The 115,343-nt window shown below is 59.3% G+C and carries 77 protein-coding genes and 3 tRNA genes (1 of these 80 only partly in view); 51 read left to right on the top strand and 29 right to left on the bottom strand.

Annotated elements, in window-relative coordinates; genetic code table 11:
- On the top strand, positions 1-1,780 hold the final stretch of the coding sequence (locus C1722_RS11805) for an isopeptide-forming domain-containing fimbrial protein (protein ID WP_180995181.1). The gene continues 7,154 nt to the left of window position 1, outside the view; only the last 1,780 of its 8,934 coding nucleotides appear in the window; the start codon falls outside the window, past its left edge; it ends in the stop codon at positions 1,778-1,780.
- A 57-nt stretch (positions 1,781-1,837) separates the two neighbouring features.
- On the opposite strand, the gene C1722_RS11800 is transcribed toward C1722_RS11805, so the two are convergent.
- Positions 1,838-2,188, bottom strand: coding sequence for a TFIIB-type zinc ribbon-containing protein (locus C1722_RS11800; RefSeq protein ID WP_244902540.1), 351 nt, complete (start codon positions 2,186-2,188; stop codon positions 1,838-1,840).
- 183 nt (positions 2,189-2,371) lie between these two features.
- Between C1722_RS11800 and C1722_RS11795 the strand changes: the two genes are divergently transcribed.
- From C1722_RS11795 to C1722_RS11765, 7 genes are all read left to right on the top strand, one after another.
- Positions 2,372-4,348 (top strand): thiamine pyrophosphate-dependent enzyme, encoded by a 1,977-nt coding sequence (locus C1722_RS11795; protein ID WP_102379408.1) that lies wholly within the window; start codon positions 2,372-2,374, stop codon positions 4,346-4,348.
- A complete protein-coding gene (locus C1722_RS11790) occupies positions 4,341-4,937 on the top strand; it encodes a 2-oxoacid:acceptor oxidoreductase family protein (protein ID WP_102379407.1) in 597 nt (198 codons plus the stop codon). Before C1722_RS11795 ends, C1722_RS11790 begins: the two co-directional genes overlap by 8 nt.
- Before the next feature lie 95 nt (positions 4,938-5,032).
- Positions 5,033-6,025: a GGDEF domain-containing protein gene (locus C1722_RS11785; RefSeq protein WP_102379406.1), complete on the top strand. Its 993-nt coding sequence runs from the start codon at positions 5,033-5,035 to the stop codon at positions 6,023-6,025.
- Between the two features lie 67 nt (positions 6,026-6,092).
- Positions 6,093-7,328, top strand: a complete 1,236-nt coding sequence (locus C1722_RS11780; RefSeq protein WP_102379405.1) for a phenylacetate--CoA ligase family protein — start codon at positions 6,093-6,095, stop codon at positions 7,326-7,328.
- Between the two features lie 238 nt (positions 7,329-7,566).
- Positions 7,567-9,090, top strand: coding sequence for a sodium:solute symporter family protein (locus C1722_RS11775; protein WP_102379404.1), 1,524 nt, complete (start codon positions 7,567-7,569; stop codon positions 9,088-9,090).
- A gap of 359 nt (positions 9,091-9,449) precedes the next feature.
- Positions 9,450-11,126 carry a Na+/H+ antiporter NhaC family protein gene (locus C1722_RS11770; RefSeq protein WP_102379650.1) on the top strand — a complete coding sequence of 559 codons (1,677 nt, stop codon included), beginning with the start codon at positions 9,450-9,452 and terminating at the stop codon, positions 11,124-11,126.
- A 267-nt stretch (positions 11,127-11,393) separates the two neighbouring features.
- Positions 11,394-12,944: an FAD-dependent oxidoreductase gene (locus C1722_RS11765; RefSeq protein ID WP_102379403.1), complete on the top strand. Its 1,551-nt coding sequence runs from the start codon at positions 11,394-11,396 to the stop codon at positions 12,942-12,944.
- 390 nt (positions 12,945-13,334) lie between these two features.
- On the opposite strand, the gene C1722_RS11760 is transcribed toward C1722_RS11765, so the two are convergent.
- Positions 13,335-14,771 (bottom strand): helix-turn-helix transcriptional regulator, encoded by a 1,437-nt coding sequence (locus tag C1722_RS11760; RefSeq protein ID WP_244902539.1) that lies wholly within the window; start codon positions 14,769-14,771, stop codon positions 13,335-13,337.
- Between the two features lie 104 nt (positions 14,772-14,875).
- Complete coding sequence (locus C1722_RS11755) at positions 14,876-15,520, bottom strand: 5-formyltetrahydrofolate cyclo-ligase (RefSeq protein ID WP_102379648.1); 645 nt, start codon at positions 15,518-15,520, stop codon at positions 14,876-14,878.
- A 511-nt stretch (positions 15,521-16,031) separates the two neighbouring features.
- Between C1722_RS11755 and C1722_RS11750 the strand changes: the two genes are divergently transcribed.
- Both C1722_RS11750 and C1722_RS11745 read left to right on the top strand, forming a co-directional pair.
- Positions 16,032-16,571, top strand: coding sequence for an RrF2 family transcriptional regulator (locus tag C1722_RS11750; RefSeq protein WP_102379402.1), 540 nt, complete (start codon positions 16,032-16,034; stop codon positions 16,569-16,571).
- Between the two features lie 459 nt (positions 16,572-17,030).
- A complete protein-coding gene (locus C1722_RS11745; protein ID WP_102379401.1) occupies positions 17,031-29,825 on the top strand; it encodes an InlB B-repeat-containing protein in 12,795 nt (4,264 codons plus the stop codon).
- Between the two features lie 115 nt (positions 29,826-29,940).
- Here C1722_RS11745 and C1722_RS17460 read toward each other — a convergent pair whose 3' ends face one another.
- The 4 genes from C1722_RS17460 to C1722_RS11725 all read right to left on the bottom strand — a co-directional run bounded on the left by C1722_RS17460 (position 29,941) and on the right by C1722_RS11725 (position 35,415).
- On the bottom strand, positions 29,941-30,546 hold the full coding sequence (locus C1722_RS17460) for a hypothetical protein (RefSeq protein ID WP_244902538.1): 606 nt from the start codon (positions 30,544-30,546) through the stop codon (positions 29,941-29,943).
- A gap of 661 nt (positions 30,547-31,207) precedes the next feature.
- Positions 31,208-32,587, bottom strand: coding sequence for an NRAMP family divalent metal transporter (locus tag C1722_RS11735; RefSeq protein ID WP_180995180.1), 1,380 nt, complete (start codon positions 32,585-32,587; stop codon positions 31,208-31,210).
- A 3-nt stretch (positions 32,588-32,590) separates the two neighbouring features.
- Positions 32,591-33,943 carry a magnesium transporter MgtE N-terminal domain-containing protein gene (locus C1722_RS11730; protein WP_102379400.1) on the bottom strand — a complete coding sequence of 451 codons (1,353 nt, stop codon included), beginning with the start codon at positions 33,941-33,943 and terminating at the stop codon, positions 32,591-32,593.
- A 512-nt stretch (positions 33,944-34,455) separates the two neighbouring features.
- Positions 34,456-35,415: a helix-turn-helix transcriptional regulator gene (locus tag C1722_RS11725; protein WP_180995179.1), complete on the bottom strand. Its 960-nt coding sequence runs from the start codon at positions 35,413-35,415 to the stop codon at positions 34,456-34,458.
- Positions 35,416-35,674: 259 nt separating this feature from the next.
- On the opposite strand from C1722_RS11725, the gene C1722_RS11720 reads away from it, so the two are divergent.
- The 6 genes from C1722_RS11720 (at position 35,675) to C1722_RS11695 (ending at position 44,881) form a co-directional block, all read left to right on the top strand.
- On the top strand, positions 35,675-36,922 hold the full coding sequence (locus C1722_RS11720) for an agmatine deiminase family protein (RefSeq protein ID WP_102379398.1): 1,248 nt from the start codon (positions 35,675-35,677) through the stop codon (positions 36,920-36,922).
- A gap of 111 nt (positions 36,923-37,033) precedes the next feature.
- The gene (locus tag C1722_RS11715; protein ID WP_102379397.1) at positions 37,034-38,086 is read left to right on the top strand and encodes an ornithine carbamoyltransferase; all 1,053 of its coding nucleotides are present in this window, start codon (positions 37,034-37,036) and stop codon (positions 38,084-38,086) included.
- A 74-nt stretch (positions 38,087-38,160) separates the two neighbouring features.
- Positions 38,161-39,441 (top strand): MFS transporter, encoded by a 1,281-nt coding sequence (locus C1722_RS11710; protein WP_102379396.1) that lies wholly within the window; start codon positions 38,161-38,163, stop codon positions 39,439-39,441.
- A gap of 93 nt (positions 39,442-39,534) precedes the next feature.
- Positions 39,535-40,488 carry a carbamate kinase gene (gene arcC, locus C1722_RS11705; protein ID WP_102379645.1) on the top strand — a complete coding sequence of 318 codons (954 nt, stop codon included), beginning with the start codon at positions 39,535-39,537 and terminating at the stop codon, positions 40,486-40,488.
- Positions 40,489-40,735: 247 nt separating this feature from the next.
- Positions 40,736-43,264, top strand: coding sequence for an oxidoreductase (locus C1722_RS11700; RefSeq protein ID WP_102379395.1), 2,529 nt, complete (start codon positions 40,736-40,738; stop codon positions 43,262-43,264).
- Between the two features lie 171 nt (positions 43,265-43,435).
- A complete protein-coding gene (locus tag C1722_RS11695; protein WP_102379394.1) occupies positions 43,436-44,881 on the top strand; it encodes a helix-turn-helix domain-containing protein in 1,446 nt (481 codons plus the stop codon).
- 91 nt (positions 44,882-44,972) lie between these two features.
- Here the strand turns inward: C1722_RS11695 and C1722_RS11690 are convergent, their stop codons facing one another.
- The 5 genes from C1722_RS11690 to C1722_RS11670 all read right to left on the bottom strand — a co-directional run bounded on the left by C1722_RS11690 (position 44,973) and on the right by C1722_RS11670 (position 51,751).
- Positions 44,973-45,716, bottom strand: a complete 744-nt coding sequence (locus C1722_RS11690) for a 4Fe-4S dicluster domain-containing protein (protein ID WP_102379393.1) — start codon at positions 45,714-45,716, stop codon at positions 44,973-44,975.
- The gene (locus C1722_RS11685) at positions 45,716-48,217 is read right to left on the bottom strand and encodes a molybdopterin-containing oxidoreductase family protein (protein WP_102379392.1); all 2,502 of its coding nucleotides are present in this window, start codon (positions 48,215-48,217) and stop codon (positions 45,716-45,718) included. Before C1722_RS11685 ends, C1722_RS11690 begins: the two co-directional genes overlap by 1 nt.
- A gap of 133 nt (positions 48,218-48,350) precedes the next feature.
- Complete coding sequence (locus C1722_RS11680) at positions 48,351-48,584, bottom strand: hypothetical protein (RefSeq protein ID WP_102379391.1); 234 nt, start codon at positions 48,582-48,584, stop codon at positions 48,351-48,353.
- A 103-nt stretch (positions 48,585-48,687) separates the two neighbouring features.
- Positions 48,688-49,893 carry an MFS transporter gene (locus tag C1722_RS11675; protein ID WP_102379390.1) on the bottom strand — a complete coding sequence of 402 codons (1,206 nt, stop codon included), beginning with the start codon at positions 49,891-49,893 and terminating at the stop codon, positions 48,688-48,690.
- Positions 49,894-50,074: 181 nt separating this feature from the next.
- Positions 50,075-51,751, bottom strand: a complete 1,677-nt coding sequence (locus C1722_RS11670) for a helix-turn-helix transcriptional regulator (RefSeq protein ID WP_102379389.1) — start codon at positions 51,749-51,751, stop codon at positions 50,075-50,077.
- Positions 51,752-52,126: 375 nt separating this feature from the next.
- Between C1722_RS11670 and C1722_RS11665 the strand changes: the two genes are divergently transcribed.
- The 3 genes from C1722_RS11665 to C1722_RS11655 are packed head-to-tail and all read left to right on the top strand — an operon-like array spanning position 52,127 to position 56,008.
- Positions 52,127-54,706, top strand: a complete 2,580-nt coding sequence (locus tag C1722_RS11665; RefSeq protein ID WP_102379644.1) for a molybdopterin-dependent oxidoreductase — start codon at positions 52,127-52,129, stop codon at positions 54,704-54,706.
- A gap of 4 nt (positions 54,707-54,710) precedes the next feature.
- Entirely contained in the window at positions 54,711-55,532 is an 822-nt protein-coding gene (locus C1722_RS11660) for a 4Fe-4S dicluster domain-containing protein (protein ID WP_102379388.1), read from the top strand.
- A gap of 14 nt (positions 55,533-55,546) precedes the next feature.
- Complete coding sequence (locus C1722_RS11655; protein WP_102379387.1) at positions 55,547-56,008, top strand: VOC family protein; 462 nt, start codon at positions 55,547-55,549, stop codon at positions 56,006-56,008.
- Positions 56,009-56,101: 93 nt separating this feature from the next.
- Here C1722_RS11655 and C1722_RS11650 read toward each other — a convergent pair whose 3' ends face one another.
- Complete coding sequence (locus C1722_RS11650) at positions 56,102-57,475, bottom strand: sensor histidine kinase (RefSeq protein ID WP_102379386.1); 1,374 nt, start codon at positions 57,473-57,475, stop codon at positions 56,102-56,104.
- Positions 57,429-58,151, bottom strand: coding sequence for a response regulator transcription factor (locus C1722_RS11645; protein ID WP_102379385.1), 723 nt, complete (start codon positions 58,149-58,151; stop codon positions 57,429-57,431). The genes C1722_RS11650 and C1722_RS11645 overlap by 47 nt, the downstream gene beginning before the upstream one ends.
- A 160-nt stretch (positions 58,152-58,311) precedes the next feature.
- Here C1722_RS11645 and C1722_RS11640 point away from each other — a divergent pair, with 160 nt between their 5' ends.
- The 4 genes from C1722_RS11640 to C1722_RS11625 are packed head-to-tail and all read left to right on the top strand — an operon-like array spanning position 58,312 to position 61,360.
- Positions 58,312-58,566 carry a hypothetical protein gene (locus C1722_RS11640; protein WP_102379384.1) on the top strand — a complete coding sequence of 85 codons (255 nt, stop codon included), beginning with the start codon at positions 58,312-58,314 and terminating at the stop codon, positions 58,564-58,566.
- Positions 58,567-58,617: 51 nt separating this feature from the next.
- On the top strand, positions 58,618-59,517 hold the full coding sequence (locus C1722_RS11635) for an efflux RND transporter periplasmic adaptor subunit (protein WP_102379383.1): 900 nt from the start codon (positions 58,618-58,620) through the stop codon (positions 59,515-59,517).
- An 8-nt stretch (positions 59,518-59,525) separates the two neighbouring features.
- Positions 59,526-60,203, top strand: a complete 678-nt coding sequence (locus C1722_RS11630; protein ID WP_102379382.1) for an ABC transporter ATP-binding protein — start codon at positions 59,526-59,528, stop codon at positions 60,201-60,203.
- The gene (locus C1722_RS11625) at positions 60,200-61,360 is read left to right on the top strand and encodes an ABC transporter permease (protein ID WP_102379381.1); all 1,161 of its coding nucleotides are present in this window, start codon (positions 60,200-60,202) and stop codon (positions 61,358-61,360) included. The genes C1722_RS11630 and C1722_RS11625 overlap by 4 nt, the downstream gene beginning before the upstream one ends.
- A 304-nt stretch (positions 61,361-61,664) precedes the next feature.
- Here the strand turns inward: C1722_RS11625 and C1722_RS11620 are convergent, their stop codons facing one another.
- Positions 61,665-63,203 (bottom strand): helix-turn-helix transcriptional regulator, encoded by a 1,539-nt coding sequence (locus C1722_RS11620; protein WP_180995178.1) that lies wholly within the window; start codon positions 63,201-63,203, stop codon positions 61,665-61,667.
- 249 nt (positions 63,204-63,452) lie between these two features.
- Between C1722_RS11620 and C1722_RS11615 the strand changes: the two genes are divergently transcribed.
- Together C1722_RS11615 and C1722_RS11610 are read left to right on the top strand one after the other, a co-directional pair.
- Complete coding sequence (locus C1722_RS11615) at positions 63,453-65,039, top strand: FAD-dependent oxidoreductase (protein ID WP_102379379.1); 1,587 nt, start codon at positions 63,453-63,455, stop codon at positions 65,037-65,039.
- Between the two features lie 272 nt (positions 65,040-65,311).
- Entirely contained in the window at positions 65,312-66,109 is a 798-nt protein-coding gene (locus tag C1722_RS11610) for a MerR family transcriptional regulator (protein WP_102379378.1), read from the top strand.
- A gap of 61 nt (positions 66,110-66,170) precedes the next feature.
- On the opposite strand, the gene C1722_RS11605 is transcribed toward C1722_RS11610, so the two are convergent.
- The gene (locus tag C1722_RS11605) at positions 66,171-67,883 is read right to left on the bottom strand and encodes an FAD-dependent oxidoreductase (protein WP_180995177.1); all 1,713 of its coding nucleotides are present in this window, start codon (positions 67,881-67,883) and stop codon (positions 66,171-66,173) included.
- Positions 67,884-67,938: 55 nt separating this feature from the next.
- Between C1722_RS11605 and C1722_RS17000 the strand changes: the two genes are divergently transcribed.
- Positions 67,939-68,106, top strand: a complete 168-nt coding sequence (locus tag C1722_RS17000) for a hypothetical protein (RefSeq protein WP_180995176.1) — start codon at positions 67,939-67,941, stop codon at positions 68,104-68,106.
- A gap of 148 nt (positions 68,107-68,254) precedes the next feature.
- Here C1722_RS17000 and C1722_RS11600 read toward each other — a convergent pair.
- Positions 68,255-68,331, bottom strand: a tRNA-Arg gene (locus C1722_RS11600).
- Positions 68,332-68,769: 438 nt separating this feature from the next.
- Here C1722_RS11600 and C1722_RS11595 point away from each other — a divergent pair.
- The 5 genes from C1722_RS11595 to C1722_RS11575 all read left to right on the top strand — a co-directional run bounded on the left by C1722_RS11595 (position 68,770) and on the right by C1722_RS11575 (position 73,905).
- Entirely contained in the window at positions 68,770-70,119 is a 1,350-nt protein-coding gene (locus tag C1722_RS11595; protein ID WP_102379376.1) for a citrate/2-methylcitrate synthase, read from the top strand.
- A 135-nt stretch (positions 70,120-70,254) separates the two neighbouring features.
- Positions 70,255-71,163: a PGN_0703 family putative restriction endonuclease gene (locus tag C1722_RS11590; RefSeq protein WP_102379375.1), complete on the top strand. Its 909-nt coding sequence runs from the start codon at positions 70,255-70,257 to the stop codon at positions 71,161-71,163.
- A gap of 107 nt (positions 71,164-71,270) precedes the next feature.
- Positions 71,271-72,251 (top strand): CPBP family intramembrane glutamic endopeptidase, encoded by a 981-nt coding sequence (locus tag C1722_RS11585; protein ID WP_180995175.1) that lies wholly within the window; start codon positions 71,271-71,273, stop codon positions 72,249-72,251.
- Positions 72,252-72,536: 285 nt separating this feature from the next.
- The gene (locus tag C1722_RS11580) at positions 72,537-73,007 is read left to right on the top strand and encodes a MarR family winged helix-turn-helix transcriptional regulator (RefSeq protein ID WP_102379373.1); all 471 of its coding nucleotides are present in this window, start codon (positions 72,537-72,539) and stop codon (positions 73,005-73,007) included.
- 112 nt (positions 73,008-73,119) lie between these two features.
- On the top strand, positions 73,120-73,905 hold the full coding sequence (locus tag C1722_RS11575; RefSeq protein WP_102379372.1) for a glucose-1-dehydrogenase: 786 nt from the start codon (positions 73,120-73,122) through the stop codon (positions 73,903-73,905).
- Positions 73,906-73,940: 35 nt separating this feature from the next.
- Here C1722_RS11575 and C1722_RS11570 read toward each other — a convergent pair whose 3' ends face one another.
- The 3 genes from C1722_RS11570 to C1722_RS11560 all read right to left on the bottom strand — a co-directional run bounded on the left by C1722_RS11570 (position 73,941) and on the right by C1722_RS11560 (position 78,616).
- A complete protein-coding gene (locus C1722_RS11570) occupies positions 73,941-75,461 on the bottom strand; it encodes a helix-turn-helix transcriptional regulator (RefSeq protein WP_102379371.1) in 1,521 nt (506 codons plus the stop codon).
- Between the two features lie 276 nt (positions 75,462-75,737).
- Positions 75,738-76,811, bottom strand: a complete 1,074-nt coding sequence (locus tag C1722_RS11565; RefSeq protein ID WP_102379370.1) for a molybdopterin-dependent oxidoreductase — start codon at positions 76,809-76,811, stop codon at positions 75,738-75,740.
- A 5-nt stretch (positions 76,812-76,816) separates the two neighbouring features.
- A complete protein-coding gene (locus C1722_RS11560; RefSeq protein ID WP_102379369.1) occupies positions 76,817-78,616 on the bottom strand; it encodes a molybdopterin-dependent oxidoreductase in 1,800 nt (599 codons plus the stop codon).
- A gap of 651 nt (positions 78,617-79,267) precedes the next feature.
- Here C1722_RS11560 and C1722_RS11550 point away from each other — a divergent pair.
- A complete protein-coding gene (locus C1722_RS11550) occupies positions 79,268-80,335 on the top strand; it encodes a CapA family protein (RefSeq protein WP_180995174.1) in 1,068 nt (355 codons plus the stop codon).
- A gap of 33 nt (positions 80,336-80,368) precedes the next feature.
- Here C1722_RS11550 and C1722_RS11545 read toward each other — a convergent pair whose 3' ends face one another.
- Positions 80,369-81,964 (bottom strand): response regulator transcription factor, encoded by a 1,596-nt coding sequence (locus tag C1722_RS11545; RefSeq protein WP_244902537.1) that lies wholly within the window; start codon positions 81,962-81,964, stop codon positions 80,369-80,371.
- A 287-nt stretch (positions 81,965-82,251) separates the two neighbouring features.
- Here C1722_RS11545 and C1722_RS11540 point away from each other — a divergent pair, with 287 nt between their 5' ends.
- Positions 82,252-83,913, top strand: coding sequence for a molybdopterin-dependent oxidoreductase (locus C1722_RS11540; RefSeq protein WP_102379366.1), 1,662 nt, complete (start codon positions 82,252-82,254; stop codon positions 83,911-83,913).
- Between the two features lie 15 nt (positions 83,914-83,928).
- Entirely contained in the window at positions 83,929-85,014 is a 1,086-nt protein-coding gene (locus C1722_RS11535) for a molybdopterin-dependent oxidoreductase (RefSeq protein WP_102379642.1), read from the top strand.
- Positions 85,015-85,122: 108 nt separating this feature from the next.
- Here the strand turns inward: C1722_RS11535 and C1722_RS11530 are convergent, their stop codons facing one another.
- The 3 genes from C1722_RS11530 to C1722_RS11520 form a co-directional block, all read right to left on the bottom strand.
- A complete protein-coding gene (locus C1722_RS11530; protein ID WP_102379641.1) occupies positions 85,123-86,196 on the bottom strand; it encodes a Fic family protein in 1,074 nt (357 codons plus the stop codon).
- 249 nt (positions 86,197-86,445) lie between these two features.
- Complete coding sequence (locus tag C1722_RS11525) at positions 86,446-87,996, bottom strand: FAD-dependent oxidoreductase (RefSeq protein ID WP_180995173.1); 1,551 nt, start codon at positions 87,994-87,996, stop codon at positions 86,446-86,448.
- 199 nt (positions 87,997-88,195) lie between these two features.
- On the bottom strand, positions 88,196-89,656 hold the full coding sequence (locus tag C1722_RS11520; protein ID WP_102379364.1) for a helix-turn-helix domain-containing protein: 1,461 nt from the start codon (positions 89,654-89,656) through the stop codon (positions 88,196-88,198).
- Positions 89,657-90,014: 358 nt separating this feature from the next.
- Between C1722_RS11520 and C1722_RS11515 the strand changes: the two genes are divergently transcribed.
- The 8 genes from C1722_RS11515 to C1722_RS11480 all read left to right on the top strand — a co-directional run bounded on the left by C1722_RS11515 (position 90,015) and on the right by C1722_RS11480 (position 101,080).
- Positions 90,015-91,397, top strand: coding sequence for a helix-turn-helix transcriptional regulator (locus C1722_RS11515; RefSeq protein WP_102379363.1), 1,383 nt, complete (start codon positions 90,015-90,017; stop codon positions 91,395-91,397).
- Positions 91,398-91,651: 254 nt separating this feature from the next.
- On the top strand, positions 91,652-93,220 hold the full coding sequence (locus tag C1722_RS11510) for an FAD-dependent oxidoreductase (RefSeq protein WP_180995172.1): 1,569 nt from the start codon (positions 91,652-91,654) through the stop codon (positions 93,218-93,220).
- Between the two features lie 126 nt (positions 93,221-93,346).
- Positions 93,347-93,964, top strand: a complete 618-nt coding sequence (locus C1722_RS11505; RefSeq protein ID WP_102379361.1) for a cytochrome c3 family protein — start codon at positions 93,347-93,349, stop codon at positions 93,962-93,964.
- Positions 93,965-94,369: 405 nt separating this feature from the next.
- Positions 94,370-94,969 (top strand): signal peptidase I, encoded by a 600-nt coding sequence (gene lepB / locus C1722_RS11500; protein WP_180995171.1) that lies wholly within the window; start codon positions 94,370-94,372, stop codon positions 94,967-94,969.
- Between the two features lie 41 nt (positions 94,970-95,010).
- Positions 95,011-96,348 (top strand): DUF7601 domain-containing protein, encoded by a 1,338-nt coding sequence (locus tag C1722_RS11495; RefSeq protein ID WP_146040661.1) that lies wholly within the window; start codon positions 95,011-95,013, stop codon positions 96,346-96,348.
- A gap of 73 nt (positions 96,349-96,421) precedes the next feature.
- Positions 96,422-97,375 (top strand): class B sortase, encoded by a 954-nt coding sequence (gene srtB, locus C1722_RS11490; RefSeq protein WP_102379358.1) that lies wholly within the window; start codon positions 96,422-96,424, stop codon positions 97,373-97,375.
- Positions 97,368-98,120 (top strand): hypothetical protein, encoded by a 753-nt coding sequence (locus C1722_RS11485; protein ID WP_102379357.1) that lies wholly within the window; start codon positions 97,368-97,370, stop codon positions 98,118-98,120. Before srtB ends, C1722_RS11485 begins: the two co-directional genes overlap by 8 nt.
- Positions 98,117-101,080, top strand: coding sequence for an autotransporter outer membrane beta-barrel domain-containing protein (locus C1722_RS11480; protein ID WP_102379356.1), 2,964 nt, complete (start codon positions 98,117-98,119; stop codon positions 101,078-101,080). The genes C1722_RS11485 and C1722_RS11480 overlap by 4 nt, the downstream gene beginning before the upstream one ends.
- Before the next feature lie 140 nt (positions 101,081-101,220).
- Here the strand turns inward: C1722_RS11480 and C1722_RS11475 are convergent.
- Positions 101,221-101,308, bottom strand: a tRNA-Ser gene (locus C1722_RS11475).
- Positions 101,309-101,710: 402 nt separating this feature from the next.
- Positions 101,711-103,291 carry an FAD-dependent oxidoreductase gene (locus C1722_RS11470; protein WP_102379355.1) on the bottom strand — a complete coding sequence of 527 codons (1,581 nt, stop codon included), beginning with the start codon at positions 103,289-103,291 and terminating at the stop codon, positions 101,711-101,713.
- Between the two features lie 313 nt (positions 103,292-103,604).
- Between C1722_RS11470 and C1722_RS11465 the strand changes: the two genes are divergently transcribed.
- From C1722_RS11465 to ispE, 3 genes are all read left to right on the top strand, one after another.
- Positions 103,605-104,528, top strand: coding sequence for a LysR family transcriptional regulator (locus tag C1722_RS11465; protein ID WP_102379354.1), 924 nt, complete (start codon positions 103,605-103,607; stop codon positions 104,526-104,528).
- Positions 104,529-104,623: 95 nt separating this feature from the next.
- Complete coding sequence (locus C1722_RS11460) at positions 104,624-105,121, top strand: nucleoside deaminase (protein WP_102379640.1); 498 nt, start codon at positions 104,624-104,626, stop codon at positions 105,119-105,121.
- The gene (gene ispE, locus C1722_RS11455; protein ID WP_244902536.1) at positions 105,118-106,131 is read left to right on the top strand and encodes a 4-(cytidine 5'-diphospho)-2-C-methyl-D-erythritol kinase; all 1,014 of its coding nucleotides are present in this window, start codon (positions 105,118-105,120) and stop codon (positions 106,129-106,131) included. The genes C1722_RS11460 and ispE overlap by 4 nt, the downstream gene beginning before the upstream one ends.
- Positions 106,132-106,271: 140 nt before the next feature.
- Here the strand turns inward: ispE and C1722_RS11450 are convergent, their stop codons facing one another.
- Positions 106,272-106,955, bottom strand: coding sequence for a DUF308 domain-containing protein (locus tag C1722_RS11450; RefSeq protein ID WP_102379353.1), 684 nt, complete (start codon positions 106,953-106,955; stop codon positions 106,272-106,274).
- Positions 106,956-107,282: 327 nt separating this feature from the next.
- Here C1722_RS11450 and rd point away from each other — a divergent pair, with 327 nt between their 5' ends.
- From rd to C1722_RS11425, 5 genes are all read left to right on the top strand, one after another.
- Positions 107,283-107,441: a rubredoxin gene (rd, locus tag C1722_RS11445; RefSeq protein ID WP_102379352.1), complete on the top strand. Its 159-nt coding sequence runs from the start codon at positions 107,283-107,285 to the stop codon at positions 107,439-107,441.
- A 27-nt stretch (positions 107,442-107,468) separates the two neighbouring features.
- Complete coding sequence (locus C1722_RS11440) at positions 107,469-107,927, top strand: rubredoxin-like domain-containing protein (RefSeq protein ID WP_102379351.1); 459 nt, start codon at positions 107,469-107,471, stop codon at positions 107,925-107,927.
- A gap of 2 nt (positions 107,928-107,929) precedes the next feature.
- Complete coding sequence (locus tag C1722_RS11435; RefSeq protein WP_102379350.1) at positions 107,930-108,430, top strand: 4Fe-4S dicluster domain-containing protein; 501 nt, start codon at positions 107,930-107,932, stop codon at positions 108,428-108,430.
- Positions 108,431-108,711: 281 nt separating this feature from the next.
- Positions 108,712-109,266 (top strand): LemA family protein, encoded by a 555-nt coding sequence (locus C1722_RS11430; protein WP_102379349.1) that lies wholly within the window; start codon positions 108,712-108,714, stop codon positions 109,264-109,266.
- Between the two features lie 140 nt (positions 109,267-109,406).
- Positions 109,407-111,689 (top strand): response regulator, encoded by a 2,283-nt coding sequence (locus C1722_RS11425; protein ID WP_102379348.1) that lies wholly within the window; start codon positions 109,407-109,409, stop codon positions 111,687-111,689.
- 52 nt (positions 111,690-111,741) lie between these two features.
- On the opposite strand, the gene C1722_RS11420 is transcribed toward C1722_RS11425, so the two are convergent.
- Positions 111,742-112,914 (bottom strand): GGDEF domain-containing protein, encoded by a 1,173-nt coding sequence (locus tag C1722_RS11420; protein ID WP_102379347.1) that lies wholly within the window; start codon positions 112,912-112,914, stop codon positions 111,742-111,744.
- A gap of 243 nt (positions 112,915-113,157) precedes the next feature.
- Positions 113,158-113,248, bottom strand: a tRNA-Ser gene (locus C1722_RS11415).
- A gap of 63 nt (positions 113,249-113,311) precedes the next feature.
- Between C1722_RS11415 and C1722_RS11410 the strand changes: the two genes are divergently transcribed.
- Positions 113,312-115,343 (top strand): DUF2207 domain-containing protein (locus C1722_RS11410; RefSeq protein ID WP_244902535.1); only part of this gene is annotated, 2,032 nt, incomplete at its 3' end.

The following is a 115,343-nucleotide window of genomic DNA, read 5'->3' as shown; positions in this document are numbered from 1 at the left end:
CAACAAGGTGCTGTGGTCGGTCGATGTTGCCGCTGGCCAAACCAAGCAGATAACCCTTGCAGTTAAGGTTGAAGCGCTATCGGGCACGCTTGTGAACGTCGCCACTGAAACGTACGACGGGAAAAGCGAGTCGAGCATTCCCGCCATCGCTACCTCGGTTACCGATGAGATTACCGAGGCCGATCCTGAAGCATCCGTGTCGAAGACCGTGCGGAACGTGACGGCCGAAACGGAAGGTCGGGACGGTGCCGACGATATGGCAACGTGGCGCGACGGCGACGTGCTCGAATACGCGATCGTGGCGGCGAACGCGAAAGCGAACTCAACGTGGCGCGAGGTCGTGCTTTCCGACGTACTGCCCGACGGTCTCGAGCTTGTTGCAGAAAAGCCCATCCGATACACCGCTCCCGGCGCTGCTGATGCGAGCGAGCTCGAGGGGGCCTACGATGAAGGATCGCACGCGATACGCGTGGAAACGGGAGATATTTCCGGCGGCCAGCAGGCATCGCTGTCATATCGTGCCCGGATCAGCGCGGGAGATGATTATTCGGTCGATGCACAGCTGCGCAATCGCGTGCAAGCGGCGGGTTACGTACCCGATGGGGGCACCGAAGTGATCGAGGAATCGACGGTGTCCGTGCCCACGCCCGAGCCGCTGGCCGTCAAGGAGCTGACGAAGCGGGCGGTGAATCTGACCGATCCCTCCGGTGATGTCTTGCAGGTGGGCGATCGCATCCGCTATACCGTCACCGCGACGAATTGCGAGCCGAACCCCCGATCGATTTGGAAGAACGCTTACGTGTACGATCGCGTGCCCGAAGGCCTTGACGTCGATACGGCAACCCTGAAGCTCGTCGCCTCCGATGGAAGAACGTATAGCGTCTCCGATTGCTTCGATCCCGAAACACGTGAGATCGTCGTTTCGGCGGGACCGATTTTCGGTGGCAGCGCTGCAACGGTCGAGTTCGAGGCGACGATTCCCCTAAGCGCCGTCGGGCAAGACATCGCAAACGTTGCTTTGGTGGGAACCCTCGAGTCCGTCGATCCGACGGTGCCCGAGCAACCGGGAAAACCCGGTATCGACAGCGTCCCCAACCCTGCCGAACCCGCACCCGACGACGATCCGATAAACCCGAACCCCGGGCCGACCGATCCCGTTGTGCCCAACGGCGATGGGTCGGTGCTCTTGGCCGACCCCGATCCTTCGATTGACAAGGTCGTTGCGGATCTCGATGGAGACGGTTCGTACGATAACGGCGACGAGGTGCTCTATACGGTTACGGTTGCAAACAACCGAACAGGTTCGGTGTGGTACGGCGTGGAAGTGACCGACACCATTCCGCTTGGCCTTAAGCTCGACGTTCGATCGATCAGGTTCGCCGGCCCCGATAAGGTGTTCTCCGACGTGGCATCCACCTGTTACGACGAAGCCACGCGAAAGCTCGTCGTGCCGATAGGGGACGTGTACGGCGGGGAAACCTACGTGCTGTCGTATGCCTGTACGCTCGACTTCTCGCTCGGTACGGGCGATGTGGTCAATCACGTGGTTGCCGTGGGCGGGGAGCCGGGGGGCTCCGACAACGATCCGTCCGTCGAAGGCGGCGCATCGATCGCGAAGCCGCTTGTTCCGTGGAATCCCACCGCTCTTGCGCGTTCGGGCGACATGAACGGCAATCTCGTTTCGCTGATAGCCCTCGTTGCGCTGTTGGCGGGTGGTTTGGCGACGGGCGCCACCCGTGCATCGCGCAACAGGATGCGAACGCGCGACGCGAAGCGATAGGAAAAGGCATGCTGGGCTGCGGGCGAATGCCCAGCGGCCCAGCGCCGTTCGATGCTCTTAATCCCCGAAATCGAAGAGGTCGCCGAGGAAGCTTTCCCGCTTCTTTTTCTTGCCTTTCTTGTAGTAGTCATCGTCGCAGCGGCGATCGTCATGGCGACGATCCTCGTATTTTCGCTTGTCGTACGAGCGGTCGTCATAAGGGCGCTCGTCGTAGCGAGCTTCTGCGCGTTGGGGCCGCGGCGCTGCTTGCGCTGCGGGCATGCTTTCGGCTGAACGTTCGATGATCTTATCGAGCTCGCCGCGATCGAGCCAAACGCCTCGGCATTGCGGGCAATAGTCGATCTCGATGCCCTGTCGCTCGCTCATGACCAAATCGACGTTGCATAAGGGGCACTTCAGGAAAACCACCTGCTCTCGTGTCGGGTGCGGTTTTTCGGATTATACCAGCGGGCGCCTTACCGACCCGATGCGCCGTGCGGCTCGTTCAAAAACACATCTGCGGTACAATGGGCGAATCGAATCTTGGGCGGCTCGGCTCGGGTGCACTGCCGCGAGCCTGCCGTAAACAATCAAGGCGAAGCAGGCGAGATTATGCAGAAGCAACTACTGATGGGCAACGAGGCGTTCGCCCACGCCGCACTCAATGCCGGCATCCGCGTGGCGGCCGGTTATCCGGGCACCCCCTCGTCGGAAGTCATCGAGGCGATCGCTGAGGAGCATGCGGCGGGCCGCGCTCGGGGCGTCCATGTGGAATGGTCGACCAACGAAAAGGCGGCGCTCGAGCTTTTGGCGGGTGCGGCGTATGCGGGCGCCCGCACGCTGTTCACGTGCAAGCAGGTCGGTCTCAACGTGGCGAGCGATGCGCTCATGAGCTTGAACTACGTCGGCGTCAAGGGCGGAACGGTGTTGTTCGTTGCCGACGATCCGGGCCCCATCTCGTCGCAGACCGAGCAGGACACCCGACGGTTCGGCAGCTTCGCGAAGGTGCCGGTGTTTGACCCCGCCACGCCCGACCAGGGTTGCGATATGATCGAAGCCGCCTACGAGCTTTCCGAGGCCTACCGCACGCCGGTGATCGTTCGCCCGACCACCCGCGTCTGCCATGCTTCGACGTTTCTCGCGTTTCCCGAAACCACTACGGCGCGCGATATTCCAGCCGAGGGTTTCGTGCGCAGTTCCAAATGGGTCATTTTCCCCAAACGGGCCTTTGAAGCCCACGGTGAGATCAACGAGCGGCTTGTGCAGATTGCCGACGACTACTCCACCGGTGCGCTTGCTGCGTTCAACCCCGTCGAAGAAGGCGGTAGCGTCCAGGGGCAAAGGCCGCGGCTCGGCATCGTTGCTGGAGGCGTGAGCACCATGTATGCCCGCGAGGCGCTGCGAATGCTCGCCGAGCGTTGCGACGCTGCGGGGATCGAGGTGCCCGCGTACCGTTTCATGCAGATCGGAACGCCGTATCCGTTCCCTGAAAAGGCGGTCGAGACGTTCGCCGAGGGACTCGACCAGATCATCGTGTTCGAGGAGCTCGACCACGTGATCGAAGACGGCCTGCTCGCGCTGTGCGGCAAGCTGCATGCGGGCTACGATGTGTTCGGCAAGCTGAACGGCTACGCGCGTGACCGCGGCGAGAACACGGTCGATGACATCTTCGATCGCATTGCCCGCTATCTGGGCCTCGAGCGAGTGCTCGAGGCGGTGGGCTCATCCGAATCCGAAACGGCTCCGCTTGCCTACGACGGGCCGCTGCCCATGAGGCCCCCGGTGCTGTGCGCGGGGTGCCCTCACCGGGGAAGCTTCTACGCGATCAAGCGCGCGCTCGGCAAGACGCCCGCCGTGCTCTGCGGCGATATCGGATGCTATACGCTTGGCAACGCCATGCCGCTCGATGCGGTCGATACGTGCTTGTGCATGGGCGCGGGCATTACGATGGCGCAGGGTTTTTCGATCGTTGAACCAGAAAAGAAAACCGTCGCCTTCGTGGGCGATTCGACGTTCTTTGCCTCGGGCTTGACCGGCATCGTGAACGCCGTGTACAACCAGCACGACATCACGGTTGCGGTGCTCGATAACGCAACGACCGCAATGACCGGTTCGCAGCCCCATCCGGGAACGGGCGTGACGATGATGGGCCCGAAGAGCGCGCCGGTTTCGATCGAGGCGGTACTCAAGGCCGTGGGATTCGAGTGCATCGTGCACGCCAATCCGTTTGTTCTCGAGGAGAGCGTCGCGGCTGCTAAGGTGGCTATCGGGTTCGACGGCCCGTCGGCGATCATCTACGAGGGCCCGTGCATATCGCTTTCAAAACCGGGCGAGCCGGTATCCATCGATGCTGCGGTCTGCACGGGCTGCAAGAAGTGCATCACCGAGATAGGGTGCCCGGGCATCGGCTTCGATGCGGGTGCGTGCGGTCCGGCGAGCGGCGGCAGGGGTCAGGCGTTCATCGACCGAAGCCTGTGCAACGGGTGCGGCCTGTGCGTGCAGGTGTGCCCGTTCCATGCGATACGGCTTCCGGAATCGCCGAATGATTCTGCCAGTGGTTCTCGGGCGGGGGGAGGCACCGATGCTTAACATACTGCTTGCCGGAGTCGGCGGCCAAGGAACCGTGCTTGCAGCCAAGTTGCTCGCGCAGGCGGCCGAGGCAAAAGGATGGCAAGTGCGCACTGCCGAAACGATCGGTATGGCGCAACGCGGCGGCAACGTCGTTTCCCATGTTCGCATGGGCGACGAGGGCGAGCCGGTATACGCTCCGCTCATCGCGCGTGGTACCGCCGACCTGATCGTTGCCTTCGAGCCTGCTGAAGCGGCTCGCGTGCTTGGGTACCTCAAGCCCGGTGGAACGATGGTTTGCGCCTCGACGGCCATCCAGCCGGTATCGGCGGCGCTTTCGAGTACGCCCTATGTTGCGAGCGAAGTACTTCAAAACCTTGCGGGCGAGATAGAGCAAGCGGGCGGTTCGTTCTTTGCCGTCGACGATGCTTCGCTGGTCGAAAAGGCAGGTGGACGTAAGTCTCTCAACGTGATGCTTCTGGCCTGTGCTTTGGCCGAGGGGGGCTTGGCCGTTACGGTCGATGATTTACGCCGTGCCATTCCCGCCTGCGTGAAGGAGCGGTTCGTCGACATGAATTTACGGGCCATCGATCTTTCAATTGCGCGTTAAAGCAGGAGCGCTTTCACGATCGATCCTGTTATTATGAGCGGAGAAGTCATAGATGGCTTCGCTCGGGTCGGGCGAAATGCGAGACAGGTGGCACCATGGCGATAGCCGAAGAGCAGGCTTTTAAGGACAAGGCAATCGAGCTCGCGCGCAACCTATGGCGCTCCTACCTTATCGACCAGTCCGAGGCGGGCGATGCCTACATCGCGAACTCCCTCGATATGGAAGCGCTTTCCGTTATCGGAACGGGCCGTCATGAGTTCTGCTCGACGGCCGAGCAGTTCTTCGAGAATCTCGGAAACGATCGATCGGAGGCCGAAGACGTTGCGTTCGAGATTCTCGACGAATACTACGAGGCGCGCATTATCGATGCCGAAGTGTGCTTGGTGTTCGGTACGCTATGGGTTCGCGAGCGTCCGAAAGAACCGAAGCTCTTGCTCGTTGAGATGGATACGCGCTTCAGCATTCTGATCCATCGGATGGACGGCGAACTGAAAGTCGTCCATCTGCACCATTCCACGCCGAACGCCGATCAAAGGCTCAACGAGTTCTATCCGAAAACCGCCACCGAGCGTGCGAACGCTGCGCTCGAATACTCGAAAGAGCTTGAACGTCGCGCCGACCTCGATTCGATGACCGGGCTTCTCAACCGTATGGCGTTCGAGCGAACGGTCGAGGAGCGGCTTGTGCGCGGCGTACCCGATGCGGTGCTGTTCATGATCGACCTGGATAACTTCAAATCGGTCAACGATACGCTCGGTCACCTCGCGGGCGATCGCGTCATCATGGATTTCGCCGACGAGCTCAGAAGCGTTTTTCTCCGTGATGCGGTGATCGGACGTATGGGCGGCGATGAGTTTGCGGTGCTGGTAGGCGATCGGGCGAGCGTCGAGGAGGCCGAAGCGAAAGCGGGAAAGCTCATCGAGCAATGGGCCGAGCGCGGCTCGGATAAGCCCATTGCCTTTAGCTGTTCGGTCGGTATGGCGCGGGTTGCCGGCACACGGGATTTCCCGGTGCTCTACCGTGCGGCCGATGAGGCGCTGTATACCAGCAAACGAAACGGCAAAGGGCGATGCGCCTGGTTCGAATGATATATCCTGCCAAGTTGAAAAATCTCACGATGCTCCATACTCTATTATGATAAAGTAACGAATCGCTATGAACATCGCGCCTGAACAATTCGAGCTCATCAAAGAGCAGTTCAAAACGCTTAAGGAGCGCTCTGAATTCTATGCCCGAAAATTCGAGGGCATCGACTTGAGCGACGTGCAGACGCAGGAGGATTTCGAGAAGCTACCGTTCTCCGAGAAAGACGATCTGCGCAAGGTGTACCCGCTCGGGCTCCAGGCCGTTCCCGACGAGGAGATCGTACGCATCCATTCCTCGAGCGGCACGACCGGCACGCCGGTCATCATCCCCTACACGCAGCAGGACGTGACCGACTGGGCCATCCAGTTCGCACGCTGCTACGAGATGGCGGGGATCACGAACCTCGACCGCATCCAGATCACTCCCGGTTACGGTCTGTGGACTGCGGGCATCGGCTTTCAGCTGGGTGCCGAGCGGCTGGGCGCTATGGCTATCCCCATGGGGCCGGGCAACACCGAAAAACAGCTGCGCATGATGGAGGATTTGCAGTCCACTGTTCTGTGCGCGACGAGCTCGTACGCGCTGCTTCTCGCCGAGGCCATTGCCGAGAAGGGCCTCCGCGACAAGCTCCATTTGCGCAAAGGCGTCATCGGCTCCGAGCGCTGGGGCGATAAGATGCGCAACCGCATCGCCGACGAGCTGGGCGTCGAGCTCTACGACATCTACGGCCTGACCGAAATCTACGGGCCTGGCATCGGCATTTCTTGCGACGAGCATTCCGGCATGCATATTTGGGACGACTATGTATACTGCGAGATCATCGATCCGAAAACGGGAAAGAACGTTCCCGACGGCGAATCGGGCGAGCTCGTGCTAACCACGCTGCGCAAGCAGGGCGCGCCGCTCATCCGCTACCGCACGCACGACCTTACGCGCATCATCCCAGGCGAGTGCGCCTGCGGCTCGCATCATCCGCGCATCGACATCCTCATCGGCCGTACCGACGACATGGTTAAGGTTAAGGGCGTCAACATGTTCCCCGCGCAGATCGAGGAAGTCATCAAGTTCACCGACGGCGCCTCGTCCGAATACCAGGTCATGATCGACCACCTGTTCGGCAAGGATATCATCACCGTGTTCTTCGAGACCACCGCCACGGGCGACGATAAGAAACGCGTCGAAGAAGAGCTCGCTTTCATCTTCAAGGGAAAGATCGGCTGCACGCCGGTCGCTAAAGGCGTTGCCATCGGGGAGCTTCCGCGCTCCGAGAAAAAGACGCAGCGCATCTTCGATAATCGATATTAATAGCACATGGGTTCATCAGAGCTTTTCGCAAAGCCAAAAGGCCCCTGCGCAAAGTTCCGACGAGGCCATGTGCGCTTTCATCTTCCGAATAGCTGCATCGAGGCGGCTGATTCGCCTCAGCGGATCGCAATCGGAATCCCCTGTGAGAAAACAAGAACGCGAACAGGTATTTCACGTGAAACAAGCAATTGACCGGGCATGCGGCAAGCATGGACGGTGACATGAAAAGGAACGCAACATGATCGAGAAAATCTGCATGGTCCTCATATTCGTCGGCGTCGCAGTCGGCGTCGGCATCTACTGCCGAAAACATACGTCGAGCGTCGACGGCTTCGTGCTCGGCGGGCGCAACGTCGGCCCGTGGCTTTCGGCGTTCGCCTTCGGTACGAGTTACTTCTCGGCGGTAATATTCGTCGGCTACGCCGGGCAGTTCGGATGGAAGTACGGATTGGCGGCAACGTGGATCGGCGTGGGTAACGCGATTCTCGGCAGTCTGCTTGCCTGGTGGGTGCTCGGACCGCGTACGCGCGAGGTGACTCATCGGCTGAAAGCGGCGACCATGCCCGAATTCTTCGGTGCACGCTATAAGAGCAAACCGCTGCGCATCGCTGCGGCAGCCATCATCTTCGTGTTTCTGATCCCCTACACGGCGAGCGTCTACAACGGCTTATCGCGGTTGTTCGGCATGGCGTTCGGCCTGCCCTACGAGGTGTGCGTGATCGGCATGGCGGCGGTTACCTGCATCTACGTGGTTCTCGGCGGGTATATGGCCACAGTTATGAACGACTTCATCCAGGGCATCGTCATGCTGTTCGGCATCGTGGCGGTGATCGTTGCGGTGCTCGTCAACAACGGTGGTTTCACCGAAGCCATCAACCAGTTGTCGTTCATCCCCTCGGAGACGTCCGAAATGGCCGGACCTTTCGTAAGCTTCTTCGGGCCCGATCTGTTTAACCTGATGGGCGTCATCATCCTCACGAGCCTCGGTACCTGGGGCCTGCCCCAGATGGTGCAGAAGTTCTACGCGATCAAAAGCGGACCTGCGGTCAAGCAGGGTGCCATCATCTCGACGGTGTTCGCGCTCGTGGTGGCGGGCGGCAGCTACTTCCTCGGCGGGTTCGGCCGTTTGTACGGCGGGGAAATCGAGATGACTGCCGCCGGTACGCCGGTGTACGACAGCATCATTCCCACCATGCTCTCGACGCTTCCCGATCTGCTTATCGGCATCGTGATCGTACTCGTGCTCTCGGCTTCGATGTCGACGCTTTCCTCGCTTGTGCTCACCTCGTCGTCGACGCTCACGCTCGACCTCATCAAAGACAACATCGTGAAGAACATGAGCGAGAAGAAGCAGCTTTCTTACATGCGCGTGCTGCTCGTGGTATTCGTTATCATCTCGGCGGTGATGGCGCTCGTGCAGTACAACTCGTCGATCACGTTCATCGCGCAGCTCATGTCCATTTCCTGGGGAGCGCTTGCGGGCTCGTTTCTCGGTCCGTTTTTCTGGGGCCTGTTCAGCGGGCGCATCTCGAAATCGTCGGTGTGGGCGAGCTTCGTCGTGGGCGTGGGGCTTACGGTGGGCAACATGGCGCTCGGCTCCCCGATATCGCCCATCAACTGCGGTGCCCTTGCGATGGTGCTTTCGCTCGTCATCGTTCCGCTCGTGAGCTTGGTTACGCCCAAAGTTCCCTTCGACGTCGATCCTCCGCATCCCGAGGGCGCGATCGATCGCGAATATGTGCACGAACTCGAAGAGCAGTAAGCAGAAGAGCGCGCGGTCGGATGCAAGCCGTTGTCGCCGATGCATCTGACCGCGCGTATCGAACCGATTGCGGGAGCCTCCGTTCGGCACCCGCGTCGAGTGGCGGTTCGGCGTGCTTGACGAGGCTCGGCTCGCTCGCCTTTGCGGTCGTTCGCCAAATTAAAGCGCGTTTCCCCTTCTTCGGAAGCGCCGTCCCCGCTATACTAATGCCCATTGAACTGTGCGAATCCCGCCGTGCGACCGTTCTTCGTTTCGGATGGCATGGCCTGGCACGTGCGGCACGCGTGCCAGGGGCATCCGAAAAGGGGACCGATATCGGGGGTTCGCGTTTTGGTACCGCATCGATTAAGGGGATTCGTATGGAAGGTTTTGACCTCATCTCAACTGGTGTATGGTCGATCGTTCCTCCCATCTTGGCCTTGGGCCTCGCGCTGATTACGAAGGAAGTGTATTCTTCGCTTGCGATCGGCGTATTCGTGGGAATGATCATCTACCAATTTACGTTGAACGGTGCCGGCTTCGAACAGCTCATCTCGTCGTTTACGATGGTGCCGCAGATGATGGCTGAACAGATAGCCGGGAACGGGGCGCTGATCCTATTCCTTGCGTTGCTGGGGGCGCTCGTCGTAGTCATTGCGACGGCAGGCGGCTCCAAGGCGTACGGCGAATGGGTATCGACCCACATCAAGAACGCGAAGATGGCCCAGATCCTTACAGCGGGGCTCGGCATTATCATCTTCGTCGACGATTACTTCAACTGCCTGACCGTCGGTGCGGTCATGCGTCCGGTGACGGACCGATTCAACATCAGCCGTGAAAAGCTCGCATGGATCATCGACTCTACGGCCGCACCGGTGTGCATCATCGCACCGGTCTCCTCGTGGGCGGTTGCCGTCGGCGGCTACCTCGGCGAGGGCGGTTTCTCCACGTTTGTCGCATCAATTCCGTACAATTTTTATGCGCTTCTGACCATCGCGTTCGTTTTCTTCATGTGCGCGACCAACCTCGATTTCGGCCCGATGAAAACCGCCGAGCTCGAAGCGCATCGTTCTATGGCCGAAAAGCAGCGTATCCCCGGCGCCAAGGTGCTCAAGTCGGTGGCGACGGCCGGCATTCCGAAAGGAACCGATCCCGACAACACCCCGCCCTACGAAAACGACCTTCCGACGGTGGTTGCCGAGGAAAGCGAAGTGCTCGATGCTGCTGCGCAGACGATTGACGACTTCAAGGGTATCAAGGTGTCAGATAAGGGCAGGGTTTTCGACCTTATCATCCCGATCGTTGTGCTCATAATCTTCTCGATTGCAGGGATGTTGTACGTAGGCGGTTTCTTCGAAGGCGTTGACTTCGCTGAAGCGGTCGGCGCGGACCCGGTATCGGGCCTGTGCATCGGCGTATGCGTTGCGCTCGTGGTGGCAGCGGCTATGTTCCTGCCGCGCGGACTCACTACGCTTGCGGGCTACATGGAGGGCATCGCCGAGGGCGTGCGCTCGATGGTGGGGGCTATCATGATCCTCGTGCTCGCGTGGAGCTTGGGCGGCACGTGCCGCTATATGCTCGGTACGGGCGAGTTCGTGAGCAACTTCCTCAACACCATCGGCGTAGATCTGGCGCTTCTGCCAGCGGTCATCTTCCTTGTTGCGGCGTTCATCGGCTTCTCGATGGGCACCTCGTGGGGTACGATCGCGCTCATCCTGCCCATCGTGATCGGCGTGTTCCCGGCTGACGGCCCGCTGTTCCTCGTGGCGGTAGGCGCAACGCTCGGCGGCGCGGTATACGGCGACCACATCTCGCCCATCTCGGATACGACTATTCTCTCGTCTGCAGGTGCGCAGTGCAACCACCTGCGCCACGTTGCCACGCAGATCCCGTATGCGACGCTTGTGATGGTCGTCTGCTTCTTCTGCTACATCATCGCTGCGTTCGTGGGCAACCCGTGGATACCGCTTGTCATCGGTGCGATTGTTACGGTGATCGCCGTCGTTGTTCTGGCGAAAACTGGCGTGAAACTGCCCGGGAAGAAGAAGGCCGCGTAGAAAAAGTAGCGCCTCTCGTTGCGAACCTCAGCGGCCGCCGAATCGATTCGGCGGCCGCTTCGCTTTCGCGCTGTCGCATCTGGAGGCAAGATAAGCTCTTGGACAGGCACGATAATACAGATTTAGCGATTACCACGTTTCGTGCGACACCCTTGAACCTTTTCGTGCGACAGAAGCGTTCCCCTGGATGTATATAGTTTGCTTCGCTGCCGCGGCAAAACGGTCGCATAGGCAGCTTCTACATACAGCAAATTGAGAGGAGCTTCCATGGGGGAGAGGAAACTATTCAGCAGAAGGCAGTTCGTTGCGGGCGTCGCGGTGCTCGGAGGCACGCTGGCGCTTACTGCGTGCGGTGCGAACCCGAAGCCCGAGAGCACGACGGGCGGCGAGGGCGGTTCGGGCGCCGAGGCTAAGGAAACCGACATCATCGTTATCGGATCGGGTCTTGCCGGCTCGGCATGCGCCCGTGCGGCGGCGCTCGGCGGAGCTAAGGTGACGCTCGTCGACAAGGCGCCGTTCTACATGTCGACGTTTCTCACGTCGCTCGGCAACGTATCGATCGCCCAGGTTCCCGAGAACAAAGAGTTTTGGCTGTTCGAGGACGGCGAGGCTGACACGATGGAGGCGTTTACCGAGCGCTACAAGGCGGCTACCGAGATCGGTAAAGTCAATGCACCGTATCCGGATTACGAGCGCATGCAGCGCATGATGGAAGAGAGCTGCGAGACCATCACCTGGGCGAACGAAATGGGCATCGGGTTCAAAGAGTCGTTCACCAAAGAGCAGGTGGGAACCGATACGGTGAAACCGGATGCCCCGGCCGACACCTCCATCAAAGCGGGGCAGAACGTTGCCGACGCCTTCCAGGCCGAGCTTGAGAAGCTCGGTGTCGAGATCATGCTTTCAACTGAAGCGACCAAGCTTTTGCAGGACGGCGATACGGTCGTCGGCGTAACGGTCAAAGAAGGCAAGCAGGAGCAGGACATCAAGGCGAAGGCCGTCGTGTTGGCTACCGGCGGATTCGGCGGCAGCGATGCCTACCGCGACGAGCTGGTGCCCGCCATCAACAAGATGGGCTTCCAGTACCTCGGCAATGCGATGAACACCGGCGACGGTATGACCATGGCGACGGCCATCGGCGCCGCCACCTATGACGACTGCTGGGTCATACCAAACGTCATCATGCCCACCCGCACGCTCACCGAAGCGGAGCCTGGATTCGCGAAGCTCTGCGATACGGGCATCGAGGGTGCGGCAACGTCCTCGAAGATGCTCGTGGATGCTTCGGGCAAGCGCTTCGTCAACGAAGCCGGCCCGACGACCGCGCTCGCGACGTCCATGACCGACAACGCGGCCGGCCCGTACTACGTGCTGTTCGACAGCTCGAATGCTGATGTGGTAGCGCTTATCGAAAAGGGCCTCGATACGGGTGACGTGTTCAAGGCCGACAGCATCGAAGAGCTTGCGACTGCTGCGAACGCGGCATCGCTTGCCGAGACGTTCGCTGCCTACCAGGCGGCCGTCGAAGCCGGTGTCGATAACGAGTTCAACAAGAAGGCCGAGATGCTCGTGCCGTATCAGGACGGTCCGTACTACCTCGTTTCGTTCGTGCCCTCGTTCGTGGCCACGATGGGCGGCGTGCGCACCAACGGCGACTGTCAGGCCATCCGCGAGGACGAATCGGCTATCGACGGCCTGTACGCGATCGGCGAATGCACGCATCGCTTCATGTACAACCGCAGCTTCGTGCGCCATTGCTCCAATTCGAGTGCGCTCACGATGGGCCGTTTGACCGGCGCCGCGCTCGCCGAAGCGTAAATCCGCAACAGCACCGACCCTTGCCTCCTCCCGTACGAGAGCCGCTGCGACATCCCCGTCGCGGCGGCTCTCGTTGTGCGCGGGCGTCTCGCGTGGGTGCTTGTGCGTCAAATCCGCTTCTTCGCGGCAGAAAAACCGAGTAATTCGTCATTTTGCGGAGTGGTTTCTGCAGCGTTTTCCATGAAAAGGCTTCTGATCTGGCGTCCCGTAAAGCTTGGGGGCAAGATCACTATCCAGCGCTGCGTTTTGAGATGCCCGATGACGAATTGCTCGGTTTTTCTGCCAGCTGCGTCTGGCTTAGCGTGCCGCTTAGCCGAAAGAATTCCGTAATCCCCCGAAGTCCGTCTCAACGGCCCGCCGAGGCTTATCGCGAAAGCCTACCGCGAAAGCCTACCGCAAAAGCCGCGCTTCCATCTCTTCGATGAGGTCGAGGAGCTCTTGGCGCGAGTGGATGCCCAGCTTGGCGTAGGTTCTGCGCAGGTGGGTTTTCACGGTGTGCTCGGACAGCACGAAGTAGTCGGCGATGTAGCGGGCGCTGCGTCCGGCGGAGAACTCGCGGATGATCTCGACTTCCCGATCTGACAGGTTGTAGGTTTCGCGAAGCAGCCCGAGAGCCGCCTCGGTGGCATCGGCTTGCGCGGCGGCAGGATCGGCCAGCTCGTCGGGCGCATCGTCGAGGCGATGCTCTTTCTGCTTCGAAGAGTAACGCAGGTAGCTTGCGAAAATGAGAGATACCGTAACGACGAGAATCCAAATGGAAACGATGAGTACGGTATGCAGCTCGAGAGCGAGCGGTTCGTAGAGTACCTGAGCCAGCAGCCGTCCGCCGGCGATCGAGAGGCGCGCAACTCCCAGAGCAAGTCCGAGCAGGAAAAACGCCGGCAGCTTGCGCTCGTAGGCCTCGCTGATGAACGTGAGCCACAGAAGCACGTAAAACGACATGAGGAACGTCGTCATCATCGCGCCGGCGAGGAAGTTGTCGCCGGCGTCGAAGCTTCGGTACAAGAGGATCGACGCAAGACAGAGCGCGGCGATCGGGCAGATGTAGTCGATGTTCGCCTTCTTGAGCTTCAGCACGGCCAGAATGGCGCACATGGCAAGCGCAACGCCGATGGCGATCCATGCGGTCAGGTCGGTTTGCGCGTATTGCAGATCGGCGAAGATGTCCATCTGGATGATGAACCCGCAGACGGCGGAGAACACGAGCGTTCCCGCCACCGCGCGGCGCGTGCGCGAGAAGGCTTCGGCCATCGAGGTTTTCGGCGCGACGGCTTCTTTCATACGTTGCGCGACCGATTCGTTGTTGGCAAGGCAATAGAACAGCATAGCGGCGGAGGCTGCAAACACGATCAGCAAGACGATTTGCCGAGACCCGGGGAACAGCGCGCTCGAAATCGGCTGGATGAGCGTGTCGATGAAATACCCGAGCGCTATCATGAGCAGCGAATGGAATGGTCGGTAGCTCGTGAACACCTGCATCCAGCACAGGATCATGAGCGACCATCCCATACCCGATGCGGCCTGCATGAGGAACAGCGCGATGTCGGACTGATTCCCCGATGCGATGAGCAGGGCGTAGGCCACCGCGACGCCGATTCCCGCCCAGAAGAGCTTCCTTGTGTTCTCGATGCGGACGAAATACGAGAGGAGCGCGACGGCGAGAAACGTGCAGCCGTCGAAAGCGAGTCCTGCGAGGGCGAAAGGTCCGGGATTGTACGGCCCCGAATTGAGATCGAGCAGACGTGCTCCCTGCAGGAAGCCGAAGCCGACGGTCGCCACGATGGCGAGCGTCATCATCTTTTTGTCGAAGAGCTTTTGCTGTTCCACGCTAATGCCTGTCGCTGAGTTTTTCCGGACGGCGTCTGAACGCACGGCGCTGAGTGTAGCATAGGTTTTGATGCCGGGGGAGTTTCCTTGCCATGCCGAAACCTTCAAGCCGATACGATTGCGGGGAGTTGTTTGTCGTGCGGTTCGCACGGTACCGAATCGATGCGCTGCTCCTCGAATGCAACCCCGATGGCCACTGCGTCGTCGCGGAGGTCGTCGATGAGCCGATCGTAATTGCCGCCCCCGTAGCCGAGGCGGTTGTTCTCGCCGTCGAATGCAACGAGGGGAACAATGACCACGTCGAGCATCGGCGTATCGACGAGGGGGTAGGATGCAAGGGCGGGATCGTCGTCCGCAAACGATCTGAGGGGATGATCGAGAAACGCAACGCCGCCGTGCTCGTACTGCTCGCGCGAGACCGCCCGAAACGTCATCGAGGTGTTCCGGCCCGTTTCGGTGGGGTGTTTCACCATGCAGGGAAAGCATGCCGTGAGCCCGCGCTCGTACACCTCTTCGATGAAGCAATCGAGCGATACCTCGCTCTTCATCGCTTGGTAGAGCGCGACGGCAAGCGGCTCCTGCCGATAGCATACACCCGCAGCGCTCGAAACGTTTTCGCGGGCTAAGCGTATGTCGTCGAGCATTTCGGTGAGGACGCCGCATATGGTTGTGCACTTTTCCGCATGCACGCGTGTCTCGATGCCGTCCCGGCGTTCCAGGACGAATGCCCTTGCTTCGCTTTTTTCCACATCCACCTCCGTTGTGCTTGCATTAGGATAACGCTTTGTCGGAGCGGGGTACCCCTCGATTCGTCGTCATCGGTTGCAAGGCGGACCTTTCGCGTCGTACGGTCTTGTTGCGAGGCGAAAAATCATACTAAACAGGTCAGAATTATGGAGAAATTGGCAATAATGTAACCCTTTCCCATCTATTTGCGCCAAAATGAGGGAAATTGCTTGCGGAAGAACTTACATTCCGTGTAGACTGCGATACGGTAAGGAAAAAGGTTGTTGATCGTTGGCAAGACCGCAGGCCGGAGGGCAGTGCCGAAAGCACCCGCATCGAGGGTCTCGGATGGAAGGAAGAAGACGCTGCGGCGTCTTCCTTCATTTCAGGATAACGATTAGTGAAACGCTTATAGTTGGCGTTGTCGTGCAACCGAAACGAAAGCTCTTCCGCGCTCAGCGCGGAAACTGTGCCCGCCCGGGAAGAGGCGGTGCGCAACGGCCTAAGTCGGAAACGACAGAAAGTGGGGAAAGGATGCAGTTGAAGGCTTCTACGGATTACGGAATCCGCACCATCCTCTATTTAGCGGCGGAAAAAGACGTACGTTCCTCGAAGGAGATCGCCCGTGAAATGTCGATACCTCGAGATTACCTCATCCAGCTTGCGCAGCTGTTGCGTAACGCCGGCCTCATCGAGGCGAAGCCGGGCAAGCACGGTGGGTACGCTCTTGCGCGCGACGCATCCGATATCACGCTTCTCGAGGTCATCGCCGCTATGGAAGATGCCATCAAAGTAGAGGAGTGCTCGGGTGATCAAAACACCTGCGATCGCGATCCCGCTGATTGCAACCAGTTCTACCCGGAGGAAGATTCGTCGGGCAAGAGCGAGAACAGCGAAAAGGCATGCAAGGTGCGCCGCTCCTATGCGCTCATCCAGGAAAGCTTCAACGCGTACCTCAACAGCCTGACGGTCGACCTTCTGCTCGACTGTGCGCGCGAAGCGCATTGCAGCGTCGAGTATCTGTCGAAGAAGCTTTCTGAAGAAAGCAAACGGCTTTCTGCGATGGTGGCATAGCGAACAGCACCTGCGAACTGCGCAGGCAGATCGGCGGCTGCGAGCGGCTGTGAATAACGCCGCGAACCGAACGATTGCCGACCCCGGAAATATCCGGGGTCGGTTTCTTTTTCTGCAGAGTGTTTCACGTGAAACATCTGTTCGTTTTTTACGAAAAGTCTCTGTTTTAAAACGAGGAACCCAAACCTCGTATTTTCGCCTCTATTTGGTAGGATAATTCATAATAAGTTCCTTATACCAGTTCAACTAATGAATTTTTCCATACAAATACTGCCGCTGCGCTGAGAAAGTATTGTAATATCCTACCGACGAAGCTACAATTTCCCCACTTACGCAAGTTATTACATTGATACTGCGCTATCAAGTGAACGATAGATCAGACCGATCCGCGTCGACCACGAAGGCTCTGGGGGCTTGATCGCGATTCGGCGTGCGACGATCTTTCGAAGGGAGATTCCGATGGGCAAAGCTTCCGGGGGCATCGAGCATATCCAGGCTGCGAAACGGCGGGAAAAGGGAGGCGGGGTGCCCGCAATGCGCAAAGCGGTATCGCTGGCCCTGTCGATCCTGCTCGTAGTAACGTCGTTAGGGGTGCCGTCGTTTGCGTCAGCCGAACCGAGCGGGAGCGCTGCTCCAACGTCGACGGGCGAGGCATCCGCGATTGTTCCTCTGGCGAACGCCGCTGGCCCGCTTGTTGCGGACGCTTCGGGTGCGCAATCGGGCAATGGGCTCGCTGCGCTCCCGCAAACCGCGGGAGACTCGAATGGATCGAGCGGATCGGGCGAAGCGACGGCCGGCTCGACCGACGAAGCGGCTGGCAGTTCTGCCGAAGGCTCGTCTGACGGCGAAAGCGGAAACAGTTCGGACGACGGTGACACGGGCGGCGCAAGCGGAAGCGAAGGCGCCGAGGGTCCCGAGGGCGCAGGCGACGGTCTCGGCGAGGGAGCAGGCGCAGGCGATGTCGAAGCCGACGGGCTCGATGACGAAGCGGCCCTCGCCGCTGCGGCAGCCGCTGATGGCATCATCCCGCTTTCGGACAACAAGCTCATCTACTGGAACCCTTCCGACGTGCCGATCCGCGACCCCGACGATCAGCGCATCATCGCGGCTGCGGGCGACGATACGAACACAGGCGCAAGCGCCGATTACCCGGTGCTCACCTACGATCGCGTCCAAGAGCTCTTCCGCCTTACGACGGGGGCGACCGTCGTGGTCATGACCACCGTGCAGCTCGGATCGACAGCCACAAACGGCACGGTCATTGCGCCGCAGAACATGACCATCGACGGCATCGATCCCCAATCGACGCTCAACAACGATGTCACCTTCACGTTCTGGGACAAGACGGTCGAGGAGCTGTTCCTCGTGCCCGACGAGGGCGACGGATCGAGCGCGGCAACGCTCACCCTGAAGGACGTGAAGATCGTCGGCGATCCGGTGGTGGGTACGATGCGCATCATCGGAGGCATCGAAAACACGGGCGGTCAGCTCAACATCGGCCAGAACGTCAGCGTTGAAGGAGCGATCCAGACCGACCTCGACGATTGGGGCCGAAGCGATGCGGGCACAGGCGCCATCTACAACCCCTTGCAGCTCACGGCCACGCCGAACCCCGGCACCGTGTACACGCTGTACTACTCGGGCATCGCCGACAACCTGAACTACCAGTACCTCAACGTGGTCGAAACGACGGTCCCGGGACTCGATATCAAGCCGTACTTCCAGCTCAACAGCGGCAACACCGCATACAACTGGCAGCTCGTATACGACAACGAGGGCCCGACTTTGGCGGGCGACCCTGCTGGCGTGTTCGACATAACGAAGCTCGAGCTGTACTGCAGTTTCCAGTACGAAGCCATCTACCTGTCGGGCAAGGGCGACGACGAGAATTTCGGCGGCAACTGCCGCTTCCCGGTGAAGACGTTCGACCGTGCCAAGGAGCTGCTCGAGCACACGAACCTGCAAGGTCGCGGTGTCATCTACATCTGCGACACCGTGACGATCGACGGATCAGAAACCTGGTCGCTTCCTGTGGCCACCTTCCCCGATGCCAGGGTGTTGATCTGCAGAGACCCCGACCACAAGCACAACGAATCCGCGCAGGCGGCAACGCTGACTTCGAACATGATCCGCGTTCCCGCGGGCGCGACGCTCACCACATCCGACATCACGATCCAGATGGACACATCGCCTTCGGCGGACAGCCGCACGGTGCTCGTGCAGCCAGGCGCGACGTTCAACATGAACGACGGCACCCGCATACTCGGTTCCGAGACGACTTCGACAGCCGTTGTGGGTATCGGCGTTGATGTTCAGGGCGCAGCTGGCAAGAAGACGACGTTCACCATGACCGGCGGCGAGATCGGCTACCGTTCGCAGGGCGTGCGCATCAAGGGCGTGTCGTACCAGCCTGCAAACACCGTGTTTGCCATGTCGGGCGGCGCGGTTCTGAACAACTACCAGTACAGCCGCGGCGCCCCGATTTCCGGCGATTACGGAGCGGGCATATCCGTGGGCGATGCGACGGTGGCGATCAGCGGCACGGCTTTGATCACGGGCAACCAGTCGTACAACACCTCGGGTTCGTCCTCGTCGACGTCCAGCCATGGTGGCGGACTGTATGCGAAAGGGGCATCCACCGTCACCATGTCGGGCGGCACGTTCGAGGCCAACAAGGCTACTTCGCGCTCGGGTGGCGGTGGAGCCGTGAGCCTGCATGAGAATGCAAAATTCATCATGACCGGCGGCACCATGAAGAGCAACCAGGTCGGCGAGTACGGTCTCGGCGGCGCCATTGCCGCGTACAGGTACAGCTCCGTCGACATTTCGGGAGGCGCGTTATTCGAATCGAATTACGGACGCAACGGCGGAGCTGTCTATGCTACCGACGATGCGAGCTTGCGCATTACAGGCGCGACTTTCAAATCGAACACCGGAACCTACGCAGGTGCCGTCGGAACCGGCTCGACGGTTACCATGGATCTGACGGCGGCAACGTTCGATAGCAACAAAGCTGAATACGGCGGCGCGATCCACGGATCGAACATCAAGGCCATTGCTTCTTCTCCGGGCTCCATCGTGTTCACCTCAAACATCGCAACGCGCTACGGTGGAAACCTTTCGACGTACGAATCCCGGGGAGACGTTATCCTCGGGGGTGTCGTAATCGAGAAGGGTAGTGCCCCCCTCGGTGCGGGCATCCACACCGCCAGCGGCGTTCTCAAGCTGACCGACTGCACCATAACCGACAACGTAGCCACCGGTTCGGGCGGCGGTCTCTACGTGGCGGCGGGAACGGTAACCATGGACGGCGCAACGACGACGGCGCGCAACGAGGCCGTTTCGGAAGGTGGCGGCATCTCGCTCCAGGGCGGCTCCTTCACCATGAAATCGGGCGACGTAACCGACAACCTGTGCACCGATGGTGCTTCTTCCAACGCGTATTTTGCCGACGAGGCCTATCTGCTCGGCGGGCGGTTCGGGGCGTCTGCGCCGACGACGGGCGGGGTGTTCGTAGACATCCCAGCGAACCATGCGCGCAAGGTGTACGTCGATGCGAACCAGCTCACGCTCGACAACAACAACTTCTTCTTGAACACGGCGCTCAGCCGCCTGCTCTTGCTCGATGCACCCGGCTCTTCGGTGAGTCTGCCCATCTCGGTCAACACCGAGGTGTTCGAAGTGGGATCGACGGTGGTCGAGCCGGTGGGATCGGTGACGGTTGCGGGGCAGACCTACGAACTCGAGGACGCCTCGCCCTATGTTGCGACGTTCGAGGGCGGCACCATTCCTCCTAAGACGACATTGGGCGGCTTCAACAAGAACATCATTCTCGTCGGCGAGGGCGTCTACGTCGACGGCATGGGCGGCAACGACGTTACCAACGGGGGCACGAGTCCCGACGATGCGGTTGCAACCTATGCGCGGGCCGAGCAGATTCTGCGTGAGCGCATCGCCGACGCCAACGCGGCGAGCGTTCCCGCCGCCCAGACGTTCGAGCCGTTCATCTACATATGCGGCGAGGTTCGCGTGATCGACGCGCAGGTGTGGTCGCTCGACTACCAGAACGACTCCGCGTACACCCAGCAGCACAAGGCGTACGATTCCGAATGGTTCCCGCAGGTCAAACGCTTTGCGAGCTACTACGGAACCATGGTGACCGCGCTTGGCGGCTCAGGAAGCCTGACGCTCGAGAACATCGTGGTCAACGGCATGGCCGAGGCGGTGAGCCCTGAGAACCCCAACGTCACCTCATCGACCGCCGGTGGCGTCGATGCGATCATCGATATCGATTTGGGCGCATCGGTCGTGCTCGACAGCGGCAGCGTCGTGTCCAACAACTTCCAATACGGCATCAGGATGAAAGGCCAGTCGTCGATCGTCATGCAGGGCGACAGCGTTTTGAGCAGCCACCGCAACGATGCCATCACCCTTACCGCAGGATCGACGGCGCGTCTGGCTGATCAGGCGCGTATCACCTGCGAGACGACATCGAACCTCGGTTATGCCGGACGGGCGGGCGTTTCGGTATCAGGTTCGAACGGGCCGCTCATGAAGACCTCGGTGGTCATGGAAGACGAAAGCGTGATCGAGGCGAAAGGGTCGCTCGGCATCGAGGTGCTGGACGGCGCGAAAGCCGTTGTGGGAACGTCGTCCGATACCGATGCTTCCCATCCGACCATCATTGTCGATGGCGGCACGGGCATCTATGCGGCAAACGATGCCGAGGTGATCTTGCAGGGGTTTGCGCGCATCGAATCGATCACGGCGAAACGGGGCGTGGGCTACCATGCCGCAGGCGGATCCGATGCGATTGCGGGACCGAAGCTCACGGCGAAAGACGACGTGACGATCAGCGGGTTCTCCAGCGCCCTGCGATTCGGATCGAGCAAGGGCGTTTCGGCAGATCTCTCCGGACGGACGAAGATCGATCTCTCTCAGTTTGGCATCTATGCGGGCGGGTCGGGCTCGCTCGCGTACACCGACCTCGCCGTCACGTTTACCGACGACGCCGGCATCGACTCGTGCGATCGAGGCGTGTTCATGGATCTGCGCGAAGCGGCGAGCGGTCCTGCCGCAAACGTGACGTTTTCTGGGGACAGTTACATCGACAACGCGATGAGCGGCCCTGCGTACGAGGATTATGCTTCGGGCACGAATTTGACGCTTTCCGACAACGCCCGCTTCTCGAACGGGCAGTCGCAGGGCGTGTACGTGAGGAGGGCAAGCGACATCCCCTACTACACCGCCGGCACGATCACGCTGACCGATCAGGCGACGATCAGCGGGTACAAGAACAGCGGCATATACATCACCGATTACACGACCGAGAGGCTCTCAGACTATGATATCGTCATGACCGGTTCGGCATCGATATCCGATAACGGGCAAAACGGCGTCCGACTCGATCAGGGACCCACGCTTTCCATGGGGCCGGGCACCTCGATCCTGCGCAACAACCAAGGCGGCACGATAACGAAGGGCATGTCCATCTGGACGAAGGGCGCTCTGTTCATCGATGCCAACGCCGAGATCGACGATGAGACGTATCTGGCGTACGAGGGCAACATCATCACGCTGACCAACGAGCTCGGCACCCCGATCGACGAGCTGTCGGCGGGCAAGTTCAAACTCGCCTACATCCAGGCGTTCGTCGGCCATCGCGTTGTCGGGCCCGATGCGGCGCGCGGCGTGGCTGATGCGACCGACTATTACGACCTGTACCAGACGACCGACAACATCCCAAGGGATTACGGCATCGTGCACGGAACCGATGCCGACGAGACGTACATCGTGGTCATTCCGGGACGCGACGTGTATATCGCGGGCAACAACAGTTACGGTGCGGCAGCCGAGGGCGACGATGCGAACAACGGGGCAAGCCCGAGCACCCCGGTACGCACGTTCGCGCGAGCGCTCGAGATATTGAAGACCCGTGAGAAGGGCGGCGATATCTACATCTGCAACTACATGGTCGAGCCGTACCTTGCCTCCAAGGGCATCAACGATCTTGATTGGAGCCTTCCGGAAGGCGGATTGTTCACCAACGACAAGGGCGATACGTGGCAGCCCTTGATCAAGCGCGAAGAGAACTACAAAGGCATACTGATCTCGGTTACCGCTACGCCGACGCCATTCGTTGCGGCCAATCTGACGTTCGATGATGCCAGGCCGGCGGTTCAGGATACCCGGCAGCAGATCATGACCGTGGACGGGCTTGGGGTCGCGAACCTCACGAATGTGGAGTTCACCAACGCTCTGACCCATTCGTCCTACGGCGGTGCACTCAGCGTGGGTGCCACGGGAACGGTCACCATGAACGGGGGTGGCTTCAGGGATATCAGAACATCTAATTCTGCAGGCGGCAGCGCGTTTGTGATCAACAACGCCGGAACGCTGAGGATGAGTAACGTCGAGGTGACCGATGTGCATGTGACGGGTGTGGCACCGTTGTTCTCCAACCAGGGAACCATGAGCGTGACTGACTCGTCGATCCACGGCATCATCTCTGAGGGGACGAGATCATACTCGCTGATGGGCGGCCTGTTCCGGTCGGCTGGGGGAAGCCTGACGATCCACGACACGCACATTCGCGACAACCACCTGAGCACCGATTCCCAGGTGCAGGGCGGGCTGTTCTACATTTCGCAGTCTGCTTTCACGCTTTCAGGCACGACCGTTGTCGAGGACAACGTGGTCTCGCAGGTTGGCACGGGTTCAATCTACGGCGGACTGGTGTATCTTACCGCGTCGAACACGGTGGCGACCGATGCAACCATAGCTGGCGCGACCATTCGCAACAACGAGGTAAAGAACGAGGGTCAGCCGAACAATTCCTGGGTGTACGGAGCGGGCTTCCACCTTGCGGCGGCGAATGTCACGCTCACCATGAACGGCGGCTCCATCGAAGATACGGCGACCAACCTGCGCTACTTCCGCGGCGGCGCGGTGATGGTCGGCAACGGCACCTTCGTCATGGCCGACGGCACCATCGAGGGCAATGCAGCCACCTGGGGGTCGGCGGTGTACGTTGACAAGAACGGCGCTTTCACGCTTGCGGGCGGCACGATCAAGAACAATCGCACTGTTACCGGCGCCGAAGCGTCAAAGCAGAACGCGGCAATCTATGTCGATTCGCCGAACTTCACCCTCAAGGGCGGTCGCACGACCGTTGAAGACCGCATCTTCCTCACGACGCGCGACAACGCCATCACGCTTGCGGGCAGCATCTATCAGAAGGACCGCCTGTACAAGGTTGACGTTCCCACAACGACCAGCCTGTCGTCAAGTCCGTTCAGGAAGGGCGATGCCGTGGTCGTGCCCGATGGCGACGTCATCCGAACGGCAACGGCGTACTACCGCTACTTCGAGGTGAGCGCTCCCGGTTTCGTGCTTGAGAAGCAGGCGCCGAACCTTGTGCTCAAGGCGTACATCTTCATGGACTCCACGACCTCGGTGCCTTCCGGGCAGCGCGACGGCGCAACGCCGGCAACGCCGTACCAGTCGTTTGCCGAGGCGAAGTCCAAGGAGCTTGCGGCTGGTAACGATCTGACGCATACCGTGTTCTTCGTCAGCGGCCCCATGATCGTGACGGGCAGCGAGACGTGGACGCTTTCCGAGGGTCTCATCGACACCGATGGCGACGGTATTGTCGAGATGACCTCGCGTATCATTCGCTATACGGGCTTCTCGCTGACTGGTACGGCGTATCCGGCCTACCTCGGCGAACTGGTTACGGTCGAGTCGGGCGGCTCGTTCGAGCTCACCGATATCGCCATCGACGGACGCCGCGACATCGACGAGATCACGGGCGGCTCGCTCGTGAAGGTCGAGTTGGGCGCCTCTTTCAAGCTCGGTGTGAACGCGGCGCTTTCGCTCAACGACAACACCGACGGTTCCGCATCCGGGACGTACTACACCACGGGCGGCAAGGGCGGCGCCATCTTCAACGAGGGCGCAACCACGATCGCTGACACCGCTGCGATCGCGCAGACCAAGGCGGGCAAGGGAGCGGCGATATACCAGAACGGCACGCTCACCATGCTGGCGGGTACTTCGTCGATCAGCGGATCGGTGTATCTGACCGGCACCAAGACGTCGGATGTCAGCGCGGGCTTCAGCTCGATCGTGAACGTCGAAGACGCCTACGTGCCCTCCGGCCAGCTTTCGATCGCGCTCGAGAACCCCTACAACCACCGCGAGGTGGTGGAGTATCCGGGCGGTTCTGTGCCGACAACCGCGCAGGCGGCCTACTTCGGGCTCGAACCCGACGTGGCCGCGCTGTTCAAGCTCGGCAACCGCAACCTTGCGGGCAACATCCTCGAACTCCAGCAGAAGGGCGTCGTCTACCTCGACGGCGTGAACGGGCTTCCCGGCAACAACGGCGAAACGCCCGACACGGCGGTCGACACGCTCGAGCACGCTTACGAGCTGCTCAAGGCCGCCGAGGCGTTCAGCCCCGACGGGTCGGGCGGCGGCGTCATCATCGTGGTCAACACGGTGACGGTGCAGCCGGGCGATTCTTTCTCGCTGACCAACAACGCGACCGACGAGCTGTCGGTGTACAACAAAGGCAAATCCGATGAGGTGGAAACCGCAGGCACAGTGTACATCCGCCGCTACGCCCAACCGACGGCGCACAACACGCTTGTCGGCTACACCGCGCCAACGCACTACGGCACGCTGTTCAACGTGGCCGGAACCTTCGAGTGCCAGGGCATGCCCTTCGACGGCCACAGCGAACCCTTCTCGGGTACCGCTCCCTTCGCTGCCGACGGCGTCGACGCGCTGGATCCGGTGATATCCGTTGCGGACGGCGGATCGTTTGCCGGTTCGTTTACGACGGTCGTCAACAACGACAACGTCGCATCAGGCGGCAAGGGCGGCGCGGTGCGCGTCGAGAAGGGCGGAAGCGCCCTCTTGACGAACGCTTCGACCACCAACACGCAGGCCGAATTCGGCGATTCGATCTATCAGGCCGGCACGCTCGAGTTGGCGGGCGGCTACCTGGGTCTCACCGACGAAATCTATCTCGCGGGCACGGGCAGCACGTCCGCGCCGCAGAACAGCGCGTTCATTACGGCGCGCGAGCGCGGCATCATGAATTCGGGCGGCACGCCGTTTTCCATCACGCTCGAAGATGTGTACCGAGGTCGGCCGGTTGTAGAATACCCCGCAAGCGGCACGAACCCCGGTGCGACCGACAAGAAGCTGTACCGCCTTGAGGATCAGGTGAGCGCCGTGTACTCGCTTGGCAACCGCAGCGGAGCCGAAAACATGCTCGAGCTGCAGTTCGTTGCGGGCGTGTACGTCGACGGTGTAAACGGGTTGAACACGAACACGGGATTCGATCCCGAGAACGCAGTCGAAACGCTCTCGCAGGCCTACAAGGTTGCCGAGCAGGAGAACGCCGGCACGATCTACGTGGTGAACACCGTCACCATGGACGCTTCGGCGTACATCACCTCGACCTCGTACACGGCGGGGCTCATGGGCGATCCCGAGGAAACGGTGCTCACGGGCAACTCCATCACCATCGAGCGCTACTCGCGGCCTGACGCCTACGCGAGCCTTCCCGGCTTCGATAAGGAAAGCCATACGGGAACCCTCATCGAAGTGACGGGCGGCGTGCTCGCGGTGGACGATCTCGTGATCGACGGCCACAAGAATCGTGTGGCAGGCTCTGATATCGGCCCGAAGGCAACCGCGAACGGCGTATCCGCCGAGGCTCCGCTCATCGTAACGAGCGGCAGCGGCAACCTCCAGCTCTACGGGGGAGCGGTGCTGCAGAACAACAAGAACGTATCAGCGACGGTGTTCGGCGGAGCGGTGTCCAACCGCGCGACCGTCCGATTCGAGGATGCGACGCTTGCGGGCAACGAGGCTGCGCGCGGCTCGGGCGTTTACCACGACGGTGCGAAGTTCGAACTGGCCAGCATCACCGATGCGAGCTTCGCAGGCCATGAGATCTATCTTGCCTCGGCTAACACGGGTACGTCGGAAACCCCCGTATGGGCCGACCGCGCCATCGAGGTGACGAAGGAGCTTCCCGGAGCCGTGTCGGGGACGGGTGCCCTGCTCGTCAACGTCGACCGTGCCGAGCGCACCCGCCCCATCGCAGAATTCGACGTTGGCACCTATGCAGGCTCGGTCGCCGCCGAACGCGAGCACTTCAAGCTCGGAGCCACGGTGCCCGCGAACCTCAAGATGGAACAGTCGCTCGTGTTCGCCGACACGATCGAGCTGCAGGATTGGATTTCGGTCGGCGTGACCAAGACGTGGGTGATGCCCACGGGTGCAAGCGCGGGTTCGCGCATCGAGTTCGAACTGCGCAACACCGACGAGGACGGCGACCAGACGACTAAGAGCGTGTGGGTGGACGTGCCCGCTCTCGGAAACCCGACCTGTTCGGACGGTACGGTCACGGTGAACGGCGACGGATCGTGGACGATCCAGGTGGGGCACGTGAGCGGCTACGAAAGCGCTTCGGGCTACACCGATCCGATCGCCTACGAGCTCGTCGAGACCAAGGTCGACAACACCGATGTGGCCGATACGCTCTGGAACCCCTCGGTAACGGGTTCTGCGGCGACGGGCTTCGCGCTGAAGAACGCTCAGAAGCTCACGATCGATTACGAGGCGAACGGGGCCGTAGGCGATGTGCCCGACGATCAGACCGTCGTGATGGGCTCTTCTGCGGCGGCGGCAGCAAACGATCAGACCGTACCGCTCGCCTATAGCGGCAAGGTGTTCGCAGGCTGGAACACGAAAGCCGACGGCACCGGCACCCATTACAAGGCGGGTGAGAACATAACGCCTACCGATAACATGACGCTGTGGGCTATGTGGCTCGTGGCCAGTAAGACCTCGGCCAAGGAGCATACGGGCAATACCGATCTCAAACGCGGCGAAGAGCTCACCTACACGATTGCAGTCACGCTGCCTGAAGATGCGACCGATCTCGTAATTTCCGATCTCGTACCGGCCGAGACCTCGTTCAAAGCGGGAAGCCTGCTTGTCAACGGGGCTGATGCGGGGCTTAAGGGAGCCTACAACGCGATCGATAAGAAGGTCACCTGGACCATCGGCACGCTTGCCAAGGACACGCAGCTCACGGTTTCGTTCACGGTGACGCTTGGCGAGGATGCCGAGAGCGTAGACGAGATTACCAACGTAGCCGACGTCGCGTACGGCGGATCGACCTACCAGACCAACCTGAAGAAGGATCCTGTGGGCACGTCGTACACGGTCACCTACCACGGCAACGGCTCCGATGAGGGCACGGCGCCGAGCGATCCGAACAATTACCTTCCGACCGAGCAGGTGGTTGTGCTCGGGCGCGCATCGCTTGCGAAGGACGGCTGGACGTTCGTCGGCTGGAACACCGCGGCCGACGGATCGGGTACGCACTATGCGCCTGCAGCAACGCTCAACCTGTCGGCGGATCTCGACCTGTATGCCATGTGGTCGCAGGCGGTGAAAACATCGGCGAAGGAAAACGCGGATGACACCTACCTGCAGCCCGGTGAGCAGATTGCCTACTCGATTGCGGTAACGGTGCCGATGGGCCTTGCGGGCGATCTGAAGATCACCGATGTGGTTCCTGCGGGACTCACCTACGACGACGACAGCGCCGGTTCGCAGGCCGTGTACACCGACGGCACGCGGACCATCGTGTGGACCATCAGCAACGTGAGCGCGGGCGATGTGGTGACGGTGGGCTTCACAGCCACCGCCGATGCCGACATCGTCTCGGGGACCACGCAGCTGCCGGTTAAGAACAAGGCCTCCATCGCGGCAGACGAGTGGGGCAGCTACGATTCCACGGAAACCAACGACACCGCTGCCCTGACCGCGCAGGTAACCTACCACGGAAACGGTGCTACGGGCGGCACCGCGCCTGTCGACGAGGGCTACTACCTCGTCGACGCGGACGCCACGGTGCTCGACAACAAAGGCGCTCCCGCGCTCGTTGCCGACGGCATGCACTTCGCCGGATGGAACACCCAAGCGGACGGTACGGGCGCGCACTACGACGCGGGCGATGCGGCGGCTGTACCCGAGGGCGGGCTCGACCTCTACGCCCAATGGCTCGGTATAGAGAAAAGCTCGGCGGAAGACGAGCCGACGGCGCCGCTTAAGCCGAATGAGAAGCTGCGCTACACCATCGAGGTTGCCGTTCCCGATGCCCAGGCGATCACTGTGTCCGATGCGGTGCCTGCGGGGACGTCCTATGAGGGAAGCAGCGCGAACATGGGAGGCCAGCTGGTTGGCGACGAGGTTGTCTGGACGCTCAATCCCAGCGGTCCCGGAACCATCACGCTCACCTTCGAGGTGATCGTCGATGCGGATGCGCAAACGGGTGCGCTCGTTGAGAACACCGCCGAGGTTACGGTGGCAAGCGGGGCCTACGAATCGAACACCGTCGAAGACGAGGTGACCATCAACGAGTATCGGGTGATCTACCGTGAAGGTGCGGCCGATACGGGCTCGGCTCCCGTCGATGCGGTCATCTACGACGACGACGAGGTCGCCACCGTGCTCGACAACGTCGGCACGCCCGACACCATGACGCGTGCGCTGCTCGGCGACGGCTCGCCGCTCGCCAAGGAGAAATCGCACTTTGTTGGGTGGAACACCGAGCCCGACGGCACCGGCACCCATTTCAAGCCGGGCGATACGATTGCCATGCACGGCGATGTGACGCTTCATGCGATGTGGATGGGCGTTGAGAAGACGGTAAACGTGGAAGAAGGCGAAGAGGTGAAGCCGGGTCAGGAACTCGAGTACACGCTCAAGGTTGACCTGTCCGACCCGCTGGCGTTCACGAGCGCGACGCTCGTCGACCCGCTGCCGGCCTCCGTGTCGTACGTGAACGGCTCAGCCACCGAGGGCGGCACCTACGATGAGGCACGGCATGCGATCGTATGGACCATCGATCCCACGGCCGTCGGCGAAACCGTGTATAGCTTCAAGGTCAGGGTGGACACTTCGGCCCCGGGCGGTTCGATCATTTCGAACACCGCGCTCGTATCTGCTGCGGGTGCGAACGGTATCGAGGCCGAGTACCGCTCGAACACCGTCGATGTTCGCATCGCGCCGCAAACGCCTGCGGGTATCGGCCTGATCTCGAACATCGTGCGCACGGGTGATCCGCTTGTTGTGACGGTGGTGCTCGTCGGCGCGATCGCGGCGCTTGCTCTTGCCCTGGGCGCTGCGGCCGCGCACAAGAAGCGCAGGCGCGACATGAGGTAGTTGCAGGGGCGTTGGTGAGTTTTCATTGTTCGGCTCTGCATGGGGTCCCTCGATCTTGCGGGATCGGGGGACCCTCGTCATTAATCACCCGTGCAATCGGACGGCAGGGAAGCGTTCAGTCGGCCAGATTGCATACAGTGAATATCTGCGCTGCCGTCGATCGGGATCGGGCTGCACGCCGCACAAATCGAGCGACTTCGTCGCTTTGTGGAATGCCGTATTGCCTCAACAGCTTTGTGAAACGGTTCGCGTGAACCACGTCGTTGTACGAGAGCCGTACAATTGGCATTCCGTACAAGGTGAGTTGTGCTTCCCGATGCCGTTCATCGACGAGCGAGCGCAGCATGGAGCGCCCTTTGAGCATCGTCTCATCTTCGTACTTCTGCATGCCGTCGAACTCGCCGATGACCTTGCTTCCGTCCAGCCGGGTCCAAAGAAAATCGACGCGGTAGGTGCGTCCCCGGTGCAAAGGCTGAGGGAACGCGACCTGAAGCTCGGGAAGTGCGAATCCCTGTTGGATCATCGCTGCGCGTGCAATGGATTCGCCACCGCTTTCGCTGAGGGCATCAGCATAGCGCATCGTTCTCATGGCATGAGCCTTCCCCGTGTGGCTGCCGCCGATTCGCCTGAAATGTGAGATGAACGAACTCGCCGAACATCCGCTTACGCGCAGTGCGCCGTCCGCGATGGCGAGCGCTTGCCCGAAATCGACGGTTCGCATGCAGTCGAAAGCAGTTCTTTGCAGCGATGTCACGCGAAGGCCCTGTACCGTGACCGGTTCGTCGCCTTCGACGATATGCCAACGGATGCTCCCCGATCGGGGATTGCGGTTCGCTCGCGATGTTGCGACGCAGACAGAGTCCAGTCTTCTGTACGAAACCGGCAAACCGAATACTACGGCGGCCGATTCGTGGCAGAACGTCCAGGTAGGATGCTGGCTCTGCAGCGTACGCAAGATGCAGAGAGTTTGCTGGGGTCTCGTAAGCGCGTTCCAGTACGGGGCGCGTGCGTACATGCCCCGTGCCGGCCGGATGACTTCCTCGCGTTCGACTCGGCGTCGAAGCGCTTCGCGAAGGCGCTGGTTAGGGGGAGTCAGGCACATTCTCCCATGTTCGGCCTGTTGAAAAAGCCGAATCAATTCGGTGTCATTGGTTTTCACCTGCGCATCACCGCCATCTAAGCCCACACGGTCTCATCGCATTGTCTCATGCGCCTGCTTTTTCCCGCTGTCAGACGGAATCGAGCGCACAATAAACATTGTCGGCCCAAAAACACGGTTTTCGCCGCGAAACCGTGTTTTTGGGCCGACAATCTGTGCGCATCGAGGCGGACGGTCTGCTCGTTCAGCGTGGCTGCCGCAGGGGCGCGGCGTATTGCCGCCCTTACACCGCCACGTCCCCGATGCCGAGCACCTGCATGACGAGGAGCGCCACGGTAAGCACGGTCACGATGGCCACCGTCGCCCAGATGAGGATGCGGGTGACGGGCTTGCTCTTGTAGGCGCCCATGACACGCTTGTCGGCGGCGATAATCGCCATGAACACGAGCAGCACCGGCAGGATGATGCCGTTGACGAACTGCGCCGTGAGCATGACGCCCAGAAGATCGATGTTCGGGATGATGACGACGGCGGCCGAGAAGATGATGACGAACGTGAGGATGCCCTTGAACAGCGGCGCTTCCTTCCACTTGAAGCTCACCCCGGCCTCCCAGCCGAATGCCTCGCAGATGACGAACGAGGTTGTAAGCGGCAGCACGCATGCGGCGAGAAACGATGCCGCGATGAGCCCGATGGCGAAGAGCGCCTCGGCGTACTGCCCCGCGAACGGCGCGAGCGCGTGGGCCGCGTCGGCAGCGCTTGTGATCTCGATTCCCTCGGGAAAGAGCGTTGCGCCCGTGGTCACGATGATGAACCAGGCCACGAGGCAGGCGGCCACGGTGCCCGATATCACATCGACTTTCTGCGAGAAGAAATCCTTCACGCCCACGCCCTTTTCTACCACGTTGCTCTGCGAGAAGAACATCATCCAGGGAGCGATGGTCGTGCCGATCATCGCGATGACGAGCGATATGAAACTCGTATCGTTCACCACATGGGGCACCACCGTCGAAAGCAGAGCTTCATCCCAGTTCGGCTTTGCCATGAACGCCGCGATGATGTAGGTGACGAACACGAGCGAGAGAATGAGGAACACCTTTTCGACGCGCTTGTAGCTGCCGCCTACCACAAGCAGCCATACGGCGATGGCGGCTATGGGCACCGAGATGAACTTCGACACGCCGAACATCTCCATGCCGCTGGCGATGCCGGCGAATTCGGAGAACGTGGTGGCCACGTTGCCGATGAGCAGTGCGAGCATGGCGAGTGCCGTAAGCCGGATACCGAATCGCTCGCGGATGAGCGCGGCGAACCCTTTGCCGGTGACGGCGCCCATGCGGGCGGCGGTCATCTGCACGACGGCAAGCAGCACGCACATGACGGGGATGACCCACAGCGTTGCGAAGCCGAACTTCGCTCCGACGGTCGAGTACGTTGAGATGCCGCCAGCGTCGTTGCCGGCCATGGCGGTGATGATGCCGGGACCCATCGCCGCAAGCAGAAGCCAGAGCTTGCTCGGCTTTTTCCCAGCGTGTTCGGTTGCGTTGGCGTCGTCGGTTGCTGCGAGGGGCGCGTCGGTCTGAGCCTTCGGGGAATCGATTCTTCCCATACGGAAGATGCCCCATTCCCGCGTCGTCTTATCGGAACGGTTCTTGGGCGTCATGGTCTAGCTCCAATCGTATCCGATGATCTGGAACAGGACCAGGGTGTACAGGGCCAATACGAGCACTGCGACGAGCGCGACGCCCGCAATCTTGAGGCCGAGCTTCTTCGCCTTGTCTCCGCTGACGTCCTCTTCGATGGCATCCCAGGCGTCGTCGACCGTGACGATGCCGAGCAGGCTGCCGTGCTCGTCGACAACCGGCATGGCGGGAATGTCGTATTTGAAGATGTCGGCTGCAACGTCTTCTTCGGTTTCGTCGGGCGGCACGCTGATAATGTCTTCGTAGGCGACATCCTTGATGAGCGTTCTATCGTCGGTGAGCACGAGCGTGCGCAGCGAAAGCACGCCGACGAGCTTCTCGTAATCGTCGAGCACGTAGACGTAGTGGACGGTGGGGTGGTCCTCGTCGAGCTCGCGCAGGACCTCGATGGTTTCGCCGACCGTATAGGTTTCGGGAACGGCCACGTACTGGGTGGTCATCATGCCGCCTGCGGTGCCGTCCTTGTAGCCTAAGAGCCTGCGTATCTCGGTTGCGTCTTCGACGCCCATGAGGCGCAAGAGCGCTTCGGCTTTTTCATAGGGAAGGTCGCGTACGATATCGGCTGCATCGTCCGGATCCATCTGGCCGAGCAGGCCCGCCGCGCGGGCTTCGTCGAGGTCTTCGATGAAATCGGCCTGGTATTCGTCTTCCATCTCGGAGATGGCCTCGGTTGCCTGCGCGTCGTCGAGGTGTTGGAAGACGTTCGCGCGCTGTTGCGGATCGAGCTGCTCGAGGATGTCGGCAACGTCTGCGGGGTGCAACTCGTCAAGGCGCTTGTGCGTGACGGAAAGCTGCACCTCGGAGAGGTCGCGGTCCAAGAGATCCATGTAGTTCCAAGCGATGATCTGCTCGTCGATTTTTTTCCCGAACACCTTGGACACGGCGACGACCGCACGCTCGAGCCAGGGGGCGAGCCCTCGAAGGATGCCGCGGAAACCCACCTCGGCACCCAGCAGGCGCAGCTGCGATCCCGATTCGGAGAGCTTGAGATCGTTGACCCGAACGACCTTCATGCCCTGCGTGTCGACGATCTGGCGGTTCAGCAGGTCGCGGGCGAGTAGGATCTCGTCGGGCTGCAGGTAGCTGAAGCGGATGTTGTGGCTTTCGACGCCGAGCGTGATGCCGTCCTCGTCGAACTCCTCGACGTACTTGCGCCACGAGATCATGAACGGCGTCTTGCCGGGACCTAAGAAGGCTAGGCTGGTGATGCGGGGGAATACCTCGCCGGTTGAGATGGCGAGATCGGCGATGGTGCCGATTTTCTCGCCGGTTGAGTCGACCACAGGGCGGCCGAGCATTTGTGACAAATAGAGCATGCTTTTCCCTTACCGTTTCGGCATCGGTATCCGTCGCATCGTAACCATGGAAAAACGCGCAGGTCAAACTGTGCGTTTATAGGATGTGTCGCGTACCGATGTTTTTGTCGCAGTCGTCCTTCGACTGCCGACAAGGGAAGTCGAAGGCTAATTACTGTGAGGTTTCGGTTTTCGAACCTTCAAGTAACTTCCTTTCCTTTAAGCAATAAAAAAGCCGCACGTGCTGGGTTTTACCAATCGTTGCGGACAAGGCCTGTTCAAAGGCACCGTTGATAATAGGGGAATTTAGCAAGCCCGTCAACCGTTATGTGTCGGACGGTTTATCTGTCCCGATGAAGGCGAGCGGATCATCGTAGCCGATATCGCCGAAGCCCTGCCACGATTGGGTGAGTGAAGCTTCGAGCAATCCCTCGTCCCGTATAGTGTCCGCGCCTTCGTGCCGTTCTATCTGACGGCGGTGAATCTCGATGGCTGCGGCTTTGGCTATCGGCCCGGCTCCCGCCTTCCATCCGCTAAGATTCCGACCAGAACTTCTCGATCAGCTGGCCCCGGTTCGCCGTGCCGGTCTTCTCGAATATATGATGGGTATGGGTTTTTATCGTGCCCACCGAAACCTGAAGATGAGAAGCGATGCGCTGGTTGTCCATGCCGTCTAGCACAAGAACGAGAATCTCCTCCTCGCGAGAAGAAAGCCCGTAACGATGCGAAAAGTACGAGGAAGCCTCACGCGTTCGATGCTGATCGGCTGTTGCATACGCATCGTTGCGCTTCAATTCCAGCATCCGCAGAGCGCTGCGAATAGCATAGCCGATCGCGCACAGGCAGAGCGCGATCTCGAAAATGTTGCGCCGATAGAGAAACTCCGTCAAGAAGATGTTGTGGAGGTCGGGTTCTTTGACGAGCAGCATAACCACCGCATCCTCCAAGAAGATCAAAACCACCAATACGGTGAACACGAGGACGTAAGGGGCTTTGCGGCGATACCGGATTTTTTCCGGCGCAGAATCGACGGTTAGATAGCGCAGCCAGAAAAAGATGCTGCCTCCGAGAAGGAAAAACTGCCGCAGGCTGTAGAGGGCCCATTTGCGCATGGCGTCATCGATGCCCGGTGCCGCATAGAACAAAAGCGAGATGGCGGTAAACCCGAGGACGGGACCGTATTTCCACTGCCAGCGATTCTCGTTGGTGAAATCGAGTATTACCAGCCACAAAGACTGGCAAAGCGCCGCCCCGAACACGATATGGGAAAACGGGTCCTCCATGGCACCCCATTCCGCATTGAAGGGAAGGTTTTGGGTCAGGTACTCGTTGTAGAGGATAAGCGCCTGCTCCACCCCGTATATGGCAGAAAAGGTCCCCAAATATGCCAAGGTTTTCTTGCGTGAAGCGATGTAGGCGGAGATTGCCACGAAGGACGACGCGATGCAAGCAGCGACAAGGCAGATAGCGATGGAGTATGTTGCGGCGGCCATACGTGCTCCATTTTCTGTTGAGCGCTGTTCTAGCGCTGCGGTTCTACGCAAGAAGAGCGAGCCTGCATAAATGCGATCGCTCATTCTAGTACTTATGGCCGATCTTGGGCAATAACATACGGGTTTATTCCGGTTGATATTTCGTCAGCGGGAAAATCAACCCGGTTCTATCTTCGCAAACGGACTCGCACGGCATAGAGTTCGCGGCAATGGGCGTCTGAAAAGAAGGACGCCGTCCTTTACATACGTAGGAGGAAACATGGCTAGTGCATTTAGATATCCGGGCGAATTCGAGCCGCAAACCGATGTCTTCGTGGAATGGCTTCCTTACGGCGAACCCATCAAAGGGTTCGATGCCTTGAAGCCGGTGACCGAGGTGGTCCGCAACCTTATCGAATACGGTGATGTGCAAGTGCACGTCAACTGCTGTCCTATGGTTGAGGGTTTGGAGCAGAACTGCAAGGAAACCCTTTCCTTTGCAGGAGTGGATATCGAGAAGATCGACTTCACCCAGTATCCCGAAGATCCCAATTCCTTCTATTTTCGCGATAACGGCCCCAACGTCATGGTGGACGACCAGGGACACGCGTTGGTGGTAAACCCGAGCTGGAGCTTCTACGGGCGTTACGAGAAAAACGAAGGATTGCGCGACCTCTCCCGTAAGATCGGCGTGCACTCCGCCGTCGGTCTGGGCTGCTACGATATCATCAGCTCCGATATGGTCTCCGAGGGCGGCGACCGCGAGTTCGACGGTGCCGGCGTGCTGATGTGCATCGAAGATACCGAGGTGCGCAAGCGCAATCCCGGTTTTACTCGCGATCAGGTGGAAGAAGAGTTCAAGCGCATCTGGAACGTGGAAAAGATCATCTGGCTGCCCCAGCCTCTTTACGATGACGACGATTTCCGCATGGCTCCGCTCGACTACATGGAAGACGGAACCCCTATCGTGGGTGCCAGCTTCGCCGCTCATACCGACGAGATGTGTCGCTTCGTAGCTCGCGATACCATACTTTTGGCCGAGGTGACCGAAGAGGAAGCGGCTGAAAACGCCATCTCCGCCGAGAACAAGCGTCGTCTCGATGCCGCCTACGAGGTGGTTTCCAAGGCCACCGACGTCGATGGCAATCCCTACAAGATCCTGCGCATCCCGGCATCCGCTCACATCCAGTACGTGCAACGCCCCGGCGACGACCTGTACGACTACTACCATGAGCTGGTGGGCGACGCCTTCATGGACGGCACCCCTTGGCCTGAGGACGAGTTGCACCTGTTCGGCGCTACCAGCTATTGCAACTTCCTCGTATGCAACGGCATCGTGTTGGGCCAGCGCTACTGGCAAGAGGGCATGGACGAGGCCATTCGCGAGAAGGACCAGCAGGCGGAAGCCGCGCTGCAGGCGGCCTTCCCCGACCGCAAGGTGGTCATGCTCGATTCGCTGGCCCTCAACATGGCTGGTGGCGGCATCCACTGCTGGACGAAAAACGTCTTCGTTCCCAAGGCGGAATAGCTCGTTCTGCTTTCGGAAGGCGGAGTGCGTTCGTCCCGGTAAACAGAGGCGCTTCGCCGCTCGTCCCTTGTGCGTTTTACCCAATCAACCGCTTCAAGAAAGGATCTCATCATGGGAAACCCTATACTCGGAAAAGACTTCATCAATCTGCGCGACTACACTCCCGAGCAGTTCCGCTATCTGTTGGATCTGGCTCATGAGCTGAAGGCGGAAAAACGCGCAGGCATCGATCAGCGCCGCTTCGTGAACAAAGACGTCATCGCCCAGTTCGAATGGGGCAGCACCCGCACGCGCTGCGCCTTCGAGACTTCCTGCCACGATTTGGGCCTCGGCTTCACCTATCTGTCGAATTCCCACGTGGGCGTGCAGGAGACCGTCAAGGATACCATTCGCGTGTTCAACGAGATGTACGACGCCATCGTGTGGCGTTCCCAGGGCCCCGAGAAATTCATGTACCAGATCGCCGAGTACGCAACCATCCCGGTCATCAACGCTCTGACCACCGAAGACCATCCCACCCAGATGCTGGCGGATGCCATGACGCTCGAAGAGCTCTGGGGCGGTGCGGGCTCTTGCAAGGGAAAGAAGCTGGCCTACACCGGCGCTTGCGCGATCTCCCCCCTGTGGTACGGTCGCATGTGCGCGCTTCTGGGCATGGACTGCTACGCCATCGGCCCCAATCTGTACGACCATAAGATGCTGCCCGAGTACGTCGAGGAGCTCGAGGGATTGTTCGCCAAGTGGGCGCCCGAGAACAAACTGGTCGTTTCCGACGACGTGAACCTGCTCAAGGGCATGGATATCGTGACCACCGAAGAATGGGAGTACACCACCTCCAACACCGGCGACGACCATGGCTACAATGCCTGGATGTCGTATGCGAAGGATCTCATCCCGTACCGTCTTACAAGCGAACTCATGGAAGTGGTCGACAATCCGAACTGCGTGGTGCTGCACATGCTGCCCTCGCTGCATAACGCCGACCATTCTCTGGGTCAGCAGCTGCTCGCGGAGGCTCCGGACGAGGAATCCAAGAAGATCATCACCGAGGGTATGGAGATTTCCGACGAGCTGTTCGAGAAGCATGCGGCGGAGATTTTCCGCGAGGCCGGCAACCGCCAGCACACCATCAAAGCCGTGCTCGCGGCGACGATGGGCATCTAGCTCTGCTCGTTTGCAGAGATGCAAGGGGCCCTCTTTCCGACCGAAAGCGGGCCCCCTTTCGAAAGGATCCTTCCATGGACATCAAGAAAAACAACAGGCGCGCTTGGCTCACCGTATTGGGCTGCGGCATGCTCATCTCCGGCTCGGTGACGTTCTACACCGTTGTCATCGGCAACTTCTTCGTCCCCGCAGCCGCTGCGCTCGGGTCGGATTACTCTAACATCTCCCTGTACTCCACCTTGGTCTACATCGGTATCGCCTGCGGCCTTCCCTTTGTGGGCAACTGGCTACCGAAGATTCCCCCTATCGGCATCGCTGTCTTCGCTGCGTTGCAGTCGATTGTGGTCGCCGTTCTATCGTTCAGCCAGAGCGTGGTATGGTGGTGGATCGGCGGCTGGCTCATCGGCGTGGGTATGGCTTTCACCAGCATCGTGTTCGTTTCTACCGTTCTCACGAACTGGTTCTCTAAAAAGACCGGCTTTGCGATCGGCCTCGCCTGGGCGCTTGCCAGTGTAGCTTCGGCCATCATGAGCCCCATTACCGTCTCTCTCATGGAGATGATGGACTGGCGCATGAGCCTGCTCGTTTTCGCCATCGTCGGCGCTGTGCTTGCGGTTCCCGCTGCTCTGTTCCTGGTTTCCTACAGCCCGGAGAAGAAGGGCATGAAGCCCTACGGCTACAACCCGAATGCTTCTGTCGAGGAGGTTGCGGAATCCGGCGTATCAGCCAGGCGCGCCGTGCGCTCGCTCGCCTTCGTGCTGGTTGCGCTGGCCTTAGCGCTCACCCAGATCGTTTCGGTCATCAACGCCTATTTCCCCATGTATGCAGAAAGCGTGGGATTCGCTCCTGCCGTCGGCGCCATTATGATTTCCGTCGCTCTCATATTCGATATAGTTCTGAACCCCGTTATCGGTATGACCATCGATAGGTTCGGCGCCATCAAAGCGTTTGTGGCCTGGTCATGCGTCGGCATCCTCTCGATGCTCATCCTCATGGTGAGCGCCGGCAACGAGATCATCGCCTATCTGGGTGCCGGCTTGGGCGACACCCTGTACGTGCTGCTGGGCGTAGGTATCGCTTCGGTCGCCTCCACCGTGTTCGGCACCAAGGACTACGGCAAGATTTTTGCGTACATTACCATCTTCGGGTTCGCAGCCGGCTCCGTAGGCGGTTTCATCATCGCCTCGCTGTACGAGGGTACCGGATCCTTCGAAGCGGTGTTCATCTTCTGCATCGTCACCGTTGTGGTCATTATGGCGGCTGTTATCGGTGCTGGCATCAGCGGCAAGAAGCTGCTCCATGCGGCTGAACCGGCCGAAACGGTCGCGGAAGGCGAACTGGTACCTGAACCGTAGAATCCAGTTGCCCATACCGGCGAACAGTATCCGAAAGAACGCTGGATGGTCATGATCCGATCCAGCGTTCTTGATTTTGAGAAAGGAATTTCCATGCCATACAAAAAAGGCGAAGGCAAGTCCGTGGTCATCGCGCTGGGCGGAAACGCCCTGGGCGACTCCCCGCAGGAGCAGCTCGAGCTCGTGAAGAACACCGCGGAGCACATCGTGGACATGGTCGCCGAGGGCATCAACGTCGTGGTCTCCCACGGCAACGGCCCGCAGGTCGGCATGATCAACAACGCGTTCGACTACGCGTCGACCCACGACGGCAAGACGCCCGCCATGCCCTTCCCCGAGTGCGGCGCCATGAGCCAGGGCTACATCGGCTACCAGCTCTCCCAGGCGATCCTCAACGAGATGAAGCGCCGCGGCATCATGCGCTCGACGGCCTGCGTCGTCACGCAGACGGTCGTCTACCCCGAGGACCCGGCGTTCGACAACCCCACCAAGCCCGTGGGCGCCTTCCTCACCGAGGAGGAGGCCAAGAGGCGCGCCGAGGAGACCGGCTACACCTACAGGGAGGACTCCGGGCGCGGCTGGCGCCAGGTGGTCCCCTCGCCGAAGCCCCAGCGCATCGTCGAGTTCGACGCCATCAAGGACCTCATGGACGACGGCTACATCGTCGTGTCCACGGGCGGCGGCGGGGTCCCCGTGATCGAGCGGGACGACTCCTACCGCGGCGTGCCGGCGGTCATCGACAAGGACCGCTCGAGCGCCAAGCTCGCCGCGGACTTCCGCGCCGACATGCTCGTGATCCTCACGGCGGTCGAGAAGGTGGCCATCAACTTCAACACGCCCGAGAAGGAGGAGATCGACTCCATGACGGTGGCCGAGGCGAGGAAGTACATCGCCGAGGGCCAGTTCGCCCCCGGCTCGATGCTGCCGAAGGTCGAGGCCTGCATCGAGTTCGTGGAGGCCCATCCCGAGGGCCGCGCGCTCATCACGTCCCTCGAGTGCGCCGCCAAGGGCCTCAAGGGCGAGACGGGAACCGTCATCCGGGCATAGGGGCGAGCGGGCGTATGCGTCGAACTGTGCAAGATGCGTTTACGTGATCTTCGAAAGAACGTTTTCTTGCATCTCCAATGTATCCGTAAATAGCTTCTCATCTCCTCGTTTCTCCGGTTCACATCAATGATGTGAACCGGAGAAACCACTTTCACCCGCTGAATGCGATTGCCTGTCCTGAGTCCATTCTTTAGTTTTTCTCTCGTTCACATGCGAAACGAACACCGACCGAAAGAAAGGGAGAGGAATGGAAAACAACGTCACGGGGCAATCGAGCGAAACGGAAGGACGAGCTAAGTTTTCGCGTAGGGGCTTTGTTGAAGGTATGGCCCTGACTGCTTTGGGCCTGGCTTCAGCTACTTCGATCTCGCTTGTAGGTTGCTCAAGCGAAGCTGCTCATGGAAGCGCGCTTTACGAGAAGGGAACCTATGCCAGTAAACAGAAAACGCCTTATGCAACTGTAGAGATAACCTGCACTTTCGATGAGGCGAGTCTCACTAAAGTATCGTATCAAGTACTCAGTTCCTCGGAGATGGATTATTTTCCAGTCTATGCTTCGGCGATCGACGATTATTGTGCCGCTATTGTCGAGAACGGGAAAACAAGCGAAGTCGACGCTGTTACTGGTGCTACATTCTGCAGTTCAGCCATTAATGACGGCGTAGATGCTTGCATGCTCCAGGCGCTTGGTATGGCGGACGTCGCAGCAGCGCAAGAGCCCAACCCGCAAAATGACGGGTTCGATACTTTTGAGGGAGACTGCGAAGAAGTGTTCTCTCCGATTAAGTTGGGAACGATGGAGCTGCCGAACCGCATCATCAAATCTGCTGGTAGCTCCCCGTGGGCCGACAGCAATAACGACAAGATAACCGTTTCTACTGAATTGTACGGCTCGATGGCAGAAAATGGCGTACCTCTGATCATCCTCGCGGGAGGTGCCTTATCGAATACCGGAATCCTCCCGGAATCGCTCGATAAAATCAAAGGAACCGTCGATGAAGCTCTCGGTTTGGTCTCGCCCCTCGTAGAGGCCGTCCACAATGCTGACAGTAAAATTGGATTCCAAATGTGCTTTGGGGGTGCTGCTCCGACCGTTCCGGACTCCGTGATAAACGATACTCCGATTGAGGAGCTCGACCAATTTATCGAAAGCGTCGGTATTTCGGCCGAGCGTGGCAAAACGGCAGGGTTCGACTGCATAGAAATCAAGGGTGCTAGCGCGGACGGCCTGAACGGCTTTTTGACACGCAGGATCAATAAGCGCGAAGACGAGTATGGCCCTCAGAGCATCGAAAATCGTACTCGCCTTTTCTGTCGTATGATCGAAAAGGTAAAGGAAGTCAATGGCGACGACTTCCCCGTGGGAGCTCTGATCAACGGCATCGAAGAAAACGATGCCTCCTTGGGTGACGATGCGCAGTTCATATCAAACGAAGAGGCGAAAGAGATCGCAAAAGCCCTTGTTGCTGCTGGTGCCGACTGGATTCAGGTTCGTGTGGGGGCGAAGGCGCAAGAGATGAACATATGGGCCCCCGACGTGCAGCATATCGCTCCAAAGGCCGATGGCCTTACCGGTTTCGGTACCACGTTTAATTACAGCTCCCACTTCGGGGGTCTTGTGGATGGCAGTCGTTCGGGATTTGCTTCCTTCCTTCCGTTGGTCGCGGCTATCAAAGAGGCGGTGGACGTACCCGTTGGGTGCGCGGCATGCATGGACCTGCGTATGGGACCCGACTATCTGAACGAAGCGCTGAAGCAGGGGCAGATCGACCTAGCATTCATGAACCGTCCCTTGAACTGCGATCCCGGCTTGGTCAAAAAGATGCAAGAAGGTCGCCGGGAAGATGTCAGGCCGTGCATGAAGTGCATGCACTGCCACGACAGCATCGGAACCAACCGGGCAGTTCCTTCCAGCTGTCGAATGAACGCATCGTCTTTCAATTCGCTCACCGAAACGATGCCGGAGGGAATGACTCCCAGTCCTGTTGCCACGAAGCGAAATATCATGGTCATTGGCGCAGGTCCTGCGGGCATGGAGGCCGCCCGAGTAGCTGCGGAGCGAGGACACAGCGTAACCATATACGACTCGGAAACAAAACTCGGAGGCCTTCTCCATTTCGCCAGAGGTGTAAAAGGCAACCACGAACGCTTCGACGACTACATTGCCTACATCACCGCCCAACTTGAAAGCAACGGTGTCGACGTACAGCTCAGCAAAAAGGTGGATGCTGCTTTCGTGAAAGAACAGGCACCGGATGCCGTAGTGGTCGCAGTTGGCGGTGCTCGCGAAAGCAGATTTTCGGGAGCCAACGTGTTTTCGCCGAAAGAGGCATTCAGCCCCACTGCGCTAGGGGAGCGAGTAGTCGTGCTTGGAGCCAGCGTGCAGGCAGTTGACTTCACCGCTTTTCTCTTGGCCCAAGGAAAAACCGTCACGATTGTCAATCCAAACGGCGTCGAAGCTGTTGACAAAGGGCAATCCGGTTGGTTCCGAACCTATATGCTTCCCTACCTCTATGCGGAAGGTGTGAAGATCTGGAACGAATCTGTTGTCGAGAGCGTTGACGACGCGGGCGTGACGATCACTACCGATGCTGGGTTGGAAAAGACGATTCCATGTGATAGCGTCGTGGAGTTTCACGACATGATTCCCAACTTGTCGCTGGCAGATGAGCTGGAGGCAGCAGGAATCGAGGTCCATGCCGTGGGCGATTGCGCAGAGCCCTACAATATTCAGAAAGCCGTGCTTGCCGGTAACCTGTGCGCTCGCGCTCTGTGAAGTCCATTCAGTAAGTAAGATTTTCGGGATGCGCGCAAGCGATCGTAATGCTTACGCGCATCCCGACATGTTGTATGCGTCGGAGTCGGGTGCCAGAAATTCTGGATTTACTTCAAGGCCGATCTCGAATGATATAATCTGACGGTATCAGTTTTCTTCGAAGGAATCCGAATGCCTTTTCGAGACGCAGAGCCACGCAGTACTTTCCTGTTGTCTGGAACGTTTTTATTATCTTGCCTCTCTATCGCATTCTTCAAGCTGACGTCTTGGTTCTCCTCTTCAGGGATATTTACCACGTCCAGCGCTCAGTACGGCTTCGACGAGGTCGTCGTGCAGATTTTCGCGATGGTGCTCCTGTTGGCTATCGAACGCTTTTGCTCTTACACCTCCCGACAAGCATCTGCCGTGCTCGTCGTCGCTGCGTCGCTTCAGGCAGTAGGGTCGTTTTTGTTGTTCTCTCCCGCTTATGGCAACGAGCAATCGGCCCTTGTGGCGCTCATCCTTCGAGGCGTGGGAAGCTCCGTTTTTTTGCTGGCTTTCGGAAGACTGCTGTGCTCGATTGAGCCGATCAAGTCGGCGTTGGTGATCGCGGGCGGAGAAGTGCTCGTTGGGGTATTTCCCGTAATCTTCTCTTCGGTGCCGGCAGACGCCGTTGCGTTTGTATCGTCCGCATTGCCGTTGGCGGCAGCATTCTGCCTGCTTTGGGCCATCGAGAAGACTGCAACCGCTGAAAGCGGTTCGTCTCCCGTTACGCGAGAACAGCTGAAGAAAATTCCAATTCATCCGATCATCCTTTTGACTCTTTGTGCGCTGTCGACAATCGGAATAGCTTTGGTTGGCCAAACTCCTCAAGCAAACGTCGACCTATTGTATAGACTCCTAACGATCGCCGTAAATCTAGTGGTTTTCTCTGCGTACTTAATTTGGATTTACGGGCTGAAACGAAATGATCCCGATACGCTCTGGCCCTTCCTGATGGTGATAATCTTCGTGGGCCTGTTTGTGTTTTCCTCCTTTTCGTCGATTGCTCCCGATGCCGCCTCTAGCTTGCTTAGCGCTACGCGAAAGACGCTCATGGTCTTCGCGTGGGTTTTCATGGCAAGTATCATTTACCAGCTAAAACTGCCGGCCATTCCATTTTTTTGCTTGGGGCAGCTGGCTATCTCGCAAATTCCGCATACGATCGCGTTTTTCATCAGGCAGTACGATCTTCAAATTAGCAGCAACTACCAAGAAACGTCCGCGACGATACTGATGGCGATTATGGCTCTTGCTGTAATCGCAGGAGTGCTCGTAGTCGTTTACAAAAGCAGACTAGCAGCTTCGGTCAACCAGCATCCAGCATCGCCCGAAGCTGCGCTGAAAGCTGCGATCGATAGGCTGTCTGATCAGTATTTTTTATCTAGCAGAGAGGCTGAGGTCGCTTTGCTGCTTGCGAAGGGGTATACGTTAGGGGCGACCGCCGAGAATTTGACCGTATCCCTCGATACCGTTCGCACTCATGCTAAAAATCTGTACCGCAAGCTCGATATACACAAAAGACAGGAGCTGCTCTCTTTGGTCCAAGGCGAATTAGACCTAACTGCGTGCAACGCACCGATTGGTGGCCGGCGGTAAGAGTGTAGCGCCTAAGCCACACGGCTTGTCAGGGTGGTAAGGGTGCGGCCCCATCCGGGCCGCACCCTTACCTGCACGGAATGCTAAAGCTTTAGCCTTGGTCGCTCGATGTGGCGGCCATGACCTCGGCGACGGTGGCGTTCTTCATGCGCAGTTCGCTCGCGCAGATAACGTCGCTTTCGAACTCCGTAAGGTTCTTGATGTCGGAGTACACGTCGTCGGTCTTCGTACGCGGCTTGGTGAGCGCGATGGCTTTTTCCACATCGTAGGGAATCAGCTGCTCCTTGGGCGGGTTCGGCTTCGCGATCCAGTTGGGCGTGGTGATGTCGGCAGACGGCATCGTCTCGATCTGACGGACGTCGCCGTACTTCTCAACCAGTTCGTCGATAGGGCCAAAATCCAGGGCGCGCATGGGGCAAGCCGCCACGCAGGCGGGCAACTGATCCTTCTCCAGTCGGTCGATGCACATGGTGCATTTGCTCATCTTGGTGCCGGGATCGTCGCTGGCGAACTTCGGAGCGCCGTAGGGGCATGCCGCAAAGCAGTTGCGGTCGCCTTCGCACAGGTCTTGGTCGACCAAGACGGCGCCGTACTTCTCTTCCTTGAATATGGCATCGTGGTCGCAGGCTGAGATGCACACGGCGTTATCGCAATGGCCGCAGCTGAACGCCAAGATCCCGATGGCGGTGTTGGGGAATGTGCCCTTCTCCCACATGTACACGCTCATCCATTTTTCCGGTCCGGGCTCGATGTCGTTCCAATCCTTGCACGCGACGGAGCAGGCTTTGCAGCCGTAGCATCTGCCCTGGTCGAAGAAGAAACCGTACTGCGTCATTATTCATCGCCTACCTTCCTGATTTCCACAAGGCCCGCTGTCAGCAGCGCGCCCACAACATGGGGCAGATGCGTGTCTCCGATGAGGAGGTTGCAGTTGCCCGCCGTGTCGATGCCGTAGGGCATGAGCTTGGACTTGCGAACGTTGTCGAATCGGGACCACTCGCCATGGCCGATGGATACCGTGCCGGGAAGCAGCTTCGAGGATACGTATGCCGTGATCTCCACTTCGCCGTACTGGTTGTACACCAGAACACGGTCGCCGGTCTTGATGCCGCGGTCCGCCGCATCGGCCGGGGACATGCGGACCATGTGATCGTAGCAATCGCCCTTCAGCCAGGGGTTCCGGTCGTTGGAAGAGTGCTGGCGGTACGTGGAAACCGGGGTGACCATCGACAGCGGATAGTTCTGCGTCCACGGATGGTAGTAGCTGTCGTTCGCGGGCAGGTCCTGGTAGGTTGGCTGCCAGCGGGGGTAGGCGTCCATCTTGCCGCCGTAGCGGGTTTGGGTCAGATCGGTGTTCTTCACGTACGAGCTCTCGAACTCGATCTTGCCGGACGGCGTCTTGAAGGGGGAGCGGCCCCACGGTATGGTGTTCTTGAAGGGGTGGAACCACTCGCCTGGCTCGCCGGGAACGCGGATGATGGGCATCTTCTGGAACTCCTCCCACGAGGGCGGCACGACCCCGCAGTATTCCAGCATGCCGTTCTCGTCTTTGGCCCATTCCTCGTACGCGGGCTTGTAGATGCGCTCGATGACCTGCTCGTCCCAGTCGCGCCAATCGGTGACGTCCAGCATCTTCGGGCAGTACTTGTCCGCGAAGCCAAGGCGGCGCGCCAGCTCCATCCAGACCCAATCCTTCGAGCGAATCTCGCCCGGGGGATTGACGCCCTTGCCTGCGAACAGGAAGTAGTTCTGCATGCCGGCCGGTGCGCCCCAGTAGCGGTTGATGCCGAAGAAGTGCATGTCGGTGGATTCGAACTGGATGATCGGGGAGGGGAGCACGATGTCCAAGAACTCTATGGACGGCTGATCGGGGTAGTACTGCCAGCCCCAGGAGAACTCCATGTCGGCGAATCCGGCCATGCGCTTGGAAACGTCGTGCTGGTTGTTGATGTAGTTGTTCGGGATGATGGCCATCTTCAGGTTGGGCAGCGGGCTTCCCTTCGGGCAGCCGATGCGACGGCGGAACTCTTCCTCGGTGATCTCACCGGCGGCGTAGAGCTTCTGGCAGTGCATGATCTCGGTAACCTTGTTGTTGTTATTCGTGATGGGGTTCACCACGTCGCCCTTGATCTGGCCGGTGTCGGGCACTGGCGGGAAGACGCGGGGCTGGGTTACCAAGGAGGCGCCGCCGCCTTCGCAGCCGCCGGGAATGGACAGGTTGCCGGTCATGGCCTGAAGGAGCATGGCGACCGCTGCTGCGTAATCGCCGAGGTTGCGCTTCGATACGCCGTACATCTGCTGCAGGTGGACGGGCTTCATGGATGCGTAGTAGCGCGCGAATTCGCGGATGGTTTCCGCGGGGATACCGCAGATGGGTTCGGCCCACTCGGGGGTGTGCTCCACGCCGTCGACTTCGCCGACGATGTACTTGCGCCACTCCTCGAAGCCTTCGGGTTCGACCCACTGGGCCACGTATTCGTGGTCGTAGAGATCCTCGGTGTAGAGGACATGGGCGACTGCGAGGCCGAACGCGGTATCGGTGCCGGGGCGGATGGGGATCCATTGGGCACCCAAACATTCGGCGCTGACGTTGTACACCGGGTCGATCAGGATGAACTTGCAGCCGCGCTCCTGGGCTAACTTCATGTAGTAGGGAACGTGGCCGAACCAGGCGACCATGGGGTCGAAGCCCCAGAGAACCACCAGTTTGGAGTTGAGCAGATCGGGAGCCTCGAAGCCGGGATAGGCGTCGCTCGTGCCCTTGATCAGGATGTCGGTTAGGCGAACTCCCAGATGGAAATCCTCCGCTGCAGCGCCGCCGGAGGTGGAGTGATCGCCCCATCCGGTGATGGTGCCGGGCATGTAGGACGCGAACGGGAAGTCGGAGCTTTCGAATGCCACGTAGTAGCAGTAGTACAGCCACGGGTTGTCGGGATTCTCATCTGCCATCTGCTTCATCTTGCTCGCGATGGTGTCGAGTGCTTCTTCCCAGGAGATGCGCTCGAAGTGGCCTTTGCCCGCCCCCTTCTCGCCGATCCGCTTCATGGGGTACAGCAGGCGATCTTCGGAGTACAGCTCCTGGCGCCATGCGTGTCCCATGGGGCACGCGCGAGCCTGAAGCATGCCCGTCTGCACGGCTTCCTCGTTGTCGTCTTCGCGCGCAACGCCCGCGTTCACGGAATCGTCGGGCTCGATGGAGACGATCTTCCCATCCTTCACGCCGCATTTGATGAGGCAGGTGGCGTCCCAGCAGCCGTTGTTGTGGCACGTGGTGTAAAAATGCTCCACCCCCTCATGGCGCTCACTCAGCTTCTCTACGATCGTTTCTCTTGACATTGTGCCTCCTCTCTTATCGACAATGCGATAAAAAGAATATTCATGCGATGTGGGCGATCCCCTCGCTCAAACGAGCGGCTGCGCACAGGCAACCTGTTCCGACGGGTATGACTGCCCTTGCTCGCAAAAAACACTACTTAGCGGCTTCGCCGGTCGTATCGCTGTGAAAATTCGAAAAGCCGCCTACTGCTTTGGAGATGAATTTTCCTTCCGCTTTGGAAAAAAGCACCTGCGTAGCCATGAGATCCCTGATGGTGATGCCGTAGGCGTCCATGGCCTCCTTTTGGGTTTTACCTTCGTCGATCAGGCCGTTCAGCTTCTCGGCCTTTTCGGATGGGTCCAATGCCATGAATTCAGCTCGGTCCATAAAATACCTCCTTCTGTCGAAACCAATGCAACCTACGAGACTGCACAGCGCGTGTCGGCTTCGCGTGCAGTCAAAGCGACCAAGGGGTTCGAAGCCGTTCTGATCAGCTGCGATTCGCCTTCTCGCGTACGAGGATGACGCAGATCAGGCCGACGACGGCCAACGGTACGCAGAACACGAGCGAGGCGGTGTTCCAATCCCAGGCAAGGCCGGCGGCGACCACCGGGAAGACGGCCGATCCGATAACGATGCCGAGATTCTGCAGGAAAGCGACGATGGCCATGCTGAAGCCGATTTTCTCAGGCTGGTGCGTAAGCTCGGGAACGATGGAGAACGTACCCGTTGCGCACGATGCCGAGAAGAACGCGAATCCGATCACGAACACGTAGATGAGGGCGAGGTTGTTGGAGAAACCGAACGTCAAAAACACGATTGCGCCTACGAATGCGAACACCAGCAATCCTTTACGCGTCCCGAGCTTATCGGACACGATACCCGAGATGGGACCGAGCGCCAGCACGCACAGGTTGGTGATGCTGGCTACGAAGCCCGATGTTTGGGGATCCATCGCGTGGACCTCCGCGAGGAACGTAGGATAGAAGCTGCTGATGGCACCGGCGTTGAACGCGTTCCATGTCATAAACGCCACGGCGACCATAATGATGCTGAACATATCGGGCTTGCGCATGATGCCGCTTGCAGCTTGCTCCCCTTCGGCTTCTTCGGCCGGCGGCTGCGCATAGCACACAAGCGCGAACACGAGGGCCGCCAGGCACAGCGCGGCTGCAACCCACCAAACCGAACGCCATCCGAGGCCTGCGGCCAGTGCGGGGGCGGTGTTGAATGCAAGCACGGTGCCTGCGGGGAACCATACCGACCAGATGCCCATAGCCAAGCCCTGCTTTGCGCGGGGGATGATGGTCGCAATGGCGGCGGGTCCCACAACCGAGATCAAGCCCATCCCGATTCCCTCGATGAAGCGCGAAGCCAGAAGAATCGGGGCGTTGGTGGCTATGGCTCCCATGGCGCTGCCGATGGCCAGGCTCGCGGCAGTGATGATGAGGCTCTTCTTGATGCCCAGCTTTGCGAGGATCGCGCCTGCCGGAAACGCCAGCACGACGCCGATGATCGAGAACATCGACATGACCCATCCGATGTTCTCGTCGGTGAATCCGAGCTCGGGAATGATTATCGAAAACAGCGGCGGTGCTTTGAACATGCTGTACGCCGATAGAATCCCGATGATGAAAACGATGGAGAAAACCAACCATCGACGACCCATGGAAAACGATTGATCTTTCTCGCTCATGGTACCTCCCAGCTTTAAAAGTGACGTTGTCGTGATATGCGACTCAACGGCGCTGTCCTGGCAGAGCAACCCATGGGAAGAACTATAGCCGCCCTACGCCGAAACGGCATCGAGCGGCTTGCGGTAAATGTGGTTTCGCCTCACGCGAGAAGCGGTAGATGAAAGAAGGCGCGGTTTCCGATCAGGTGTTTTCGACTTCCATCTGCTCGACTTTGTCGATGAGTTCTTGGAGCGAATGAACGTCGCACTTGCGATAGACGTTGGCGATGTGCGTTCTCGCCGTGTAGTTCGATATCGTCAAGGCGTTCTGTATGTATTCCGCATTGCGCCCTTTCGCCATGAGCACGAGCACCTCCGATTCGCGCGGCGAAAGATTCGACTGCTCGCATACGGCACGGCATTTCAGCCTGAAGTATCCGAGCGTCAGCTGCCCGGGCTTGGCATCGTGGGGCGCGTTGGGGGCAGACGCTTCCATGGGGGAGGGGGGAAGCGCCCCCTCGTGTTCTTCGACAAGCTCGTTTTCCGGAAACAGGGAGGCGATCCAGTCGAGGGGGCCACCTCCCATGCACGCCATAACGTAACCGAGCGTGAGTATCGTCACTGCGCCGCACACGTACAGGGGGTACAGGGGGTCGGCTCCCGCCGTGCGGGCGAGCAACGCCCCCGCAGCGATCGACACGCCGAATGCGGAGTACTCGACCGCGCGGTTGAGCCCGATGGCGAACGCCGAAGCTATGTCGTAGGAGCGAATGACCTTCACGACGTGCACGAGGCTCGTGATGTCGACGATCATGAACCCGGCCATGATGGCCATTCCTGCGATCTCCTTCGTGGCAGGCCAGGGGTATATCGCGCCTATGACGCCGGCCACGAACACCACAACCGATACGCGGCGCAAGAGCTCGGGTGCCTGCCTGCCCGTCATTTTTCGGTATATCAGCATGGCGACCGCCCCGGCAGCGGCGGCGCCGATGGCCGCATTAGGGGTAAAGGCGGCCAAAACGGGATTGCCGTCATGCAGCACGCTTCCCTGTAAGAAGCCGAACGCCGCGCTGAACACGGCAAGGTTTGCCGCGCAGGCGACAAGCGGGCGCACGGCGCCTTTGTGGTCGGTCAGTCCGCGTCCGCCTCTATCGGCGCTGCGAACGGGCGTTTGGCGGATGCTGATCGCGAGCATGCCGGCCGATATCGCCGGGAGCGTTACGAAGCAGACCCAAGCTATTTCAACGGTGAGATGGCGGATGAAAAACGCAGCCAACGCGCCGATGACGATCGAGGTCGAGATGTACTGCGTTGCGTAGTTCGTCTCCGTTTCGGAGTAGAAGTGCAGCCATGCGAATAGCAGCAACCCCTCGGACGCGCCCGCGACGGCCATACACGCGACGGTGGCGACGGCCACATCGCAGAACTGCGCGTAGATGATTCCCGCCGTTGCGACGGTGCCCGTTACCGCTATTCCCGCTATCGCAAGCGGGGAAAGAAGCAGTTTCAGCATATTCGGCTTACGGCCGGTCAGCGAGAGGCCGATAAACGTTACTGCCAGGGCGGCGTTCAGCGTGAGCTGCCGCAGGAGCAGCACGTACGCATCTGGTTCGGTTGCCTCGAGCGCCGTTGAAAAGTAGATGAGCAGAAAATGCCATCCCATCAAGACGCCATAGCCCAAAAGCCTGAAGGGGATGTTGGTGTAGCGCGCCCATGAGGGAGGCTCGCTTTCCCGTTTTGACTCGGTGTCGATGGGGTCGTCGGCCGTTTGGCTCAGCGTATGGACGGGGGCATTTGAAACGGGTCTTTTCTCGGTATCGTGCACGGATGAGGCGGTTTTGCGTGCGGGGGTGTCTTTCGGTTTCTTGGCTTCCATAGTTCGCCCTTCGACTCGGCAACTACCTCAGCATGCTGTATGCGTCTGAGGTCTTTCAATCGAATCGAGGTATAGCCCGTTTTAATTCCGGCCTATACACTCAAACGAGGTTCCGTCCTGGCAGACGTGCCTATGGCACCGGGCTTCAGCGAAAGCACCGACAACCATAATACTACACAAGGCGGCGAAAGGGGGAAGACGCGTTCTTGTCTCGCGACAACGCGAGCGGCGTTTTCATTCGTTTGCTTTGAAAGCGCACGAAAAACAAGCGTTCGAATATATGCGGGGTGCACGGCGATTGCAACCTTCTTCCGCTGAGCGCGAAAAGCGGTAGGGATGCATCCTGCGAACGAAAGCCTTGAGGAAGGAGAAGCTATGCCGGAAACCAGCGGCAAAACGGTATATAAATCTTTGGGTCTATGCGGATTCGGATTGGGATCCAACTCCGCTGCCGTCGATGTGAAGGACGGGAAGATTCTGCGAATACGCCCTATGCACTATGACGAGAAATACGATTACGAGAGCATGCGTCCCTGGAAGATCACGGCTCGCAACGGAGCTGTGCTCGAACCGAAGACCCATACGCTTCCGACGCCTTTGCAGTACGCCTACAAGAAACGCGTCTACTCGAAGAACCGCGTGCCCTATCCGCTCAAGCGCGTCGATTGGGATCCGAACGGCGAGCGCCATCCCGAAACCCGCGGCGAAGCCAAGTACGTGCGCATCAGCTGGGATGAGGCAACCGATATCGTTGCCTCGGAGCTGAAGCGCATCTACGCCGAATACGGTCCCTTCGCCGTGCTGGCCCAGATCGACGGCCACGGCGAGTCGAAGATCATCCACGCTGCGCACGGCTGCCCGGGCAAGCTCCTCGACCTTTTGGGCGGCTATACCCTGCAAGCCCGTCAGCCCGATTCGTGGGAAGGCTGGACCTGGGGAGCCAAGCATATCTGGGGCATGGATCCCGTCGGCAAGCAGGCTCACACCGAGAACCTGTTCAAGGATATCGCCGAGAACGGCGACTGCGTGATCATGTGGTCGGGCGATCCCGAGACTACGCCGTGGGGATGGGGCGGCATGATGCCCGGCCGAGTCGAAAGCTTTCTCACCGAAGCCGGCATCAAGCAGATATTCATCACGCCCGACCTGAACTACGCCGCTGCAGCCCATGCCGACAAGTGGATTCCCGTGCTTCCCAACACCGATGCCGCGCTGCAGTGCGCCATCGCGTACGTATGGATGAAGGAAGGCCTCTACGATCGCGAATGGGTCGAATCCCATTCCGTCGGATTCGACTGGTTCGAGCGCTACATTCTGGGCGGGGAGGACGGCGTTGCGAAGACCCCGGCATGGGCCGCTCCCATCACCGGCGTTTCCGCGCGCCAGATCAAGGCGCTCGCCCGCTACTGGGCGAAGCATGCCGTGTCGATCGGCCACTGCGCGGGCGGCGGCCTCATCCGCGCCGCGTACTCGAGCGAACCCGCCCGATTGGAAGTCTGCCTGCTCACCATGCAGCAGCTCGGAAAGCCCGGTGCCGGGCAGATCAACTTCATGGATGTCGGCCTGTTCGGAATCGACGACATCTACCCCTTCCCGCGCTGCGAGCTGCAACCCGATATGAACTCCGTGTACCACGGCTGGGCCATGCTCACCGAGCCGGTGAACTTCATCCCGAAGACCCTCATTCCCCAGGCCATCATGAACCCGCCGGTCCATTGGTCGGGCGGCCACGTAATCGCGGGCATGCCCGCCCAGGACCAGTTCATCGAGTGGGACTTCCCGCAGCCGGGCGCCGGCGAGATCCATATGATTTGGACCGACAGCCCCTGCTGGCAGACCTGCTGGAACGGCGGCAACGAGATGCAGCGCGCACTGCGCCATCCGAACCTGCAGTTCATCGTGGCGCAGCATCCGTGGCTTGAAAACGATGCCCTGTTCGCCGACATCATTCTTCCCACCACCACGAAGCTCGAGGTCAACGACATCTCCTCCGACCTGTTCTCCGGTCAGTACAACATGATCCTCCATGAAGAGCAGGCCGTCCCCCACGTCGGCGAATCCCTTTCCGATTGGGAGGCCGTGGGCGAGGTGGCCAAGAAGCTCGGCCTGTACGAGCAGTACGCCGAGGGAACCGAGGAAGAGCTCATCAAGAAGGGCTTCGAGAACTCCGGATGCGAGAAGTACCTCACCTACGAAGAGTGGATGGAGAAGGGCTACTTCGTCGTTCCTACCGCCGAGAATTGGGAGAACGATCGTCTGCACATGCGTCCGTGGTACGAGGATCCCGATAGCGAGCCGCTGTCTACGCCTACCGGCAAGATCGAGTTCTACTCAACCGCGCTTGCCGAGCACTATCCCGACGACGTCGAGCGTCCCCCGGTTCCACACTTCGTGCCGTACGGGGAATCCCACTCCGAGAGCCTGCTGCACCCCCGCGCGAAGGAATACCCGTTTTTGCTCATCACGAACCACCCCCGCTGGCGCGTGCATGCGAACAACGATGATAACACCTGGATGCGCGAGTTCGAGACCTGCAAGGTCAAAGGCCCCGACGGCTATCTGTACGAACCCATCTGGGTCAACCCGTTGGACGCTGGCCGCTTGAACCTGCATGACGGCGACATCTGCAAGATATTCAACGAGCGCGGTGCTGTTTTGGGCGGCGTGCGTCTGAGCGAACGTGTGATTCCGGGTGCGCTGTACCAGGATCACGGTGCGCGTGTCGACAGCATCGTTATCGGCGAGTTCGACCGCGGCGGCGCGAACAACCTCATCTGCCCGTCCAACACCACGTCGAAGAACTGCCCCGGCGAGGTTACGAACAGCTTCTTGATCAACATCGCCAAGGTCGACGTGCTCGAGCTTGCCAAGCAGTACCCCGTCGAGTTTGCGAAGTTCTACGATAAGGACACAGGTCACGTGGCCGAATCCTGCATCATCAAGGAAGGGAGGTAGCCCTATGAAGACCTTTGTCATCGATGTAGCCAAGTGCGTTGGCTGCCGCAGCTGCCAGCTGGTTTGCAAGGACGAGCATTGCGATAACGATTGGATGCCCTATGCGGCGCCGCAGCCCGATGTGGGCCAGCAATGGCTCAACGTCGAGGAGAAGGAGCGCGGCCAGGTTCCGAAGGTTACCGTCGCCTATACGCCCATCATGTGCCAGCATTGCGAAAACGCACCGTGCATGGCTGCGGCCAAGGACGGCGCCGTGTACCGCCGCGATGACGGACTGGTCGTCATCGATCCCGTGAAGGCGAAGGGCCAGAGGGCCATCGTAGAGGCGTGCCCGTATCACAAGGTGTTCTGGAACGAGGAGCTCGACATCCCGCAGAAATGCACCGGTTGCGCTCACTTGCTCGATGACGGCTGGGCGGTGCCGCGCTGCGTCGAGGCGTGCGCCCATGACGCGCTGCGGTTCGGCGATATCGAGGACTTCGTCGGCGAGCTCGATGCCGCCGAGAAGCTCCACCCCGAATTCGGTACGGGCCCCAGCGTGTACTACCTGAACCTTCCCAAGCGCTTCATCGGCGGCGAGATCGCCGATCTCGAGGAGGAAGAGGTCATCATCGGCGCCAAGGTCATCCTCACCGATCTTGCGACCGGGCAGACGAGGGAAACCGAATCCGACGACTTCGGGGATTTCTGGTTCCGCCAGATCGAGCCGGCCGACTACAGCATCACGGTCGAAGCGGAAGGATACCTGCTCCGCACCGTTTCTGATTTCATCTCGACGGTCGAGAAAGACCTGAACGTCGGGACGATCGCCCTGTACCGCGCGTAAGAAGGTGGGCTTTCATGGAATTGAGCACGCAGCATTCGGGCATATACTGCAGAGACATCGAAGCGTCTATCGCGTTTTATGCCGATGTTCTGGGATTCGAGCTGCTATTCGAGTCGCTTGCGATGGAGGGCGATAAGCCGCTGAAGATGGCGTGGATGCGCCATCCCGGCGGCACGGTGGTGGAGCTTTTGGAGCAGGAGGATAAAACACCCCTCGAAGCGGCTGCTGTTTCGCTCAACCACCTGGCATTCCGCGTTCCCGATATGGATGCGGCAGTGGCCCATCTGTTGGAGCACGGCATTGAGATGGAAGCGGGGCCGTTCGATCCGTCGCTCGATTTCGACCGCCCGTGCGACCTGGAAGGCGAGGTGTTCGAGACCTGCAGCGCAAAGGGCCTGAACATGCGCATCGCGTTTTTCAGGGGGCCGGGAAGCGAGCGCTTCGAACTCGTGCAGGACAACATCTCGGGCCTGTAGGCAACGAAGTTTCACGAAGATAAGGCGGGGCGAAGCGCAGCGCAGCGTTTCGCCCCGCTTCATGCCGGTACGTGCCGTGCTCTTCGGGGGATATCAACCTCTTTTTTTGTTCGGCAGCCTCACGACGGCGGCGATTCCCCTCGGCTCGACGTTCTCCAGGCGGATGGTGCCGCCGTGCGCTTCGGCGATTCCCTTGGCTATGGGAAGACCGAGCCCGGAGCCTCCCGTCTCGCGCGACCTGGCCGTATCGGCACGGTAGAAACGGTCGAACACGCGCTCGAGGTCGCCCTCGTCGATGCCGATGCCCGTATCCTTCACGGTAACGACCGCCTCGGATCCCTGCGATGCGACGCTCAGACGCACGGCATCGCCTTCGCCCGTGTACTTGAGCGCGTTGTCGAGCAGGATGGCGAGCAGCTGCCGAAGCTTGTCGCGATCGCCGCGCACCGTCGCATCGCCGCACTCGTCGAGCGCAAGCGTTTTTTCCTGCATGAGCGCGATGTCTCCGTATGCCGAGACGATCTCGGTGCAGAGCTCGCGCAGGTCGACATTGCTCGTCTCCAGATCAAGGTGCCCCGCATCAGTTGCGGTAAGCACCAGTAGGCTCTCGGTGAGCCGAGAGAGCCGCTCGGCCTCTTCGATCGTCAGGGTTATGTCCTCGAACTTATCGACGATGCGCGCATGAGGGTCGTCGAGCAGCAGCTCCTGGGTGGTGCGGATGACGGTGAGCGGGGTGCGCAGCTCGTGTGAGGCGTTCTGCACGAATTCTGTCTGCTTCGCCCAGGCGTCCGCGATGGGCCGCAGCGTCATGCGCGACAGCAGATAGCTTGCGCCGGCGGAGATAGCGAGCGCAACAACGAGGCCGGCAACGAGCATGGCGATGAACTGGTCGAGAATTGCGATTTCGGAATCGACGTTTGCGATGGCCTGCATGTAGGAAGCACCGCTTTCGCCGCCTTCGAGCTGATAGTTGATGGCGCGGTAGTGATGGCCGTCCTGCTCGACGAGATACGGCGTGTTCAGCACGTTGGAATCGAAGGGCAGATTCTCGATAAACTCGGGGTACGAGGCGTAGATGCCGTACGTATCGTTGGGCGTGCCGTCGCTCGAGCGGGTGAGAAAGATGGTTTGGGGGTTGCTTTCGATGGTGGCGCTGATGCTTTCGCTCAGTGAGATGTTGCTTGCGGTGGACTCGTCTCCCGTCACCGCTTCGGCATCCGGCGCGCCAATCGCGTAGGTGGACGAGGATATATTGACGGGGCCATCTAAGCTGGAAACGGAAAGCTGCTCGTCAACCGCTTGGAAGATATTGCTGCTCACCGTTTGGTACACGAATACGCCGAGTAAGGCGAATATGAGCCCGAACACGACGAAGAACAGGGCGGTGTAGCGTATCGATTCGCGCCTGAGGCGATCGCCCTCAATCGCCGTCGGCAACGTGGATTTGGTTCGTATCCTCTGCATCATGCACGTCCTTTTCCGTAAACAGGTAGCCGACCCCGCGGATCGTCTTGAGGTAGATGTCGTAGCCGAAAGGCTTCAGCTGCTTGCGGATGCCGCTCATGTACACGGCGACCACGTTCGAGGAGGTGTCGGAGAGAAACCCCCACACGCGATCGAACAGCTGCGTTTTCGAGACGAGCCGGTCTCGGTTGCTCACCAGGTATTCGAGCGCGTCGAACTGCTTGCCCTTGAGGTCGAGCGGCTTCCCGGCTATTTCGACGGTTCGGCGCGATCGCGAGATGACAAGCTCTTTGAACACAAGATCTTTCGTTTCGTACAGTCCCATCGTCCGGCGCAAGATCGCTTCGATGCGCATGAGCAGCTCGTCTCGGTGGAACGGCTTCACGAGGTAATCGTCACCGCCTGATCTGAACCCGTGGGCTTTATCGGCGAGCGTGCCTTTCGCTGTGAGGATGAGCACGGGCGTGAACACGCCGTTCTCGCGAAGGCGCTCGAGCACGGTGTAGCCGTCCATTTCAGGCAGCATCAAGTCGAGGATGATCAGGTCGTATACGCCTTTGCTCGCAAGGAAGTAGCCCTCTGCTCCATCGAACGCCTGGTCCGAAACGTAGGAGGATGCGAGACATCGCTTGATCGCATGCGACAGGTTGCGGTCGTCTTCGACGATGAGAATCTTCATGCACACACCTTCTTCGAGCTCATTCTACCATCCGCTTCGTTAAGCGAAGGTTAAACGGGCATGGAGATATCTCCATGGGAGGAGCGCCTCCGTTTCACGTTTCCTTAAGGTTGGTTTGTCTAGTATGCGGAAGCGTCGAAACCGAGAGAAGGAGTAATCGATGTATGCAAAAAGCAAAGCGTTCAGGAATCTCGTCATCGTGTTGGCCGTGCTGCTCGTTTTAGGCGCAGGGCTCGTGCTGGTCAAGAATCTCAGCGCGCAGGGAGATGAGCAAAACGTACTTGATTCCGGCGTTCCGACTGAAACTCCGGGCGAGTACATCTACGGAGACCCCTCGAGCGGCGAGGCTCCTACGATAACCCAGACTCCAAGCGATGGAGCCGGACCGGTGCCGGACGATGAGTCTGCCGAATAGCCTCAGGCGCAAGCCGAGAAGAAGCGAACGTGGTAGAAAGAGAGATCGAATATGGTGAAAACTATTGGGAAAGTGCTTGTCGTAGCGCTGCTCGTTGCCGCTTTGGGTGGAATTGCGTACGTGCTGGTGGGGCAGGACGCTGCGGCATCGGATGATGTCGAGGCTCCGAAAATGCCAACGGCACGGGTAGAGAAGGGCCCGATCGAAAAGCTGGTTACCGGCCCGGGCGAGGTGAAGCCCGCCGACACCGAAAAGCTCGAAATGGCGAAATGGCGCTACTTCAGATCGTCAGAGGTGCCGCTCAACGAGCGCATTCCCGCCGGTACGCCTCTGGTCGAATACACGTATGGCGATCCGCTTGTTGCACCGTACGATCTGGTTGTATTGGGGAAGAGCCTTCCCGAAGACGAGTATGACGAGCTGACCGAAGAGCACTACGTGGAAGTCGCCCGGGTTGATTCGATGCATGTTGAGCTTGCGGTGCCTGAAGCCGAGATCGCCGATCTTTCTGTGGGTCAGAACGTGGAAGTGAAGTTGGGTGCTCAAGATGAGGCGGTGCATGCGGGCACGGTCGTGAAAATCAACGAAGTGGGCACCTACGAGGCGACCGGCTCGAAGTACAAGGTGACCGTCGAGATTCCCAACGACGGAAGCATGCTCATCGGCATGTCGGCGAACGTGAGCATCAAGGTGGGCGAGGTGAACGATGTTCTCACGGTGCCCGTGAGCGCCGTAAACGACGGGGGTGACGGCACCCACTTCGTGCTTGTGCAGCATGTCGACGGTTCGCTCGAACCTGTTGAGGTGGAAACGGGCCTGTCCGACGGAACGAAGGTCGAGGTTGTCGGCGATCTGAGCGAAGGCGATAAAGTGGTTGTGAACGAGACCGCGCCGTCGGAGGCGATCGACGGAGGCGGTATCAGCTTCGTGTCCCGTGCCGCTGAGGGCTGAGGTGCGCCATGATCTCCATAACCCGTTTATCCAAGCTGTACCGTATGGGCGATGATGAAATCCGTGCGCTCGATGCCGTCGACTTCTCGGTCCGGCGCGGTGAATTCGTTGCCATCGTGGGTCCCTCGGGATCGGGCAAATCGACGCTCATGAACATCATCGGATTGCTCGATACGCCCGACGAGGGAACCTACCTTCTCGGCGGCGAAGACGTCTCGCACATGTCCGACAACCGTCTGGCCGCTTTGCGTAACCGCAAGATCGGCTTCGTGTTCCAGAACTTCAACCTGCTCAAATCGATGAGTGCCGAAGAGAACGTGCGCGTGCCGCTCATCTACCGGGGCATGCGCGCCCGTCAAGCCGACAAGATTGCCCGCGACATGCTTGCCCGTCTCGGACTCGGGGGACGCGAAAAGCATTTGCCCTCCCAGCTGTCGGGAGGCCAGCAGCAGCGCGTGGCCATCGCGCGCGCCTTGGTCGGCTCGCCCGATATCCTCCTTGCCGACGAACCGACGGGATCGCTCGATTCCAAGACGAGCGCCGAGATCATGGCGATGCTCAAAACGCTCAACGAACTGGGTCAAACGATCGTATTCATTACGCACAACCCCGAGCTTGCCCGCGAGGCGGGCCGCGTGGTGACGATAGCCGACGGCATGCTTTTCGAGGAGGCGGTTCGCGTATGAAGTGGCTGCAGATAGGCAAAGATGCCACCAGGAACGTGGCCCGCAACAAGCTGCGCACGGTGCTTACGATGCTCGGGCTGGTGATCGGTATCTCGTCGGTCATCGTGCTGGTGGGTATGAGCGACGGATCGAACCGGCAGGTTGCCGAACAGATGAAGGCGCTCGGCGGCGATATCATCTCGGCGTACCTGTTCGAAGGGTCGCTCGGATACGACGACATGGACGACGTGCGGGCACTCTCCGGCGTGGCGGATGCAGTGCCGTCGAAGCATCTGAACGCTTCTGTAAGCGCCGGCACCGAGAAGTCGAACCGCGCAGCGGTCGAGGCCTCCGACGAGCATTACCTCGACGTTCGAAACCTCAAGCTTGCTGCGGGCCGCAACCTTTCGTCGGTCGATCGGGAGAACAAATCGAAGGTGTGCGTAATCGGCGGTGCCGTCGCCCGCGATCTTTTCGGAACGACCGATGCCCTCGGGCGTACCATCAAGCTTGCGGGCGATGAGTTCACCGTTGTGGGGGTGCTCGAGGAAAAGGGCGAATCGATGGGTCTCAACACCGAGGGTCTCGTGCTCGTGCCGCATCAATCGGCCGGAACGTTGGGGTCTGACGGGAAGATAGAAACGCTCTATGTGCGGGCGGCGGGCGACGATGCCGTGCAACTTGCTAAAGGCTCCGTTTCGGATTACCTCGAAAACGAGAAGGGCATATCCCCAGCCATGTTTTCCGTGAACACCCAAGACGAGCTACTCGGCGCCGGGGGAACGGTGAACGAGACGATGACGCTCCTTCTTGCCGGCATTGCGAGCATCTCGCTTCTGGTTGCGGGCATCGGGGTCATGAACGTCATGCTCGTATCGGTTGCGGAGCGCGTTCGCGAAATCGGCATCAAGAAGGCGCTCGGCGCACGGCGCGGCGACATCCTGATCCAGTTCCTCGTCGAGGCGCTCGTGCTGAGTCTGCTCGGGGGTGCGCTCGGCATCTTGCTTGGGATGGCGCTCTGCGCTGCGGCCGAGTACGCGGGCATCCCCTGCGTCGTTTCGCCGACCGTCGTCTGCGTTGCCGCGGGTGCGAGCATGGTCATCGGCCTCGTGTTCGGCATCTTTCCTGCGCATCGGGCGTCGCAGCTGCATCCCGTCGTGGCGTTGCGCCAGGAGTAGGGCGAGTTCGGGGCTAGGCGAGCGGCGGCTCCCGACGAGGTTGTCGGGAGCCGCCGCTTTGCTGAGGTCGTTGTTGGCGAAGGCGGGGCTGTGGGTTCTTGCTCTCCTGGGGATCGCGCTATTCCGAGGTGTGCAAGGACGCTTCGGCTCTCGGGCCTTCTAGGCGACTCCTTTGCCGATCTTCTTACAAGTCTTTCGGGGTTTCGTACTCGGATAGCGTGCGTTCCGCTCTGTTCTCCGACACACAAGATGTTTCTTGTGCCCGTATGCGGTGCTCATGCAATTCAGCTGTCTGCGGCCCGCTTTACTCTCTCTCGTCGAGCAGATCGATGAGTTCGTCGCGCGAGTGCACGCCCGTTTTCTGGTAGATGTGGCTGACGTGGGTTTTTACCGTGTTGTACGACAGGAACGTCTCGTTGCCGATGGATTGCAGCGTGCGCCCCATCAAGAGGTACGCCAGTACGTCCTTCTCGCGTGCGGAGAGCCCGTAAAGCTTTGCGACAGCGTCGCAGCGCGCGCCCATGTCGAACAAGGGATCGTTACCCGACGTTCCGCTTCTGCCGACCTCCCTTTGCAGCCTCAGCGCCGCCGCTTTGTCGCGCTCCCGGTTCTCTACGCTCTCGAACACCTTCGGGAAAAGCAGGATGCCGACGAGCAGCAGCAGGTAGACGACGCCGAAGACGATGCCCATCGCCCACGCGCCCGACAAATACTGGACGGCCGACACCAGCGCAGTGCCCGCGATGAGCCCTATGTCGATGGCGCTCGTTCCCCATGCGAATACGCGGCGCGCTGGCACCTGCGCCTCCGATGCCATCAAGCCGAATTCGGTGTAGGTGTAGGCGAGAAACAGGTGGTATCCCGTAAGCGTGAGCACGCCCGCCCACGATTCGAAGCCCGGGAAGGCGGCGTTTCCGCCGACGGTAAACGACGGAATGACGAGCAATCCCCCCGCGATAAGGGGTATGACCAACCGCGAGAACACATAGGTGCCGCGCTTCTCCATGAAGTAGTAATCAAGGCAGATAGCTACCACGACCAGCATGCAGACGCATGACAAAATGGTATTCCACGCCGAAGAGCCATCGCCCGCCTCCGTGTAGGTGTGCAGGTTTTGAAACAGCCCCGCAGGCAGAGCCAGAATGAAGCAGCAGGCGAAAAGGCTTGCGACGTTGCGTTTGCCTTGCTGGCGCACTATCTTGCGAAACGAAGGAACCATGCCGATACGCTGATCTTCGTCGTGCGCGGCAGGCGTTTCGGAGTCGGATCGTTGGGAGGCTGCGCGATTCGGCGAATCGAGATCCTTGATATGGATTACGCAGAGCGATGTGACGACGGGGAGCAACAGCGTTGCGCCTATGGCGGCAAGATCGGGAAGGTTGGGGATGAGCAGCGAGACGAGCATGCCCACCACTATCGAGCCGCCTAGGATAAGCCGCTGTTCGCTGACTTGGCTCAAGCGGGCATAGGGTTCGCACCACAGCATCAGCATGCCTGCCGTTCCGATGCCCGACACGATCGATCCGGCGAATACCAACGGCTCGAAAGACCCGCTTGCGTAACCGGCGGAAAGAAGCACGGTCCCACCGACGACGATCGCCGGAAACAGTACGGCAGCCGTTTTGCCGTGGAAGCCGAAAGAGGCTTTCGTATCGAGGGCGGCGAAGGCAAGCAGGCTGACGCAATGCGCCGCCACGTTCACGAGCCACGAAGTATGGCTCAGGTCGGCGGATCCCGTCTGCCACAAAGATGCCGTGACCATGGACACGCTTGCCCAAGCCCAATAGGACCCGATGCCGATAAGAAGGCAGATTCCTTTTTCGAACCCGAGATCTTTTGCCATAAGCCTGCCTATGCCCATTCATGGTCGGTTGCGAAACAATGCTAGGACGCCATTATCTCAGAACTTTCCCCTAGGCTCGCACGACTCCTGCCGACAACCTCACCCGTATCAGGTGATTGTGAAACGCACCCGATCCTTCCGATGACTTTTCCTCCGTGTCGCCGCATGGTGAAAGCAGCCTCATCGGCCAAGCGATCCTTTGCGAAGCCGCGAGGATGAAGGAAAACAGAGCAAAGAGGGAGGAACAACATGGGAAAGAAGAATATGTCGCGCAGGGGCTTTCTCGGGCTGACGGCAGCGGGCGCCGCCTTGGGGGTGGCGGGGCTTGCCGGGTGCAGTCCTGCCGGTTCGGAGGATAAGCCCGTTGCGAAAGGAAGCGATGAAGGCTCGTCGACCTACGAGCCCGGCGAGATCGCCGAGACCATCGACGCCGACATCGTCGTTGTGGGCCTGGGCATGTCGGGTCTCGCTGCGGCCGTGCAAGCCGCCAACAACGGAGATAGGGTCGTTGGGATCGAGGCGACGAACACGACGGGAGGAAACGGCATCGGCGTAGAGGGCATCTTCGCCGTGGGCACGCAGCTGCAGAAGGAGGCCGGCATCGAGGTTACGCCGGTCGAAATCATCCAGACGGAGATGGAAGAAGCCCAGATGGTGACGAACGGCGCCTTGTGGAACCGGTTCATAAACGCATCGGGCGACAACGTGGAATGGCTTATCGAGCAGGGCGTGAAGTTTTCGGGCATGGTCGACGACTATCTGGGTTCGGGCATCGTGAGCTGCTTCCATTGGTTCGAAGGCGATGTGGCAAGCGTCGGGTACGTTCCGCACATGACGGCCCGTGCCGAAGAGCTCGGCGTCGACGTGCGCCTGGAGACCTCCGCGAAGCAGCTGATCATGTCAGACGGGAAAGTCGCCGGGCTTTTCGCCGAGGACTCCGACGGCAACACGCTGCGGATCAATGCGAAGGCCGTCATCCTGGCGACGGGCGGTTTCGCGCAGAACCAGGAGCTCATGGAAGAGCGCGGATGGAACTGGGACAACATCGTCTATGGCGGGACGCCCGGCCACAACGGCGACGGGTTGAAAATGGCGTTTGACGTGGGTGCGCGCAGCTTTGTGAACAACTCGACGTTCAACAGCACGAACATTTGCGGGCGAGGGGATACCTTTGCATGGAAGGCCGATACGTTCACCTCGGTGTTCTGCGGCGCGGGAATGTTCGGCACCGGCGGGGCGCAGCTATGGGTGAACGAAGACGGCGAGCGATTCATTTGCGAGGACTTCGCAAAAGACAACTTCGAGATGCAGTGCGTGCCGGCCATGACCCATCGCGCCATGTACTCGGTGTTCGATCGCGCCATCCTCGAGGCGGGCTTGGCGGGGGATCCCGATATGCTGGAGTTCGTAGACACCGATCCCGAAGACGATCTGTGCAAGGCCGATACCGTTGCCGAGCTGGCCGCGTACTTCGGCGTGGACGCCGCAGCCTTGCAGGCGAGCGTCGATCGGTACAACGAGCTGTGCGAGAAGGGGGCTGACGCCGATTTCGGAAAACCGGCCGAGGCCATGGTGCCCATCTCCACGCCGCCGTTCTACATGGCCAAGCTCAACCAGTACTTCCTGATGTCGGTTGGCGGAATCGAATGCGACATCAATGCTCAGGTGGTGGATCAGAACAAGGAGCCTATCGCCGGCTTGTACGCGGTCGGCACCGACGGCTGCATGCTGTACCGCAACATCTACACCATCAACGTTGGCGGCACGTGCAACGGCAACAACGTAAACTCCGGTCGCACGGCGGCGAACCACGCGCACGAATACCTTGCAAGCTAGAACTTCGTAGTGCGGCGGGGCGGCGCGCCGTTCTACCGCACTCGGCGGATAACCGCATGGCGTTTTTAGGCCGACCCCGAACTGGCAGCTTCGGGGTCGGCTCTTTGTCTTGCGGGGGCTTCGCTGAGGACTGGGTTGGCATTGCGAGCCGTGCATGTGCCTGGACTCCCGCGCGGCAACGGCATGCGCAGTCAGAAAGGTGGGGTTCCACCTGGCCCTCTCTGTGGTATTCTGTGCGCGAGGGAAGGGGTTGCTGCGAGGAAAGGGTTCCCATGTACCGCATCAAAGAATTTGCTGCGATGACCGGGCTTCCGCCGTCGAAGATCAGGTTTTACGAGAAACACGGCCTGCTGTCTGCGCTTCGCGATGATAACGGCTACCGCGTGTTTTCGCCGGAAGACGCGTTTCGCTCGAACGCGTTCCGCGTGTTGCTCCAATACGGATTCACCGTCGAGCGGGCTGTGGCAATGCTCGATGCCAGGCAAGGCACCGAAGAGTTCAGGCGCTCGCTAGAGGATCAGAGGGAGGCGCTGCTCCACGAAGCCGACCTGCTGCGCTATCGGCTGGCGAAGATAGGAGGGGCCCTTGAGCTGATCGACGGGGGAGGCCGATCCGACTTCACCTTGATGGATACGCCTGACCAGCTGTATGTGAGGGCGTCGGCAGGCCTGGACTTCGGTGTGGCGGTCGATCGCGAACGGGAGATCGCGCTTTTCTACGATATGCTCAGCGTCACGAGCTGCGCGCGCATCATCGACAAAGACGACTTCGACGCGCCTGGGGATTCGATCGACCCCAGCTACATCATCGCGATGCCCGAGAGCGAGGGGCATCGGTTGAAGGAAGCCGACCTTGCCCACGTCGAGCATCTGTGCCTGGGGAAGTGCGTACGGTTTCGGCGCTGCGTGACGAGGGAGGAAAGCGTACGAAAGGAGACGTTTTCGGATCTGTTCGATTACCTGGACGATCACGGCTACGAGCTGCGGGGAAACGTGATCCTGTTCCCGTCTTTCCTGAATCTGGACGGCAATGGAAGCGATATCGAGACGCTGTTCGTGCCGGTGAGGTAGAAAGCGGAAGGCTCGCTGCCCGCCCGGCCGCCTGCGGGCAGCGGGCGGGCGGCAAGGTTGTTTACGCCTTGAGCGAGGCTACGGCCTCCTCGGCTGCGATGTAGCCGGAATCGATGCACAGTCCGTAGCAGTAGCCGGGAATGTCGTAGTAGGGCGAGTAGTACAGGCTGCCCGCATCCGTGCCGGCGGCGTACAGGCCGGGGATGGGGTCGTTCGTCTCGGCGGACAGCACGCGGCAGCAGTCGTCGATGCGCACGCCGCCGAACGTGCTCCATGCGCTGGGTTCGTTCTCCGTGACGTAGAAGGGCGGGGTAGCTACGGGAGAGAGGTACCACGGGTTGGCTCCGAACTCGCCGTCGGTGCCGGCTTCGCAGTATCCGTTGTAGCGCTCCACCGTCTCGGGGAGTTCGTCCAGCCCGAAATGCTCTGCCAGCTCCTCGAGCGTGTCGGCTTTGAAGCACCAGCCCTCGGCGATGCCCTCCTCGATGTCGGCAGGCAGGTTGTCCAGGAAGCGGTCCTTGAAGTAGTTCCCGATGAACCAAGTGTCCTCGGTTGCTCCCTTGGCGGTGGTGTAGTTGTACAGGCCTTCGGTTGCCATTGCATCGACGTAGGCCTGGTCGACCACGGCGTACCATGGGGAGTTCTTGAGGATCTGCTCGGAACCGTAGCTCATCGGGTAGTCGCACAGCAGCCCCTCGTTGATGAAGCGCTTGCCTTCGGCGTCTACGAGCAGGCAGCCGTACAGGCCGAATTTGAACGCGTAGTTCTGATCGAACTTGTCCTGCTTGGCGGGGCGGGACGCGTTTGCGTGCGTGCCACCGTACTCGCAAGGGCAGTATCCGAACGTCTTCTCCAACGCTGCACCTACCTTTTCGGCAGCGACGATGGTGTCTCCCGTGCAGATGGATTCGCCCCCGCGCGCCACATTGAGCTTGCGCGTGTGCAGGAATCGTTCCTGCAGGTCGCGGTTGCCCAGGTAGCCTCCTGCCGCAAGGATGACGGCTTTAGCGTTGAAGGCGATGTTCTTCTTCCCCTTTTCCACGGCGTTTACCCCGGTGACGGTGCCGTTGTCATCCGTAGCCAGCGATACGAGCGCCGTAGAGAACCGCACGTCTATGCCATTGTCTGTCAGCGCCTGCTCCCACATTGCCGCGCGCTCCTCGGAGGCGTTCGTGATGGCGTGGAAGCCGCCCTTCTCGCCGATGAACGGGGTCTCGAAGCGGAAGTTCTTCTCTTCGAACGTGTAGCCGATCTCTTCGAGCTGCGCGACGGCGTCGGCCGACGTTTCCAGGCAGCGGCGCATGAGCGCGGGATTGGGCGTCCAGTGCGAGTACTCCATAACGTGGTAGAACGCATCGTCCACGGTGAGCGTGGTGCCGCCTTCTTTATTTTTCAGCACGTCTGTGCCGACGGCGAAGGGGCCGGACACGTAGATGCCGTTCGGGGCGGTCATGTTGTCGCCTTTTTCGAGCACCACGACGCTGGCGCCGCCTTTCGATGCGCGCAGTGCGGCCATGAACCCGGCGGCACCGCAGCCGACGATGACGACGTCGGTGTCTACCGTCTCCTCGGCTTCGAACGGTGCGTCTTCCTCGGCGATGTCCGAAACGGCCGCGTCGTCAGGCGAAGCCTGCGGCGAGCAGGCGGCGAGCGCGCCGACCGATGCTACGCCGAGAGCGGACAGCGCGGCACCTTTCAAGAAGTTGCGGCGGTCGATGCCTCCGCTTAGCCCGGTCTCGTATCCCTGCGTTCCCTCGTTGCCCAGCTTTCTCATAATGAGCCTCCTGTTCCCTAGCTGGTTTAGCCTGCCCCACGGTACAGCTTGAACCATGTCGAAGGTCAAGCCCCGGGGACGCACGATCCGCTGCGACGGCTTCGTCGAAGCGGATCTCTCGGCGTTGCGGTTCTGCGATATGCCTGATGGCGAAGGAGAAATGCTAAAAACTACTGCGGGATTTTTCGAGTTGGCTGCAACGCGTGATGCACGTGTGGCATAGCTCGGATTTCGGGTACGGATCAGAACGTGCATGAACGATGAGGTGCGCTCAAAGGGTGCATGCCGTCTCCGCGATAGGGGCAGGAAATCGTATAAGACGTGAAGCGTAAAACAAAAAACGAACCCGAAGGTTCGTCTGAGTGTTTAAGTGGTGCGCCGTGAGGGATTCGAACCCCCGACGTACTGATTCGTAGTCAGTCCCTCTATCCAGCTGAGGTAACGGCGCATGTATTTCAACAGCTCGATTATTCTGCCAGTATTGCATAGAATTGTCAAAGGGTTTTTCAAAAATGATGCAAAATGTTTGCTTTACGTGTTTCCCCCTTTCAGACGGCGGGTTTTTTCTATAAACAAGGTCGATGCGCATCGTGGACTATGCACTCCCGCGCATCGGTAAGACCCTTTCCCGAAAAACGCGCGGTTTGATATAGGCGAACGGTTCTCGGGACGCTACAATAGTCCGATATATCCCAAGGGCTCCCATCGTACACCGATCATATTGGCATCAGGGGAGACGCCGCACACAGGGCGTTTGAGATCGTGCAGTCGAAATCGGGGTGATCGATTCGGCTGGTACGGCGGTTCGGATCCGCATCGCCGCGGATGCACCGGATCGCACGTGAACGGCTCGCGCTGCTCGTCCTGCAATCAGAAAGGGGTTTGGATGAACGACGAAGAGAAAAAGTTCGCGCTCTACGAGAACTTCCAGAAGGTCAATTCCATTGCACCTGAGTTCTTCGAGCAATACGAGGTGAAGCGCGGGTTGCGCAATCCGGACGGCACGGGCGTTATCGCCGGCATCACGAACATCGCAAACGTGCACGGCTACGTCGTGTCCGACGGGGTGAAGACCCCCGACGAGGGGCAGCTTCGCTATCGCGGGTACGATCTCTACGATCTGCTCGAAGACGATTCGAGCGATCGGCGCTTCAGCTTCGAAGAGGTGTCGTACCTGCTGCTGATGGGAGAGCTGCCGACCAAAGAACAGCTCGCCCGCTTCGTTTCGGTGATCGATGCCGAACGCGAGCTGCCCGACGGGTTCACCGCATCGCTCATCATGCGCAACACGCCGCCCGATATCATGAACCTTCTCGCGCGTTCGATCCTGCTCCTCTACGCTTTCGACGAGAACGCGGAAGACCGCGCTCCGCAGCACGAGATCCATACGGCCATCTCGCTCATCTCGCGCGTACCCCGCATCATGGTGCTGGCCTACTACGCGCAGCAGGCCAAGTACAACAACGGCTCGATGATCATGCACCGCTTTATTCCCGGCCAGTCGACCGCGGAGACCATTCTGTCGATGCTGCGTCCCGACCGTCAGTTCACGCCCGACGAGGCCCGCATGCTCGACGTCATGCTGTGTTTGCACGCCGAGCACGGTGGCGGCAACAATTCGACGTTCACCACGCGCGTGGTCACCTCGGCCGATACCGACGCGTACTCCACCTACGCTGCGGCCATCGGGTCGCTCAAGGGTTGGAAGCACGGCGGCGCGAACCACCAGGTGCTCGCCATGCAGCAGGAAATCAAGGAGAACGTGCAGGATTGGTCCGACGAGGGCCAGGTTGCCGATTACCTTGCGAAGATCGTCAACAAAGAGGCCTTCGATCGCACGGGTCTCGTGTACGGCATGGGTCATGCGGTCTACACGATCTCCGATCCGCGTGCGGTTATCCTCAAGAAGTTCGCCGAGCGTTTGGCGGTGGGTACCGAATACGAAGCCGAGTTCGAGCTGTTGAAGAACATCGAGCGCTTGGCTCCCGAGGTCATCCTCAAGGAGAAGGGCACGAACAAGGACATGTGCGCCAACGTGGACATGTACTCCGGCTTCGTGTATTCGATGATGGGCATCCCCGAGGATCTGTTTACGCCGCTGTTCGCCTGCGCGCGCATGGCCGGCTGGGCGGCGCACCGTTTCGAGGAAATCGTATCGGGCAAACGCATCATCCGCCCTGCGTACAAGACCACCCATTCGGGCAAGCGCCCCTACAAGTCGATCGACGAGCGCTAAGAGCAGAACCCAAGGCCCCCGATCAGGGGGCCTTTTGCATATGATACCCGATCGGGCGGCAAGTATTCAGCGCTGGAGCCGAAAAAGCGATGCCAATCTCAGCGATGCTAGAAGCGAAAACGAGTGGAAGAGGCTATGGATTTTCCCACAACGGTGATCGAGCTTATCAAGAAGCGGTTCGAGGAAACAAACGGAAGCTGCGAGTTCGGCGGATGCGAGAGCGACGCCATGGCCCCGTACTACGTCGCGCATCTCGAGGACAATCTGGTCGATACCATGGCGGAATGCCACCTGCGCGAATATGCGCAAGGGGTGGGCGTCGAGCTTGGTGAGAAGATGCGTGCGCTCAGATCGTCTTCGGCCATGACGTTCAACCTGCTGGGAAACCATCGCGTGCGCATCGTCGACTCGATGCTTGCCCCGAAGGGCCGGTATTCGATCAACTACGAATATCAATTGCCCACGCTGCAGGGCAACCCCAACAAGGCGAACCTCGATGCCCGCTTGCTCGCCGAGAACAAGAATGCGGTCGTGTACTGCGAGATGAAGATGGCCGAGTGGATGCTCGGGTGGATGAAGATGCTGCGCGTTTCGTATCTCGACCCCGATCGCTACCTTATTCCCAAAGAAGACGCCGCCGTGTTCATCGAGCTGTTCAACGGTCTTGTCAAGGGCGATCCGAATTGGAAGGGCTCGCGTAAGACGAGGTTCTCGCGGTTCGATGCTTTGCAGATGGCGAAACACCTGCTTGCCATCTATACCAATCTCGAAAACGAAGAGGCTTCGTCGATCAAGCTTGTCAATTGCATCTGGGAGGTGCGCGATACGTCGCTGCTCGCTCCTTACGAGAAGAAGTACGAGGCGTGGCTTGCTACCGAACGGCTCGAATTCTTCGATTTCATCAGGACGGCGCGTCCCGTGTACGATCTGTTCGAGAAGCGCGGGTTCGACCTTGTCATCGACTACGTGCCCGTCGATCGGTTTCTCGCCTGTCTGGAAAAGACCGACGAGCAGAAGGCGAAGCTTGCGCGGTATTTGGTATAGCGAGCGAAATCGCAGCGCATCTTTCTGAAAAGCTCGGCGAGGAGGCAGCGGATTCCTCGGCGGCAAGTCGGGTATACTGATGAAAACAGACGATGGAGTTGATTTCCATGAACGATGAGCATCCGCAGCCCGCTTTCCATCCGGCTCAACAGCCGCAGCCTTCTGAGCAGCCGCTCTGCCAGCAGCAACCCTATCAGCAACCCTATCAGCAACCTGGCTACGGTACGCAACCGCCCGTCCCGCAGGCTTATCCCGTTCCTGCTTCTAAGCCCGACGGGATCGGCGTTCGTCTGTGGCGCGCGGCTTACCCGGTGCTCCTCATCTTCGGCGTACAGGTGCTTGCCGGTATCGTGATGGCATCCGCAATGGTGGGAAGCCCGATGTTTCGCACCATGGCCGGAGGCTACGAATTCGTTTGGTTGGTGCTGCTGGGCACGGTCGCCTCCCAGGTGGTGGCCGTTCCGTTCCTGATCGCCTTTCGCATCATGGACGGCAACCGACTGAGGGCGAAAGGCGCTTGGAAGGAATACCGCCTGCCTGGTTTCGGAAAGCTTCTTTTATGCTTCGCGATGGGCATCGCCACGGCGCTTTGCGCGATAAGCTTGTTCGAGCTGACCGGGTTCGGCGACGATGGAACGCAGGAGCTCGTGTTTTCGGCGAGTCCCTTTATTTCGGTGCTTGTCATCGGAGTGATTGGGCCTGCGGTTGAGGAGCTGGTGTTTCGCGTTCTGCTGTACAGCCGTCTTCGTGAGTGGATGGCTCCGGTCTCCGCAGGCTTGCTTTCGGCACTCGTGTTCACGCTTGCCCACGGCAACGTGACGCAGGGTGTGACGGCCTTCTTCTACGGGTTGCTGCTTGCGTTCGTGTACGAGCGGTACAAGACGTTCTGGGCTCCGTTTCTCCTGCATGCGGGCATCAACTCGACGGTTGTGCTTACGGCGGTGATCGGTCGGGGCTTTCTCTCCTCGCAGGCAATGGCTCCCTTGATCGGCATTACGCTCTTGTGCGCTGCGGTCGTTGCCGGACTCGTTGTGCTCGCTTTCAAGCTGGCTCCTGCGAAGGAAAAGGAACTGCCGGTCGTTTCGTAACGCAAGCTGCTCGGGCGTACTCGAGCGGTACGGCCGTCGGGCGCCGTTGGGGCAAAACCGCGCGCGTAATCTGGATTGTCAGTAATTTAGGTAAATCCCTCCCTGCTATGGAGATACGGTGAACCTGCGGTTTCGTGGGCGTTTTGGTGACGAGAAAAGCGCGTTTTATCCGTCTTATTGTCTAAGGAAAGAAACCCAAGGTACCGTCGGCTCGCTCTGGTGCGGGATACTGCGCCGCGCCGTGCTGCGCGTATCTTTGTATAAACGGAAACGATAGGAGAGCGTATGGAACCCGCCGAACAAAAGCGTATCGATGCAAGCCTGCTTTGGGAAATGTTCGACATCCATGCACGGATCGGCATACTGCTCAGATCGAAATACGACGGGTTCAAAGGATACGAGCTCGCGGTGCTGCTGCTGCTCTGCTCTTCCGGGGCTCCTCCGTCCATCGGCGAGATAGCCGAAGCGCTCGGAGTGACTTCGCAGTACGCCTCATCGGTTCTCGCGGGGCTGGCTGAAGGCGGGTACGCTGCAATCTCGGGGGAGAGCGACGACAAGAGGCGCAAGGTAGTGTATCTGACCGAGCGGGGAAGGGATGTCTGCTGCGACCGCTTTCAGGTTCTCGGCAACGGCGACGGCCTTCTGTCGGCGCGTCGATCGGGGGAGGATCTACGGGCGCTGCGAACGGTCCGCGCGCACGTGGGCAGAGCCGCCGAGGCTTTCGGGGCCGATCGAGGATATGCGCGACGAATTTAGACGCATCGTCAACCGTCCCGCTACGGATCGTCAATGGATCGCGGATCTTCGCGTTTGCAAAGCGCTCGGATGATAGAAAGAGGTGCATACCCAAAGCGAAAGGCGGATGGCTATGTACGATGATCTGGACAAAAAAGTTGCCGTGGTGACGGGCGGCTCCAAAGGACTCGGCTCTGCTATCGCGGTTCGGTTCGGCCGCGAGGGCATGTCGGTGGTCGTTAACTACCATACCGATGAAAAAGGTGCCGAACGCACGGTGTCTGCCATCGAGGAAGCCGGGGGCCGTGCCTGCGCGATCCAGGCGGACATCAGCTCCGACGAGGGTGCGCGCAGCCTGCTTGAAACGGCTCTTTCCGAATTCGGGGGCCTCGATGTATGGGTCAACAACGCAGGTATGGAAAACCGGTTTCCGACCGACGAGCTTTCGCTCGACGATTGGAAGCGCGTGATCGACACCAACCTTACGGGCGTGTTTCTGGGCTCGCGGTGTGCCCTCCAGCATTTCATGGAGACGGGTAAACACGGTTCGATCATCAACATGTCGTCGGTTCACGAGAAGATACCGTGGCCGACGTTTGCCCACTATGCGGCGAGCAAAGGCGGGGTGGAGATGTTCACCAAGACGATCGCCCTTGAATACGCCGATCGCGGGATCCGGGCGAACTGCATCGGGCCCGGTGCCATCAACACGCCCATCAACAAGGAGAAGTTCTCCGATCCCGAACAGTACGAGGCTACTGTCTCGATGGTACCGATGGGCCGCATCGGCGATCCCGAAGACGTTGCGTCGGCTGCGGCATGGCTCGCCTCCGACGAAGCCCGCTACGTGACCGGCATCACGCTGTTCGTCGACGGCGGCATGACGCTCTACCCGTCGTTCCAATACGGGAAGGGGTAGGCGGGGATTCGAGGCGCCCAGGCGATCGGTGCGTTCTACGGTTTCTCCCGTGCGGATTCCCCGAACACGAGGTCCATCATGCCCTGCCGCCCGCTTACATCCATCTTGGCGTAGATATGGGACATGTGCGTTTTCACGGTGCTCTCGGCTAGCACGAGCTCGTCTTGAATGAACGAGCAAGTGCGGCCTTGGGCGAGCAGCAGGAATACCTCGGCTTCTCGAGGCGAGAGCCCGTGCTCCGATGCAACCTCCTGGCAGCGCTCGGTAATGGTTTGAGCCAGCCTCGAGGCGGAATCTTCCGGCTCATCCGCCGATTCGACATCGGCAGCCCCGTCGCGTCCTTTGAGAAGGCCCGAGAACCATGAACGGTTCATCACGATCGCTACGACGACGAGGATGACAGCTGTTTCGATGACGGCGCTACCGCGCAAGAACACCACCCAGACGATAGAGCTCGCCGCATATACGAGTCCGGGAATGCCGATGATGCGGTTCTCGGGCATGTCGAGCGCCGTCAAAGCGGCTGCGATAACCGACCAGAACAGCAGATGCGCGAACGGATCGTTCGCCTGCACAATGCTGTCGAGTAAAACCGCGGAGGAAGAATCACCGAGCTGGGAGCGGATGACTACGACGAACAGGCCTGCGATCACTACGAGGATGGGCAGCTGAAAGCGGATCGATACAGGTTTTCTCACCATGAGCAAGAGCGTGAGCAAAGCGAACAGCGCGAGGCAGATCGTAAGCACCGAGATGGCGGGAATGCGGCCGAGGCTGTCGAAGTAGGTGGTGTTGGAATCGCCCCATGCGCCCGATGGGCCGAAGATACGCACCATGGCAAGCAGCACGCCTGCGATGACAAGCACGATAACCATATCGTTTGCACCTTGCGCGTGGCGAAGGGTTTTTGGCCGACCGAGCGCTTCGGCTGTCGGCTGCGGGGCCGAAGCGTCGGTTGCGTCGAACTCGGATTCTTCGCCCTGCGATGCTTTGCGTGCGGTGATCCGCGCGAATCCGAGGAACAATGCCGACAGGAACGGCAGCGCGATGGCAACCATAACCTGTTGCGACGGATCGAGGAAGCTATCGAGCCCGAGGCTCGCTAGCTGACGCAGCGGGAAGGCGGCGACGATGCACCAGACCACGACAGAGAACCCTTGCGTCTTTGCGAGGAGGGCGACATAGCGGGATACGAACCAAAAGTAACCGAGGCCTGCAACGGTAAGTCCGGTCGTTGCAAGAACGGTGGGATCGAAGAAGCTCTGGTTGAACGAGAGGGCGAAGCAGGCGGTTCCCACTGCCGAAAGCACGGGCATCACGTAGGCGAGGCTGCGGTCTCGTTCGGATATCTGTCGGGGGAGCGCGACGAACAGAATGCTGATGAGCAGGATGCCCAGCAACCAGAACGTGCGGGCGTTGACCATCTCGCCCAAACTCAGCGATGAGAGCAGAAATCCAGGGGTATGGCCCATGAGCGTGCACCACAGCAGATTGAGCGAAAGCCCCAGCGCGGAAAACGTTGCACAGATAAGCATGGTACGGCGGTCGGTGTTCATCGCTTCGCTTTCATCCCCCTAAAATCACTGTGCAGTATAGCGCACCGAGGGAGGTTCGGCGACCGCGGGGCCCGATAACGAATGCCGCCCGGCGCCCGCACGTCGGGTCGCGCGGTAGCGCTCGGGTGCTTGGGCATTCGCTGGAAACAGTATCGCACGTCGGGCGGAGCCGGTGCCCGACGTGCGATATGCAAGGGTGGGAGTTCTGCGCCCGCAGGCACCCTCGGGCCTGCGGGCGGTGGCGGGGTGCGCTTTGCGCGCCCTAAGCGGCTCCGTTTATACGACCTCGAACGTGAGGCTCGCGGAAAGCGGCGATACCACGCCGTCTGCGGTGCGGGCCCGCACGGTCATCTGGTAGTCGCCCGCCTCGTCGAAGCTTGTGGTGAACCTCCAATTCACCCACTTGTCGGCGGTGGCGCCTTCCGTGTCGCAGACGGTCCAGGTGCGGCCGTCGTCGAAAGAGAACTCGATCGCCGTGACGGGGCTGCCGCAGTCGTCGGCGACGCCTTCGAACGTGATGTCGTCGCCCGCTCTGAACGTGCAGCCATCGGAGGAGTTCTTGATCTCGATCTTGTTACGGTAGGTGGGGTCGACCTGCTGTACGCCGGGCACGGAATCCTCGCGCGTAAGCTCGATGGACGCGATGTTGCGCGTGAAGTAGCGTGCCACTGTTTCGGGCATCCAGAGCTGTATGCTCGATCCTTCCGAAGACCTTAGTTCCTGATCGTTGACCTTGTATACCAGAAGCGCGTTCTTGTCGAGCGCGTACTGAAGTGGCAGCGGCTGGCCGAACCCGTCGGCGCCGTACGCAGTGACGGTGTTCACGTCCTCTTCGAGTTCTGCCATGCCGACGACCGAAGCGAGCGGTATGCCGATGACCGAAGCCTGCCCGAACGGCGAGCCGGTGGCACAGGAGCATCCCATGAGCATCTCTTGCTCGTCGTCTTCGAGTTCGGACAGGTCGAGCGTGAAGCTCTTCTGGACGTTGCCGCCCACGTTGATGTAGTAGTTCGCTACGCCGGTTTGCTCGGCCTCGAGCTCGGCTGCCGGCTTGGAGCACATCGAGAGGATCGCGGTTCCGAACACGTTGAACAGCTCGTCGTTGGGCGTTACTCCTTCCTGGTCGAAGTCGAACGTTCCCCGAACGTCGGCAACCTGCGTGTAGCCTTCGTCTTGTGCGAGCCATGAGCTGCGGATGTCGTAGTCGGCAACCGAATGCACGGTGCCCGTCGGCTGCGTGTCGGATTCGGCGACGGCCGGGGTGAGGCCTGCGAAGGCGGCACCCGCACCAGAAGCGAGGAGCACCGCCCCTGCCATGCCGGCCATGATCCTGTTGGTGGTTTTCGTCATGGGGCCTACTCTCCTTCCTTGGTAGCTTCGACGGTCGCCTTCGGAGCTACGAGGGCTGCGGTTTCGATAACGGTGGTCTCATCGGTTTCGGGCATGGTGTCTTTCGCGTTGACCATGACCGTCTGGGTGTACGGGCTTACAAGCCCTGTTTCGGTGGTTGCGCGTATCTGCAGGCAGTAGGCGCTTTCTTCCTGCGGGGTCCAGGTAAAGTCGAACCAGATGAGCTTGTTCACGTCGGTCTCGCCAAGGTCGAACGTAGTCCAGGTTTTGCCGAAGTCCATCGAGAATTCGACGCTTGCGATCCTCTCGTCGTAGGCGTCGACGTATCCGTGGAACGTGTAGGGCTCGCCGTTTTTGATGATGAGGCCTTCGGGTACGTCGAGGATGGTCGCATTGGGCTTGTTCGTCCAATTGCCCTCCGCGTCGATCCAGCCGTTGGGGTTGCCGTCATGATGTTCGAATTCGTACACGTGGTCGTTGAAGTCGGGCGCGTCGGTGACCACCTTGTACTCGTTCATCTGCTTGGAGTTGACCTCGGGATCGACTCCCTCGCACCAGTTCGTGCAGGGAAATCCGTTCGCAGCGGTCAAGCGCTCGCCGTTGATCTCGTAGACGAGGAACGCCTCGTTGCCATCGACCTTGTCGAGCGGCATGGCGCGCTTGGAGGAGCCGTCGGCGCGCATGACGCGAACGCCGTTGATATCGACGCCCTCTTTGTATCCGCCGGCCTTTTCGATGAGCCAGCTTACGGGGATGCCGGTAATCTCGACGTTGCTCACGCTGCCCGCACCGGTTCCGTTCCAGTTGCAGACTTCCTTCGAAACCTTCGTTACCACAACGCCCGCATCTTCGGCTTCCTTCACGAGATCGGGGAGCATGGCGGTGTAGGGCTCGTTCACTTCGCCATCGACCGTGATGGGCCAGCTCTCGAAGAGGCTTTCGGGCATCGGGGTGTCGGCGTATTCGGCGCCTGATCGCATGCGATCGTACAGACGGTTCCAGGCGTCCATGTTGAACATGTCTTCCTGTTCCATGATCGTATCCTGATCGATGGAGAATTCGCCTTCGACGTTCTCGACCTTGGTCACTCCGCGCAGCCGCTCGAATTTGGTTTCATCCCACAGCATCATGCCCAAGCCGTCGTTGGTCGCATCGTGGCAAGAATAGCAGTTGCCCTTGTACTCGTCTTCGAACTCGTCGGCGTATTCGATGCCGTAGTGCACGTTGTGCATGAGCGTGCCGAACTCGTACTGCGTGGGGATGTAGCCCGGCGAATAGGTGTGGCAGAACAGGCACTGATCCACGGTCATTTCGGCGTTGAGGATCTCGCTGTTCGGCGAGGGATGCATGGTCTGCGAGAGGTTCTCGAGCACCTTGTTGAGGTCGGCATGGCAGCTGTTGCATCCGCGGTTGTCGTTGTTGAGGCGGTAGATGTTGTACGGCGTCATGCCCTGGCGCGCCCGCTCGACGAGTTCGCTCGGGGTGCGCTGCACCATCTGCCCGTCGGGCAGGGTGCGAATTTCGGGCACGTACTCTTCGGCTTTCGAATCCCACATCTCGTGCAGGCCGTCCAGATAATCCTTTCCCGGATAGGCGTCGAGCGAAATGTCGTCGTAGGTTGCCCCCTCTTCTCCGGCGATGATGGCCTTCTGCTCGTCGGTATACTCGGTTGCCTCTTCGGTCTGCGCCTGGCTCTGTTCGTTGGCGGTTGCCGATTCGTTCGCCTTCGGCGCGCAGCCCGCGATGCCGGCAACGCCGAGCATGGCGCACATCGTTGCCACGATGAGCTTGCTCTGTGTGCGCATGGTTCCCTTCCTTTCTCTTCTTCGTCCTTGCTTTGCGTACGTATCGATCGGGCGGTACTCGAATTACCCCGCAGCTACCGCTACCCCGCGCGCTCGCGCAAGGCCGATCGGTGGATAACGCTCGGCCAGCATAGGGTGGGCGGGAAAGCCGCACCATCGTCGAGACGAACCATTTGCGAAAACATGGCATCGGTCGAAACGGAGGATGTGGATTGACCTGCGGCGATGGAAAACGCCGAAAACGTTGCCCGGCGTTGTGCGGCGCTGGCCGCGGCTCCTTGTTTGCGGTCGGAGATTCTGCTAAGTTTCGAAAAATGCGATTTAGAACACTTTTTGGTTCCTAAAAATGCAACAGGGAACATTTTTTTCAGCTTTGGCCAAGCTATCCGAGTGCCCATGGAGAACTTCGGATATGATGGGAATGCGAGAAGCATCCCCCTGTATGCAGCCTTCTGCATGAGGGGGAATTGATTCAAGGATTACTACTCGAGGTTGCCTATGCCGACTCCGCAGCGTCCAGCAAAGCGCCCCACCCCCCGCCGAGGCGGCTATCGAGCGAGCCGTCCGACAGCTGCGGGCTTTCGCGAGCCGCAGCCGTATCGCGCGCGAAGCGCATCCTCGCGCCGCTCGCCGACGGTGATAGCGCTCCTTGTGCTGTGCGTACTTGCTGTCGGAGGTGCTGCCGGTGCCTACGCGTTGGTGCAAAGCGCCGCACCGCATGCGGGCGGTTCTGCTTCGGGCACCGATTCGCTCGCAGTGTCCGAAGAGGCGTTCGAGGCTCCAGAGCCCGAGGTCGAGCCGACCCGTATCACCATCACGTTTGCGGGCGATTGCACGCTCGGCACCGAGGAGAGCTTCGACTACGCCTCGAGCTTCACGGGCATCTACGATACGGAAGGCCCCGACTACTTCTTCGCCAACGTGAAGAGCATCTTCGAAGCAGATGACTTGACGGTGGCGAATTGCGAGGGCGTACTCACCACGGCAACGACGCGCGAGGATAAGGAGTACGCTTATAAGGGGGATCCGTCCTATGCCGAAATCTTCTCGCGCAGCAGTGTGGAGGCAACCTCCGTCTCAAACAACCACATCTACGATTACGGATGGAACAGTCGCGGTGATACACTCGCCGCGCTCGCCGATGCGGGCGTGACCGCGTTCGGCGACGAGATCGTGGCCTACGAGGATGTGAAAGGCGTGAAGGTTGCATTGATCGGCGCGAATATGCTGAGCCTCGGTCTTGGCATACAGGATCAGGTGACGACGAGCATCCACGCAGCCCAGGATGCGGGAGCGCAGATCATCATCGTGTTCATGCACTGGGGCACCATGCGCGAGTACGATCCGACCGACGAGCAAATCGAGCTTGCGCATATCGCCATCGATGCGGGTGCGACGGTGGTTGTCGGTTCGCACCAGCACGTGCTGCAGGGCTACGAGAAGTACAACGGCCGCTACATCGTGTACGGTTTGGGCAATTTCTGCTACGGCGGCAGCCGAACGCTCGGAGACCCCGACTGCTATATCTTCCAGCAGACGTTTACATTGAGCGAAGAGGGCATCGAAACCGATGATGCGGTCGAGGTGATTCCTTGCCTCATCTCGTCTGACAGTGAGCGCAATAACTACCAGCCGACGATTGCCGAGGGAGCCGATCGGGAGCGCATCGAGGGCAAGATAGCCGACAGCAGTTCCGGCGTTGTCGCGCGGGCGGGGTAGACGGCTGCTGCGGGGAACGGCGGGTCGAGCCGGCTATGCGTTCGGGGTCTTGCCGTCGCTCGACGCGCCTAGCACCAGATCCATCATGTCCTGCCGGTTGTTCACGTCGAGCTTCGCGTAGATATGGGCGATGTGCGTCTTCACGGTATTCTCGGCCAGCACGAGCTCTTCTTGGATCAGCGCGCGCGTGCGCCCCTGGGCCAACAGGATGAACACCTCGGTTTCACGCGGGGAGAGCCTGCGCTCTACGGCAAGGCTCTGGCAGCGGCTCGTGATGATCTGCGATACCTGCCTGCCGGAAAGCGAAGCCGTTCTCTCATGGGCGAAAGCGGTGCGCTCCTCGGTGCCGAGGGGTGCGCCCGCTTGCCCGAAGCCCGATGGCCGATCGGGGTTTGCGGGATGAGAAGGCGCGGCTCCCTCGCTTTCGCGCGCGGCTCCCAGCCATTCGCTATGCATGGCCACAACTGTGAGCACATAAACGATGACAAGTGCGATCACGCCGTTCACGAGCGTACCGCTGCCGAGGAGAAGCACCCACAGCATCGAGCATGCTGCATAGGCGATGGCCGCGATCCCCACGACGCGGTACGACGGCATAGGAAGCGCATCGATGGTCGCGATAACCACTACCCAGAACAGCACATGGGCGCACGAATCGTCGAGCCTCATGAGCTCGTTGACGAGCGGTGCGCTCGCTTCGGCGGGCGATTGCTGGGCTGCAACGAGGAAAAGCCCGCATATGACGACGAGGATGGCCGGCTGGAAGCGCGTTTTCAGGTTCCATCGAGCCGTCTTGACCAGGGCGACGGCGGCGAACAGCGCAAGCAATGCGGTCGATCCTGCCCAGCAGAGAAGGCTCACGGCAACGTCGATGCCCGCTGTGGGGCTTGCACCCCACAGCCCGATCGAGCTGAACGATCGAACCGTGGCGAGCAGAACCGACACGCTTATCACGAGAACCAGCAGGCTTTTCCAGTCGCCGGACGTCGTGCGCGGTTGCGATGGGAAGCCCGCACGCTGTGCCCGGTCTTCGGATAGGGCACCATCGGTTTCCGCGGCAGAGGAAACAATGGCGGCCCTCCTCGTTCCCTCGAACAAAAGCGCCGAAACGAGCGGCAGCGCTATGGCGGTGACGATCTGGAAAATCGGCGGCACGAACGCCTCGAAGAACGGCAGTACGAGCGATTCGACGGCGAGCGCTGCAACGATGCACCAAGCGGCGCAGGCGAAGGTCTGCGTTCTTGCAAGCAAGAGGTTGTAGCGCGCGACGATCCAGAAATACCCTATACCGAAAACGACGAGCCCCACAACGGCCAGAACGGCCGGCGGAAACAGGCTCTGCCGCGCAGCGAGGGCAAAGCAGGCGGTACCGACCGACGAGGCGAACGGCAGCACGTAGGTAAGCGGGCGATCGTGCTCGCGCAGGATGCGGGGCACGACTACGAAAGCCGCTCCCACAGCGAAAATGCCGAGCAGGAAGAAAAGCCGGGAATTAACGGGGAGGCCCAGTTCGTCGGGCGTTGCCGAAAACCCCATCGCATGGCCTGCGAGCGTGCACCAGATCAGGTTGACGGACAGCCCCAAGGAGGCAAGAAGAGCGCAACGGTTGATGCGTCGCGTACGAACCATTGCCTTCCCCCTTTCCCTGCCGTGCACCATGCTGTATCCGACATGCCGCCCCCACGGCGAGACCATTATACGCGAAGGCGACGAGGGGTGAGGCTTAAGGTCATCATATCAACCGGTATGGGGGATGCCCGAACACCCCCGTCGAACCATTTCACCCGAACGCGTTGATGGTGCGCATGCGCGTCCGTTCTTACCATGAGCGCAAGCATGTGCGGAAGTGAGCTAGCAGGAAGGGAGAAGAAGTGCAGGGATACCGAACCCGCACATGACGAGAAAAGGAGGAGACCATGAAAAGAAAGCGCTTGAGCGCGATTGCGGGAATACTGAGCGTTTGCGCGCTCATCGTTGCGTGCGGGGTTGCGCCGGCACTGGCTGCCGATTCCGCTTCGACGGCCGACGAGATAGTTCGGGGCGGCGAACCGGACGGGGATGTGCAGTATCCCGGCAAAGAGTACATTATCGAAAACTACGACAAGTGGGATCAGATCGCCGAGGATTACGCCCCGAAGATCCTCGAGTACCCCAACGGCCAGTTGGTGCAGCGCACGCCGACCGAATACGAGTGCCCGCACTGGATGCAGCAGAGTTGGACCATTTCCTACAACACCTTTTACCTCGATGCCGACAACCGCGGCTGCAACGGGTGCCATGTTGATCTGAACTCGACGATAAAGTCGATGGAGTACAAGCATGCAGTCATCGACAACGATGCGCTGGGAACGTACAGCGATGTGAACCAGTGCATCTCATGCCATCGGGACAACGGGGACGATTTCGGACGGCTTATGCACAGCATCCATTTCAATACGCGCAACAACCCGAAGTTTACCGAGGGCTTTTTCGGTACGTGCCAATCGTGCCACGATTCGACGGGCGATGGGAACGGCATGCAGCTATGGGATAACGTGAAGCACGAGGCTTTGCAGGGCATCAACAAGGTGGAAAACGTCGAAGGCGAATTCTCGCTTACGCAGGACAAGGTGCAGAACATGGACGAGCTGTACAGCTACGATTTCGTCCACGGATACTACGATCACATGCGCTACGCCTGTAGCCCGGCGGGACTCGACATCGACCTGCCTCAGAGCATGTTCGACGAGTGGGAGATCACCATCGACGGCAACGTGAACAAGCCCTTTACGGCGAAGCTTCCCGATCTGGTGAAGGAAGCGGAAGAGGCGGGCGTCGTGGTGACGAAGCCTTCCAAAATGGTGTGCGAGCTCAATCCCATCGGCGGTGGCGGCATCGGCCAGGTTGAGATTACCGGCATCCCGGTAAGCTGGCTCATCGAAAAAGCGGGCGGCTATACGGAAGGTACGAACAGCGTTCGCGTGATCCGCGCAGACGGATCCTCGCGCAGCGGGTTCGACCTTTCGGCCCTCGATAACGGGTACCTGGTGTACAAGATGGGCGGGGAGTACCTCGATGCCCGTCGCGGGTTCCCGGTAACGCATTGGCAGGAAACCTATGATGCGCAGATCTTCTCAAAGCAGATCAGCGGATACCACGTGTCGTCCGACGTTATGGACGAGCGCATATGCGGCCAGGTCAACCAAGAAGGAGAACATGTGAACCGCCCGAACGTCACCATATGCGACGTTCCCGAGGGGCTCATCATCGAAAACGGCAAGCCCTTTACGTTCAGCGGGTACGCCGACGCCTTCGACCGCCAGATGAAGACTATCGAATTCTCCATGGATAACGGCGAAACGTGGACGTCCTACGACGTCGGCGATGTGGACACGGCGAAGTGGATCTGGTGGAACTTCACCTTCACGCCCGAGCAAGAGGGCGCATACGTTCTAAGCGTTCGCGGCACCACCGTCGATGGCGATGTGAGCTACAAAGCGCACGAGGTGCTGGTCAACGCCAAAGACGAGATGCCTTCCGACGACGAGATCATCAAGGTCGATCGGAGCGCGGATGCAACCTCCGCGGACGAGAAATAAGCGAGGGTGATGACGATGAACAAAAGAAACCGCGGAATGCTGGCTGGAGCTGCCGGAGCGATGCTGCTGTTATCGGGGTCGGGGTTCGCCCTGAGCGCTCTGCACCCGAGTGCCGCCGATGCTTCGGGCGCCCCAGAGGGGACGATCCATACCAGCAACGGCAACACCATCGATGCATCATGGCTTGATTTGGAAGACGAGTCGGGATACGTACGGGCTTCGGACGTCCAGGGAACCTTCGTGTTCAACCAGTTGGGAACGACACCGAACGACGAGCTGTTCAACGTATTCGGGGCGGCGTTGACCTCGATGTGCTCGAAGCCCGCCGTCGAGCTGACGACCGATGCCGAGGGGGTAGCCAGCTACTACGTTAACGTGGGCGGCCATATCGAGAAGAACCTCACGATAGACGTGAGCGAGCTCGCCGAGGATGCGAGCGAGGAAACCCTCATGGCCTGCTCGTGTGCGACGGGCGCCCCTCTCGGCCAGGCGGCCGTGCTCGGCGTGCCGCTTTCCTCCATCGTGGAGATGGCGGATCTCGAGGAAGGCGTGAACACGATTACGGCCTACGGCGCCGACGGCTTCGGGCAACCGCTTCCTTTGCGCTATGCGCTTGAGAAGAACGCGATGCTCGTGTACCAAGTAAACGGGCAGGAGCTGACCACGGCCACCGAAGGTTCGAGCTTGCAGCTGTGGATGCCCGAAACGGTTGCGCGGTATTTCACGCGCAATATCACCGATATCGAGCTGACGCGCGAAGAGTCGGTGCCCGAGGTGCAAGAGGCCGATCCGTGCTACCGCAACAAAATTAACATCATGAACTATGCCGACGGGTGCACGTTCGCCGCGGGCGACGAGATAACCTTCGAGGGAGTTGCCGACGATCTGGGCAGTCCGATTACGGCGATCGAGTTCACCTTCGACGGCGGACGCACCTGGACTACGTGCGAAACCGAGGGCGCAACGGCCGACAAGTGGGTGAACTGGCAGTTTACGACTTCGTTCGAGCAGACGGGTGACTACGAGATGACTGTGCGTGCCAAAACCGCTGACGGAAACGTATCGCCTCTCGCGGCGACGCTCCTGTTCACCGTTTCGTAAGGGCTTCGAGCCTGCGGGCTCGCCCAGGTTCTTCTTGAAAGGAACAAGGTCGCGATCGCTGTTACGGGCGATCGCGACCTTGGGTAGTGTTGGGTGCGCACGGTGCCGCTAACGTATCCTTCGGTATTTTTGCAGGCGGCTGTTGGGTTTGTCGGGAATAGTGCGCTCGATAAGGCCGAGATTGAGGGCAGGAACGAGATACGTTGTTCGGAACGAGGGACGATGCGATAGGCTAAGTCTCTCCATTATTTCTAGCGCTGATAACGAATCGCAGCCAAGAACATCAAGCATTCTCTTGACTTGGTCAGTCACTTGGTCGGGTTTACTTTTGCTCTGGTAGTTCATGTTTTTCAGAATGACGGTAAACGTATGTCCGTCATCAATGAAAAGCGGTAGGAATTCTTCCCGATAGTTTGCGCACCGTGCTGTTTCCTCGCGAATCTTTCTCAAGCCGCTTCCGCGGCGCTCCATAAAACCGAGTCTTTGAAACAGATCGGCGATGATAGGGTTTCTCCGTTGGCTTGTGATTTTTGTAACATCGACCTCAGGGGGAAGGGGACCGTCGACTTTGCTGCCTGGCGAAGTGATTTCCAGACGATCGTCGTATACGAAGATCGTCACTTCAGCTCCGCCGTTGAGATAATCACGATGGATGAGGGCATTGACCATCGCTTCTTCAACCGCACGCGGTGCATAGCTTGGTTCTTCGATCCGGCTGTCAGGGGTTTTCGTCCATCCGATTTCGTTATGGGTCTCGACGAAATCTTTTCCTCTATTCAACAATCGTAGCAGGCATCCTTCGTACTCGTGGTCATCGAGTGCATCCTTTATCGAAGATGCTTTGGTTTGCCCGTTCCATCGGGTGCAGAATATTCTGTTTTGTCGGAGTATCCATTGGTCGGCCATTAAAATGCCGGCATTGGTAAGCTTTCCCTGGCGCGTTGCGAGGCCGAACGAAACGAAGTCTTCGCTCTCGAAGGGCTTGTGCGGCCGGTCGTAGTAGGTCGCTTTAACGATATCGAAGCTGTATGTTTCGATATCGTTCCGCACGCCAAAAACGATCACGCCTCCATGACCGTTCGCAAAAGCGCATACGGTTTTTAGCCAGCTCTTCGGTTTTCCCGTTTCAAGTTCTTGCTTGAACCCGCATTGGTCGGTTTCAGCGATTTTGTCGTATATCATGAAAAGCACTCCCTCGGTTCCTCTGCGTGAACAATACGAGGGCCTTGCAAGCGTAAGGTGACGACAGGGATCAATCGTCATGGGCTGCTTCAACGTGAGCGCGGGTGATATGAGTGAGCATGCAGCGCTTGCTTTGACTCAAGGTATAAGTATAGCATATTTATAGAACATATGTTCTATAATTGGCGTAGTGGCGAAAATTCCCTGAGCCGTCGTAATACGATGACGGCTCAGGGATTCGTACTTTGCTTACAGATTCTCGAATGCGTCACGCGCGGCAACACGGCCAGAGTTCACGTTGTTGGCGTTGCAGCCCCCCGAAACGTTGATGGTGTAGATGTTGTTCCAGAGCATAGCCCCCTCAACGCCCACTACGTAGAGCCCCTCGATCGGCTCGTAATCCTCGTTCACTGCGTGGAAGGTACGATCGGTTTGCAGTGAGCCGATGGAAGTGTTCACTTGGGGAATCACGTGGATTGCGTAGAACGGTCCGCTCTCGAGGGACATCATGATTTCAGATGATTTCCCATAGTCGAGATCGGTTCCCGATTCGACGAATCCGTTGTAGCGGTCAATGGTTGCGACAAAGGTTTTGGAGTCGATGTTCGCATTGACGGCGAGCTCGTCGAGGGTATCGGCCTGTAGGATTTCGCCTTCTGCGATGGCGTCTTCGAGTTGCTTTTGCGCATCGCTGTCGCCATTCAGGAACGCGTTCAGCATCGGCGTGTCCATCACGATGTACGTCCGCTCGTTGCGCCAGATGGGCAACGTCATGGACATGGCGTTCACGGCGGTGAAATCCTCGTTGATGAAACGCTCTCCCTTTTCGTTCACCCAAACGGCAAACGGAGCCGCAACGCCGATGACGAAATCGAACTTGCCGTTCTCGTAGTAGCCGGGAGTGGTGGGCACTTTGAGGGCGGCAAGCATGGCCGAATTGCCGCGGTTGTCGCGCACGCCGGCTTCAATGCCCATCTGGTGGCCTAAGCCGTCGTGACCGGGAACGCCGCCGATCACATAGCTTTGGGGTTCGAGTCCGCATGCAGCCATGTATTCCTCGTTGTCGGCAAAGCCGCCCGTAGCGATGATAACGCTTTTGGCGTTGATCTGAATCGTGCCGCCGCTCTTTGTTTCGGCGTACGCTCCGACTATCGATCCGTCGTCTGCTTTTATGAGCCCCGTTCCTTCCGTGTCGTACAGGAACGTGACGCCGTTTTTCTCGGCTGCTGCCACCATTGCGGGAACGTAGTCTTTGCCGCCCGATCCTTTCGCGAAACGGTGAAATACCAAAATGTCGCCTTTGTCGACATCAACCTGTCCGAACGTGACGCCATTGTCTAAAAGCCAGTCGATGTTTTCGCCGGAATTGTGAACCATGTCAACGTATCCCGGACCGCTGCAGCGGTATTGACTCTGTTCGATCTCGAGGCGGATAACTGTGCCGGGATCCACGTCGATGCCTTCCTTTTGCTGCATACGCGAGCCAACGCCAAAACATCCCTCAACGCCGTTCATGTTGCCGCCGGGTATGGATTGGCTTTCGATGCAGATCGTGTTTGCCCCGAGCTCGCTTGCCTGCACGGCAGCGGCGAGACCCGCTGCGCCCGAGCCGATAACGAGAATGTCGCAATCATGCGTTTCGCTGATGTTCTGCGGGGCCGGTTGGGTGTCGACTGCCTTATCGCCGCCGGTTCCGTTTGCCTGCGGTTGCGAGCATCCAGCTAGCATGCCAACCATGCCAGCTGCAGCGAGAATGCCGGCTCCCCCCACGAACTGCCTTCTGTCGATTCCCTTTTTCATGTTCGCTCCTTCTTGTTCTTTGTTCTCTTCCCGATGCGTCCGAAAGCGTCGGTCGGTTGTATGTCCGCAAGACGTTTCCGAATGGGGTCTACCGAGAACTATGCCGTGCAACAAGAAGGCCGTATTCATACCATTGAGGCGTTTTTCGTCTCATACAAATGAGGTGATATAGCTTTGACCTGCGTTTACGAAAGTGACGTCAGTCGAGGTTCTCGATAAAGGCAATGAGTTCGTCGCGGCTGTGCACGTTGATTTTCTGATAGATGTGCACAATGTGCGTTTTGACGGTATTGCGCGAAAGGTACGTCTCTGAAGCGATGGCCGGGACGCTTTTTCCGCGGAGTATGTAGCTGAGCATTTCGGTTTCGCGAACGGTGAGAGAATACTCGGCTACGGCTCGATCGATTTTGCTCTGCATGGCAGTCGACAAACTTGAAGGTGCTTTCGCATTTGCTCGGCCGCTTGTGTCGTCTTCGTTCGAAATCGATTCCGAGGGAAACCGGGATAGGAGCAAAAAGCCGGCCAACGCGACGATATACACGACGCCAAGCGTTAATTCGAGGTAGAAACTCCCGAGAAAGGTGATGGATATTTCGCCGACGAGCATGCCGAGGATGAAGCCGCCGTCAGTGAGGCATACGCCGAGTGCGAAGATTTTTGCCGGACTCGTACGGCCGTTGTGAGCGATTTTAGCAAACTCGGAATAGAGCAGTATGGTGAGAAGCTGCTGTGCGGAGTATACGAGAATTCCCGAAACGGCGGCCCGCTCATCACCGAACGTAGCAATGAGGAGCAACCCCCCGATTGCAAAGGGGATGACCGATTTCGGGATGAGCGAGGTATCGCGCTTGCTCGCCATGTAACCATCGATCGCAACAATGACCAGAAGAAATGCGAACGAGAAAGCAATAGTCGTGATCCAGCTCAAGACGGTATCGTTTGAGCCGAACAAAAATCTTACCTGGAAGAACCCGAGAGGTATGGAATACACAAGGCAGAACAGAGCGAATCGTAAAGAGAGCCTCCCCTCATCCGAGCTTTCCCTGTGCGGTTCGATAGTGCTTTTCTTCAGGCCGAGGTGCACGCAGAGGGCCGACAGTAGCGGTAAGACAAAGAGTGAGGCGACCATTGCCGGCCGCGGGAGCACGGCAAGAGCGAGAAAGACGATTTCTGAAACGATGACGCCAATCGAGAGGATCAGGCGCTTCTTGTTGTTGCTGTAGAGCGACGAATAAAGTTCGCACCAACAGACAAGCTGCCCGCTTGTTCCGACCCCGACGGTTATGGCACCGAAAATCAAAGCACCGTTCAATCCGCTGCCGAGAACGTTCGCGTAAAGGATCATGGCAAACCCGAGCATGGATACAAGCGGCGATCCGAACAGGATAGCCCTATTGTTCGAGTAGGGGGAATACTGTTTCGACAGGGCACCGAGCATGGCGAGGGTGGCAATGTGGCCGAGCGTCGACCAAAACCATGCACTGTCGAAGACGGGGGAAGATTGGGCACTCGAGAAAAATCCTGTGAGCAGGACGAATAGCAGCCAAGTCCAGTAAATACTGAACCCGAGTGCGCAAAAGAGCGAAGCAAGATGTTTGTTCTTGGAAAGCAGCTTGATGGTTCCTCCTGACCACGCGCCTGCTTGATGGCTGCTCGGCATTGTAACATAGGGGTTTCGGCGTATGGCTCGTTCGTACTTTGTTTGCGGACATGCGATCGGATAAGCTCGGTGTGTACGCTTTCTTGAAGCGGGTGTTTCTGAGGACGGGGTGTTTCTAAAACCGGAATCAGGAGTGCTAAAGGAAACGCAGTGGTTGGGAACGGGGGATTGGCAAACAAACAATCGTCGACCAGTGCCTAGTATTGTTGTGCAACAGGGTACAGTTGCCGATCTGCATCTATGGTTTTACCCAGGGGTCCCTTTGTCGTGCATCAGAAGGTGCTCCCGCCGCCCTCTGCGCTTTCGAGCGGCATCCTCACGTTTCCCTGTATACTGTGACGGACGAAAGGGGTCGAGCTTGAATTTTCGGTTGGTTCGCGAAATCGCCAAGGACATATGGTTTCTCGGGCTGGTGTGTCCGCAGATATGGCTATGGTTCATGCTGCAGACGCTCGACCGATCGGCTCCCGTTTCCTTCGAGGTGTTCTACGTGGCCCAAGGGGTTACCGCTGCTGTTTCCGCCATCGTGTTTTTCAGGATGAGGGGCAACGGCGGTGGGTCTCCTCGGTCGCTCTCGTGGTTGTTTGCAGGCGCTATGTGCCTTGCGCCGCTTCTCGTCCGCTACGGTGAAAGCGTATTGGGAGCTGCCGCTCTGCCGATCGGTGCAGTGCTTGGCGGGTCGGGCCTTGTTTGGTGCTACCTGCAGTATGCCGCTCTCTTCAGCACGATAGACCTGAAGAGGATGGCGAGCTACCTGCTCGTTTCGTTTGCGCTTGTACCGGCGATCCGCTTTCCTTTCGAAGTGCTTCCCCTCGACGTGTCCCTTGTCCTTACCGTGCCGTTGCCCCTGCTGGCGGTATTCATGTGCCGAAAGGCGCAGGCTCACATTCAGCCGGAGGAGCCGGCGAAGTCGACGCAAGAACCCATATCGAAGAAAAGGACCGGACTCGTTCTCGTCGTCATTGAGCTTGCGGTGTACGGCTTGGTCATGGGGTTGTTCAGGGTTAACAACGAGGGAATCCACAGCGATTTGCTGTACATCGGCGTCAACCTGATCATCAAGACCGCGTTCCCCGTTTTGTTCCTCGCCCTGATCCGATATTCGTACAAACGGGTAAGCATCAGCTTTCTCTGCCAGATCGCCATGGCGTTCGTTCTGCTCGCTATGGTTGTCGCGTCGAACTTCCGCGACAGTGCATTCGTGTCGTTCGTCGTATTCGATTTCGCGCGCTACGTGATGGTCATCCTCCTGTTCTTCTCCTTGTGCGCTCTCGCTCCGCGCACCTCCCTGCATCCGTTCGTCGTATTCGGCGCCGGGTTTGCGCCGTATGTGATCGCGTTGAGCGTCGGTATGGTCTTGGCCGATCAGCTCGGAACGTTCAACACGTATTCCGACTCGTTCATCATCAACCTGATCGCGCTCTTAACCGTAAGCACCGTCGTCGTTTTCAACTTCAAAGACGATGCCGACGTACGGCTGTTTCCCGAAGGGAACCCCGACGAGGTTCCCCTGCAAGACTTCGACAGGATAGACCGCCGATGCGAGGTGCTCGCCGACCAGCACGGGCTCACCAAGCGAGAGCTCGAAACCATGCAGCTCATCTGCAAGGGGCGCTCGAAGCGCTATATCGCCGAACATCTCATGATCTCCGAGAACACCGTTCGCGGGTATGCGAAAACGCTGTACGCGAAACTCGATGTCCACAATCGCCAAGAGCTCCTCGACCTGCTTGCAATCTGATCGCCCGTGGCCCAACGCGTTGGCGGTTGGGAAACTCCCGCTTTGGTGCTCTTGGAAACAAAGCAATCCATCTGCGAAAACGCATCCATCCCCCCGCTTCGTGTGGATGGGGTTTCGAAAAACACACGGTTCGTGGGTACAGGGCGTTTTGTCTCTGCTGCTATGGTTCGGCCATCGCTTCATCCGTCGGCTTAGAGTCCGTTTGGTGGAGCCGATAGAAGAAACCAAGGAAGCAAGAAGGGATGGAATCTACTATGGAACTGAATCGTCGCGATTTCATTAAAGGCGGCATCGCCGTCGGGGGTTTGGCGGCAATGGCGGGTCTTGCCGGGTGCGGCTCGGGTCAGGCGTCGGCTTCGGCATCGACGGGCACGGGAGTTCCCGAGCAGTGGGACGACGAAGCCGACATCATTGCCATCGGGGCGGGCGGTGCCGGTCTTGCTGCGGGCATCGAGGCGCAGACGCAGGGCGTGAGCATTATCATCTGCGAGTCGCAGGCGATGGTCGGCGGCAACAGCGCCATCTGCAACGGCGGTATCGCCATTCCGGGTTCGCCGCTGCAGGCAGAGCTTGGCATCGACGATTCTCCCGACCAGATGTTCGAGGATTTGTGCGCATGGTTTGCCACTGACTACGACGAGGGCTACGTGCGCATGCTGTGCGACCTCAACGGCGGCGATATGTACGATTGGCTGACCAGCATGGGCGTCGTGTTCGAGGCATCGGGCCTTTTGCAATCGAACGGCCATTCCCGTCCGCGCGAGCATCATGTGACTCCGGGCGAGCTTATTAACACGCTCAACCAAAATGCGCAGGCTGCGGGTGCCGATATTCGCCTGAACACCCTTGTGACACGCATTATCCAAAACCCCGAGACCAAGCGCATACTCGGTGTCGAGATCGAACAGAACGGGTCCACGCAATACCTCAAGGCGAAAAAAGCAGTGCTCTTGTGCTCGGGTGGATACGGACGCAACAAGACTATGCTCAACGAGTGGAACTTCGGACCTGCGGTCGAGGACATGACGGTGTTCAACGGGTCGCTCGGCCAGCTTGGCCAGGGCATCACGATGGCGATGGCTCTTGGCGCCGACCCGCGCCATTTGAGCTACTGCGGCATGCTTACCGTACAGAATCCCGATGGGCAGACGGGCGATGCCTGCGCGATGTACCACCAGGGGGCCGTGCTCGTGAATCTCGAGGGCGAGCGTTTCGTCAACGAGGCGCAGGGCTACACCAACGTTTGGTCCGAACTGCTTTTGCAGCCCGAGAACATCTGCTGGCAAGTGTGGGACGAACCCATTGCCGAAGCTTGCTCCGAAAACGAATCGGGATACTATTCGATGAGCAAGATCATCGAGACGGGGCTTATGGTGCAGGCCGACACGCTCGAGGATCTCGCTGCGCAAATGGACATTCCCGCCGATGCGTTCGTTGCAACGATGAACCAGTACAACGCCGATATTGAAGGGTCGGGTGTCGATAGCGCATTCGGCCGCGCGCATCTTTCCGGGACCGGAGCGGCGCCCGTCGCCCTGACGACGCCGCCGTACTACGCCTTCAAGACCACAAGCGTTGTCAGCTCCACCTACGGCGGGCTCAAGCGCTGGCAGGAGGATCACCTGCAGGCGGTCGACGTGTTCGGCAACGTGATTCCCGGCCTGTATCTCGCAGGCAACATTTCGGACTTCTGCAACATGGGCATCGTGCCCGGCACGCGCCGCCCCATCAATGCTTCGGGCTGCAGTTTCGGCGGCTCGATGTCGTTCGGTCGAAAGTGCGTGCAAGAAATGGCCAAGCTCGACAACTGGGACGAAGCGTAGGAGTAACCACCCGCGGTTCGCGTGCCCCCGCGTGCCCCTCGCATGACGGGAAACCATGCGGGACCGTCGGAGCTGCCCGACGGTCCCGCAGCCGCTGAACGTGAACAATCCCGATAGGAGGATGCAATGGAAGACGAGAAAACAGCCGCCGACGAGGCGTTGAGCGGCAGCGATGCCATATTGGAAGGCGATCGGGTCGAGCCCGTCGCGAAGAAGAAGCGCAGGAAGTGGCCCGTTGTCGCAGGCGTGGTAGCCGTAGTGCTCGTGGCCGCGGGCGCTGGGTTCTGGGTGTGGCACGAGAGCCCCGCCTTCTGCAACGCGATCTGTCACAGCCCCATGGACCCCTACGTCGAGAGCTATGAGTCGGGCGACGAATCGCTCATGGTGACAGCCCATGCGCGGGAGGGCTACACCTGCCTGCAGTGCCACGAGCCGAAGATCGACGAGCAGATAGCCGAGGGCATCAAATGGGTGTCGGGCGACTTCAAGGATCCGCTTCCGAAGATGGAGTACGACGAAACCTTCTGTCTGAACGAGGCGTGCCACGACATGGACCGCGCAGGACTCGAGGCGCTGACCGACGGCCTCGCGTTCAACCCCCATCAGAACCGCCACGGTGATATCGCATGCGGCACCTGCCACAGCGCCCACGGGCCTTCCGACCTGTATTGCGGGCAATGCCACGAAGAGGCGGCTGCGATGGCCCCTGGCCTCGGATGGACCGTCGGCGGGGCGAGTCTATAGAAGGTTCTTTCGAGTTCTCGGACAACCTCCGCTACATAAGCATACGCATGGCGAAGCTCCGGTCGGTAACCTGGCCGGGGCTTCGTCGTGCATTGGGCGAAAGGTGTTTCCGTAAAATCCTATCCGATGATCTGTCTCGTTATAATTGTGAAGAAGGTAAGGAATTGCATAATTAAGTATCTTCCTACCATTTTGATAGGTATACTCGGATTCCATAAAACGGAAGCACACTGAGTTTGAGAGCGAGAGCGCTCCGCTCCTTCGATACGCCCACCACGGTTTGCCTGCAGCAGGGGTAGACCGGTTCCTAATATTGTAATTTATTACTAATATAGGCACCCGAAGAAGCAGAGAGCTTGCTCCCGCTAGCCGTCGCCCGGCATTCTCGGCTCCTGGTTTCGAAGGGTGATTGAACTGGACGGCACCACTAGGCAAACGACAGGCACTGAAAGCGGGGAAGCCGATCGGCGGACGCAACGCAAGCCGAAACGCAACAAGCTTCTGCTCGAAGTGCTGTACTTGATACTCAAGGTTGCACTGGTTGCGCTCGTGGTTCTTCTCGCCCTCGTTTTCGTTTTTGGCATTGCGAAAGTGGAGGACAACTCGATGAACCCTTCCCTGAAAAGCGGCGATTTACTGTTGTTTTACCGCTTGGATCACGATTACACCTCCGGAGATGTCGTTGCTGTCGAGTACGAAGAAAACATCCAGCTCAGAAGGGTGGTAGCCGTTGAAGGAGATACCGTGAACATAACCGAGGGGGGCCTTGAGATAAACGGCAAGCTGCAGCAGGAGCGAAGCATCAGCGGCAATGTCGGCAGCACGGGCGCAGAGACGCTTCTCTATGAAGGCGGCATCGATTTCCCCGTTACGCTCGGGCCGGGCGAAGTGTTTTTGCTCGGCGATAACCGGGCGGAGTCGCTCGACAGCCGCATGTACGGCCCCGTGAAGGAGAACATCATTGTTGGAAAAACAGTGTTTGTCATGAGAACGAGAAACATCTAGCAGGAAGCATCGGAAAGAACGTCGCAAAGAGAGGAAAGGCAATGGCAAGAGTAAGACAGAAAGTAGCGAGTACGGCATTGGCCGCAGTGGTGGCGCTTGCGCTGTCGTTGACAGGAATGGCGAGCGTGGCCTTCGCGGAAGAAATTCCGAAGAACGGCGATGGATCGGGCTCCGAGACCGTCCAGGGCACCCTGGCCGGAGCGTGGATCAGCAAGCACCTGGATGTGCCCGCAGGCGCCGACACGACCAAGCTCCTAGGCGAGGAATACCAGTTCGTCGCAACGCTGACGGACGTGGCCGATCACTCGGGGGCCGTGTCGACAGACACCTACAAAGATGTCCGGACGCTCTCGACAACGGCGCAGTTCTCCAGCCTGACCGCAGGCGAAGTGAACAAGGTGCTTTCGGGCAACATTACGGGTAGCGTGACCAACAGCTACCCGCATGCCGGCGAGTACATCTACGAGGTCGTCGAGGTCAAGCCTTCCGACCAGGCGCCGTCCGGTACCGATACCGAGGGTATGGCCTACTCCGAGCAGAAATACCAGATGCGCGTATGGGTGAAGAACGTGAACGCAAGCGGGAACCCCGCGGGCACCGTCGTGTACGCCGTCACCGTTTTCGAGTTGACCGACGCGATCTCCAATCCGAATGCGGATAACGACGACGCAAAGGTAAGCGCTGACAACGTTTTGGAGGATGCGGCACCCAAGGTTGCGAACGGATTCACCTTCAAGAACGAATACACCGTTCCGGTAACGCTGAAGACCGCCAACGTCATCACCGGCGATTGGGCCGACTTCACCCTGAAGTTCCCCTTCGATGTGAGCTTCACCTTGCCGAAGGCCGCCGAAGGTGCTTTCGACGTCGAGTACATCGTCGCGCCGAACACCTACGTCTTCGACGAGGATGGAACCCTGTGGTCCGACGGCAGCGGCGGTACGGAGGTTACCTCTGGATGGAGCAAGATTCCGTTCGCCGCAGGTGCAACCGAAGGCTCCATTCCGTCCACGCCCATCGGGCATAACGAAACCATCTACTTCAGGAACCTTCCGCTGGGAACCACGTACAAGGTGAGCGAAACCGATTCCCTGACGCAGTACACGAAGGCGTCCGACATTTCCGGCGTCACGGGCAATCCCGGTGCCGCTTCCGTTTCGGTGTACGAGGTGTCGACCGGATCGGATGTCACCTACAAAGATGAATTCGTGGCGGCAGACAGCGACAACACGGTAACCATCACCAACGAGCGCACCAATATCAGCATTACCGGTGTCGTTCTCGACAACATGCCGCTGATCCTCATTGGGCTCGCTGCATGCATCGGTATTGGATTCTACTTCGTGAGCAGGGCTCGGCGCCAGGCCGAAGAAGACTAGGCACGAGAAGGATCGGAAGGCGGGATATGCCGGCAAGAGCTAATCCCGCCGATCTTTCTTTAGAGGAACAACCATGGCAAAGCAGTACGTGAACAATGAGGGCGTCGAGCGTCGAAGCGGAGGCTTGAAGGTCCTCCGCGCGGTTGACGCCGCCTTCGACAATCTGTTCTTGATCGTTCTCGTTCTCGTACTGCTTTGCGCCTCGTATGTCGTGTACGACAACGGACGGATAATCAAGGGTGCAAACTCCGTCCAGTACGAACAGTACAAGCCCCACGATACGGCTTCGTTCGCCGAGCTGCAGCAGAAAAATTCTGAAGTGTTCGGTTGGGTGGGGGTGTTCGGTACGGGTATCGACTACCCGGTGGCACAAACCGATAACAACTTCAAGTACGTGAATACGAGCGTGTACGATTCGCCTTCGATAGCGGGGGCGATCTATCTGGACTATCGAAACAGCCGGGATCTGTCGGACTTCAACAGCATTCTGTACGGGCACCATATGGATGAAAGTGCGATGTTCGGCGATATCGACAAGTTTGAAAGCGCGGAGTTTTTCGAGAGCCACGCATACGGAGAGATCTACACCTCCGCCACCGACCGGTACTACGGGATAGAGCTCTTCGCTTATGTGCTCGGAGACGCTTACGACGAAAAACTGTACAACCCCTACGTCGAATCCGAAGGCGAGAAGCGGGCCTATATCGATTACGTGTACTCGATTGCCTACCACAGTCGGGATATCGAGATAGGCGCCGACGACCGGCTCGTGGTGCTGAGCACCTGCGCTTCCGAGCCGACGAACGGCAGGCATCTGCTCGTGGGGAAGTTGAGCGACGATCGCTTCGAGAACTCCTTCGCCTCTGAAAACAGGGGATCGGGGTTGGGCGATCTGTTCGACAGGTTCCCACACGATCTTGCCCTCGTCGCGCTTTGCGTGATCGTGATCATCGTGGTCTCGCTCCTTATCTACGCGATAAAGAGGCGGGAGAGAAAAAGGAAAGAAGCACAGACGAAACGTGACTAAAGCTGCTCACATACAGGGATTGCTCGGCATTGCCTTCGCGCTTGCCCTGGGCACGCTGTTGCTTGCGTGCGCGGCACCTGTGCGGGCATTCGCCGCTGATTCGGTTAGCTTTGATATGCCGGTATACCAAACGATAGAAGGCTTGCCGGCGGATGAAAGCTATACCGTCACGTATACGCTCGAGCCGCTCGATCCCAGCTACCCCATGCCGACCGACGATGCAAGCTACCAGTTCGCCATCGCCGACAACGACGTGTTCGTGGCGCCCACCATCGAATACCGCGCGGTGCGGATATACGAATATCGGCTTACCGTGACAACCGCCGCAAGCGAGCAGCCCGATATCGCGCTCGACACCACGTACTACAAGATTCGCAATAACGTGGTGCGCTTCGATCAGCCCGGCGGTTTGGAAATGCAGACGGTGTACGAGAACTCGAACGGCTACAAAGAGGAGAGCCTCGCGTTTGCGCACACCTATAGCCCCTCAAAGCCTCCTGAGCCGCCCGTCGATCCTCACGATCCCGATGATCCGGCGGATCCGCTCGATCCTCACGACCCCGGTGCTTCGGGTGGGCAGGGCGGCGGCTCGAACGTGTTCGGTGCAGGGTTTCCCATAACGGGGGACGACGTGCTCGAGCTCGCTCTTCTGTTCTCACTCGTAGCGCTTCTGTCGCTCTTTTTCATCATAGTCGGTAGGAAGCTTCGCCGCCGAAAAGATGAATCGGAAGGTGGTGTCACATGAGATTGCTTAATACGGTTACCAAGAAAACAGCTGTGGCACTGCTTGCGGTTTGCTTGTCCGTGGCGGCTGTTCCGTATGCGGGGATAGCCGAAGAGATGAACCAAAGCGAAGCGCTGATCGCGCTTGGGGCAGATGCTACTGTGGAAGAATCGTCCGAGCACGCGGAGGCAGGCGAGCCCGATACGGGCTCGGGCGATGGATCGGAGTCGGACGGGCAGGTTTCGGATGGCTCTGACGGGCCGGGGGCGCTACCGCAGGACCCGGCACAGAATGGCGAGGCGGCGACTCCCGATGGGGGCGTAAGCACGCTTGCCAGCAAGAGCTATGCCATCACGAGCTTCAGCGATTTGAAAGCGGCGGTTGCCGACACCGACTCGTCGACCGCGCAAGGCGATACGATCACCTTCGTGATCAAAAACGACATCGTCTTCACCGAAGTCATCGCGCTTCCCTGGAACAGGAGCTCGGTGTTCGTTGCCGAGGGGGGGTCGTGGAATCTGACGTGGGCCGGTCCTGCGGCTGACAGCGGCTGGGAGGGATCTGCCCGGCATTTCTTATCGTACGGAACCGCAGACCACGCGCAGACGATAACCTTCAACGCCGGCCTTACCATCGACGGAGCCGGAAGGGGTGGGGGACTGTCCATCGGCACGGGCGGCAGCGCGCCCAACTACGTGAACGATAACTACAACTGCACGATCGTCCTCAACGGCGCGACGTTCACCAACTGCGTAACGGCGCAAAGCGGCGGTGCAATCAGCATCGACGACTATACGCCATCGAACAAGCTGGAGCTGAAGAGCGGTACGATATCGAACAGTCGGGCCACCGGGGATGGCAGCGGCGGGTACTTCCGTGGAGGCCACGGCGGCGGCGTGTTCTTCGGGGGCGATACCCTCACGCTCTCGGGGGCCCGTATCGAGAACTGTCGTACCGATACGCTCGACGGCAGGTCCGGCGGCGGGATTTACGTCGATGCGAACGCGCGATTTGCGTTTACCGCGGGAACGATTACCGGCTGCACCGCTGCAGTCGGCGGCGCTGTGGGGCTCGGCTGGGGATCGACGCTCAGTTTTACGGGCGGATCGATCATGGACAGCGTGGCATACAACGAGCAGCAGAACCAAGGCGAAAACGGGTTTGGCGGCGGCATCGGCGCGTACGGCGCGACGATGAGCGTGAGCGGCACGGCAACGGTGTCGGGCAATACGGGTCGGCATGGTGGCGGAATATTCGGCGGGGGAGGAACGGCGATCACGCTCGGCGGCGGCGCCTTGGTCGATTCGAACCAAGCGGCCTCGATTACGGAGTGGGGCTCGCGAGGCGGCGGCGTGTACGTCGACGACGGCTCCAGCCTGAAGATCGAGGGTGCTATGATCTCGAACAACAGGGCTACGTCGGCGACCTCCTCAAGGCTGAACGGCCATGGCGGCGGTGTTGCCAGCGGCGATTACGGGGTACCGTCGAGCATCGAGTTCACGAGCGGAAGCATCAAAACCAACAGTTCCGACATCGGGGGCGGCGGCGTTTACCTGATGGCCTCGAACACGTTTACTATGACGGGCGGCATAATCGACGGATGCTACACCAAAGACTCCGGAGGCGGTATTCTGGCAACGGAAAGCGCCGTCATCAAACTGTTCGGAGGAAGCATCGAGAACTGCTCGGCGCGGGGTCTCGGCTGGTACGGTGGCTGGGGCGGCGGCATCAACCTTGCCGGTACGGTCGACCTGCAAATAAACGGTACGGATATTACGAACTGCAGCGCAACCGATCCCGGCGCCTCCATCGGAGACGATCGGGCCGTCGGAAGCGGTGGCGCAATCTTTGTCGACCAAGATGCAGGTGCTGGCGTACGCGTCGGCATTGCCAATTCGACCATGTCGGGCAATACCGCTTCTGCAAACGGCGGTGCGATCTTCACCGTTTTCCTGAACAACCTGACGGTAGATGCATCGACGGTTTCGTTCACGGGGAACACTGCGGGGGCGTATCGCGTTCCTGCCGACGATGTCGCTGCCGATTCGTCCGTGTATCCGTGCTCGAGAGCCCTGAGCTCCTCGGACGCTCCGTCGGGTACGGTGCCTGCGGGACGGAGTCATCCGCTCAACAATTACGACATCAGCTACTTCAGCTACACCGTCGCCTACCATGGGAACGGGGGAGAAAGCAGCGCATCAAACACGGTGGCCTATTTCGTGCAGGAGGTTCCCTTCAGATCGCTCGGGGGCGTTACGGCCACGGTGAAACGGCAAAACGCCGTTGCCTTCGACGGGGCGACGATCGACTACGCGCTCGATCGATATGCCTTCGCCGGATGGACGGGAGCCGAGGTTCCCCGGGTCGACGGTAGCGACATCAAGGTTGCAGACGAAACCTGGTCAATCGGGGGAGACGTTTTGACGACTGCATTCCCCCTCGTCGAGTTTTACGCAGCGTATAAAACCGATATCGTCATCAGGAACGTGGCGGCTGGAGATACCGAGTTCTTCGACTACACACGGACATTCGGCCTGTGGTTTGCCGTATGGGATCCTGCGACGGGCTACAGTGGCAGCAACTCCCTATCCGATTGGTACTATACGCCGAGCAACGGGGAGGCGGACAACAAGATCACCTACTACTACAAAACGGTATTCGGCGCGAACGAAGCGCCGGGTTTGAAGTCCATTCGCGTTTCGTACGAGTTGAACGGTGCGCCTATCGGGCGGGCCCATTCGGGGAATCCGGGCAGCGACGACGGCATCTGGGATGTCGACTTGACCGACGACCTTATCGATGGGCAGGGCGGTTCGTACAACGTTCTAACCGTGACGAACACCTACAATGCGCCGCCGATCACCGAGGTCGAATCCGATCAGCAGCCCTATTGGCTGCTGATCATCGGAGGAGCTGCGTTCGTTCTAGCTCTTTTGTTGAGTGCACGCAGAAGGTCGCGTAAGAGCGATCAAGCCGAGTGAACGTGTGCTGGGCGCAGACTCGAATCGCGATGCTTTCGATGAGCGAGCCGAGCTGGTTGGAACTTTCTCGCGGTGCCGTGGCACCATCCGGCAAAGCAAAAGGCCGCAGACAGGATCACGTCTGCGGCCTGCGGTTTTTCTGGCGGAGGAAGTAGGATTCGAACCCACGGTACCTTGCGGCACAACAGTTTTCAAGACTGCCGCCTTCAACCACTCGGCCATTCCTCCGCTGTTAGCGCGTGCGCGTCTCGGCTAGCGCCCGCAGGGCGATCTACGCGAAAAGCGCGGCACTAGGATAGCACAGAAATGAAGCTTGGGGCAGGAATCTCGCCGAACGACGAGACCTCGGCCTGCCTTGCGCCGAATCCCGCGAGCCTTGCACATGGGCGCGTAAAACACATTGTCGGCCTAAAAACACGGTTTTGTCTCAAAAACCGTGTTTTTAGGCCGACAATTGGTGCGCGTTGGCAAAGGCGACCAGTTCGCTGCTTATTCGCCCAAGCGCGTACTATCTGCTCTTGATGGAACGGCCTGTCGAGCCGATGCGGCTGACAGGCCGTTCCTTTCGCCGCGTTTGCGATGGCGGATCCCCGAGGGCGCGGTGGGAAAACTACGTCGAACCACCTACTTTTACGCGTCGATCTCGCTCTTCTTCCATTCGACGAGTGCCGCGGATTCCTTGTCTTCGGTTGCCGCTGCCGCTCCGGCGATCTTGCCGAATACGAGCGCTTGGATAAGGCCGTTGCCGCTCATGTACGCGGCGCCTCCGCGCGAAGAGAAGCCTTCCGTGCAGCCACCCGCTGCGTACAGTCCTTTGATCAGGCTCTTGTCAGGCCGCACTACGTGACCGGCAACGTCGGTGGACATGCCGCCTTGCGTATGGCGGATTTCGCCGGTGATCTTGACCGCATAGTAGGGACCGTCGAAACCTGAAGGTAGATGGGATCGGTTGAACTTGTCCTCGCCTTTTTCGATGGCGGCTTGGTATTCTGCGATCGTCTTTTCAAAGGTTGCCGCATCGGCGCCGATGGCGGTTGCGAGCTCGCTGGCGGTTGCCCCTTTGAACACGATGCCTTCCTCTTCCCAGCCTGCGTACTTCACGCTTTTCTCGATTTGGGCATCGGTGAAGCACAGGTACGCAATGTGATCGGTTTGGGCGAGCACGTGGGGCGAAAGCTCCGAATACCCGCCGTATTCGCTCATGAAGCGGTTACCCTCCTGGTTCACGATGATGCCGCCGTTGTTGGCAACGCCCTGTTCAAGCGTTTGGCTGTTGTCTACGCCGTGAAACGCGTGGCCTTGGTACGCGCCCATGTTCTGCAGTTCTGCACCGAGCTCCTGCGCCCAAAGGATGCCCTCGCCGGTTGCGCCGGGCGCGACCACCTTGACCGCATCGACGGCTTCGGGGCAGTATTGGGCGAGCATGTCGGGGTTGTTGGCGAAGCCGCTCGAAGCGAGTACGGTGTTTTTAGCGAAGATGGCAATCTCTTCCTTGCCGTTTTTTCCATAAGCTCCTATGACGGAATCGTCGTCGTCGGCCAGGACAAGGCCGAGTATTTCGCAGGAAAGCATTTCGGTGACGTTTTGATCGGCTTCCATGCTGGCGATCAACGCGTCGGTCAGTCCCTTGCCCGCATCGTTAGTCGTATGCATGCGATGCGCCGTCTGACCGTAGTAGAGCGCCTCGTCGATCGTCCATACGGCTCCATGTGATTCGGTCCACTCGATGATATCCTTCGATTGTTCGGTTACCGTGTACACGAGATCGGGGCGGACGCTGTAGTTGCTCGGCCGCATGATGTCGATCACGCAGGCCCCAACGCTGTCTGCCTCGCCCATATCGGTTTGCTGCTTGGTACCGACGGCGGGGATCTTTCCGCTTGAGAGCATCGTTGCGCCGCCGAGTACGCTCATCTTTTCGCAGATAGTAACCTTTGCTCCCTGCTCCGAAGCGCTCAGCGCTGCGCAGAGACCAGCTCCGCCGCCACCGATGACCAGCACGTCGGCTTCGGACTGCGTCATGCTTGTCACGTCGCTTTTGCGCTTGGCGTACTGATAGGCAACCGAATCGGCGGACCCCGATGCAGCGCCGGCGTTGCCGCCTGTCGCTTTGCCGGCAGGCGTGCACGCGGAGAGCGCTCCTGCCGAGGCGACCATGACCGAGCCGATGCCCAAGCCCTTCAACAGATCCCTACGAGTAAGATTTCCCATTGCTGTTCCCTTCCTCTTGCGATGCGAGCTTCACGGCTCGCGATACTCGGCACTATACGTTCGGCGCAATGCCCCGAAAAGAAACTCTTGTATGCCACGAAGCGTCAACTCAAGGTTTGCGTATGGAGATAACACCTGATCAAAGCGTTTCGGATTGGACGATTTGACGCGGGGGGAACAATGCTCAATCCGCATGGTCTTGTGGTTTGGAAGCGTTTGCCTATACTGGGGCATTGGGAAACGGGTCGGTGGTTCGCTTGGCGCGACGACTGGCGTTGGGGATGTACAACCGCCATGGGCGAGGGAGATGACTATGGCAAAGTTTCGCATGGATCCGGACCAGAAGAGGTATTTTTGCACGCTCTGCTCGGCGGGTACCATTACACAAGCCGCTCGTGCGCTGTACCTTTCTCGGCAGGGTTTGTCGAAAAGCATGAAGAGGCTGGAGAAGCAGCTGGATGCCCAATTGTTCGTCCGGGGCAAAAAGGGCGTTGAGCTTACGCGGGCGGGCAGGATCTTGCTGCGCTACCTCCATGAGGAAGATCGGCTTTGGGATACCTGTGTGGCCGACATTCGCGAGATCGGGAAGACGGAACGGGAGCTTGTGCGCATCGGGCTTTTGAGCATGTATGTGGGGTACAGGGAAAAGCGCGAGCTTTTGGCAAGCTTTCAAGACGATGCGAGGATCGGAATCGAGGTGGTCGATGGGGACCACGACGCGTTCTGGGAGGCTATTGCTGCTGGGGAAATGGAGTTTGCGTTTTCTGTAAAGCCGCCTGATGATCTGGGAATTCCATCGATTAAGCTGTGCGACGACAGCCTTTCGATCCTGCTTTCGGCGGGTGATCCTCTCGCTGCGAAGAAGTGCATCGACTTCGAAACCGATCTTCTGGGAAAAACCGTAATCCAGACAAGCCCTTATAAGGGACGACTGTACGAGACCGCGTTCAGGAACTACGGGATAAACGTGGAGCTGCTCATCCATGATAAAAATCTCATGCTCGCTCAGGTATCGACAAGCGAAGACTGCTTCATCATTCAAACCGAATACGCCAAGGCGCTCGTTACCGATCAAGTGTGCATGAGGCCGCTTGTCAATGCTCCGATCGAGATGGATTCGATGTTCGTGTTCAGTCCCGCTTTGCGTCCGATGGCCCGCATGGTAGCGAAAAAACTGCTTGCACCTTACGGCAAACAGGGCGAACTGGATGCTTTCTTCGACAGAGCCGAACATTGATCTTCGGCCAGTGCGTTCCTGCGCTTTTCGTGGGCGGTTGCACAAGGGGTTCGGAAGGGGGCTGTTCGGAGTCCGATTGCCTTATAATACGGCTCATGACCGATGAAGAGTACATGGGGCTTGCGATCGAGCAAGCGCGTATCGCCGAGCATCTCGATGAGGTTCCGATAGGAGCCGTCGTCGTGTATGCACCGATCGATCCCGCAACGCGTCGGCCGCTTGCCGAACCGCGCGTTATCGCCTCAGCATGCAATCTGCGCGAAAGTACTCAGGATCCAGCCGGGCATGCCGAGTTTCTCGCCATGAAGGCGGCTGCCGAAGCGCTCGGGGTGTGGCGGCTTACCGGCTGCACGGTGTACGTGACGCTCGAACCATGCATCATGTGCGCGGGCCTTATGCACCAGGCTCGCGTCGACCGCTGCGTGTATGGCGCACCCGACCCGAAGGCGGGCGCGCTCGGTACGCTGTATCGGGTGAACGAGGACGAGCGTTTGAACCATACGTTCGAGGTTGTGGCCGGGGTGCGCGAAGACGAGTGCGCGTCCCTGCTGAGCACGTTTTTTGCAAACAAAAGGAAGAAAAAGAAGCTATGAACGAAACTACGACCCCGCCTGAACATGCCATGTCAGAATCGAGTGCGCGTGCGGCTGCAAACGCCCCCATGGTTGTCGCCGATCCGCTAGCCGTCTTCGAGAAGGGGGGCATGGTCAAGCTCATCGCTCCCGCAAAGGTGAACCTGTATCTCAACATCGGGGGAAGGCGCGCCGACGGCTACCACGAGGCGACCACGGTCATGCATGCTTTGGCGCTTCATGACGTGCTCCATATGGATCGCGTGAAGCAAGACGGGGGTGGATTGCGCATCGAGGTTTCCTGCTATGCGCGCGAGGGGATCGAGCCGCTGGTTGTCGCTTCCGAAGACAATATCGTGTACAAGGCTGTCGATCTTCTGGCACGCAAGATCGCCCATGTGGGTGACGAGCTGATTTCGGTGCGTATCGAAAAGCATATTCCCCACGAAGCCGGTCTCGGCGGAGGTTCGTCCGATGCTGCCGCATCGCTTATCGGTGCGGCGAAGCTGTGGGGCGTAGACCCCGAATCGCCCGAGGTGCTCGAAGCCGCAAGCGAGCTGGGCGCCGATGTGGCGTTCTTCCTGCACGGCGGCTGCACCTGTCTGACGGGAACCGGCGAGGTGTTCCATCATGCGCTTGAGCCCATGAGGAAAACCGTCGTGCTCGTTAAACCCGAAGGAGGCGTTTCTACATCGGCCGCGTACGCCGCTTTCGACGAGAGCCCCGTGACGATCGATCCCGAGGCGCACGTACGCGCTCTTGAGGCTTCCCGCGCCGAAGAAGTGCCGCTGTGCAACAACCTTACGGCGGCCTCGGAATCCCTGATGCCCGAGCTTGCCGAAATGCTCGGCTGGATTGCGGCCCAAGACGGTGTCGAGAATTCGCTCATGTCGGGAAGCGGTTCGTCGGCTTTTGCGATCTGCGCGACGTTCGACGATGCGTGTCGCATTGTCGCTGCTGCCCGCAATCGTGGTTGGTGGGCGCGCGCAACCGCGTTCAGCTCGGCCAAAGTTTCAGCGATTCCCCGCTAGCCTCGAAGCCATCGGTCGGCTACGCGATCGGCACGGCTTTCAGTGCCGCAAGCCTGCGGGAACCGGTGCGTCCGATCCGGCGGAAACGGGCTTGCGTCGATCGGGCGCACCGGATTCGCTTCGTTCGGTAGCGCGAGCTGCTACGCTTCGGCTTCGAGGGTGAACTTGCCGCTGTCGGCTCGATCGATCTTGAACGGGTAGGTGATGAGCTCGAGCCCGAGCAGGATCATATGGTGGTCGATGTTGGCGAACGGGTGCAGGATGAGCAGCACCGCAAGCACGAGTTCGAAGATGGAGAACGCGAGTTTGAAGACGAACCGATGGCCGCCTCTGATGCGGTGGATTATCTCGTCGAACTCCTCGCCCGCTTTGTAGAGGCCGAGCAAGCCCCACATGACGCCGACGAAGCTGATCGACGACGATCCGTGCACGAGGATGACCCCGCCGAGCACGCACATGACGATCGCCGTTCCGACCGAACGGCTGCTTCGGTGCCCTTCCTCCCCTACGTCGGCCGTTTCGATCGTTTCTTCCCTGCCGAGGTACGGCTCGGTTGCTTCGCGGTTCTCGTCTCGTTTGGCGGCGGCGAACTTCCCGCCGTCTTCGCCGCGGCCCTTAAGCTCTTTGCCGGCAGCGACGACGATGCCGGCAGCGCCCGAGAGGATCATGACGGCGCCGAGTACGTAGGGAAGGTAGCGGGCCGATTCTTCGGGCCAGAACAGGCAGAGCAATCCGATGAGGGGGAGGAAAAGAAGCGCTATGATCGAGAGCTTTCCCGCTTTGCTCTGGCTGCGCAGTTCTTTGATCGATCGGACTTCTGTCATGCGTTTGAGTTCCTTTCGTTAGCTTGGCGCATCATGCTAGCATGCGCTTTTCTCTTCGGGCGAATGAACCGAACAACTACAGAAAACGATGCAGCGCGTTTTGCCGAACCGCATCGAGGCGACGGGGCGCCCATGCTCGACCTATACGCTTGCGGCAAGCGGTGCAGCGCATCGCGGTCGCCTACCGAAGCTAGCCGTGCGATGCTATCGCGGCCCTGCATCGACGATGCGGCCCACTTGCATGCGGAGGAAATTATCTTATTGATATAAAGTATCAATAAGCCTATAATGCTAACAATGGATCAGCGTCAGACGAGAGAGGTTCCCATGAAGAAGTACGTATGCTCTATTTGCGGTTACGTGTACGACGAGGAAGCGGGCGATCCCGAGAACGGCATCGAACCCGGAACGAAGTGGGAAGATCTGCCCGACGATTGGGTCTGTCCTTTGTGCGGTGCCGGTAAAGACATGTTCGAGGAAGAATAACCCAACCCCTTCCATCAGGAGATCATCATGGATGCTATGAAAGAGCTCTCTCGCAGGGAGTTGAGTGCTCTATGCTCTAATCTTGCCAAAGCGTGCGAAAAACAACAGCTGTTCGAGCAGCAGAAGCGGTTTGTCGAACTTGCCGATTACCATGCGGGCAAAGCCGACGGTGCCGACGGCGCCGATTTGAAAACCATTGAGGCCGTTGTCAAAGGCGATCTTGATTCGGGCTTCGGCCCTGCGTTCGATCAAGCCCATGCCGATCACGATCGGGGCGCACTTCGTGCCCTCACGTGGTCGCAGAAGGCGACGGCGCTGCTCGATTCGCTGCTGAAGCGCTATGAGCGTCAAGGCGATGCGCTCATCGAGGGCACAAACGTGTACGTGTGCGAGATTTGCGGCTTCGTCTTCGTGGGGGACAATCCGCCCGATGTGTGTCCCATTTGCAAGGTGCCCAAATCAAAAATCGTGAAAGTCAGGGGGTAGCCATGTACGCACCCGAAACCTACGCTTCGCGCAACATCGCTCTTTGCACGAAGGATTGCCTGTGCCTGTTCGTGTGCCCCACGGGCGCGACCGATACGGAAAACGGCCAGGTGGATGCAACGAAATGTATAAGCGGCTGCCGTTTGTGCGTCGATGCGTGTCCGTCGGGCGCCCTCTCGCTTATGTATCGGAGCTATCCCGAACCGCAGCCAAAAACCGATGCGGTAGTCGAGAAGCTCATGGCGCTTGCGAAAAGCAAGACGGAACTTGAGGCGGCGGCAACCTCTTTGACCGAATCGGCCGAAAGCGCAGAACTTCGCACGCTTGCCAAAGCGATTGCGATGTCGGCGCGCATTTCGGCAGAAGACCTCTACCGCGAATCGCGCTACATGATCCCGCAGAGCAGCGAAGCGCGCGAACTGCTTCGCTTCATGCTCGACGAGGAGCGGAGCGACGGAGAATTTCCGCAAGAGGCCGTTCGGGAGCTGCTGGACTCGCTGTAGGTTCGCTGCCGCTTCCCCTTGCCTTTTGCCTCGCCGATACCGCCGCCGGGCTCCGCGTCGACGTCGGCTTTGAGCCGCTTGTTGGGATTGCGCCGGCGTTGCGGCGTTTGCTCGGGCGCGCATCGGTCTTTCGACCGGCTGCGCGCCTCTTTTTGTTTTATGCGGCATGCAAGGTTACGATGCGTTGACGATTTCTCTTGGGAGAGGGTTCCCGAGCCCGCGCATGAGAGAGCGCGTGAGCATGCGTGGTAGAATAGGCCCACCAACCAGTAAGGAGAACCATGGAAATTGCATTGATTGTCGTATTGGTGATCGTCGTCATCCTCGTGATTGCGATTATCTCCCTGTACAACAACCTCGTGAAGCTGCGCAACATGGTCGATAACGCGTGGGCGCAGATCGACGTTCAGCTGCAGCGCCGCCTCGACCTCATTCCCAATTTGGTCGAAACGGTCAAGGGCTACGCGTCGCACGAGCAGGGAACGCTCGAGCAGGTCACGGCTGCCCGCAGCGCGGTTATGGGCGCAACGAGCCGCGAAGGCAAGATGCAGGCAGACAATATGCTCACGGGAGCACTCAAGAGCCTGTTCGCCGTCGCTGAGGCATACCCCGACCTTAAGGCCAACGTTAACTTCCAGCAACTGCAAAGCGAACTCTCGAATACCGAGGATAAGATCTCGTACATGCGCCAGAGCTACAACGATACGGTCATGAAGTTCAACACCGCCATCCAGACGTTCCCGGCGGTGCTCTTCGCCGGCATGATGGGCTTCAAGGCTCGCGACAGCTTCGATGCGGTCGCTGGTGCCGAGACCGCGCCGAAGGTGCAGTTTTAAGTAAAGAAGCGTTCCGATTCGGACTGCTTTCATCGATTGACCTGATCCGCTGCAGGTAACGGATAGAATTCGTTCGCCTGATAACACGATCTTAGCGGTATCATATTCAGAAAGGTCAGAGATGAAAGCAGTCTTATTATATGGAACCTTCCACTAACTCTCGAACTACGGATGAGCGTTGGGAAATCTCCAGAACGCTTTCCGCCATCACCGCTGTTCTCGTCGTTCTCCTTCTTGTCGGTTTTTACGGAACGACCCTGTTCAACATGAGCGAAATCGGCAAGCAAATCGTTCTCATCAAAGAACACCCCTATCCCGTTTCGGTAGCCGCCGGTCAGGTTGAGACGGCGCTCGGCCAGCTCCAAACGCTTTCGGAGCGTTTGGCGTATGTGAGGACCGACCAAGCCGTCGAGGGGGTTGAGCGCTCGTATGCCGAGATTGACGAGCGCATTTCGGAAAAGATCCAGTTCATAGCCGATCGGGCGCTGTTCCAAAACGGCGATATGGAAGAGCTGCAGTCCGGCTATCGCAAACTGGTTGACGCGCAAAACGAACTGCTCGAAATGTGCCGGGACGCCGATGTTCCCGACGAGGATATCGATGCGTACGTCGAAGAGACCGTTTCGCCGCTGCTTACTGCTCTTTTCGAGCGCAACACGGCCATCCTCGACGATGCCTCGGCATCGTTCGATACGCTGTACGAGGTTGCCGATCAGGTTATTTTCAGAACCATCGTATCCGCTTCCATCCTCATGGCAGCGGTACTGGGGGCGCTGGTATTCTATCTGGTGCTCTTGGGAAAGAAACGCAGGCAGCGCGAAAAGCTGCAGCGTAACCTGGAAGACGCTTTAAAGGCGGCGCAGGATGCGAATGCGGCCAAGTCGCAGTTCCTTTCCAACATGTCGCACGATATCCGTACCCCGCTCAACGCGATCATCGGGCTTACAGCGATTGCGGGCACCCATCTCGATGAGACCGACAGGGTGCGGGAGTGCCTGGGCAAGATCACCGTATCTTCGAAGCATTTGCTCGGGCTCATCAACGATGTGCTCGACATGAGCATGATCGAAAACGGCCGTATAGCCCTCAACAACGAGGCGTTTTCGTTTCCCGAGCTCATCAACGGCATCGTTACCATCATTCAGCCGCAGGCTAAAGCCAAACAGCTCGGCCTTGATGTGGTTGTGGGCAACGTCGATCGTGAAACGATGGTGGGGGATGCCATGCGCATCAACCAGATACTGCTCAACCTTGTGGGAAACGCGATCAAATACACCCCCGCAGGCGGAAACGTTCGCGTCGTGGTTGCCGAGCTTCCTGTCGAAGCCATAAATCGCCGTATGATCAGGTTCGTCGTGGAAGATGACGGAATCGGCATGACGCAGGAGTTCGCGAGCAGGATATTCGATCCTTTCGAGCGCGAGAGGAACTCGACGACGAGCAAAGTCGAGGGAACCGGGCTCGGGATGTCCATCACGAAGAGCATCGTCGACATGATGGGAGGCACGATTTCAGTCGAAAGCGAGCTGGGCGCAGGATCTCGCTTCATCGTCGAAGTGCCGCTCGATGTCGTCGATATCGAGGAGGAGTTCGATCTGATCGATTTGGCCGACGCCAAGGTGCTCCTTGTCGACGACGATCCCGATATCTGCGAGAACACCGTGGAGATGCTTGCAAGCATCGGAATTGCGGGGGATTGCACCCAGTCGGGCGAAGATGCCGTGCAGCTGGTCGTGGGCGCCCATCGCATGGGTCGCGATTACCACACCATCATCGTTGACTGGGTGATGCCCGGCATGGACGGTTTGGAGACCATCCGTTGCATTCGCCGGGAGATTGGCGACAAGACGCCGATCGTGCTTCTGAGCGCGTACGACTGGTCCGAGATCGAGGAGGAAGCGCTTGAGGCCGGCGTGACGGCGTTTCTCTCCAAGCCGCTGTTTCGCTCGAAGCTCTACTACGCGATGAAAAGCGTATGCGGCGATACGGACGGCGCAAATCGGGTTGCGGAGCGCGAGCAGACGCTCGACTGCTCGGGGAAGCGCGTGCTCTTGGTTGAGGATAACGAGCTCAACATGGAGATTGCGCAAGAGGTTATCGAACAGACCGGCGCCATTGTCGAATGCGCGTGGGACGGACGGGAAGCCGTCGAAAAAGTGCGCAATGCGCCCGAGGGGCACTACCAGCTTATCTTCATGGACGTGCAGATGCCGAAGATGGACGGACTCGAAGCATCGCGCATCATATGCGCCGAGGCTCTTAAGAGCGGGCGGGTCAGGCCTCCCATCGTAGCTATGTCGGCGAATGCGTTTACCGAAGACCGGCACCGTGCGAAAGAGGCGGGCATGGACGGGTACGCAACCAAGCCGATCGATTTTGCCGAGCTCAACCGAATCCTTCGAAAGTATCTGCTGCAGGACTGATGGGCGGCTGCGCCATGCCGGACTGACGGGCGGTTGCGCCGCGTGCGGGATGCTAGTCGATTCCCGTTTGCCGGGGAGCTCGGGCGCACCGTTCGTGATGCTCGCGCTTCATCTCGTACATCGATATATCGGCGCGCCTCACAACGTCGCTGATCGTTTCGCCGTCGCGGCGGATAGCGTAGCCGACCGAGAGCGAAAGGCGTGCTCCATGGCCGAGCTGCATAGATGAAGCGGCGCTTTGCAGCGAGGCGATAACGCTGCTCGCCCTGTCGTCGTCGAGGGTCGAACAGAGGATGGCGAACTCGTCGCCTCCGATGCGGTAGACGATGTCTTCGGGGCCGAACGTCTGCCCGAGGGCGTCGGCGGCTGCGCAAATGTACTCGTCTCCGAACGAGTGGCCGTAGTCGTCGTTGACGTTTTTCAGGCGATCGAGATCCACGACGAAAACACCTTGGAGCGCTTCTGCGCCGTCCTCCCAGTTGGAGAGATCGAGGTCGAACGCGTTGCGGTTCTTGAACGAAGTAAGGTAATCGGTATTCGCAAGATCCTTGAAGGCCGGGTTCGATATCCGGCGGAAGAGGAAGCGTGCGATAACGATGGCGGCCAAGCCGAAGACGATGCCGATGAGCGGTGTGCCGATTCGTACCATTTGAAAAGCACGGTATTGCGCATCGGCATCGAACTCGATCCCGATTGCACCGATAACCTGGCCGTTCTCATGGATGGGGTAGTAGGAAACGAAGACGTAGCCCCAACCCGTATCTTTGATGTCGGTCGGATAAACCCGCTCGTCCGCGAGCGCCCGTTCGAGCTCGGACACGATTTCACCTTCGATCTCGTCGCCTGGGTGGCGGAAATCGTCGCTGTCGCTCGGCAGCCCGTCGACAACGTAGATGAGGCTGCCGTCATCGGCTTGTTTCGCGGTGTAGAGGTAGCGGACTCCCGTTGATTCCCGAACCGTCTCGAGCTGTTGCTTGGTTTCGAGGTACTGATCCGACGACGCGTCGCCTGCCGAGTTGATCGATTTGAACGTCGACTTGTCGATCTTGCCTTCGATAAAGGAATAGATGCTGTCGGTCCGCGCTTTCAGCGTGTCGATCATGTTGTTGTAGGTAACCGAGTAGGTGAAGGAGAACACGCAGATGAACGAAAGGGTAACGAGCGCCGCTACGATGATCGACACCTGGAAATCAACCCTGCTTCTATGGCTGCCGAATTGCGGCATTGCACCCGCCCGTCACGATATTGTTATGTAAGGCTATAATATAAGAAAAACGATAACATATAGCAAGAATACCGCGGATCACGTGAATCCGCGCGCAAATGTTGTAGCAAAATAATGCTACAGGTTTATATCGCTCGCGGCATATCGTGCGGCTGCCACCTATTGCTAGTGTACAATGCACAAGAGCCGTAACAGAAAAACGGCACCCGCATGATGCATGCAGGTGCCGTTTGCTGGTGTAAGTGGCGGAGAGCCGGGGATTCGAACCCCGGACACGCTTGTGGCGTGTACTCGCTTAGCAGGCGAGCACCTTCGGCCTCTCGGTCAGCTCTCCGCGAAATACAGGTGCGGTTTGCAATGATACCGTGACCACCCTCATCTTGCAAGGAGGATGAACGTGCAAAACACGAGCCGTTCGCAATTGGGATCGAACGATATCAGGGCAGCTATCGACTCGATTGCGGTCCGCGATGGTCGCCATTTCGGCCTGAAGAAGGCAGCGCTGCTCGTTTTCTCCATGGCGTGTCTGACGCTTGCCATGCTGGCGGCAACGCCTGCTCAGGCTGAGGCGAAAAGCTACACCTGTCCGAAGGTCGACATAACCGCCGATGCAACCACCGATGGGTCGCTGGAGGTCGTCGAGCAACGGACGTTCGATTTCGACGGTGATTTTACTGCGGTATGGTGGACGTTCGATAGCATTCCCGATAACGGCAGCCTCAAGGTCAACGGCGTGAGCCTCACCAAGGTGGGGGAAGACGGTATGCCGACGGGCGAAACCGTGCAGCTGAGCGAGACATCGTTCAACCTCGAATGGCGTGAAGCGGGCGGTCCTGGTACCGATGCGTACTCGGTCGATTCGCCGAAGGATTCCGTCTACGTGTTTTTCCATGCGTCGGACGAGAAGATGATCATCACACTCGATTACGCCATCGAAAACGGGGTGGTCGCCTATAAGGACATCGCCGATTTGAACTGGATGTACATCGGAGACCAGTGGGAAGTTGCCTCCGAGAACGTTACGATGACGCTTTCTCTGCCGGTACCCCAAGACACCGCGGTCGTAGCGGGTGAAAACGTGCGAGCATGGGGCCACGGTCCGCTTGACGGATCGCTTACGATCAACGCCGACGGTTCGGTCGTGTATACGACGCCCAAGGTCAATTCCGGTCAGTACGCCGAAGCGCGCGTTGCGTTTCCCGTCGAATGGCTTACGAACCTCAAGGGCGAAGCTGCGCTTGCCCACAGGGAGCAGAACCATCTCGATACCATTTTGAAGGAGGAGCAAACCTGGTCCGATGACGCGAACCGCAACAGGATTCTCTCGCTCGCTTTCGTTATCGGTTTCGGCATCATCGCAGTGCTGCTTATCGCATGGGCACTGCGCGCATACTTCAAGTACGGTCGCGAGCATAAGCCTGCGTTTACGGAAGAGTACTGGCGCGATGTTCCGTCGCCGCAAGACCATCCGGTTGTAATGGCCAGGCTGTGGCGGTGGAACCGCGAGAACAACGACGATCTCACGGCAACGCTCATGCACCTTTCCCATAAGGGTGCGATTCAGATCAACAAGGGCAGCTACGAGCAGCCGGCTTCGTTCGGTCGTACGAAGACCGTCGATGATTACTATCTCACGCGGGTGCCGGCCGTTGCCGACGCGCTGACCGATCCGATCGACCTTGCGGCTATGGACATCCTGTTCAACAAGGTTGCCCGCGGTTCCGACTCGCTGTGGTTCGGCACCATCCAGCAGTACGGTAAAGATAACCCCGAAGAGTTCGTCGACGCCCTTACCACGTGGCAGGGCATCGTGACGGCCGCCGTGAACAAGCGCGATTTCTTCGAAGCGAAGGGAGAGCGCTACCAGTGGCTCATCCTCGGCATTGCGATCGCGTTCGGCGTGATCGGCGTGGGCTTGGCTGTGCTGATGCAGAACTTCATCCCCCTCGTCTTCGTGGTGCCAGCGGTGATTGCGCTGCTGGTGATCGCGAACTACATGCCCCGAAGAAGCCAGGAGGGGAGCACGCTCGATGCGAAGTGCAAAGCGCTGCGTAACTGGCTCAAGGACTTCTCGTCGCTCGACGAGCGTCCGCCTACCGACGTGAAGGTGTGGGGCGAGTTCATGGTCTATGCTTTCATTTTCGGTATTGCACGCGAGGTCATCAAGGCGCTCGAGCTCAAAGTGCCGGAGCTGTTCCAGGACGACGGCATGATGTATTCGAGCGGGTATGTACCGTGGTGGTTCTGGTACAGCACCTCGTACGGCGTGCATGGCACCGCGATGCCGGCGGCAAGCGATCTGTTCCAAACCTCGATCGCCAATACGGTGAGCACGGCGCAAGCGGCCATGTCGGCTGCGGAAGGAAGCTTCAGCAGCGGCGGCGGTTTCGGCGGCGGGTTCTCGGGCGGCGGGGGCGGCGGCTTCGGCG

The organism is Raoultibacter timonensis (genome assembly GCF_900240215.1).
In the GTDB taxonomy this organism is placed as follows: domain Bacteria; phylum Actinomycetota; class Coriobacteriia; order Coriobacteriales; family Eggerthellaceae; genus Raoultibacter; species Raoultibacter timonensis.
This window is presented reverse-complemented; position numbering and strand designations above follow the sequence as displayed.

Excerpts from the sequence above, each read along its gene's own strand:
- C1722_RS11795 (WP_102379408.1), top strand. The coding sequence starts at position 2,372 with ATGCAGAAGCAACTACTGATGGGCAACGAGGCGTTCGCCCACGCCGCA.
- C1722_RS11790 (WP_102379407.1), top strand. The coding sequence starts at position 4,341 with ATGCTTAACATACTGCTTGCCGGAGTCGGCGGCCAAGGAACCGTGCTT.
- C1722_RS11785 (WP_102379406.1), top strand. The coding sequence starts at position 5,033 with ATGGCGATAGCCGAAGAGCAGGCTTTTAAGGACAAGGCAATCGAGCTC.
- C1722_RS11780 (WP_102379405.1), top strand. The coding sequence starts at position 6,093 with ATGAACATCGCGCCTGAACAATTCGAGCTCATCAAAGAGCAGTTCAAA.
- C1722_RS11775 (WP_102379404.1), top strand. The coding sequence starts at position 7,567 with ATGATCGAGAAAATCTGCATGGTCCTCATATTCGTCGGCGTCGCAGTC.
- C1722_RS11770 (WP_102379650.1), top strand. The coding sequence starts at position 9,450 with ATGGAAGGTTTTGACCTCATCTCAACTGGTGTATGGTCGATCGTTCCT.
- C1722_RS11765 (WP_102379403.1), top strand. The coding sequence starts at position 11,394 with ATGGGGGAGAGGAAACTATTCAGCAGAAGGCAGTTCGTTGCGGGCGTC.
- C1722_RS11750 (WP_102379402.1), top strand. The coding sequence starts at position 16,032 with ATGCAGTTGAAGGCTTCTACGGATTACGGAATCCGCACCATCCTCTAT.
- C1722_RS11745 (WP_102379401.1), top strand. The coding sequence starts at position 17,031 with ATGGGCAAAGCTTCCGGGGGCATCGAGCATATCCAGGCTGCGAAACGG.
- C1722_RS17460 (WP_244902538.1), bottom strand. The coding sequence starts at position 30,546 with ATGCGAACCGTCGATTTCGGGCAAGCGCTCGCCATCGCGGACGGCGCA.
- C1722_RS11735 (WP_180995180.1), bottom strand. The coding sequence starts at position 32,587 with ATGACGCCCAAGAACCGTTCCGATAAGACGACGCGGGAATGGGGCATC.
- C1722_RS11730 (WP_102379400.1), bottom strand. The coding sequence starts at position 33,943 with ATGCTCTATTTGTCACAAATGCTCGGCCGCCCTGTGGTCGACTCAACC.
- C1722_RS11725 (WP_180995179.1), bottom strand. The coding sequence starts at position 35,415 with ATGGCCGCCGCAACATACTCCATCGCTATCTGCCTTGTCGCTGCTTGC.
- C1722_RS11720 (WP_102379398.1), top strand. The coding sequence starts at position 35,675 with ATGGCTAGTGCATTTAGATATCCGGGCGAATTCGAGCCGCAAACCGAT.
- C1722_RS11715 (WP_102379397.1), top strand. The coding sequence starts at position 37,034 with ATGGGAAACCCTATACTCGGAAAAGACTTCATCAATCTGCGCGACTAC.
- C1722_RS11710 (WP_102379396.1), top strand. The coding sequence starts at position 38,161 with ATGGACATCAAGAAAAACAACAGGCGCGCTTGGCTCACCGTATTGGGC.
- arcC (WP_102379645.1), top strand. The coding sequence starts at position 39,535 with ATGCCATACAAAAAAGGCGAAGGCAAGTCCGTGGTCATCGCGCTGGGC.
- C1722_RS11700 (WP_102379395.1), top strand. The coding sequence starts at position 40,736 with ATGGAAAACAACGTCACGGGGCAATCGAGCGAAACGGAAGGACGAGCT.
- C1722_RS11695 (WP_102379394.1), top strand. The coding sequence starts at position 43,436 with ATGCCTTTTCGAGACGCAGAGCCACGCAGTACTTTCCTGTTGTCTGGA.
- C1722_RS11690 (WP_102379393.1), bottom strand. The coding sequence starts at position 45,716 with ATGACGCAGTACGGTTTCTTCTTCGACCAGGGCAGATGCTACGGCTGC.
- C1722_RS11685 (WP_102379392.1), bottom strand. The coding sequence starts at position 48,217 with ATGTCAAGAGAAACGATCGTAGAGAAGCTGAGTGAGCGCCATGAGGGG.
- C1722_RS11680 (WP_102379391.1), bottom strand. The coding sequence starts at position 48,584 with ATGGACCGAGCTGAATTCATGGCATTGGACCCATCCGAAAAGGCCGAG.
- C1722_RS11675 (WP_102379390.1), bottom strand. The coding sequence starts at position 49,893 with ATGAGCGAGAAAGATCAATCGTTTTCCATGGGTCGTCGATGGTTGGTT.
- C1722_RS11670 (WP_102379389.1), bottom strand. The coding sequence starts at position 51,751 with ATGGAAGCCAAGAAACCGAAAGACACCCCCGCACGCAAAACCGCCTCA.
- C1722_RS11665 (WP_102379644.1), top strand. The coding sequence starts at position 52,127 with ATGCCGGAAACCAGCGGCAAAACGGTATATAAATCTTTGGGTCTATGC.
- C1722_RS11660 (WP_102379388.1), top strand. The coding sequence starts at position 54,711 with ATGAAGACCTTTGTCATCGATGTAGCCAAGTGCGTTGGCTGCCGCAGC.
- C1722_RS11655 (WP_102379387.1), top strand. The coding sequence starts at position 55,547 with ATGGAATTGAGCACGCAGCATTCGGGCATATACTGCAGAGACATCGAA.
- C1722_RS11650 (WP_102379386.1), bottom strand. The coding sequence starts at position 57,475 with ATGATGCAGAGGATACGAACCAAATCCACGTTGCCGACGGCGATTGAG.
- C1722_RS11645 (WP_102379385.1), bottom strand. The coding sequence starts at position 58,151 with ATGAAGATTCTCATCGTCGAAGACGACCGCAACCTGTCGCATGCGATC.
- C1722_RS11640 (WP_102379384.1), top strand. The coding sequence starts at position 58,312 with ATGTATGCAAAAAGCAAAGCGTTCAGGAATCTCGTCATCGTGTTGGCC.
- C1722_RS11635 (WP_102379383.1), top strand. The coding sequence starts at position 58,618 with ATGGTGAAAACTATTGGGAAAGTGCTTGTCGTAGCGCTGCTCGTTGCC.
- C1722_RS11630 (WP_102379382.1), top strand. The coding sequence starts at position 59,526 with ATGATCTCCATAACCCGTTTATCCAAGCTGTACCGTATGGGCGATGAT.
- C1722_RS11625 (WP_102379381.1), top strand. The coding sequence starts at position 60,200 with ATGAAGTGGCTGCAGATAGGCAAAGATGCCACCAGGAACGTGGCCCGC.
- C1722_RS11620 (WP_180995178.1), bottom strand. The coding sequence starts at position 63,203 with ATGGCAAAAGATCTCGGGTTCGAAAAAGGAATCTGCCTTCTTATCGGC.
- C1722_RS11615 (WP_102379379.1), top strand. The coding sequence starts at position 63,453 with ATGGGAAAGAAGAATATGTCGCGCAGGGGCTTTCTCGGGCTGACGGCA.
- C1722_RS11610 (WP_102379378.1), top strand. The coding sequence starts at position 65,312 with ATGTACCGCATCAAAGAATTTGCTGCGATGACCGGGCTTCCGCCGTCG.
- C1722_RS11605 (WP_180995177.1), bottom strand. The coding sequence starts at position 67,883 with ATGAGAAAGCTGGGCAACGAGGGAACGCAGGGATACGAGACCGGGCTA.
- C1722_RS17000 (WP_180995176.1), top strand. The coding sequence starts at position 67,939 with ATGTCGAAGGTCAAGCCCCGGGGACGCACGATCCGCTGCGACGGCTTC.
- C1722_RS11595 (WP_102379376.1), top strand. The coding sequence starts at position 68,770 with ATGAACGACGAAGAGAAAAAGTTCGCGCTCTACGAGAACTTCCAGAAG.
- C1722_RS11590 (WP_102379375.1), top strand. The coding sequence starts at position 70,255 with ATGGATTTTCCCACAACGGTGATCGAGCTTATCAAGAAGCGGTTCGAG.
- C1722_RS11585 (WP_180995175.1), top strand. The coding sequence starts at position 71,271 with ATGAACGATGAGCATCCGCAGCCCGCTTTCCATCCGGCTCAACAGCCG.
- C1722_RS11580 (WP_102379373.1), top strand. The coding sequence starts at position 72,537 with ATGGAACCCGCCGAACAAAAGCGTATCGATGCAAGCCTGCTTTGGGAA.
- C1722_RS11575 (WP_102379372.1), top strand. The coding sequence starts at position 73,120 with ATGTACGATGATCTGGACAAAAAAGTTGCCGTGGTGACGGGCGGCTCC.
- C1722_RS11570 (WP_102379371.1), bottom strand. The coding sequence starts at position 75,461 with ATGAACACCGACCGCCGTACCATGCTTATCTGTGCAACGTTTTCCGCG.
- C1722_RS11565 (WP_102379370.1), bottom strand. The coding sequence starts at position 76,811 with ATGACGAAAACCACCAACAGGATCATGGCCGGCATGGCAGGGGCGGTG.
- C1722_RS11560 (WP_102379369.1), bottom strand. The coding sequence starts at position 78,616 with ATGCGCACACAGAGCAAGCTCATCGTGGCAACGATGTGCGCCATGCTC.
- C1722_RS11545 (WP_244902537.1), bottom strand. The coding sequence starts at position 81,964 with ATGGTTCGTACGCGACGCATCAACCGTTGCGCTCTTCTTGCCTCCTTG.
- C1722_RS11540 (WP_102379366.1), top strand. The coding sequence starts at position 82,252 with ATGAAAAGAAAGCGCTTGAGCGCGATTGCGGGAATACTGAGCGTTTGC.
- C1722_RS11535 (WP_102379642.1), top strand. The coding sequence starts at position 83,929 with ATGAACAAAAGAAACCGCGGAATGCTGGCTGGAGCTGCCGGAGCGATG.
- C1722_RS11530 (WP_102379641.1), bottom strand. The coding sequence starts at position 86,196 with ATGATATACGACAAAATCGCTGAAACCGACCAATGCGGGTTCAAGCAA.
- C1722_RS11525 (WP_180995173.1), bottom strand. The coding sequence starts at position 87,996 with ATGAAAAAGGGAATCGACAGAAGGCAGTTCGTGGGGGGAGCCGGCATT.
- C1722_RS11520 (WP_102379364.1), bottom strand. The coding sequence starts at position 89,656 with ATGCCGAGCAGCCATCAAGCAGGCGCGTGGTCAGGAGGAACCATCAAG.
- C1722_RS11510 (WP_180995172.1), top strand. The coding sequence starts at position 91,652 with ATGGAACTGAATCGTCGCGATTTCATTAAAGGCGGCATCGCCGTCGGG.
- C1722_RS11505 (WP_102379361.1), top strand. The coding sequence starts at position 93,347 with ATGGAAGACGAGAAAACAGCCGCCGACGAGGCGTTGAGCGGCAGCGAT.
- C1722_RS11495 (WP_146040661.1), top strand. The coding sequence starts at position 95,011 with ATGGCAAGAGTAAGACAGAAAGTAGCGAGTACGGCATTGGCCGCAGTG.
- srtB (WP_102379358.1), top strand. The coding sequence starts at position 96,422 with ATGGCAAAGCAGTACGTGAACAATGAGGGCGTCGAGCGTCGAAGCGGA.
- C1722_RS11480 (WP_102379356.1), top strand. The coding sequence starts at position 98,117 with ATGAGATTGCTTAATACGGTTACCAAGAAAACAGCTGTGGCACTGCTT.
- C1722_RS11470 (WP_102379355.1), bottom strand. The coding sequence starts at position 103,291 with ATGGGAAATCTTACTCGTAGGGATCTGTTGAAGGGCTTGGGCATCGGC.
- C1722_RS11465 (WP_102379354.1), top strand. The coding sequence starts at position 103,605 with ATGGCAAAGTTTCGCATGGATCCGGACCAGAAGAGGTATTTTTGCACG.
- C1722_RS11460 (WP_102379640.1), top strand. The coding sequence starts at position 104,624 with ATGACCGATGAAGAGTACATGGGGCTTGCGATCGAGCAAGCGCGTATC.
- ispE (WP_244902536.1), top strand. The coding sequence starts at position 105,118 with ATGAACGAAACTACGACCCCGCCTGAACATGCCATGTCAGAATCGAGT.
- C1722_RS11450 (WP_102379353.1), bottom strand. The coding sequence starts at position 106,955 with ATGACAGAAGTCCGATCGATCAAAGAACTGCGCAGCCAGAGCAAAGCG.
- rd (WP_102379352.1), top strand. The coding sequence starts at position 107,283 with ATGAAGAAGTACGTATGCTCTATTTGCGGTTACGTGTACGACGAGGAA.
- C1722_RS11440 (WP_102379351.1), top strand. The coding sequence starts at position 107,469 with ATGGATGCTATGAAAGAGCTCTCTCGCAGGGAGTTGAGTGCTCTATGC.
- C1722_RS11435 (WP_102379350.1), top strand. The coding sequence starts at position 107,930 with ATGTACGCACCCGAAACCTACGCTTCGCGCAACATCGCTCTTTGCACG.
- C1722_RS11430 (WP_102379349.1), top strand. The coding sequence starts at position 108,712 with ATGGAAATTGCATTGATTGTCGTATTGGTGATCGTCGTCATCCTCGTG.
- C1722_RS11425 (WP_102379348.1), top strand. The coding sequence starts at position 109,407 with ATGGAACCTTCCACTAACTCTCGAACTACGGATGAGCGTTGGGAAATC.
- C1722_RS11420 (WP_102379347.1), bottom strand. The coding sequence starts at position 112,914 with ATGCCGCAATTCGGCAGCCATAGAAGCAGGGTTGATTTCCAGGTGTCG.